Consider the following 112,007-nt stretch of genomic DNA (forward strand, 5'->3'; position numbering starts at 1 on the left):
AGGGATCCTTCGCGGGCGATGAAGCCCCTGGCGTCGAGACCGTGCGGGGCGGGGAGTGCGGACATGCGGTCACTGTGCCCCGCGGGGATGCCGTGGCGCGACGCGTTTCCGGGCGCTTGGAACCCCACTGAGGACGGACATGACAGCGGGGGCCGGCTCGCGAGAAGCCGACCCCCGAGGTCGTACGGCCGAAGCCGGTGTCAGCGCGAGCGCTTGGCCAGCCGCTCGACGTCCAGCAGGATGACCGCCCGCGCCTCCAGGCGCAGCCAGCCGCGCTGGGCGAAGTCGGCGAGGGCCTTGTTCACGGTCTCGCGGGACGCGCCGACCAGCTGGGCCAGCTCCTCCTGCGTCAGGTCGTGGACGACGTGGATGCCCTCCTCGGACTGCACGCCGAACCGGCGCGACAGGTCCAGCAGGGCGCGCGCCACGCGGCCGGGTACGTCGGAGAAGACCAGGTCGGACATGGCGTCGTTGGTCTTGCGCAGGCGGCGGGCGACGGCGCGCAGCAGAGCGCCGGCCACCTCGGGCCGTACGTTCAGCCAGGGCTGGAGGTCGCCGTGGCCGAGGCCCAGCAGCTTGACCTCGGTCAGCGCGGTCGCGGTCGCCGTGCGCGGGCCCGGGTCGAAGAGCGACAGCTCGCCGATGAGCTCGCTGGGGCCGACGACGGCGAGCATGTTCTCGCGGCCGTCGGGGGAGGTGCGGTGGAGCTTGACCTTGCCCTCGGTGACCACGTAGAGCCGGTCGCCCGGGTCGCCCTCGTGGAAGAGGGAGTCGCCGCGGGCGAGCGTCACCTCACTCATGGAGGCGCGCAGCTCCGCGGCCTGCTCGTCGTCGAGAGCCGCGAAGAGCGGGTTGCGCCGCAGAACGTCGTCCACGAGTTCTCTCCTTGTAGACCTGCTCAGGGGATCTGGGTCCCCCACGTGCCAGGGGATCGTGTTCCCCATTTTGCCGGACGGTCCAAACAGTGTGATCTGTCACAAGGATGCCGCACAGGTGTCCCAAGGTAAGCGGCAGGGGTCCAATTGGGCGCCGATCTTCGAGGTCCACGGCGGATGTCCGTGCCGGGCTTTAGGCTGGCCGGGTGTCCAAATCGCCGGTAGAGCACAGGCCAAGGGGGCTGGACGGGTGGTTGTACGCCGAGATTCCGCTGTGGGCGAACAGAGCTCCGGCAACGCGAAGAAAGCGGCGAAAGCTGTGAAAAAGGGTGCCCCCTCGAAGGCTGCTCCGGCCACCGGATCCACCCGCGCGAAGGCCGCCGGCAAGGCTGCCTCCAGGACAGCTTCGCAGGTCGTCCGCGAAGCCGCCGCGAAACCTCCCCGGAACGAGTCGCGCACCGCCCTCGTCCGCCGGGCCCGCCGCATCAACCGCGAGCTCGCCGAGGTGTACCCCTACGCCCACCCCGAGCTGGACTTCGACAACCCCTTCCAGCTCCTGGTCGCCACGGTGCTGTCCGCCCAGACCACCGACCTGAGGGTCAATCAGACGACCCCGGCGCTCTTCGCGAAGTACCCGACCCCCGAGGACCTGGCCGCGGCCAACCCCGAGGAGGTCGAGGAGATCCTCCGCCCGTGCGGCTTCTTCCGCGCCAAGACCAGGTCGGTCATAGGGCTGTCCAAGGCCCTGGTCGAGGAGTTCGGCGGCGAGGTCCCCGGCCGGCTGGAGGACCTCGTCAAGCTGCCCGGCGTCGGCCGCAAGACCGCCTTCGTCGTCCTCGGCAACGCCTTCGGACGACCCGGGATCACCGTGGACACCCACTTCCAGCGGCTCGTACGGCGCTGGCAGTGGACCGACGCGACCGACCCCGACAAGATCGAGGCGGCCGTCGGCTCGCTCTTCCCCAAGAGCGACTGGACGGACCTCTCGCACCACGTGATCTGGCACGGGCGCCGGATCTGCCACGCCCGCAAGCCCGCCTGCGGCGCCTGCCCCATCGCCCCGCTCTGCCCGGCGTACGGCGAGGGCGAGACCGACCCGGAGAAGGCCAGGAAGCTGCTCAAGTACGAGAAGGGCGGCTTCCCGGGCCAGCGCCTGAAGCCCCCGCAGTCCTACCTCGACGCGGGCGGGAAGCCCGCGCCTCCCCTGGGGGCCGCGTGACGCGCCCGTCAACGCCGGTTGACCCCTCGGAACGATCTCGCGGCCGCGGGCCGTTGGACCCGTCGAGTCACGCTTCCCAGGCGGCCGAGCGCCGCGCCCGGGAAGCGGCAGAGAGCCGTGCGTCGGACACGGCAGAACGGGGGTGGGCATGACGCACACGAGCGACACCCAGGACGAGCCTGTGGTGCTGAGCAAGGAGGGCCTGCCCGGCTGGCTCGACCCGGTCGTGCACGCCGTGGAGACGGTCGAGCCGCTCCAGCTCAGCCGCTTCCTGCCGCCCGAGAACGGCGCCGGACGGCAGTCCGCCGTGCTGATCCTCTTCGGCGAGGGCGAGCGCGGCCCCGAACTGCTCCTCATGGAGCGCGCCGGCTCGCTGCGCTCCCACGCCGGCCAGCCCTCCTTCCCCGGCGGCGCCCTCGACCCCGAGGACGGCGACCCGGCGGCCGACGGCCCGCTGCGGGCCGCCCTGCGCGAGGCCGAGGAGGAGACCGGCCTCGACCCCTCCGGCGTCCAGCTCTTCGGCGTGCTGCCCAAGCTGTACATCCCGGTCAGCGAGTTCGTCGTCACGCCCGTGCTCGGCTGGTGGCGCAAGCCGAGCCCCGTCGGTGTCGTCGACCCGGGCGAGACCGCCCGCGTCTTCACGGTCCCCGTGGCGGATCTCACGGACCCCGCCAACCGGGCCACCACCGTCCACCCCAGCGGCCACAGAGGCCCGGCATTCCTGGTCGAATCAGCCCTCGTATGGGGCTTCACCGCGGGAATCATCGACCGCCTGCTGCACTACGCGGGCTGGGAACTGCCCTGGGACCGCGACAAGCAGGTCCCACTCGACTGGCGGTCATGACAGGGTGGCGTCCGTGAATGTGCTGGACATCCTGCTGCTCGCCGCCGCCGTGTGGTTCGCGATCGTCGGCTACCGCCAGGGCTTCGTCGTCGGCATCCTGTCGGTGATCGGCTTCCTGGGCGGCGGACTCGTCGCCATCTACGCGCTGCCCGTCATCTGGGACTGGCTGACCGGCAACGCGGAGGTCAGCACCACCGCCGCCGTCGTCGCCGTGATCGTCGTCATCGTCTGCGCCTCCGTCGGCCAGGCCCTGACCACACACCTCGGCAACAAGCTGCGCCGCTACATCACCTGGTCACCGGCCCGCGCTCTCGACGCGACCGGCGGCGCCCTCGTCAACGTCGTCGCCATGCTCCTGGTCGCCTGGCTGATCGGCTCGGCCCTGGCCGGGACGACCCTGCCGACCCTCGGCAAGGAGGTCCGCAGCTCCAAGGTCCTCCTCGGCGTCTCCCAGGCCATGCCCACGCAGGCCGACACCTGGTTCGCGGACTTCTCCACCGTCCTCGCCCAGAACGGCTTCCCGCAGGTCTTCAGCCCCTTCGCCAACGAGCCGATCACCGACGTCCGCCCGCCGGACCCGGCCCTCGCGGGCAGCCCCGTCGCGCGGCACGCCCAGAAGTCCATCGTCAAGGTCATGGGCACCGCCCAGAGCTGCGGCAAGGTCCTGGAGGGCAGCGGCTTCGTCTTCGCCGACCGCCGCGTCATGACCAACGCGCACGTCGTCGGCGGCGTCGACGAACCCACCGTGCAGATAGGCGGCGAGGGCCGCAAGTACGACGCCAAGGTCGTCCTCTACGACTGGCGGCGCGACATCGCCGTCCTCGACGTACCGGACCTCGAGGCGCGCCCCCTGCGCTTCTCGACGACCGACGCGGCGAGCGGCAACGGCGCGATCGTCGCGGGCTTCCCCGAGAACGGGTCGTACGACGTCCGTGCCGCGCGCGTGCGCGGCCGCATCACCGCCAACGGCCCGGACATCTACCACCGCGGCACCGTCCGCCGCGACGTCTACTCGCTGTACGCGACCGTCCGCCAGGGCAACTCCGGCGGTCCGCTGCTCACGCCCGCAGGCCAGGTCTACGGCGTGGTCTTCGCGAAGTCCCTGGACGACGCCGACACCGGCTACGCGCTCACGGCGGACGAGATCCAGCAGGACATCACCACGGGACGCACGGCCAACCAGCAGGTGGGCACGGACAGCTGCGCCCTGTAGGCCGGAAGGGGGTGCGGGGCTCAGCCCCGCGGATGCCGGATGCGCACCGAGACCCAGCGGGCCCGGCGGCGCAGAATGAGCGAGATCCCCACCCGCAGGCCGCCGTCCGGCATCTGCGGGGTCCCTCGCTGGTGAGAGCTCAGGCCGGCGGCCGAGCGGCGGTTGCGGGGTGCGTCACTGTAGTCGTGCGTCCAGCCCATACCCCGACGTCTGCCCGTGCCCCAAGGTCGATAACCGCGCCCGAGCCCCTCAATTGGCCTATGCGCCGGGCATGTGGCCGTTCGTCGGACAGGTGTTCCGATCCGGATTCCGGGCGCTCCGGCTCGGTCACCGATCGGGTTCGGGGTCTTTCAGCCAGTTGATCAGTTCGGTGGAGAAAGCGACCGGGTCCTCCTCATGCGGGAAGTGCCCCAGCCCGTCGAACAGCCGCCAGCGGTACGGCGCCTCGACGTACTCGCCCGAGCCGGCCGCGCTGCGCGTCCGCATCACCGGGTCCAGCGAGCCGTGCAGATGCAGCGTCGGCACCCGCACCGGCCGCTTCATCCGGCGGCTGAACAGGAAGCCGTCCGGCCGCGCCAGCGACCGCACCATCCAGCGGTACGGCTCGATCGAGCAGTGCGCGGTCGACGGAATGCACATCGCCCGCTGGTACGTCTCGATCGCCTCGTCCTCCAGCGGCCGCGGGCCCGACCACTCCCGGATCAGCCGGCCCACCAGCGCGCCGTCGTCCGCGGTGAGCTGCCGCTCCGGGATCCAGGGCCGCTGGAACCCCCAGATGTAGGAGCTCGCGGCCGTCTGCCGGGCGTCCCGCAGCATCGCCGCACGCCAGCGCCGGGGGTGCGGCATCGAGACCACCGCGAGCCGCCGTACGAGCTTCGGGCGCATCGTGGCGGCCGTCCACGCCAGATAGCCGCCCAGGTCGTGCCCCACCAGCGCGGCGTCCGGCTCACCGAGGGAGCGGATGACGCCGGTGACGTCGAGGGCGAGGTTGGCCGGGTCGTAGCCGCGCGGCGTACGGTCGCTGCCGCCCACGCCCCGCAGGTCCATCGCCACCGCCCGGAACCCCGCGTCCGCCAGCGCCGCCAGCTGGTGGCGCCAGGTCCACCAGAACTGCGGGAAGCCGTGCAGCAGCATGACCAGTGGGCCGTCGCCCACCTCGGCGATGTGGAAGCGGGCACCGTTGGCGGCGACGTCCCGGTGCGTTACCTCGATTCCTCCGGGGACGACGAGGCGTTCGACCGAAGGAGTGGCGGGATCCGTCATGACGATGAGCGTGCCACATCCTCGGCGGGCTCGAGGGCACGGTGCTCGGCGACGCCCTGGCGGGGGTGCGGCTTGGCCTTCTGCAGCACGTTCGCGCTCTCCTTCACGGACGCCGCGACCTTCTGCGGGGCCCGGCTCTTCTTGGCCTTCTTCGCGAAGGCCAGTCCGATCAGCGCGAGGAGCGCGGCGAGCAGCACGTTCGCCGCGAACGACAGCAGGAAGCAGAGCGCCATGTTCCAGTGGCTCCAGGTCCTGATGCCGTACGCCAGCGCGAAGTTGAGCATCGGCAGGGAGAACACCAGGATCACGAGGGCCGCCATGAACGCGCCGCCGCTCGTCGCGCCGCGCTTGACGTCCTGCTTGAGCTGGAGCTTGGCCAGCGCGATCTCGTCGTGCACCAGCGCCGACATCTCGGTCGTCGCCGAGGCGAACAGCTGTCCGATGCTGTGTTCGGCGCCAACCGGGCTGCCCTGGGGTGCGCTCATCGCGGTCTCCCTCTTCCTCTGCGTGCCGTCTCGTTTTGTACCGTCTCGTCAGATCATGCCGGACGGTCGCCTTCCTCGCCTGCCCTGCCCGGCCCTTGGGCACGCACGTGGCGCGCCGCGGCGGCCGTGTCCGCGACGGTTTTCCGTTCGTCCGCGGCTTCTTCGGGGGCGGACTCGCGGCGTGCGGCGGTCATCTCGGCGGCGATCCTCCGGTGTTCGGCGGCCTTGCTGTCGTGGATCCGCGCCATGCGCAGGTGGTACGCCGGATCGTCCTGCTCGTAGACGTCCGGGATGCCGTCGAGGTCGTCGTCCCGTTCCTCGTCCGCGCACAGGCGGCGGTACTTGGTGTCGCGGATCTTCAGCAGCACCGTCGCACAGACGGCCGCGATGAGCGAGCCGGTCAGCACGGCCGCCTTGACCTCGTCCGTCAGCACCGCGTCGCCCTCGAAGGCGAGTTCGCCGATGAGCAGGGAGACGGTGAAGCCGACACCGCCGAGTACGGCGACCGCGGCGACGTCCGCCCAGGCCAGTTCGTCGCTGAGCGAGGCCCGGGTGAAGCGGACGGTCAGCCAGGTCCCGCCGAAGATGCCGACCGTCTTGCCGACGACCAGCCCCAGCACCACGCCCAGCGTCTCCGGCTTGGCGAACACGTCCGCGAGTGACCCGCCCGACACCGACACACCCGCGCTGAACAGCGCGAACAGCGGTACGGCGAGCCCCGCCGACAGCGGGCGCACCAGGTGCTCGACGCGCTCGCCCGGCGAGCGCTCTTCGCCCGTGCGGGTGGTGCAGCGCAGCATCAGGCCCATGGCCACGCCCGCGATCGTCGCGTGGACGCCGCTGTTGTACATCAGCGCCCAGACGACGAGCGCGAGCGGGACGTACACGTACCAGCCGCGCACGCCCTTGCGCAGCAGCAGCCAGAAGACGGCGAGGGCGAGGACGGCGCCGCCGAGCGCGGCGAAGTCGATGCGGTCCGTGAAGAACACGGCGATGATCAGGATCGCGAACAGGTCGTCGACGACGGCGAGGGTCAGCAGGAAGGCGCGCAGGGCGCTCGGCAGCGACGTACCGATGACCGCGAGCACGGCCAGGGCGAAGGCGATGTCGGTGGCGGTCGGCACCGCCCAGCCGCGCGCCGAGCCGCCGCCGGCGACGGCGGTGAGGGTGCAGACGAGCGCCGGTACGGCCATCCCGCACAGCGCCGCGACGACGGGCAGCACGGCGGCCCTGGGGTCGCGCAGATCACCGGCGACGAGCTCGCGCTTGAGCTCGATCCCGGCGACGAAGAAGAACACCGCCAGCAGCCCGTCGGCGGCCCAGTGCGCGACGGACAGGTCCAGGCCGAGGGCCGCGGGGCCGAAGCGGAAGTGGCTGACGCTCTCGTAGGCGCCGTGCAGCGCGGGGATGTTCGCCCAGACCAGGGCGGCGATCGCGGCTATCAGCAGCAGTACACCGCCCACCGTCTCCGCGCGCAGCGCGTCCGCGAGGAAGGTGCGTTCGGGGAGCGACAGCCGCCCGAAGAACGTGCGGACGGGGGCGGTGGAACGGGGCCGGGTCACGGGGGACACCTCCGGTCGATGGGCAGGCGGAACACATGCCGACCAGACTTCCCGGCGCACCTATGGATCTCGTGGATCTCGGCGTCGCAAGACGCTTTGTTTATTTTACCTAAGCAGACGGAAGGGGCACCTCCGCGCTCGTGGAGATGCCCCTCCCGTCCGTGCGGGTCCGGGGTGCTCAGTCCTCGCTCGGCGCCGCGGGGAGCTTGGCCTGGATGAACTCCATGACCGTGGAGTCGGTCAGCGTCGTGACGTCCCCGAGCTGCCTGTTCTCGGCCACGTCGCGCAGCAGACGGCGCATGATCTTGCCGGAGCGGGTCTTCGGCAGCTCCGCCACCGGCAGGATCCGCTTCGGCTTGGCGATCGGCCCGAGCGTCGCGCCGACGTGGTCACGCAGATCGCCGACGAGGTTCTCGCCCTCGGACGCCGAGCCCCGCAGGATCACGAAGGCGACGATGGCCTGCCCGGTCGTCTCGTCCACCGCGCCCACGACGGCCGCCTCCGCCACCGACGGATGCGACACCAGCGCCGACTCCACCTCGGTCGTCGAGATGTTGTGCCCTGACACCAGCATCACGTCATCGACGCGGCCGAGCAGCCAGATGTCCCCGTCCTCGTCCTTCTTCGCCCCGTCACCGGCGAAGTACCGGCCCTCGAACCGCGACCAGTACGTGTCGAGGAACCGCTGGTCGTCGCCCCAGATGGTGCGCAGCATCGACGGCCACGGCTCGGTCAGGACCAGGTAGCCACCGCCGCCGTTCGGCACCTCGTGCCCCTCGTCGTCGACGACGGTCGCCGCGATGCCGGGCAGCGGACGCTGGGCCGAACCCGGCTTGGTCTCGGTCACGCCGGGCAGCGGCGAGATCATGATCGCGCCGGTCTCGGTCTGCCACCAGGTGTCCACGACCGGGGTGCTGTCGGCGCCGATGTGCTTGCGGTACCAGATCCACGCCTCGGGGTTGATGGGCTCACCCACCGACCCCAGCAGACGCAGGCTGCTGAGATCGAACTTCGCGGGGATGTCGTCGCCCCACTTCATGAACGTACGGATGGCGGTCGGCGCCGTGTACAGGATCGTCACCCCGTACTTCTGCACGATCTCCCAGAAGCGGCCCTGGTGCGGAGTGTCCGGCGTGCCCTCGTACATGACCTGGGTGGCGCCGTTCGCCAGCGGCCCGTAGACGATGTACGAGTGCCCGGTCACCCAGCCGACGTCCGCCGTGCACCAGAACACGTCCGACTCCGGCTTGAGGTCGAAGACGGCGTGGTGGGTGTAGGACGTCTGCGTGAGGTAGCCGCCGGAGGTGTGCAGGATGCCCTTGGGCTTCCCCGTCGTACCGGACGTGTAGAGGATGAACAGCGGGTGCTCCGCCTCGAACGCCTCCGGCGTGTGCTCCGCCGGCTGCCGCCCGACGATCTCGTCCCACCACACGTCGCGCTCGTCGTTCCAGGCCACGTCCTGGCCGGTGCGCCGCACGACGAGCACGTGCTCCACGTTGTCCACGCGCGTGACCGCGTCGTCCACGGCCGGCTTCAGCGCGGACGGCTTGCCGCGCCGGTAGCCGCCGTCGGCCGTGATGACGACCTTGGCGTCGGCGTCCTGGATACGCGTCGCGAGCGCGTCCGCCGAGAAGCCGCCGAAGACCACCGAGTGCGGGGCGCCGATCCGGGCGCAGGCGAGCATCGCGATCGCCGTCTCGGGGATCATCGGCATGTAGATCGCGACCCGGTCTCCGGCCTGAACTCCCAGCTCCTGCAGGGCGTTCGCGGCCTTGGAGACCTCGTCCTTCAGCTCGGCGTAGGTGATCGCACGGCTGTCGCCGGGCTCGCCCTCGAAGTGAATGGCGACCCGGTCGCCGTTCCCGGCCTCCACGTGCCGGTCCACGCAGTTGTACGCGACGTTGAGCCGGCCGTCCTTGAACCACTTCGCGAACGGCGGGTTCGACCAGTCCAGCGTCTCGGTCGGCTCCACGGCCCAGGCCAGTCGCCCGGCCTGCTCGGCCCAGAAGCCGAGCCTGTCAGCCTTGGCCTGCTCATACGCCTCCGCCGTGACGTTGGCGTCCGTGGCCAGCTCGGCGGGTGGCGCGAACCTGCGCTCTTCCTTCAGCAGGTTGGCCAGGCTTTCGTTGCTCACGACATCTCCCTTTCGAAGGGTGTCCGTTGTGTCCCAGGCCACAGCTCATCAGACCAGGAGCCTGATGACAAGGGTCGACCGAAATTGGTGTAGACCTTTGGTTGCCCCTTCCCCTCACGCCGGGCTCGCGACCTCCTCCACGCCCGTCACCTGCTCGAACACCCCATCCTCCGCAGCCCCGCCGAGCAGATACGCCTGCGCCTCGCCCACATGGAAGTACATCCCGTGCAGCTTCAGCTCACCCCTCGCCAGCGCGCGCGCCACCGAGCCATGGGTGCGCAGATGCTCCAACTGCTGGACGACGTTGGTCAGGCAGAGCCGCTCCGCCGCGTCCGTGGCGGGCCGCCCGGCCAGCCGCACCGAGCGCCGGCCGGCGTCCGTCATCCGGTTCAGGCTCGGCTGTCCGTGCCGCAACCACCGCGTCAGTGGCGTCGCCGCGCCCCCGGGCCCGGAGTCGAGCAGCGCCTGCATCGCCCCGCACCCGGAGTGCCCGCACACCGTGATGGACCGCACCTTCAGTACGTCCACCGCGTACTCGATCGCGGCCGCGACCGAGTCGTCGCTCTCCTCGCCCGGCAGTGGCACCAGGTTGCCGACGTTGCGCACCACGAACAGGTCGCCCGGACCACTGGAGGTGATCATCGAGGTGACCAGCCGCGAGTCGGCGCAGGCGAGGAACAGCTGGGACGGCTGCTGCCCCTCCCGCGCCAACCGCGCCAGCTCCCCGCGCACCAGCGGAGCCGTGTTCCGCTGGAACGCGCTGATGCCGTGGGCCAGTTCATAGCGGCCGGAGCCGTCGGCGGAGTTGGTGTCCGATGTTGGTCTGACCTGTGAATCTGTACCGGATGACGCCGAGCGCGAAGGTGACTGGACGTCACCGGCGTCGCGAGTAACGGCCGATCGACTGATCCGCTCACCGCCGGACGGCGCCTCGCACTGATGGTTGCGCCACGGTGTCCACGGACGGCAGCGGCACTCCGTGGAAGCCGTCAGCTCAGCGAGGTCGTGACCGGTGCGGTGGCCGGTCAGTTCGACGGTGCCTCCCTGCGCGGTGTGCGCGTTCTGCCAGTCCTGCAGTGACTCGTACGCCGCGTGGTCCATGAACGACCCGTCCAACTCCACGACGACGTGGGCGCCTTGGGGTACGAGATGCAGGGTCCGGCTGAGCCGGGGCACCGCGAGGAATGTCAGCTGTCCTTGTACCTGTACGTGATGCGTTCCTCCCTCCGTTGCGTGCGTGATCCGGGTGCGGGTGAGGCGGTGCAGGGCGAGGGCGACGGCCATGGCGACCCCGAGCGCCACGCCCTCCAGGACGCCCAGGACCACCACGCCGAGTGCGGTGGCGGCGTACACCAGCAGTTCTCTGTGGCGGGTCACCGTGCGGATGTGGTGCAGGGACACCATCTGGATGCCGACGGCCATCACCAGAGCGGCGAGTGAGGCGAGCGGGATCAGGTCCAGGATCGGAGCCATCAGCAGCGCGGCGACTACTACGAGAACGCCGTGCAGCATCGTGGAGTTCCGGCTCATGGCACCGGATCGCACATTTGCCGCGCTGCGGACCGCGACGCCGGTGACGGGCAGGCCGCCGAGCGCTCCGGACACGATGTTGGCGGCGCCCTGACCTCGGAGTTCGCGGTCCAGATCGGCTCGCGGCACGCGTGGCCCGCCGCGGGCGGTGGCCAGTTTGTCGACGGCCACGGCGGACAGGAGGGACTCGACACTGGCGACCAGGGTGATGGTGAGCACGGCCCCCGCGATGCCCGGCACCGGACCCTCGGGGAGCTGCGGAAGTGCGTGGTGGGACCAGGAGGGCAGGTCGACACGGGCCACGTGCAGTCCGCTCAGCGCGGCCAGTGCCGTGGCGGCCATGACCGCGACCAGCGGTGCCGGAACCTTCCGCACCGCCCGCCCCACGCGCCCCGGAACGCGGGGCCACGCGAGCAGCACCGCCAGGGTCAGGAGGCTGACCGACACGGCGCCCGGGTGCAGGCGGACCAACTGACCCGGTAGTGCGAGGACGTTGGCGATGACGGAGCTCTGCGGCGTGCCGCCCAGGACGACGTGCAGCTGGGCGACGGCGATGGTGACACCGATGCCGGCGAGCATCCCGTGCACGATGGCGGGGCTGACGGCGAGCGCGGAGCGGGCCACGCGCAGGCAGCCCAGCCCCAGTTGCGCGAGCCCGGCGAGCACCGTGATGCCGCAGGTCGTACGCCACCCGTATCGCTGGATCAGATCGGCGGTGACGACCGTGAGTCCGGCGGCTGGGCCGCTGACCTGGAGGGGAGCACCGCCGAGCCGTCCCGCGACGATCCCGCCGACGGCCGCGGCCACCAGGCCGGCCTGGAGGGGAGCGCCGGTGGCGAGGGCGATACCGAGGGACAGGGGCAGGGCGATCAGGAAGACCGCGACCGACGCGGAGACGTCGGCGCCCGCGACACGGAAGCGGCGGGGCGGCGTCGGGGGCGGGCTGTCCGGTGGGTGGGGGCGCTTCGTCCGGGCCGGGACGGCGGTGGGGAGACCGGCGGCTCGGGCGAGGACGGCGAGGCTTCGGAGCCGGATAGGAACGCAGGCTGACATGGTTTCCCGTCTCTCCTCCGGGGCGGCGCGGTCGGTGGGTGCCGTCGCCGACGGCGCGGGGCGCGGCCGTGAGTTACGGCGGGCAGTGGCGGGACAAGATCAACGCTCAGTAAACGAATCGTAATCCAGAGTAAAAGTCGCGCATGGGTTTTCGGGGCAAATGGGGCACCTATTGCTCCGTCGGGGTGATGTGGGCATTTCATCGGCTTGTCGTACTAACTCCTTCTCGGTCCCGTGCGACCTTGGCGGCGCTGTCGGCAGAACCCGACAGAACACCAGAAAACGCCCTGTCAGCGTTCGCCTGAGAGAAGGAAGAAGGTGGGCGGAACATGGCCGCCACCCCAAGGATCGCCGCGGGTGCCATGGTCGCCGCGGCCTGTGCCGCGTCGCTCGCCGGTTGCGCGACCGGCTCAAGTGGTTCGAAGGAAGGGGCACCCGGAGCGGAGAAGGGAGCGCCGGCGCCCAACAGCGTGGTCCGCCTGATCGGCGACGGATCCACCGCGTACACCGGGGCTCAGCCGCACCTCCCCCGTCCTGAGCGCCTCAAGCCCGGTCAGAAGCCCCCGCAGTTCGTCGTGTTCTCCTGGGACGGCGCGGGCGAGGACAGCCAGAAGCTGTTCTCCCATTTCCGCAAGGTCGCCAAGGCCAACAACGCGACCATGACGTACTTCCTCAGCGGCGTGTACATGCTGCCCGAGGACAAGCGGGACCTGTACCAGCCGCCTCAGCACACGCCGGGCCGTTCCGAGATCGGCTTCAACGACAAGAAGGGCATCGAGGACACCGTCAAGCAGCTGCGGCTCGCCTGGCTCGAAGGCAACGAGATCGGCACCCACTTCAACGGCCATTTCTGCGGCCCCGAGGGCGGAGTCGGGCAGTGGTCGGTGGAGGACTGGAAGAACGAGATCTCCCAGGCCAAGCAGTTCGTGAAGACCTGGAAGACCAACACCGGCCTGTCGAAGGACTCTTCGCTCCCCTTCGACTACGACAAGGAGCTGATCGGCGGCCGCACCCCCTGCCTGGAGGGGCAGAAGAACTTCGTGAAGGCGGCGAGCCAGCTCGGCTTCCGCTACGACACCAGTGGCGTCAACAACCAGGTCTGGCCCAAGAAGAAGGAGGGGCTGTGGGACCTGTCGATGCAGCTCGTCCCCTTCCCCGGGCACACCTACGAACAGCTGACCATGGACTACAACTTCATGGTCAACCAGTCCGGCACCTCGACCCAGGGTGACCCCGACATGTACGGCCGCTGGGGCGACCAGATGCGCGACGGCCTGCTCAAGGGCTTCTCCCGGGCGTACGACGGCAACCGCGCACCCCTGGTCATCGGCAACCACTTCGAGTCCTGGAACGGCGGCACCTACATGCGTGCCCTCGACGAGGTCATCGGGCAGGTGTGCAACAAGCCCGAGGTGCGTTGCGTGTCCTTCCGGCAGCTGGCCGACTGGCTGGACGCCCAGGACCCGCAGACCCTGGAGAAGCTGCGCACCCTGGAGGTCGGCGAGGCACCCAAGAAGGGGTGGGCGTCCTTCCTGTCGGCGCGCCCCGCCCCCGCCCCGAAGGGCGTTCCCGGGGCGCCGGCGGCCAAGCGGTAGCCCTCAGGCGAGGGCGGTGACGTCCTCGCCGAGCACATAGCCGGGGTCGACCTGCGCCGCCAGGTCGGCCCCAGTGCGCTCGTTGCCCCAGGCCTCGGCGTTCTTCAGGTGGAACTGCACCATCTGGCGCGTGTAGCGCTCGTGATCGCGCAGCTCGTACGTCGCGTCGGCGGCTTCCTGAAGAGCGTGCAGGGCAAGGCGGTTGGCGTCCTCCAGGAGGTCGAACCGGGGCGGCCGGCCCTTCTCCATGGCGCGCACCCAGTCCGAGTGCCCGACCGTCACGAGCAGGTCGTCCCCGACCTCCGCGCGGAGGAAGTCGACGTCGTCCTGCCCCTGCACCTTGTTGCCGACGACCTTCAGGGTGACGCCGAAGTCGCGGGCGTACTCCTTGTACTGGCGATAGACGGAGACCCCCTTCCGGGTCGGCTCGGCGACGAGGAACGTGATGTCGAAGCGGGTGAACATGCCGGACGCGAACGAGTCCGAGCCCGCCGTCATGTCGACCACCACGTACTCGTCGCGGCCGTCGACCAGGTGGTTGAGGAACAGCTCCACCGCTCCCGTCTTGGAGTGGTAGCAGGCGACCCCCAGGTCGGCGTCGGTGAAGGGCCCGGTGACCATCAAACGGACGGCGCCGCCGTCGAGTTCCACGGGACGCGCGCAGGCGTCGTACACCGGATTGGGCTCGGTCACGCTCACCAGCCGCGAACCCCGGCCGGGCGGGGTCGTCTTGATCATCATCGCGGCGGAGGCGATGCGCGGGTTGGCGCCGCGCAGATAGTCCTTGATCAGCGACAGCTGCGCGCCCATGGCGGGCAGTGCGGCCGCCTCCGGCTCGTCGAGGCCGAGCGCGGCCCCCAGGTGCTGGTTGATGTCGGCGTCGACGGCGACGACGGGCGCGCCGGCGGCCGCGAGCTGACGGATGAAGAGGGAGGAGAGCGTGGTCTTGCCGCTGCCGCCCTTCCCGACGAACGCAATTTTCATGTTCACGAAGGGTAGTCACTCGCTCTCCGTGTGTGGTGGCAGGAAGTGAAGAAGACCACTCCTTCGAGGGGTGGGGGCAGTCGGTAGGGTCGTACTCATGAGTACGACAGGCGCGACCGCCGATCCGCTCGCGGCCCTGGGCTCGCTGCCTGGTGTGGCCGAGTCCGTGGAGTCCGTGCGCAAGTCCGTGGACCGGGTCTACGGGCACCGGGTCATGCGGCGCCGCAGCAACGAGATCACCTCCGAGGCCGCGCTGCGCGGCGCCCGCGGTTCCGCGGCGCTCTCCGGTGCGGACTGGGCTCTGGAGGAGGTGCGCCGGCGCAGTGACTTCGGTGTCGACGGCGAGGCGCGCGTCATGGGAGCGGCCCTGCGGCTGACCGCCGAGGCGGGCCAGCTGCTGTCCATCTGGCGTCAGTCGCCCCTGCGGGTGCTGGCCCGGCTGCACATGGTGGCCGCCGCGAGCGACGGGGACGAGGTCGGCCGGCCCCGGCACGCCGGCGAGGTCGTCGACGAGCCGCTGATCGAGCGGCCGCTGCCGGACGCGGACGAGGTCGCCGGCCGGCTCGAAGGTCTGTCGCGGCTGATCATCGCGGGGAGTGCGGCGCCCGCCCTGGTGACCGCGGCCGTCGTGCACGGCGAGCTGCTCGCACTGCGCCCCTTCGCCTCCCACAACGGCCTGGTCGCACGCGCGGCCGAGCGGATCGTCCTGATCGGCAGCGGCCTCGACCCGAAGTCGGTCTGCCCGGCCGAGGTCGGCCACGCCGAACTGGGCCGCGCCGCCTACCTCGCGGCCTTCGACGGCTATCTGTCCGGCACCCCGCAGGGCATGGCGGCCTGGATCGCCCACTGCGGCAGGGCGGTCGAGCTGGGGGCGCGCGAGTCGACGGCGGTGTGCGAGGCGCTCCAGCGCGGCGCCGCCTAGGGTCTGTCGTTTGGATCAGGCCGGCTGTGAGGTGCGGTACTTCTCGACCGACCCGAGCGGGGTCTGGTGCGTGCAGCTGCAAGGCGGAGGAGGGCGTCAACGCGATGGGGGTCCCCCCGCGCGAGCGGAGCCGAGCGTGGGGGAGTTGGCAACCGACGACAACGCGGCAGATGTGCGTGCCAGACCCCGCGACGCCGGGATGATCCAAACGACAGGCCCTAGCAGCGAAAAGGCCCCCAGAAGGGGGCCCTGTGAAGGGTTGCGGCGGTACGAGTCCTCGTACCGCCGCTGGCATGGTCACCGAGGTACCAAGCGTCCTCGAGAAGATCCATCAGGTCGGAGACTTTGTCCGTCACCTGGTGGGCTGGCCCGTAATCGACGGGTCGACGTCGCGTGGGTTCCCGATTCACATGCTCGGTCCGTGGGCCAAATGCGTTGATAAAGGTGATCCTCTCGGATGTCCTTTGGTCTCGCGGGCCGTTGAGTCCTTTGTACTGCACCCTCGGGGTGAACGGTAGTCCTGGCCGTAGATCTTTACTTTTAGGTTCAAACAGAAGCAAAAGGGGCGCCCCCGTGCCGGGCGGTACGGCGGGGGCGAAAGGCCGCTTCAGGCCAACGAGTTGCGGCGCCGGTTCGTGTACCAGACCAGGCCCGCGGTGGCCGCGGCCGCTCCTATAGCCGCCGCCGCGACCAGGACCGGACGCGGCGGTGCCGAGAGGGCGGGCAGTCGCTGCTTGAGCCGCACCGGGCGGTTGAAGTCCAGGACCGGCCACCCGCGCGCGAGTGCCTCGCGGCGCAGCGCGCGGTCCGGGTTCACGGCGTGCGGGTTCCCGACGGTCCGGAGCATCGGCAGGTCCGTCACCGAGTCGCTGTAGGCGTAGCAGCGGTCGAGGTCGTACCCCTCGGACTCGGCCAGCTCCTTGACCGCCTCGGCCTTGGTCGGGCCGTACGCGTAGTACTCCACCTCACCGGTGAAGCAGCCGTCGTCGCCCACGACCATGCGGGTCGCCACGACGCGGTCGGCGCCGAGCAGCTTGCCGATCGGCTCGACCACCTCGGCGCCCGACGTGGACACGATCACCACGTCGCGGCCGGCCGTGTGGTGCTGCTCGATGAGGGAGGCGGCCTCGTCGTAAATGATCGGATCGATCAGGTCGTGCAAGGTCTCGGCCACGATTTCTTTCACCTGCTGGACGTTCCAGCCACGGCACAGCGCGGACAGGTACTCGCGCGTGCGCTCCATCTGGTCATGGTCCATACCGCCGACCAGGAAGACGAACTGGGCATATGCGGTCCGCAAGGCGGCCCTGCGGTTGATCAGCCCGCCTTGGTAGAACGACTTGCTGAAGGTGAGCGTGCTCGACTTCGCAATGACCGTCTTGTCCAGGTCGAAGAAGGCTGCCGTGCGGGGCAAGGAGTGGTTTTCCACGCCCCGAGCATAGGCGCCCTCCATTCGGCGTAAGGTGGGGCGCGTGGGTTTGCCTGAGAGGGCTCTCGGGTACACCATGGAAGTCACGGATCGTTCGCGACCGTGCTAACCCGGTCCGACTCCTCCCCCCCGAGTCGGCCGTGGGGACGACCCCCGCTCTCCCCCCCGGCGGGGGTCGTCGCATGTCCGGGTGGGTTTTTCTCCCTTCCTACTTCAGTTCACGCCGCCGTGAGGCCGTGTCGAGCGCCGCCGGGCGCGGGTCTGTCATGGCCGCGATTCGTCACGTTGTGTAATCGTAGAGGTGCTCTGCGGAAGTCGCACAGGACCAGCACAGGCGTCACCGGTATGGGTGACGGCGATATTCACAACCGCAGAGTTGTCCACAGTTTTCGACCAAGATCCACATGATTTCCCGGTTCGCTGCACCGTGATTCCCACGCACTCCGGCCGCGCCGAGTTCATGGCCGGTTCCGATTGCCGGTGTGCGTATGGCCGGTTCCTATCGGCCCCCATATGAAGGCCGGTTGCCGGTTCTTCACACCTTTGGGAATCGCGAGGCCCCACGGGCCGCGCGGCACACGCAGCGAACGGGGAACACACGTGACCGGAACTGTCACCCACGATCCACCACCCACCGCCGAAGGGCGATCGGAACGACCGCTGATCGTCACCGAGGACGCCGGCCTCCTCGACGACCTGCTGCGCCTGTGCGCGGCGGCCGGCGCGCATCCCGAGGTCCACCACGGCGTGCCCGAGCGCAGAGGCAGCTGGGAGGCCGCGCCCCTCGTCCTGGTCGGCGACGACGCCGCACGTCGCGTGCGCGGCGCCACCCGCAGACGAGGAGTGGTGCTGGTCGGCCGCGACCAGGACGACTCCGGGGTCTGGAAACGCGCGGTCCAGATCGGCGCCGACCACGTCCTGATGCTTCCCGATGGCGAGCAGTGGCTGGTCGACCGCATCGCCGACGTCGCCGAGGGCGTCGGCCGCCCGGCACTCACCGTCGGCGTCATCGGCGGCCGCGGCGGAGCCGGCGCCTCCACCCTCGCCTGCGCGCTAGCCGTCACCTCCGCGCGCGAGGGACTCCGCACCCTGCTCGTCGACGCGGATCCGCTCGGCGGCGGTATCGACGTCCTCCTCGGCGGCGAGACGGCCGAGGGGCTGCGCTGGCCCGCCTTCGCCGCCTCGCGCGGCCGGGTCGGCGGCGGCGCCCTGGAGGAGTCGCTGCCCCGGCTCCACTCCCTCAGGGTGCTCAGCTGGGACCGCGGCGACTGCGTCGCCGTCCCGCCCCAGGCCGTACGGGCCGTGCTGGCCGCCGCCCGACGGCGCGGCGGCACCGTCGTCGTCGACCTGCCCCGGCGCCTGGACGACGGGGTCGCCGAGGTGCTCGCCCAGCTCGACCTCGCGCTCCTGGTGGTCCCCGCCGAACTGCGCGCCGTCGCCGCCGCCGGACGCGTGGCCTCCGCCGTCGGCATGGTCCTGCGCGATCTGCGGGTGGTGGTGCGCGGGCCGTACGCGCCCGGTCTCGACGACCGTGAAGTGGCCCGCCTGCTCGGACTGCCCCTGGCCGGCGAGGTGCCCGTCGAGTCGGGACTGCTGCGCCCCCACGACGGGGGCAAGCCGCCCGGCGCGACCGGCCGCGGCCCACTGGCCCGCTTCTGCGCGGGCTTCTGGGAGCGGACGCTGGTGGAAGCGGGTGGCGCATGAGGACGCATCCCGTGACCACGAGGACGGCTCCCGCGATCACGAGGACGTCGCCCGCCGGGACGCGCACGGCTCCCGCGAGTACGAGATCACTTCCCGGAACCGAGGTGGCGGACGGGCCGGAACTGCTCGACGGGGTACGCCGGTGGCTGGCCGAGAGCGGGGCGGAACCGACGCCTGCGCGCGTGGCGCAGGCGCTGCGCGAGCAGGGCCGCGTGCTCGGTGACGCCGAAGTCCTTGGCGCGGCCGACCGGTTGCGCTCCGAACTGGTGGGCAGCGGACCGCTCGAACCCCTGCTCGCCGACCCCTCGGTCACCGACGTTCTGGTGTCGGCGCCGGACCGGGTGTGGGTGGACCGGGGCGGCGGACTCGAGCTGACCGCGGTGACCTTCCCCGATACGGCGGCCGTACGACGCCTCGCGCAGCGCCTGGCCGCCGTGGCCGGACGCCGGCTCGACGACGCGCGGCCCTGGGCCGATGCCCGTCTGCCCGACGGGACCCGGCTGCACGCGGTGCTGCCCCCGGTGGCCGTCGGCTGCACCTGCCTGTCGCTGCGGGTCGTACGGCCCCGGGCCTTCACGCTCGACGAACTCGTGACGGCGGGCACGGTGCCACCCGGCGGGGACCGCGTCCTGCGGGCGCTGCTGGACGCGCGGCTCTCCTTCCTCATCAGCGGCGGCACCGGCTGCGGCAACCCCAATATGAAGCCATGACACCTCTAGTCAGTGATCACAATCCGTAGTCTCAATTCCTGGTGCTGGAGGTGCACATGGCCACATACTCGGCAGATGACCACACTGAAGATCGCCATAGAGGTGGCCGGGCGGGACGGTCGGCTTCGCGACGACGACCCTAACGCGGTCATCCACGCCTACGACACCGACGAGGGTGGCTTCCCGTTCCACGGCGCCTTCGATGTCCAGTACATCGTGAAGCCCGACATCGACTGGGCGCGCCCGCTGCTGCACGGTCGACGCTGCGACACATGTCGTCGCGGGTCCGATGGGGCCGCGGCGGTCTGAGCATGAAGCGGCCCCGGCCGGATCGGCGTCCGGCCGGGGCCTTCGAGCGGTGACGGGTCAGGCAGGCGCCGCCTCAGGCGGCGCCGTCAGGTAGCCACCGGCCTGGAACATGCCATTGAACGCTCCCGGCCCGAGTCGGCTGTCGAGCCACCGGCACAGTCGGCTGGTGTCACCGCTGATGATGGCGGCCACGACCAGGTCGTGCAGTTCCTCCGGCTCGCCCGCCCCGAACTCGGCCAGCCACCTCTCGTAGCGGGCGTTCACGCCGCGCTCGTAGCGGCCGAGCGAAGCCACGTAGGCGCCCGCCTCGCCCGCGATGTCCAGGCCAGTCGGGGCCTCGGTGGCGAGCTGGCCCGTGACGTCCCGGTACGCCCACCAGCCCGGCGTCTGTGGGGAGTCGGGGCCGGTGATCCCGAACCGGTTGGCGACGTACCGGGTGATGCGCCGGGCCTCCCGGTCGCACGCGCCCTCCATGACGATCCCCAGGTTGCGGGTGTGCGCGGCGTCGTGCAGGTCGGCAGCGGAGTACGAGCGGCCGTCAGTTCGGCGCCAGTTGATGCCGTACTGCGTGCGCACCACCCGGTCGCCCATGAGGATGTACCGGCGCGCGGACCCGTAGTGCAGGCAGTCGTGCGCGTAGGCCCGCACCACGTCGAGCATCGCCAGCCCGGCATCGGCCGGCGCCGCCTCGCCCATCGGCCCGTACATGGTGATGACCGCGACCATCTGCATGTGCCGGTAGCCCTGATCGGGGTGGTGGAAGCCGCCCCAGGCGCCAGGCCGGGCCGATTCCGCGCCGACGAGCACACGGTCCAGGGGCAGCATCTGATCGAGGCCGAACTCGGCGTAGCGGATACGGGCCCGGTGCAGGCCGCTGCGCACGGGCGCGGTGTCGATGCCCGCGACCTCCCACGTGTCCAGCCGTTCGGACAGGGAGCGGAAGGTGTGGGCGGTGTGGGCGGCGCTGTTGGTCAGCGGCGACGGGTCGGTACGCCACTGGGCGAGGGTGTTGGCGACCGCCGCGCGGTCGCCGACGAGGACCTCGTTCGGTGCGAGCAGGTTCAGGCCGTCGAACCGGTGATGAGCTGTCGGTGGGAGTCCTGCATCCCGTCCGGCAGATCCGTGGGTGAGAACCACTGGGCCTCCAGGATCTCGAAGGAGTCGAGGTTGAGGGAGCCACCGACGAACTGCGCCTCGTAGGCGACCTCGACGCGCAGCTTGTAGCCGCTCTTGAGGTGCACCAGGCGACCGACCTTCACATCGAGGCCGGTCTCCTCTTTCACCTCCCGGACGATGGTCGTGGGGAACTCCTCGCCCGCGTTGGCGTAGCCCGTGGGGAGTCCCCACGGCTTCTCGGGCGGCCACATGCGGTGGCGGAGCAGGAGGACCCGGCCGGAGTCGTCGCGGACGACGCCGGTCACGCCGACCATGAACTTGGCGTGGGCGAACCAGAGGACACGCCACTGGAGCGGGCCTCGGATCGCGCGCCATACGGGGAGGATGAGTCGCTTCATCGGTGGTGGACCTTTCCGGTGGGAGATCCGCCATGGTGGCGCTTTCTCCCGGTGGTGACCAGTTACCTGCGTGGGAGGGGTGAACGGCTGCCCAACTACGGGGACGAGGTTGGGCAGCCGCGCCCGTCGGCAGCCGGCGTTCCGAGCTGGCGACGGGAGTTCGTGAGGGCGGGCGCGCAGTCGGGGCAGGCGTAGACCTCGATGTCGAGGACGTGGGCGCCGAGGCTGCCGCGCGCGATGCCGGCACTGGTGCCGCCGGTTTCGAGCAGGGACTTGCCGCACCAGACGCATGCCCAGCCGGAATGCTGCGGGCGTGTCAGGTCCAGGGCTGACGGCAGCGGTCGCCTGGTCACCGGTTCGACTCCAGTTGTCCCCACAGGCCGCACTCGTCGGTGGTGAGGCCGGTGGTCTGGCAGAGCCCGGAGAGGATGGCCCAGCCGGGGCCGTGGCTGCTGATCAGGGAGAGCGGGTCGGGGCCCTGTGCGGTGATGCGGATGCGCGGCCCGGCGGTGGACAGCGTCATCTCGATGACGGGGGCGCCGGAGCTGAGGACGGCAACGAACAACTCGTCGGCGATGAGCGGGGCGTCAGGGTGGTGCACGCGGCCAGCGGTCCACAGGCGGACGTGAGCTGCCTCGATGGGCTCGCCCTTGAATGGCTTCTGCCACGAACGTCCTGACTCGGGCATAGCTGTCCCCCGGGAACGGTGGTTATCTGAGTACAGGTAGTGCTTATCTGTACTCAGATTGTCGCCGGAGTTGGCGCTGGTCAAGAGGCAGGGGAGAGTATGTGTACTCAGATTGACGCGATCATCGACCGTGGGAGTACGGCAGTGGCCCAGCCCGAGTACCTGCGCATCGCCGGTGAACTGCGACAGCGCATCACCTCCGGCCAACTCGCCCCGGGCGACCAGCTGCCCACGCTGCCCGCCCTGTGCGCGATGCACGGCGTGTCCGAGACCACCATCCGCAACGCGCTCCGACTGCTCGCCACCGAAGGGCTCATCGAGACCCGGGCCCGCGCCGGCACCCGGGTGCGCCCGCGGCCGCCGATCCACCGCATGGCCGCCGACCGCTACCGGTCCACGCCAGGCGCCAAGTCCACGCCATACACCCGGGATCAGGGCATCGGCTGGTCCGAGTACCGGCTCGACAAGCGGTTCGAGCGCGTCCAGGCCGACGCCATGCTGGCCGGCCTGTTCGAGTGCGAGGTCGGCGAGCGGCTGCTCGCGCGGCACTTCGTGTTCTACGACAACGACCAGCCCACCCAGATGTCGACCAGCTACGTGCGGTGGTCCGATGTCGCCGGGACACCGGTAGCCGACCCCATCAACGAGCCCTGGCCGGGCGGCACCAGGGCGCAGATGGCCAGCCTCGGCGTCCGCATCAGCCAGATCACGGAGTCGTTCACCGCGGGCATGCCGACCGAGCTGGAGGCGGCGACGCTCCGCATAGGCAGCGGCGTCCCCGTCCTGCGGTACACCCGCAAGCACCTCGCCGACACAGGCCGCGTCGTGGAGGTCGCGCACCCGATCGTCCGCCGCGGCGACACCACGATCGTCGACTTCCGTATCGATCTGGACGACTGACCTCGGGCATGACGAAACGCCCCCTGCACAGCCCAAGGGGGGCCGTGCAGGGGGCGTCGTCATTCGTACTCGCGGCGCGGGTCGAGGCCAGCGGACAGCAGCCCGCCGCCGGTGCCGGGCTTGGGATCGGGCGCGCCGTCTCGCCTGCAGACGAGTGCGTCCGGATCCCACGACGGGGCTTGGAGGCTGTAGCTGTCCGGGCAGTTCGGCCCGGCGGGTCCGCGCTCGCCGGTGTCGCCCTTCTCGCCGCGCTCGCCCTGTGGTCCGGCGGGACCGACGGCTCCGGGGTCGCCCTTGGCGCCTGGGGGCCCGGTCGGTCCGACCGCGCCTGGTGCTCCGCTCGCGCCTGGGCTGCCGTCGGTCCCGCTCCGGCCGGGCGCTCCGGAGGCTCCCGGCGAACCAGACGGGCCTGGAGATCCGGGTACGCCGCGCGGTCCGGGCGGGCCCGGGATCGGCACTGGCACCTCAGCCCGGTCGGGGAGGTCTGCGACCGCGCGCGTCGGGTCCGGCGCCACCGGGGTCCCGCCCTTGGCCTTCACCTGCTGCCGCAGTGCGCGGACGTTCCCCGCCAGCGTGCTCACGGCCTGCCCCCGCAGGTCCGCCTCGTGCGCCAGCTGGTTGGCCATGCGGTCGCGGTCGATGAGGAGGTACGACACGGCGACCGCGCCACCGAGGAACAGCAGGATGGCGGTCGCCCACAGCAAGTGCCGTGCCTGGTGGAAAACCGTCTCGGCCCGCGTCATGGCGTCCCCCCGAGCCGTTCCACCTGCAGCCTGAGCCGCGCGTTTTCGAGTTCGAGCACCTCGACCCGGGCCTCCGCTTTCGCCTGGTCCGCCTCGGCCTTGTCCCGCTCCGCGGCGAGCCGTTGCGTCAGGCTGTCGTACATCGTCGCCGCGCTGGACTGCTGCGCCGCCCTGGTCGCGCCGCGGCTGCCGTACATGGCGGCGAACGCGGCCACGGGCCCCGCGATCAGGCTGCCGATCGCTGCGAGCACGGCCGCGTCCACGCCACCACCATCCCTTCCTCGGCGAGCTCATGAGGCAGGGTCAGGACTCCACGCGCGGGCCACGCGGCGTGTGTGCGGCGGCCCACCCCGACAGGAACGTCAGCCCCGCCGGCGCGAGCGCGAGCACGAGCGCCTGCACCCATGCGGGCAGCGGCTGCAGCAGGGAGTCGTCGGCGGCGACCGTGTTGAGGACGGCGATGAGGAGCGAGACGACGAAGGTCGCGGACGTGGCCGCCTTCACCTTCTGCTCGATGGGCGCGTTGGCCATCAGGGGTTCTCCAATCGTGAGAGGTCAGGCGGGGATCCAGGCCCCGTTACGGACGAAGCCGTGCGTGCCGCAGCACTGCCACAGCAGGGACGGTTCGAGGTGCAGAGGCTCGCGGGCGACGAGCGTGTGTGCGCTTGTCCCGGCCGCCACCCACGGGCGGTGGACCGTGCGCTCTTCGGGCAGGGCGGCCATCTTCGGGCACCAGTGCCAGAACGTCGGGTTGGTCTCGTGGGCGAGCCAGCCGTAGTAGATCTCGTCGGTGAGACGGGTCATGCCGACCATCTCCAGGCCCGGCCAGTCGGACGGTGGCGTACCGCGCGGCGCGCTCACGTGACGACCTCGAAGCCATGCGCGCGGCCCAGTTGGGTGAGGCTGGTCATGCCGGGGATGCCGTCTGCGGCCGAGCCGCTGTAGCCGAGGTGGCGCTGCCACTTGGCGTAGGCGTCGACGGTGGCCGATCCGAAGTGGCCGTCGGAGTACGCCTTCGACAGGTATCCGGCGTTGACGAGCGCGGCCTCGACGATCCGCACGCCGCCGTAGGTGACCGGCGTGCCGCTCGCCTTGGGGTTGGACCTGGCTGCGGCGACCAGCTTGGACAGGTCGACCACCGGCTTCTTCGGCTTCGGCAGCGGGGCGGGCTTGCTGGTCTTGAGCCGGTCGGCGATCCGGGCGCGCAGCCAGTCCATGCCGAAGCCGCGCGGGTCGACCTTGCCGGGCTGCCACTCCAGGTGCCCGATCACCGACAGCGGGCCCCAGCCGTGGTGGCGGCAGATCGCCGCGGCGACCCGCTCGATCGCCTCCAGTTGGACGTCGGGCCACGGGTCCTGGCCGTCGCCAAGGTTCTCGCACTCGAAGCCGTAGAAGTGCCGGTTGCCGTCGACGCTGGCCTCATCGTCGTGCGGCGCCGGCCGTTCGGCGATGACCGCGGCCAGGACGTCGGGGTCGCCCAGCCCGGCGTGATTGGCGCGGCCGTAGCCGACGAGGTGCACGCGGCCGTCCTTGGCGATGACACCGTGGCACAGCGGGCCGGGCAGGGCGCTGTGTCCGTCGCGGCAGAGCGCGACCGTGTTGGCGGTGCCGGACGTGACGGTGTGGTGGATCATCACGCCGTTGACGGGCCCCCACGGGCCCATGTGGTTGCGGTTGTGGCGCTCCCAGTCGCCGACCTCGACGACGGTGACACCCTCCGCTCTGAGCGCAGCAGCGAACTGGGCAGCGGACATCGGCTTTGCCATCAGACACGCTCCGGCCAGTGCCAGGTGCCGCCCGCGTGGCGGATGTTCGCCGGGTCCTCGGGCTCGAAGTGTCCGACGGCCTCGTGGAAGGACGCCCCGGTCGGGGTAAGCACCGCCAGACCGACGATCTCCGGGTCGTCGCTCACGGCGGTGACGATCGCGGCACGGCACTGGGCGGTGTACGCCTGGCTGCCGTCCACGCGGACCGGGGTGCCGTGGGCGATCTGTCCGACGGACGGGGGTTGCTGTTGCATGGGCCCTCCCGGGCATGAAGAGCGCCCCGGCCGGACGGCGCGAGGCGAAGAGCGGGGGCGGTCAGGAGGCGGTCAGGCGATGCGTTTGGCCCGCATGTACGAACCGGCCGCGACCCTGGTCATGTTGGCGCCGGATACGTTCTGCGCCCACTGCACGGCGAGCGTCCCGGCACCGGCGGTGATGATGTTCCCGGTCTCCCAGGCCAGCAGCTGGTTGGTGCCGCTGCGGGTGCCGTAGGCGCGAGCGGTCCCGAACCCGTGGATCCCCCACCTGCCATCGCCCTGCGGGCCGTTGGCCGAGGAGTCGTTGACTGTCTGCGCCATGCCCCAGGCGGACCGCAGGCCGCTGGACCCGGCGGGGGCGTTCCATGCGATCTGGATCTGTTCGGTGGCCGAGGCGCTGTAGTGGATGAACGCCTCGACGCGGTAGGTGGCCTGCGCTTCCAGGATTAGGAACAGGTCGGGGTCGTCGGCCAGCGTGACGGTGTTGTTGCGGCTGGTGTCGCCTGGCTTGTACGCCTCCAGCGGCAGCATGCTCTGCAACAGGGATACGTTGACGATCCGCCCGGGCTGGATCAGCGGATATTGGGACAACGGGAACCTCCTACAGTGCGACGATGGCGGGTCGTGCCAGGCGCACCTCGGTGCCCACGTCGTGGCCCTTGACGATGCCGTTGCGGGAGCGCTGCACGGTCATCAGCTGCGGGGTGACGATCGTGTAATCGTCGTAGCGCAGCTGGGGGTTGGTGTTGGTGTTCCCGGTGAGCGACGAACCCGCGAGACCGATCTGACCCGTGGCGATGGGCGCGGTGGTGATGGTCTGGTCGGAGTGCCACGTGCCCGGCTCGGCCTGCCCGTCGGGCCATGCCCGCACCTGCACGCGGTGCCCGGTGAGGCGGGCCCGTAGCCAGAACCAGGCTCCGGCGGTGTACGTGTACGGCAGCGTGTTGGTGGGTCCGATGAGGGTGGTGTCCCGGGTGACCGAAGCGAGCATGCCGCCGCCCGGGTTGAAGTGCAGCCGGGCCCGGTAGTAGTTGGCCGCGTCCACGTAGCGGAGCAGGACGGCTGGGATGAAGCTGGCGCCGGTCGCGATCTGGTCGACGCTCATCCGGACCAGGACCTCACAGTCTGCGATGCCGCCGATGATCCGCTGGAAGCGGACGGTGTCCTTCGCCGCGGCCAGCGTGATGACGCCCGCCGACCCGTTCACGGACCGGTCTGAGGCGCTGCCGCCGGTCTCCACCCAGGCGAAGCCGCAGTCCGCCCCGCCCCACGCGCCGGATGCCGTCCGGGTGAAGGTGTCCCATGCCCCCGGCACACACGCGGTGACCCGGGCGGTCTCCCCGCCGAACTTGATGTCGTAGGGAAACTGCTCCAGGTACGTCGGCGCTGGGCCAGCGGAGGTGATCCACGGGGCGGGCAGCTTGTCGTCGCGCGCGGCCGGGGTGTGGACCACGAGCTGGCCGGCCGTCGAGGTCGCCGCCACGGCGATGGTGGACGTGCCAGGGTCGGCGTCCACGCGCATCGGCGCCTGCGTCGTGAAAGTGAGATCGTCGATGTGCACGGCGTCCTCGCCCCCCGCGGTCGAGGCGTCCTTGGCGTACCGGAACGTCACCGTGCTCGCGCCGGTGACGTCGATGGTGGCGGACGTCCAGGGCGTGGTGCCCTGCGCGCGGATCACTTGGACGCCGTCGACGAGGACCAGGAGCCGGTCGCCCTCGAAGCCCGTCCCGGACGCCTCGCTGCTGGTCCAGTACCAGAAGGTCAGCTCGGTGGCGCCGGGCGGGACGGACACGATCGCGTCGCTGGTCTGGTTGTTGGTGATCGTTCCCGAACGCAGGCTCCAGGTGCCGGTGTTGTAGTGCAGTTGGGACCGTGTCCAGGGCGCGTTGCCGCCGTTGGTGATCGTGACCGCGTAGTCCGTGTCGCTGAAGTCCTCCACGATCCCCACCGCGCCCACCGCCCACGGCCCGGCCGGCGAGCAGGTGAAGTAGATGTCCCAGCCGTACTGGTCGAACGACTCCGTGTAGCCCTGCACGATCAGGTCGATGTCGCCGGCCGGCAGCCATCTCGGAGGGTTGGTGATGCGGATCAGGTCGCCTTGGTCGACGCCGAGAACGGAATCGATCAGGTGCGGGGCGGCTGCCAGGTTGACGTGCACCACGGGGTAGCGGGGCGCGTCCCATGTGCCCAGGTGCAGCCGCCAGTTGGCGATCGGTTCGGTCTGCGCGTCGTCGGCGAGCGACAGTTGCACGCTGCTCTCGTAGCGGCCGACTCCGTCAGGCGGGGACTGCACGGACAGGGCGCCGTCCTCGAGGACGGCCCGGCCGGAAGAGCCGTCGATCCGGGTCACGGTGACGTCGTTGACGGTGTCCGCGTCGTCGTCGACCGGTTCCAGCGGTGGGCCCACCTCCCCGTCGGCCGTGTAGTCGAGCGTCAGGGTCGGCACCTGGCTGTACAGAGTGGCGCGGTCGCGGTAGTGCAGGCCGGGCCGGGAGCGCTGTTCCATGAAGATGCCGCCGTCGGAGGCAGCGCACTCGGCGAGCAGGTCCAGCAGGGTCTGCTGGCGCTGGGAGCCCATGAGCTCCTCTTCGGCGATCACGCCGCGCACGGTCAGCGGCACGTCTTCCTCGCGGGCCAGGCGCTGCAGCCGGTGTCCGGCCTGTTCGCCCTGCCATGCGCTGATGGCGTTCTCGTAGCCGAAGTTGTCGTCGGCCGGCCACGCGGTGATGTGCCCGAGTGCCGTCCCGTCGAGAGCAGGCGACCAGCCATCCGGTGGTGAGGCCACTGCGGTCGGGCGTCCGACGGTGCCGCTGATGCTTCCGTTGGTCGCTCCGGAGGCTCCGTCAGGCGGCACCCAGCCGATGTGCCAGTCGATGTTGCTGCCGTCCTGGACGACGTTGAACTCGGCCTTCATCCACGTGCCGTAGATGTTGCCGAGGAAGCCCCAACCGGTGGTCTGGCTGACGAGGGTGCTGCCGTCGCTGTCCTTGGCGAGGATCGTGTAGCCGGTGCTGCTGACCTGGATGTACCACTCGGCAACGGTGCCCGTGCACAGGATCCGCATCAGGGTGTGCGTGGTGGCGTCCGGCTGGTCGAGCCGGAAGAGCCACTGCACACCCCACTCGGTAAGCGGGGCCGCGGGTCCGGGAATGCGGCCCAGCATCTGAGCCAGCGCGCCGCCGCTTGAGGCCAGCACCGGCAGCGGTGCGGAGGAGATCAGGGAGTCGGCCTGGCCCCAGTTCACGTGGGACAGGGTGAGCGGCTGTACGCCGGGAAGAGGGGAGGATGCCTGGGTGGCCTGGGCGCCTTCCTCCAGGGGCCAGTACGCCAGCGGGCTGTAGGTCGGCAGGCGGCGGCGCAGCGGGGATTGCAGGGCTGAGGCGCCCTGCCCATAACGGCGCAGTGGTCCGGCCGCGTCCACTGCTGTCCACGCGTCTTTACCCGAGACGTCCCAGCGCGGCGGCCAGGCGGAGATCTCCCCGCGGAACCGGTCGTCACGCGTGCGCACGGCGGCGGTGCCTTTGACCGTCCACACGCGGCCGACGCTGTCGGTGAAGCTGGTGGTGCCGTCGTCGAGGGGGCGGAAGTCGGCGTCGGCGACGAGGGTTCCGTTGATGCCGCTTCGCACCTGGAAGCGGGTGCCGCTGCCGATGAACGGCTGCCGCGGGGGTGTGGTGGTGGAGTCGGTGGGGCCGATCCGCAGCTCCGTACTGGTGGTCTGAAGTGTCGGGGTTCCGCTGCCGATCAGATCTCCGGAGAACAGCGTCCAGGGCCCGTCGATGGAGTCGGCCTGGTAGAAGCGCAGGGTCCAGCCGCCATTCCCGTTGTTGACGTCCAGGGTGAAGCGCAGCGCCCTGCCGCCGTAGGTGTCGCTCTCGGTGAAGGCGGTGCGCACCGCCTGATCGGATGCCTGCACGAAGTGGAACTGGAGGTAGCCGCCGAACACCCGGAGGATCCAGGACCGGTCGCTGGCCGTGTCGCCCCACTTTCCGATGATCGTCTGGTTGAGGGCTCCCCTGGTGAGGTCGGCGTCGAGTTCGACGCGGACGTCGAGGTCGCCGGTGATGTCCAGCGCGGCCGTGTCCGGGGTGGACACGTAGCCCGAGGCGTCGCCGTTCAGCTCCAGGTGGGCGCTGCCTGCGGGGACGTGGACGCGTACTTCGGTGTTGCGGCCGATCAGCCCGTACAGGTCGCTGTTCGGGTTGCCGGGGCTGTAGCGCCCGGTGACGGCCGGATTGACCTTGGAGACGCCGTTGTTGAAGGTGAGCGTGCACTTGCCCGGGTCGGAGCGGGCCCCCTCGTCGGGGCGCCCACGGGTGATGGTCATCAGGTCGCGGGTGTAGACATCCGCGGTGACGTTCTGCCACACGCCGCCGATCTTCAGGTCCGCCTGGATGTCCAGCGGGGTCTGGGGAAACGCCACCGCTCACTCCTTCCTCGCTCACTTACTGAAAGCGGTCTGAACGCTGCCGCGCCCGTCGATACGGACGATCTTCCGGAACAGCCTCTTCAGGTCCTCATCTGCGCCGCGCACATCGATGACGACGCGGAGGGGGCCGCCGCTGGCGGTGGCCGCGCCCATGACGGGCGCCATGCCGGTGGTGAGCGGGCCGTGCACCGCGTCGGCGGTGGCCTGCGTGACGCCCGCCATGGCGCCGGCCGCCACGCCCTGACGTTGGTGGATGCCGTCGGCCCAGCCCTCCACGAGGGACTGGCCGGAGTACAGCGTCCAGCCCTTGCCGGAGAACGGGCCGACCTTGGCGGGGCTGAAGGGGAAGTAGTCGCGAGCCGCGCTCACCACGCTCGACACCGCGTTGCGCACGGAGCCGATCATGTTCCGGATGCCGCTGATGAAGCCGCGGATGAGCGCTGCGCCGGAGTTGTAGAGCAGGCCTCCGAGGTTGCCCAGCGCGTTCCTGGCCCGCCCCGGCAGCCCGCGGACCAGAGAGATGGCTGAGGAGATTCGGTCTGCGCTGGCACTGCGGAAACGGCTCCAGGCGCCGCTGGCGCTGTTCCACAGCCGTGAGCCGAGCGGCGACACGGCGGAGGTGATCTTTCCGGGCAGGCCCTTGACCCAGTTCACGGTGGACGTGGCGACCCGCACCGTGCCGGACTTGATGCTGTCCCAGTGCTTGATGATCAGGCCCGGCAGGGTCCAGTTCAGGAACAGGTTGACGATCCGGCCGGGGATGGATTTCACGAACCCCCACACCGCATTCCAGGCGGCGGCCGTGCCGGACTTGATGCTGTCCCAGTGCTTGGTGATCAGGAGCACGGCGAGGCCGATGGGGCCCGTGAGGATAGCCAACAGCAGCGGCCAGTTTCCCTTGATCCAGTTCCACACCGCAGAGATCGCGGTCTGGACCGCGCCCCACACGGTCGACCACAGCGTCTGGAACCAGGTCGTCTTCGTGGCGATCAGCACGATCACGGCGACCAGGGCGACGATGCCGAGGATGATCCATGTGATCGGGGACGCCAGCAGGGCTGAGTTCCACAGCCACTGAGCGCCGGTCGCGACGGCCGTGGCCGCGGCCCACGCGGTCTGGGCGGCAGCCCACACCGTCATCCCGGTGCGGACCGCCAGAACGGCGGCCGCGATCCCGCCGAGGGTGTACGCCAGCGGCTCCATCACGCCCTTGTTGTCCGCGGCGAACTGGAGGAACGACCCGGACACCTCGGCGAGCTTGGTCATGGCCGTCCGCTTGAAGCGCTCCAGCGTCTTGGCCGGCGATTCCGACAGCGCCTTCATCGCCTTGTCCGCGGCGCCGCCGACCTGCCCGAGGGCGGACGTCGCCTTCGACGGATCGAGGGCGTACAGGGCGTCCCCGAGGTCCTCGGCCTGGGTGCCGAAGAGTCGCACGGCGTTGGCAGCCCGGTCGTTCTTGTCGGGCATCTGGCGCAGCTTGTCGAGCGTCAGGTCGAGGGCGTCCGCCGCGGACTTGCCGCCCTTGCTGATCCGCTTGGCCATCGTGCCGGCGTCCAGGCCTATGGCCTCGAATCCGGCCACGGTGTTCTTCGAGCCGTCGATGGCCCTGATGCTGAATTCCTTGATGGCGTCGGCGACGATGTCGGCGTCGCGGGCGCCGGCCTGGAGTCCCTGGGAGAGCAGCCCCATGGCGGTCTGACCGTCCAGGCCGAACTTCCTCCACTGAGTGCCGTACTCGTTGATGGTGTCCAGCAGATCGTCGGCCTTGTTGGCGCCGGACTGGAAGCCGCGGGTGAGGATGTCGAACGCCTCGTCGGCGTTCTTCGCCAGGCCGGTCTTGAGCATCTGCCCGACGGCCGCGGTGGTCGGGCCCACTTCCTGGTCGAACGCCTCGGCGAGCGCGAGCGCCTTGCTGGTGAGCCCCTCCAGCCCGCCTTTGGCCTTCGCCGTGCTGCCGATGTTCTGGTAGACGCCCTTGATGGCCTCATTGACGGTCTCGGACGAGTCGCCCCAGGCCTGCGCGTACACGTCCGCAGACACCTTGGACAGCTTCGCTGCCTCGGCGGGTCCGACGCCCAGCTGCGCGGTCAGCTTCGCGTTCGCCGCCGACATGTCCAGGGACTGCGCTACACCCACCCCGAGGGCGCCGGCCACGCCCGCCGCGATGCCGGTGGCGGCCGTGTCGAACTTCTCCCGGACCTTGCCGAGTTCCTCGCTCGCGCGGTCGCGGGCTACGAGGTTGAACACGAGTGACGTATCGCTCATCCCGCCCCCTGTGATCAGGGGGCGGTCACCGCCCCGATTTCAGCTTGTCGTTGACTTCCTGCTGGGCCTTCTCGTAGGCGTCGAGCCAGTCCAGCAGCGCGTCCGCCTCCTCGACGGTGCACGCGTCCCAGTCGCGGGGGCGCATGTGGAGCAGGTGGGCGGCGTCGCCGAGGCGCCTCAGTCGGCGATCGGCAGCTGGGCTTTTCCCTGCTCGTCGGGGTCCTCGTAGGCCTGGGCGATCTCCTCGTCGAGCTTCTCCAGCACGGCCTGCAACTGGTCGGCAGAGACGGAGTCGATGACGTTCTCGCGCATCAGCAGCAGCTCGCCCTTGGAGTGCTCCAGGGTCAGCTCATCCCAGGCGAAGTCGACGTCGTCGAACTTCAGCGTCGGGTGCTCCCGCTTGAGGTACAGGTACAGCAGCGCCCGCCGGCACTTGCTGTTGCCCTTCTGCACGTCCACGGTGAACTCGGAGAAGTTGCGTCCGGTGTACCGCTCGACCATCTCCCGCTCGGCGCTCATCAGCTTCTTCGGCTGGTACTTCCACCGCTTCGGCTCTTCGCTGCCCTCAGGGCTGTAAACCAGGTACACGGGTGTCCCCCCATCATCGGGCCCGGGACGCGATGCGCCGGGCCATGTCTTCCATCGCTTGTTCCGCGGCCGCCTTGTAGATGCCTTCGCGGCCCTGGAACGCGCGGTCGAACCACTCCAGCTTTCCGTGCTGCTGGATCCAGACCTCGCGGTTGCCCCACACGGGGTGGCGCCACCCGGAGGCTCGGTTGGTGCGCTTGGGCGCGTTGGGGAAGCCGCGAACGTTCTTGGTCTTGAAGGCCTTCACGCGGGCACCGGACCAGCGGCCGCCCAGCTTCACCTCAGGCCGGATCTTCCGGGCGATCGCCGACCGCAGCGCGGGCGCGGTCGGCATGAGTCCCGAGCTCGGCATCGCCATGATGCCGCTCTTCGCCTGCTGCGCTCCGGGCTTGAGCGCCTCGCGCATGTTCTTCGCGAGCTCCTTGCGCAGCTGCTTGCCGTCCTCCTCGGCACGGATCGCACGCGCCAGGGCCGCCAGGGCGTCGTGTGCTTCCACGCCGAGGGAGAACGGCGGCCCGCCGCTGGCCATCAGGTGGTTCCGCGGGCCACAGCCCCGGAGGTGGGGAAGCCGAGCGAGACGGTGGCCTCGTCACCGACCGACCCAGAGATCGGGTTCCAGCCGTTGATCAGGATGTTCCCCGAGTACTTCGGGTTGCTGACGGACACGGCGCCCTGGTCGGCGCGGACCTCGAACGGCACAACGGTGCCCAGCAGCGGCCACATGAGAGCGTCGAGCTGGGAGGCGGCGAAGTCCTGAAGGAACTCACAGCCGAGCTCACCGGACTTGAGCCCGCCGAGGACTTCCTTCCAGCCCAGCGAGGCGTAGTTGGTGACGTCCTTCTCCTCGACCTCGACGGACAGCTCTGCCTTCTTGGTGAAGGCGGTCAGGGGCTGGCCGTTGATCGACAGGTACTGGGCGAGCAGAACCATCTTGGGCATGGGCCCTCCTTCAGGGCGTGACACGGGGCCCAGAGGCGGGCCAGGATGATCAGTCGGGCTACTGGATGCCGAGAGCGGCCGTGAACAGGAACGACGGAGTGGTGCCGCTGATCGTCCACGCCACCCGCCACCACGGATCGGTGATGGCAGTTCCTGCCGTCCGTAGGATCTGCCCGCCCACCGCGGTCGCCGCGGTGAACGTCAGCCGCGTGGTCGGGCTGGCGAACGTGTTGTCCACGCTGGACTCGACGCGCGCGGTGATGGACGGCGTGGTGCCAGCCACGGACAGCACGTGCAGCGCGGCGTGCAGGCGCCTTCCGGCCGCGACCGCACCGAGGTTCAGGCCGGTTCCCGTACCGGTGGCGGTACGGGCAGTGCCGGGCGAGTGGGCGAACTGGCCGCGCACCAGCGGCCAGTTGCTCTTCGCGGTCGACGACCAGGGCGCGACCTCGCCGACGGCATCGAACAGCTTGTAGTCGCAGCGCAGGGCCTGGGTGAAGTACGCCAGATCGCCGACGTTCGCAGCGTTGTTCGCGCTGATCGACCACGGCCCCACGCCGCCGAACTGCGCCCATGACGCGTCATCGACCTTCGTGGCGTCGGCTGCTTCCCACTGCCCTTCGCCGGAGATCTCTGCCGAGGCCAGTCCTCCGAGGACTTCCTTCCAGCCCTGCGAGGCGTAGTTCGTGGACTCCTTCTCTTCCACCTCGGAGGACAGCTCGATCTTGTTGGAGCTGCTGGTCAGGTCGAGCCCGGCGGCGAAGCACCGCACGTTGGTCAGGACCGTCTTACTCACCGTCCGCCGCCTTCCTGCTCTTGCGGCTGCCGGTCGGCTTGTCGACGACCTCCTCAGCGACGCCGGAGGCGACCAGGTGCGCGGCCTGCGCGGTCGGCAGGTCGACCTCGTCGCCTTCGGCGGGCCATGGGTCGCCGTTGAGCTGAGCGCCCTCCGGCATGCCCTGGGTGATACGGATCTTCATCAGGTGCTCCCGTCTCCGATGACCTTGATGGTCAGCTCGGCGCCCACGTAGGTCGTGCCCGCGTGCTCGTACCAGCGATAGCCCTGCACCCGCACCACGTGCAGGTCATGCGCGAGGCCGCCCAGCGCGTACTCGCCGGGAGCACCGCGGGCCGCCTCGATCGCGGCCTTGAGCGAGGCCGGCCCAGAGCCGGAGAGCATCCCGTCCAGGACACGCTGCGAGTAGACGTCGTCGGTGCGTGCGACCAGGACTCGGGTGGTGAACGTCAGCTCGTCCAGGCCGCGGCCCATGACCCGGTCGAAGTCCTGCTCGTACTCAGCGACGAAGAAGTGCGGCGCGATGACGCTGTCGGGCACGTACCCGGAGCAGGTCAGCTTCGCGATGCCGTCCGGCAGGACGACCGCGCGGGCCGCGTCGGCAATGGCCTCGCGCACAGCGGAGATCTGCACAGCGCGCCCCCTATCCGAAGCCCGGCAGGATGAACGGCTCGATCAGCGCCCACACGTCCGGGTCCCGGCGGGAGAGGTTGCGCACGCCCCACTCGGCCGAGCCGATGATGCCCTCAGGGCTGTCCTTGCGCTTGTACAGGCGGGTGGCCTGGATCAGGGTCGCCTCGGTGATGTCGTCGGGAACGGCCGGCCAGCCGAAGCGGGCCGTGATCCGAACGCGGGCCGTGGCGGCACCCCAGCTGCCCGCCCGGAGCAGGCCGGTGATGGGCCGGCCGTCCGCGAGCGCGTTGTCCGGCTGGGTCTCCCAGTCGACGAGGGCCGACCACGGTCCCGTCGTACCGGCCTCGACCGTGAGGCCGGTGTCGTCGCCGATGTCGTCGACCAGGAGCAGGTCGCCGTCCGGCTCGCACACCACGCGCCCGGGCAGCCGGAAGACGCGGGACACGGGCGTGTCGTCCAGCCAGAAGCGCCGTCCAGTCGCCCGGTCGATACCGCGGGACGCCGCGGCCAGCGCTGCCGTCAGCTCGTCGTCGCGGCTCGTGTCCGCGGCCTCGGCACCGAGGCGCTTGCGCAGCGCGGCCAAGGTTCCATACTCGTGCGCCACCGGGCATCACTCGGACTGGGGCGCGCTCGGCGCGGCCGCCGCCTTCTTCGCGGCCGGCTTCTTCGGCTCGGGCTTGCCCTGCTGGGCGGTCTGCTGCGGCGTGGCGGTACGCCCGCGCGGGCCGGTGCTGTCGTCCTCCGGGGCGTAGCCGTGGTGCTTCAGCTGCTCGTCGACCTGGCGCACCCGGTCCTCCAGGCCGCGTCGCTCGTAGCCTTCGCGCTCCCGCAGCAGGGCGGCGATCATCGTGTCGTTCTTGCTGGCCATGGGGCCTCCTCAGAAGACGGTCACGTCGACGGTGTTCGTGACGTTGGTGTTCGCCGAGTACGTCAGCCGCAGGTACCGCCACGGCTGATTCGGCCGGAGGATCTTCAGCGTCGTTCCCGACGCGGTGAGCGCGAACGTGGCGACGGCCCCGGTGTCCGGGGTGGCCGGGTCGGCGTAGGAGACGGCGAACCAGGCGGTGCCGTCCGCCGACCCCTCGATCGCGTAGGTGCATGTCGGCGTGGCGCCGGCCGTGGTGGTGATGGCGAGCAGCGCGGGCCGTTCGACGGCCGCCCCGCGGTCGAGGACGTTCGTCGAGACGCCGTTCCCTGTCTGCGCCTGTGAGAGCCGTGCAGAGTTCGGCAGCCGGTCGCCGCCGAGGGCCTGAAGAGTCGGCATGAGGACCTCCCGTCCGTGGTGCCGTGGCGGACCGCGTGGCCCGGGGAGTCGTCCGGGCCACGCGGTAAGGGACGGTCAGAAGGCGGGCGTGATCAGGCCCGTGCCGCCGACCTTCTGCATGCCGTTCGCGTAGCGCTGGAAGGTGTACGCGAAGTAGCTGTAGGCGACCAGGACGACGCCGAGGGACGCCGCCGCGGCCTGCTCGGCACGGATGAACAGCGGCGCGTTCGGGTCCTCCCACAGGTGGCACTCCGAGGACGGCACGACGTACACCTCGTCCTCGTTCGTGCCCGCGCCCAGGTTGGTGGCGATGTTGTTGTCGACGATGACCTGGAGGCCGCAGGGCAGTACGCCGCGCGGGCCGGACGCGTAGGAGCTGTCCGGGTTGGCCTGCGCCGCGGCCTGCACGGGCAGGTTGGTGAAGTTCACCATCGGCCACGTGTTGGACATCTGGCTGGACAGCCAGTACCAGCGCCGCGAGTGCATCACCGCGTGGGTGGGCGCCCCCATCGCCAGCATCGCGGCCTCGACGCCCGCAGCCGCGCCGAGGATCTTCGGGTACAGCTCGGCGCCGGTCGGGGTGGCGTCGGTGTAGGCGACGGCCTGCGCCACGCTGCTCAGGCCCGTGGTCGCCTCGTTGAGCAGGGTGGCGTCCAGCCGGGTCGCGACCCGGGTGAACAGGTCCTGCATGGTGACGTCCTCGATGCCCGTACCCCGGTCGATCGCCTGACGGGATACGGTCTGCTGGCCGGCCGCGGTCTTCACCGGGACGGACAGCTGAGTGTCGTCCATGTCCTGGTTGGTGACCGACGTGTTCTGCGAGGCCTGGAGCCCGGCGTCGGACGGGGTGGTGATGCGGGAGATCTCGATGGACATGCCGGACTCCGGCAGCGGGTGCCGGTTGCAGGCATCCGCGAACGGCCGCAGCGCGGCGGTGGCCGGGGCGTACATGTCCGTCAGGTACTGCGGCACCGTCAGGCCCTGGAAGGCCGACGTACCGACCGCGCGCTGGAGGTACTCGGCGCGCTCGACGCGCTCCTCCTGCATGTGCCGGGCGAGCCGGGACGCGGCCTCGACGTCCTGGTAGGAGTACTGCCGGCAGATGTCCATCAGGAAGTTCTTGCCGAGCGGGTCCTGGTCCTTGCGGTAGGTCCGCTCCTCCTGGCCGACGCGGGCGACCTTGTCGTAGGCGGGCTTGCGGGTCTGCGTCTCGCGGACCTCCTTCTGCTTCGCCTCCCGCTCCATCTCCTCGGTCTTCAGCTTCTGCGTGGTGGCCAGCTTGTTCTCGATGCCGGTGATGTCGGAGCGGGCCTGGTCGCGCGCGGCGAACAGCTCGGCGACCCGCTCGTCCTCATCCGGGGTGAGATTGGAGCGGCCGTCCTGCTGTGCCTTGTCGAGGATCAGCTGGACCTCGGCGCCGCACTTCTTCAGCCGCTTCTGGGCGGCCTCCAGCTCGACCTCGATGGAGGCGATCAGGTCGTCGATGGTTCCGGGCATGGGTGTGTTCCCTCCGTGCAGATGGAGTCGTGGGTGGGTGCAGCTACAGCGGGGCCACGGCCCACCCGGGACATCTGCCGGGCGGCACAGGGCGGAGGCTGCCGGGGCGTCTGCCCGGCGAGCGCGCTGTGTCTGGGTCGCTCAGTCCTCGTCGCGGTCGACGAGGAGCTGAGTGCGGAGCATGGAGATCGAGCGGCCGGTAGGGGCCGCCGGTGCCGTCCGGGCGTGCGCCGGCGTCTGCGGCGCCCGCTCGGGGACGGGGTTGAGGTCGGCGCGCTGGGAGAGGCGGGTGAGCGCCTCGCGCGCGGCGAGCACTGGCAGGTTGGGGATCAAGTCCAGGAACTCCCCGGACCGGGCGGCCACGGAGGTGTGCGGGTTGGCGCCGTAGGTGACCGGGCCAACGTCGCCGCGTTCCAGGTCGAACTCCTGGATGCGGTACTCGGTGTAGTCCGGGGACCACTGGCCGGACGTGATCCGGAACATGAACGACTGCTCCCGGACGTCCTGGTCCTCGATGGCCTGGACGAGCAGCTGCACGTCCGACCGCTTGGGGTTCAGCCACGCGCGCTGTCCGAGCCCTTGGTCGTCGGCCCACAGTTCCAGCCGGGCGTTCCTGGTGCTCGCCATCGGGGTGCCGGCGTGGTTGAACCGGAACACCACCTCGGGGTCGGCGGCCAGGGTCTTGTCGGCGGCGCCCTTGGACACGATCTCGGTGTACGGGCCGAACATGTCCCACATCTCGTAGCCCTGCTCGAACGCCGAGGCGTAGCCCTCGACCTGGTACCAGTCCATGCCGTCGTCGCGGGTCACCTTCTTCGCGCGCAGCTGGGAGCTGAAACGGATCTCGGGGGTCTCGGGGCGGTCGCGTGGTACGGCCATCGCAGTCGAGCCCGCCGCGCCGGCGCGGGCCTGGGCAGCCTGCTGCCGCAGGGTCGCCATGTCGGTCATGAAGGGGTCCCTCCAGGTTGCGGGGTCGCTGTGGTGGGCGTGGGCTGCGTGCCCTTGCCGAAGAGCCGGTCGAACTCGGCCTTCTGGTCCTCGGTCAGCGGGGGCTGGTCGTAGAAGGCGCGGGCCTCGGACGGCGTCAGCGTCCGGGAGTCGATGCGCGTCTTGAGGACGCTGGCCTGCGTCTGGGGGTCCATCGCCAGCAGCGCGTTGCGGTTGAGCTTCACGAACCGCGGCCGGGACGACAGGCGGCTCAGCGCCTGCTCGCGCCGGGACACTGCCGGCCCCAGCGACATGACCAGGAACTGCAAGTTGCGCTGGGTCATGTTGGCGTAGGTCACCGAGCTGCCCGACACCGACGCGTCGATGAGGTCGGAGGGGCAGTCGAAGAACCGGGCGATGTCGCCGATCCCGAACTGCTTGGCGGCGATCCAGTCGGCGCCCGCCTGCTCGGCCTGGATCATGTCGTAGTCCCAGTCGTTGCCGGTGACGAACAGATCCCGGTTCATGACCGCGGCCTTGAACCGCTGCTTGGCCCCGTCGGCCTGCTCGGGCGTCAGCGTCTTGGACGTGTTCTTCAGATGCGCCGAGGGGATGGCCCCGTTGCGGAACCAGTCCATCGCGAACTGCTGGATGGACAAGTACTCGCTGATGGACCAGGCGGCATAGGCCACGGGCGACAGGCCGACCGGAAGGCCGGCGACGGTGTACTGCTTCTCGTGCCAGACCTCGCTCGGCTCGTATGTGGTGCCGGCGATCCGGTACTTCTTCTTGCCCTTACGGACCTGCACCGTGCAGTCGCCGATCGGCGCCAGCTCGATCCGGGCCGGGAAACCGAGCCCGTCCTTCGCGGTGATCAGACCGATCGTGTTGCCCGCCCGGTCGAGGTCGAACTGGCTGGAGTACAGCCACTCCGGCATCTCGACCTCATCCCCGCCCGGAGTGACGAGGACGGCAGGCTTCGGCAACTCGACCTGGATGCCGCCCACCTTGCGGTACAGGTCCACCGGCATGGTGCTGATCAGGTTCGCGCGCAGCCGCAGGCAGGCCCACACCGCGCTGTGCCTCAGCGCCGTCTCGTTGGTGACCGTTGCCGCCCCGCCACCGGCCCCCGGCCGCGCCGGGATGGCGCTGTCGGCCGGCGGCCCGGAGATCTCACGTCGCCGGAACAGGCTCACGTCCTACCGCCCTTCCGACCGCCGGCTGCGGCCAGCCAGGACCCGGAGAGGACCACGGCCCCGCTGACGGCGAGCGCCGCCCAGCCGATGAGCTGGTACGCCCCCGCGCCCGCGCCGGCCGCGATGAGCAGCAGACCCCCGGCGTCCAGGGCGGTCGTCACATGCTCGCGCACGGCCCCTCCTTCAGTAGATCGAATCGAGCGGGTCGTAGTCCTCGAGCACGTGCGGCCCCCGGATGACCAGCGCCCACCGTGCGAACGTCGCCGCGCACAGCGGGCTGATGTCGACCAGACTGTTCGTCCGGTCCAGCGTCCAGGCGTCGCCCTGACGGCGCGTGCGCGCTCCGTTCACCGCGGCGGTGAGTGGCACCTGGTCCAGGTGCCGGACGGTGCCCTGATTCATGGCGTCCGCCAACTGCCCGCACGCCTCGGTGACGTCGCCCGACCGCATCACGGCCAGGTCGCCGCGCTCCGGGTTGTCCTTGTCCTTCGGCACGTCGATACCGGCGGCCACCAGGTCGTCGATGAGCGACGCGGCCGGAGACCCGGCGGCCACCGCCACGGCCACCGGCGACCACAGCTGATGCAGACGCTCGACAGTGGGCACCACCCAGTCCGTGCCGGGCCGGTACGCCACGACCTCGACGTGCACCGTGCCGTCCGGCCGCAGCGACGCCGCGGCGATCGCCGACCGCTTCCGGTCCTGTGACACGTCGAGCGCCAGGGCGACGCTCGCGGCGTCCGGCCGACTCGTGGTGTCCGCCAGACCGGGCCACGCGGCCTTCGGCACGTTCGGGTCGGACGGCGGGGTCGGCTTCCTCGTGCGGTTCAGGTAGGCCCGGTCGAACTCGGCCGGATCCATCTTCTCCAGCTCGGCAGCGATGACCTCCTCGGTCACCGTGTAGCCGAGCGCGGGCAGCGTCGCCCGCCACGTCGCCGGATCCGCCCGGTCCATGTCCTCCGGAGCGAACCACTCGAAGTAGGCGGCCCGGGGACGGACCGCGGCGGCGTCCTCGGCGAGCGCGGCGAACAGGGCCTCGATCAACTCCCTGCCCTTCTCCCGCTTCTTGTTCAGCCACACCGACTTCGTGGTTCCACCGGCCGACGCCCACCACAGTTGCGCCATGGCCCGGGTCAGCATCGCCGGGCTGAATGCCTGCTCCAGGCGGTCGTCCTCGTGCGCGAACGCCTCGTCGATGAACCCGAGGTCGAGCGGCGGTCCGTGACCGGCCTTCTCCGTGTTCGCGGTGATGCCCATGCGCGAGCGCTTGCCCGGGAAGAGGATCGCCTCGTTGCCGTTGCTCTTCCGGATACGGGCGTACTTGGCGAGGTCCGAGCTGGAGATCTTCTCCCAGAACTCGTCTTCCCAGCGCTGCCGCGCCATGCCGCGGGTCTGCGCTGCGTAGACGATGTTCTGCCGCGGCCACGCCATCGCACGGTGGACCTGGGCGCCCAGGGTCAGCTCGGTCTTGCCCTGCTGCCGGGAGACGGACAGGCCCACCTCGCGGTGCGCGAACAGGCCGGTGCCGGGGTCGATCTCCAGGGCGACGTCGCTGACGTACTTCTGCCAGGGCATCGGCGGGGCGCCGAGCTTGGTCATGACCTTCCACAGCTTCGGCCCGAGCGAGGGCCGGTCCGGGTGCCGCGGGGTTCCCCAGCGCGGCGGGCAGGTCAGGCCGTACCGCTCGTACAGGTCCTCGGCGAACTCACTCGGGGGTGCCCAGGTCTCCGAGGTCGTCGTCATCGTCCGGCGCCCGTCCCTCCAGGATCTGGGCGAGCGTCTGCCGGAGCTCGCGAGCCAACTGGGGCAACAGCCGGTCGTCCTGGGCGACGGGCTCGCCGCACGTCTCGCACTCGGCGGTCCGCGCGGCATCGATGCGGCCGGCCAGAGCGTAGGCCAGCTCGGTCAACGACGGCTCGACGCCGACCAGGTCCCCGAGCTGCTCGACGTCGCTGCGCACGGCTTCCTCGACGGCCCCCATGCCGACCACCCTTCCATGATCATCCGGGGTCACTGGCCCGGGGGGAGAAAAATAAAAGCTGGGCGCGGGGTTGAGAAATGTCCGATTTCTAAAAATCTCGGAGCCGCTCGGATCGATCAGATCACTTCGAGCCTCTGACCTGCACGCTTGCGGGCGGCTCGACTACGAGCGGCGCGGACCGCACCTCGCGTGCCGCATGGCCAGTGCTCGGGTCCTGGTAGCGGCGGCCGGCCTCATCGTGCAGCAGGGCTGCGTAGCGGATGCGCCCGTGCTCAATGGCGATTGGTCCCTCGATCGGTACGTCACGCGGATCGATGCCGTTGGCGCGCAGCCAGTCGGCCACGGCCTCCCTCGGTCCGTACGGGGTCTCGATGGGTACAGGCACGGCGTCCCTCATATCGTCGCGTAGGGCTGGCCGTGCTCGGCCCGCAGCTGGTCGAGGCTGGGCATGTCCTCGCGGGCGATCCATCCTGAGCTGTAGCCGCAGTTACACACCAGGTTGAGCTGTCCGGTGCCGCGGGTCTCCTGCCATCGGGCGCCCGTGACGTCGTGTCGCCCTGCTCGCGCCTCGGTCTGTTGGTGGACGTAGAGCCGGTGTCCGCGCACCCATGCGTCCGTGTCAGCGTGAGCCGACGGCATACGGCGGTTGAGCCACAGTCGCTTGAACATGGCGCTCCCTTCTACGGTCCGGCGAACCAGTCGACGCTAGTCACCAGCTGGACGACGTCGGCGAGCGGACGATCGCCCTTCTCCGAGTTGCACTTGCGGAGGCAGATGGCGCAGCCGTTGACCCCGTGGATGGGCGCAAGGTTCTCGGGGTCGAGCTTGGCGCCGCCCTTGCTGACGGGGTGGATGTGGTCGACGGCGTCGGCCAGGCCGTGGCCGCAGACGATGCACACGTCGGACTCGGCGAGGACGCGGGCGCGCATCTGCCGGAACTCGTAGCTGGTGAGTTCGCTGCGGTCGGTGGCCACGCTCACCCCCTGGCACGGCGAGGCCCGGCCGCACGTGGGTGCGGCCGGGCCAGCGGATGTGTGATGCCGGGTCAGGCCTTGCAGAAGCCAGAGTCCTTCAGGGCCTTGTTGATCTGCTTGCCCTGCGTCTCGGTGGTGGTGACGTCCTTGTACGTGAAGCGCTGCGAGGCGAGGTAGTCAATGCGCTGGCCGCCGTTGTTGATGGCGCTGCACTGGTTGCGCGCCGCATCGATGGCCTTGTCCTCGTACCGCACGGTACTCGGGTTGGCGGCGGCGAGGGCGCGAAGGAGCTCGGCGCGCTTGGCGCCGGTGGGCTCGGGCGGGATGTCGGCGGCCTTCTCGGCTGCCTTCCAGTCCGGGCTGGCCTTGCTGCTCTTGGTGGTCTTGGCCTTGGGCCTGGCGTTGTCGGTGTCGGTGCCACTGCATCCGGCGAGCGCTACGGCGAGCGCGGCGGTGGCGGCCGCGATGACGGTACGGGTCTGCATGATCCCCCCTGAGGTGTCAGTGAGAGCCATCATGCGACATGCGAGGACGGTGTGAGGTCGTGGTGACGGTGCTGTGACACGACGAAGCCCCGACCGGGGGGATCCGAGCCGGGGCTTCGCCGTGCGTCTGTGGTGCCTCGTGTGGGCACAGTGGTGCACGGCGATCGTGACACGGCGCTGACCTGCGGTCAAGCGGCGACCCGGGTGCGGCGTTTGGCAGCGAGGGCGGCGACGTCGGCAGCGGCGTACCAGGGCTGCCTCGGGCTGCCGCCGGAGCGGGTGAGCTGATCACGCCTCACGAGCTGCCGGACGCCGTCCAGGCTGATACCGAGGACGCGGGCGGTCTGGTGGGCGGTGAGGTGGCCGGGCCGGATGATCTGCGACTCCATGGCCCCATGATGCGGCTACGGCCGCCGCTCCTCTTCCCAGACGGCACGGAAGGCCTCGGCCTCAGCGGGCGTGACCTCTTCGTCGTCGAGGAGCCAGACGTGGCGGCCGTCGATGGATTCGGGACGCCCCGGATCCCTGCTCACGTCGATCTGGTCGATCTCCTTGACGAGGCGGCCGTCACAGAACTGCTCGCGTCGAATCATGGGGTCATCCTCTCGCATGTGGTGTCGGCGGCACGGCCTCTTAGCCGATCCAGTTCGGGGGTGATTCCGCCTGATCGTGGGTACCGCCGAAACTCGAAACTTTGCAGGTGGGGTCCGATATCGGGGGCGAAACCGGTTTCGGACCGAGGTGAAACCACAGCCTTGATCCGAAACCGGTTCGCGGGGGGCTACTCGCCGTCCTCGGCGGCCGGGAGATCGATGTACCGGAGGCCCTTGGCGCCGCCGCAGCACTCGCGGATCGTGAGCTGACGGGTGGCGATCTTGAAGGGCTTCAGCGCGGCGGACAGCGCCGTGGACGCGGCGGCCGCGTCCATCTCTAGCCACGGGCCATACAGGTCGGGCCGGTACCGGGCGAGGGCGTCGACCAGGCGGTGGGAGTGCACCGAGTCGATGCCGTCGGGCCAGATCGCGGTGACGTGGTCCACGATCGTTTCGACGTCCAGCTCCTCGACAGCGGCGCCGACGGACTGCCCGGAGAGGGTGCCGGCGGCGGTGCGCAGGGCGAGGGCGCGCGCCGCGATGTCCTCGGCTTCGGTCTGCTTGATGAACGCGGCGCGGACGGTGGTGCCTTCGCGGCCGCGGGCGAGGATGCCGGTGCCCTGCTCGTCGATGCTGATGTCGGTGGCGCGCAGGCCGCGGTCGTAGGCGCCGGTGCCGAGGACGTTGTTGTTGGCCCGCCAGTCCATGACGGCCAGGCACAGCCGGGTGCCGACGCTGCTGGACACCGAGGTGGGGAGGCTCGGGGCGTCGGGGTTCTGGGTGAGCAGGATGAGGATGATGCCGTAGGCGCGCGCCTTCTTGATCAGGCGGGTGGCCAGCGCGGCGGCTTCTTCCTTGTACTCGGGGTGGGTGAACAGCTCCTGCACCTCGTCGATGACGATGACGCGCGGTCCCAGGTCCTGGTCGGGGTACTTCTCGGCGAGCGCACGGGTGACCTTGCGGCCCTCGGGGACCTCAGAGGCGGGCAGGCCGCGGATGAAGGCGGCGCGGCGCTGGTACTCGGCGATCCCCGAGCGCATGCCCGCCAGAGCGGCCTCCAGGTCCTCGTCCTCGTCGCCCGACACGTAGCGGTGGCAGACCGGCTTGACCGAGTCGAGGTCGCCAGACCCCTTCAACTCGTAGATCCACAGCTCGGCGGACGGATCGAGCGCGACGCCGAGAACGATGGCGAGCGCGCAGGACGTCTTGCCGCTGCCCGGGATGCCGCCGACCAGCAGGTTCGAGTACATGAGGGTGATCTCGACCAGGGTGCCGCGCGGGTCGAACCCGAAGGGCAACGGCTCGTAGACGTCGGCCTGGCCCTCGCGCATGAGCGGCCAGAGCTTGCGGCCGGCCTTGGCCGGGTCACGCTGCGCGACCCACAGCACGAGGCGGCCGGGGTGGGCGGTGCGGTCGGCCTCGGGCCAGACGGTGCTGATGGGGCGTCGCATGGCGGCGGCGAGCGCGGCGCGCTTCTCCAGGACGGCGGTGGCCTCGATGCCCGGGGGCAGGTCGACCTCGGCGCGCCAGCCGGGCCCGTCGCGCATGACCTCGGAGGCGAACTCGACTCCCTTGCGGCCCTTCTTGCCCTCGATGCCGATGGCGGCGAGTGCGTCGAACACCTCGGTGGAGTCGAGGCGGCGCAGGACGTTGGTGGCGACGTAGCGGGTGATGAGCGGCCTGCCGGCCTTCTTCCCGGCGAGCCCGACCAGGGCGGCGGCGGTGACCGCGGCTCCGAGCGTCCAGCCGGGCACCAGGAAGCCGCTGACCAGGCTGGTGATGCCGGTTGTGGTGGCGACGGCGAGGGAGGCGATGCGGCGCGGGCGGACGCGGCGGGAGTGCTCGCGCGAGAGGGCGAGCCAGGCCTCAATGTCCGCGCCCGCGGCGGCCTTGGCCTCGACCGGGCGGGCCTCGGTGTCGGCAACCCAGCGCCCCCAGCGGACGACCAGTCGGCCAGCGCCGCGCGGGGCGCGCAGCAACAGCCGGGCGAGGTAGACGGGCGATCGCAGGGCGTGGAAGGACGCGACGTGGGCGTAGTAGGACACGGTCCAGCGGGCGGCGTCCGCGAAGGCGTCCCAGCGGCGGAAGGCAGGCGGCACGACGGGCGGGGCGTCCGCGAGGTAGGCCTGCGCCTCGGCAATCCACGTGCCGGGCTCGGGGCTGGCGGCGGGCGGGTCAACGGGCCGGGGCTCGGCGTCCTGGATGACGTCGATGATGGTCTCGGTCAGGACGCGGGTCGCGTCCTCGGCGTCCGAGGTGTCCTCGGGGGCGTCCTTGTGGAGCTCGACGGTGGTCTCGGTCATGCTGGTGGCTTCCTCGCTCCTTGCTGGGGCTTGGGGCCCGGGGACGGCTCGATGCCGGGCAGCGGATGGCCGTCCCCGGGGCAGTGCTACTTGCGCTTCGCGGCCCGGTTGCGGGCGCGGTCCTTGATGCGCTCGATGCCGCGGTCGATGTCGGGCTGGTGCTGGATGCCGGCGGCCGCGCGGCGGATGCCGCGGGCCTCCAGGCGGACGATGGCGAGCTTGTCGGCGATGGTCAGCTTGGGCTCGGGCTTGGCCATGGGTGCCTCCAGGTCGTGGGCCGGGTGGTCCGGCCCCACCGCTCCCCCACCGCGCGGGGCCGTGGGGGACGGAAGGGCAGGTTCAGCGGCCCCTGGTGATGTCGCGCCAGATGGTCCGGAGCACGAGCGCGAGGATCGCGGTGGAGATCGCGCCGATGGCGATCGCGATGGAGGCGAACGCGAGGCCGATCGAGCCGATGCAGACGGCGCAGCCGATGGCCATCCACTCGCTGGTGCTGCGGCCGGTTCGGTGCTGGTGGCCGCATGCCGGCTGCTGGGCTGCGGGCTGCTGCGCCTGCTTGGCCAGTTCGACGGCGGCGAGCGCCAGCTGGACGACGTCGGTGTTCGTCGCCGCCTCGCTCACGGCAGCCTCGGCCTTGGCGAGCGGAGTTGGCTCGGTCACCGGGCCCACCTCCGGAAGGTGCGGGCGAGGACCGGGCGCGCGAGGGCGCCGGCGCCGAAGCCGAGGACCGCGGGTTTGGCGACGGCCGTGACCAGGGTGGCGGTGAGCGGCAGCGCGGGCGGCCACAGCAGGAGAACGCCCAGCAGGGCGCCGAACAGCAACGCCTTCATGCCGGCACCCCCTGCCAGGGCTCGGTCAGCTGCTCGGGGTGGAACAGGTGGCGTCCGCGGACGTCCTGCTTGAACGGGGTGAGGCGTCCGTCGGCGACCCAGTTGCGGACGGTGGACGGGCTGATGCCGTAGTGCCGGGCGACGTCGTTGGACGTCATCAGGGGCGGCTCGGGCGGGGGCGCGTCCTGGTCGTCCTCGTCGTCCTCACCCGTCCCGGGCGGGAGCTCGGGCGTCCTGCCCGCGTCCGGCTGGTCGTCCCGCTCCAGGGTCAAAGTGGGCGCCGGGCGGCCGATGACTGGCAGCAGCCGGACTCCGGCGGGGACGACGTCCGGCACGGCCCGGACGCTGGGGACGGGCGAGGACGCGGTGACGTCCTGCGCGTCCTGGTGTGCGTCCGGCGGGCTGGCTGCGAGGTGCAGGAGGTGTCCGACGACGGCGGGCGGCACGAGGGAGGTGACCGCGATCAAGGACGGCTGGTCGGCGACGAGGTGCCCGGTGTCGATCAAGTGGGAGACGACCTGCGCGGCCATCGCGAGTCCGAGAGCGAGGCACGCGCCGATGATCGCGGACCAGCGGCCTCGGTCGCCGGTACGGCGGGTGGATGCAACGGCGGCCGCGATGCCCGCGTAGGCGGACAGGACGACCGGCATGCCGTAGGTGAACGGGTCGCGCCATCCGGCGTTGCGGGCGAGGTGGTACTCGCCGGGCGCGCACATGAGGAGGGCGACGCCGAGGACGACGGGCCGGCCACCGGCGGTGAGGCCGCGGACCCACAGCGGGGCGGCCGGACGGCGGCCGGGCACCGGGGTGGGGCGGCGGAACCAGCGGGCGAGGGTGGCGTACAGGCGGTTCACTGGCCACCTCCGTCGAGGATCCGGGCGAGGTGGCGGCCGAGGGCGCGAAGCCGGACGGCGGATTCGGTGAGGGCGTCGGCGAGCTGGTCGACCTCGGCGGGGGTGTACGAGCCGGTGAAGTCGCCCGCCTCCACGTACAGGTCGGTGTCCCGGCTGGCGATCTCGGCGAACGGTGACTGGCCGAGCATGGCCCGGAACAGGACGACGCCGTCGGGGCCGGTGATCGTGTGCTCGGGCCCGTAGTGGGTGATGTCGGGCTTGAACTGGGCGAGGTCGTCGTGGTGTCCGACGCACCAGTCCGGCTCGTCGATCTCCAGGGACTTGGTGACGAGGAGGTGGACGGTGGCGCTGCGGGGCTCAGTGCTCACTGGGCACCTGCCGTCTGCGCGTCGAGGGCGCGGAGCAGGATGCGGAGGGACTCGCGGAGCGCGCCGTGTGCCTGCGCCAGCATGCCGATGTCGCTGTAGTCGACGCCCTCGTAGGCGGTGAGCATCTGCTGGGCGACGCTGACGGCGACGTCGAGATCGCCGGGCTCGGGCGTAGTGATCAGCGCGCTTGCGGGCGCGCTAGGGTTCTTGTGGTCCATGAGGAGGTTCCGTCTCTCTCGTGGGCAAGTGCCGACGCGTTGCTGCGCGCCGGTGCGGTAGGGGTCGGGCGGCGCGCGCGCCTCGGGTGTTCCACCACCCGGGAGCTGCTGTCCGGCCCCGCTTCTATTCGGTTGAGTACTTCTTGATCGCGTCGTTGATGACGGTGTAGCTGCGGCCGAGGTCTTTGGCGACTGCGTAGGAACTGCCGAGTTCAGCCTTTCCGTCGGCGAGTGCCTGTCCCCGCCGCTTGAGGGCTTCGGCCAGTTGTGATTGGAGCTGTTCCACCAACTCGTCCTCACGTCTGAACCGGGCCCGCCAGGGGTCTTCGGTCACATATGTGACGCTATCACGGGGGGGCGTTATAGTCACGCTCCCTCACTCGGCTGAAGCTCCCTCAACTCGTGTGCGCCCTCGGGCGCGTTGGCGGCGTCCTCCACTTCTTTCTGCGCGCGGGCCAAGTCCAGCCAGCGAGACGGCTCCCAACTTGCCCCGCACCAAGAGCAGGACACGGCCGTGTGCCTAGGACGCAGGAGCAGGACGGCACCGCAACGGACGTCCTTACCGTCCTCGTCGTCGACGACGGTCGGGCACAGGCCGAGACGCTTGGGACGCTCGGCCGGGTCGCGCGGGTTCACGATCGACGCGACGGCGCCTTCGAGGTCGCGGATCTCCTCGGCGAACGCACCCGCCATCGGCCAGCTGGACGCGATCCACTCCAAGTTGAGGGACAGGGCGCGCGCGGCGACGACGATGCGCCGCTCGGTGCTGCCCTCGATGACGGGCTGACCCCAGCCGCGGTCCGCCTGCATGGCGCTACGCCAGTCTTCCAGGACGCTCACGAGGCCGCCGGGCCCGCGGAGGTTGAACACGTGCTCGGAGACGGGCAGGGGCGCCTCAGCGGGCCGTGTGCGGCCGTACTCGGGGCGGCGGCCGCCGGGCTGCAGAAAGGCGGCCAGCCCGGCGTACAGCTTCGGCATGCGGTCGAGGCGCTCGGCGAGGGCGAGCGTGTCCCCGGGGCACAGGTAGCCGCGCTCGATCGGGCGTTCACACAGCCCGCAATCGGTGAGGACGCCGCGCTGCTGGTGGCCGCCTGGGGTTGGGACTAGCTCCACTCCCTTCTCGTCGTCGGCGGTCATGCCCTGGCCTTCTCTCGCGCGGCCGCGAGCATGGCCTCGTGCGTGCGGCGGATGGTGCGGGCGCGGCGGTCGTCGAGGATCTCGAAGACGATCTGCAGGAGCAGCATCAGGTTCATGCCCGCGGCGACACCGAGGACGATCAGTTGGATCTCGTGGTCAGTCACGTCGACTCCTTGATCAGAAAGGGGGCTCGTCGGAGTAGCCCGCGCCCTGCACCGCGGGCTGCTGCTGAGCGGGCGGGTTGCCCCAGCCGCCGCCCTGCTGCTGGCCATTGGCGGGCTTGGCCCCGGCCCACGGGTCATCGGCAGGCGCGGCCGCGGCGCGCGAGCCGCTACCCGCCGGGTTCTTCGTGACCTTGGCGGTAGCGCGGGCGAGGCTGACGCCCACCTCGTCGACGTCCAACTCGTAGACCGTGCGCTTCACGCCCTCGCGGTCCTCGTAGGACCGCTGCTTCAGTCGGCCCTGCACGATGACGCGCATGCCCTTGGCGAGGGACTCGGCGACGTTCTCGGCGGCCTGACGCCAGACCGAGCACGTGAGGAACAGGCTCTCGCCGTCCTTCCACTCGTTGGCCTGCTTGTCGTACACGCGCGGCGTGGAGGCGACGCGGAACTTGGCCACGGCGGCGCCGGCCGGGGTGAAGCGGAGCTCGGGGTCGTCGACCAGGTTGCCAACGACGGTGATCACGGTCTCGCCTGCCATGGCGAACTCCTTCTGTGGTGTGCTGGGCGGGAGGCCGGGCCTGATAGGGACAGGCCCGGCCGGTCAGATGGTCCGGCCGCCGTGGTGGTCAGGACGCAAGACGGGCGGGATCTGCGCTCGCAGCTGCTCTATGGCCGGCGATACCCGGCCTTCTCGGATGGCATGGGCCTGCGCCGCCGAAGCTCGCCGCATCCGCCCATACGCCTCGGCAAGCGGGATGTTCGTTACGGCGACGAGGTAGCCGGTTTCCGCGTAAGGGCTTCGGTCGGATGCACAGTGCGCGTAACGGTGCAGGACATCCCCCGGTCGGCTGGTCTCGTCGCCATGGCGATGCCAGTTGGCGCACCAGGGGCACCAGGCAAGGACCTGGGTGAAGTTGATGCCGCCTGGCTCTCTGCCGATGAAGCCGTAGATCGTTGGCGCGGCCAGACGGGCGCGGGTTCGGCAGGTTCCGCAGAAGCAGGAGCCCGGTTCGTGATCGTGGGTTTCTGTCATTTCTGTCAGGCACTCCTAAGGCGTGTTTCTGATACTTCTTTCTTCTTCCAGGAGGAATCCCAGACGAGGGGATGGGGAGCGAACCGCGGACTCGGGGCCCGGCCGCGCTGCCCCTCCGGCCGCTCGGGCGCGGGAAGCGGGGCGACCCAGCCCTTGTCGACCAGCACGTGGATCGCGTCGTACACGGTCTCGGAGGTCACGCCCTCCGGCCCCCACGAGTTGCCGTCCACACCGCGCTGAGCGTCCCGCACGGTGAAGGGCTCGCGCCGCTTGTCCTCCTTGCGACGGCGCAGCCACTCCAGGACGTCCCGGGCCGGCATCAGCTTCGCGTCCCGGTTGGCGCCCATCAGGTCGAGGCACAGTCGGGCGTGGGTGACGAAGTACGGGGCCATGGCGAGCGCCTCCCGCAGCTGCGCCGCCTGCACCTGGGTGGCGTCCGGGTCCTCGTAGAGGGTGATGAGCGCGGCGATGCGCGCGAGCTTGCCAGGCAGCTTGCTCGCCCAGGACGCCATGGAGTGCAGGTCGCCGCCGCGCCGCAGCCGCTCCTGCATCTGCTCCTGAAAGAGGTACATCTCTTCGCTGGCCTCGTCGGTGAAAGTCACCGCGCGGACCATGGTGTTCTTCCACAGCCCGTGGACAAGCCGTCCGAGCCGGTACCGCAGGTCATCCATCAGCTCGGCCGGGATGGGCACGGAGCCGCGCGGGTCCTGGTAGCCGAGCCGGGACGCCGGGAAGCCGTACAGGAAGCGCTGCACGAACCCGTTGTGCAGCATCTCGTCGTCCTTCTTCCGGCCGAGCTGCTCCAGGATGATCGGCTGCACGAGCAGGCCGATCGTCAGGTGGGCGCTCTCCATCTCGATGGAGTCCCGGCCGATCCGGTCGACGGGCATGGCCTTGCCGTCGTAGGCGTCGAGGGCGAACCCGGTGTCCGAGGTGCCGCTGTTGTACAGCCCGCCCATCTGCTTGATGAGGGTGCCCTCGGAGTGGATGACGCCCATCCGCCCGCCCTGCTGCGCCGCCTTCACGGGCATCGCGGCCGGGGTGATGTCGCCGAACAGCAGACGGGGCAGGGCGGGCACAGGGCCCATCTCCCGCAGCTCCTGCTTGGCGAGCTTGGCCTCGTCCATACGGAGGGCGCGCAGGTCGGGCTTGGCCTTGATTGCGGCCTTCTCGGCGTCGTCGAGGCGGGCCTGCGCAATCTTCAGCATCTGTTCGGCGTCCTCGATCTCGGGGACCGCCTTGGCCTGCAGCTCGCGCTCGATGGCACGCAGCGTGTCGCTGAAGGGCGCCTCGGCGGCGCTCTTGCGCTCACCCGCCCCGGCGACGGTGGCCGTCCACAGGGCGGGCGCCTCGGACCAGCCGGGCCGTACTCGGACCTGCGCGCGCCCGCCGACGGCCACGGAGACGGCCGACAGGGCGATCATCGCGGGGATGTCCGGGGCGACCTGGACCTGCGCGGTGACCGCGTTCACGACGGCCGCAAGGTTCGGCCCGAGCAGGTCGACGGGGAACGGCGCGAGGGTCGGGCGGTCGATCGAGAGCGGCTCTTCCCAGTCGTCTTCCACCCCTACGGACTGCCTGACAGAAATGACAGAACCCTCGGCTGAGGGTTGCCCGGGCAGCAGCCGAGGGCGGTCCTCACGACCCGCCGGGGGCCATGGGTGCCGGGGCTGCGCCATGCCGGCGCGGAGCCCGGAATCGATCGTCGGCAGCGCGCGCCCCTCTGGGTGGTTCCCAGCGCGCGCGGCGGCGAGCAGGTGCTCACGAGCCTCACCCTCGCTCAGCGCGCCCGAGCCGACCAGCGTGCCGAGGTTGAACGCGGCCGTGTTGATCGTGTTGTTCTGGTCGCCGTCCGGCGCGCCAGTGATCGCGTCGCACTCGTCCTGCACCACCTTGCGGGTGTACGAGTCGAGGCGGTCCGCGGGGATGGTGATCCTGCCCACCGGCGCAGCGGGGGCCGTCGGTCGCGTTGTGAGTGCGTCGAGCAGCCACTCGGGAGCCTGCTCCGGCGGCTGCTCGGGATCCTCCAACGTGTAGATGACGCCGGACTGGTGGAGCGAGCCGGGGCCGATGACGTAGGCGTTCCCGGCGCGCACATCACCGTCGAACTTGCCCTTCAGCGCGCCGAGCCCGTTGCCGAGCTTCAGCTCGGCGGGCGCCCACAGGTAGTCGTGGTAGCCCTTGGCGGTACGGACGCGCATGGTGGTGGGCCAGGTCTCGCCATGGGACTTGGCGACGTCCTCGATGGCTCCGGGCCGGTCGCTGTCCACGACGAGCAGCTGCTCGCCCTCCGGGCCGCGGCAGGCGCCGACGTACACGCCGACGTTCTGCGGGCGATCGCCGAGGAGACGGCGGACCTTCCCCGAGTCCGTGGTGTGCTCGCGGGTGAACGGCACGGATGGGTGTTTGCCGCGCTGGCCGCAGGTCGCCGGGTCGTGTCCCTTGCCGATGCCCGAGCACTGGATCAGCTCGGGGTGGTCGACGGGGAACGCGGCGAACCGGTGCTCGGCGAGCCAGACGCCGCCGCCCACCGGGGTGGACAGGTCGGCAGTCGGCTCCGTCTCATCGGTCACGCTGCACCGCCGGGAAGTAGTACGTGCCGGTCGGGCGTCCAACGCAGCGCGACGTGCGGGGGCAGACGGGCGGCGCGGTCGTGAGGCCGGCGGAGTGGATGTGCTGGTGGTCGCAGAACGGGCAGTCGACGACGAGCAGCGCGCGCGGCTCGCCGTCCTCGTGCTGCGTGTCCCGGTACGGGACGAGATGGGCCGCGGCGGCGGCCATGCCGAGCCGGACGGGCGGCGCCTGGATCTGCGCCTCGTCCTGCTCCGTGTCCTCCCCGAACATCGGGAGGGCGGTGGTGGTGCTGTTCACGAACGTGCTCTCTTCTACGAGCGGGGCCTGTGAGGTTCGTGAGTGCGCGTGCGGCCCCCGGGCCTGGGGGATGGCCCGGGGGCCGCTGCGCTCCCCGGTCAGCCGGGTGTTCGTGTCTTGCTGAGCATCTGGGCGTGGTCAGCGGCGTAGTGGCGCATGTACTGCTGCGCCTCGGTGGCGACGTAGGCCCACCGCGTTCCTGCCGGGACGTGGATTTCGACCTCGCGTGCGGCGAGGAAGAACCGGGAGGCGATCGCGCTGCCGAGGCCGCTTGCGACGCGGAGGGCGTCCTCGCCGAGGCGGACGATCGCGGTGTGGCAGTCGGTGGAGTAGCGGGTCTGTTCGTACAGGTCTCGGGAGACCTCGCTGCCGCTGTCGTACCGGCCGGTGAGGTCGACGGTGACGACGAGGCGGACGTCCGGTACGGGTACCTCGACACGCGGCGGGTCCTGCGGCGGATGCCCGTCGCCGCTGACCGGTGCCGGCTTGAGAGGGCGGGTGCTGCCTGCCGGCCACTGGCCGGGCTGCTGCTTGGTCATCGCTGGCTCCCGGCGAGTTGGGCGACGGTGGCGACGATGTCGAGGCGGTGCCTTTCGCAGGCCGGGTAGTCGTACCGCAGGTTCGGGCCGGCGAAGAGCGACACGACGGACTCGGCCTTCTCCGGGCAGCCGTCGCAGCGGTAGTCGCGCTGGTTGTGCGGGGAGTCGGGCCCGTCTGGGCAGTCGCACCAGGTGCACTGTTCGCCGTTGGCCGCGGTGACGGCGATCGGGAGGGTGCCCGGGTCCATAGCGGCCTCGCGGGCGGCGGCGAGGGTCTGGTCGGAGAGGAACGTGTCCTGCGGGGTCCTCATGCTGCTGCCCTCCGGGCCTCGGGCTGGTGAAAAGCGGCGCGGATCACGCAGCGCTGCTCGTCGGTCAGCGGGGGAGCGGTGTCGACGATGCGTGCGACGCGCTCCCAGTAGCCCGCCGGGCGAGGCAGATCGGGCATGGTGATGCCTTTCGAAATCAACGCCCCCGCGCCCGAGTTCAAGGACAGCACGGATTCCCCGATGCGTTCCCCCCGCTCCCCTGCGGCGGTCATGCGCGGGCCTCGGCGGCGAGGACCTGGTCGGCCATCGCGTCGGCCACGTCCAGGAGCTGCCGGATCTTCGCGGTTACCTGCCGAACCTCGTGCGGGTCGTAGTCCTCGCTGCCCATCCCGGCGATGGAGATCTTCGCGGGGCTCGCGCCGTGCTCGTCGGTGAACTGGGTGAAGGTGACGTCGAACAGCCGCTCACCGCGCTTGTCGGTGATCTCGTGCTCGCTGTTGTAGTGGTCGAGGTGGCCGGGCTCGGTGTCGATGCACAGGCCGGGCCACGTCGGGCAGCCGCCCGTGGGCGGGACGGTCTCGTTCGTCATGCCGTCGCCCCCACCTTCGCGAGCAGGACGCGGGCAGCGTGCAGTCGCTCGACCGGGTTCTGGCCGGCGGGGAAGGCGAGGACGCGGTGGCCGTCCTTGCGCTCCAGGTAGTAGCCGAAGAAGCCGTCCCGCAGGTCCTCGGGGAGAACGGCGGTGTCCAACTCCTCCACCCGGATGCCGACCGTCAGGGCGCTGAGCTCCTCGTGGGCGTCTCGCTCGCGGACGGCGCTGGCGATGCGGTCCATCGTCCCGGTGATGGGCGAGCTGGTCTTGCAGGCGGATGCCGCCGCCTGTGCGAAGCTGTTACTCATGAGCTGTCCTTGATCCTCTTGCGTGAGTGCGGGGACTTGCTCGACAGGAGGGGCCGGGTACCAGCCGGCCCCTTCGTCGTTTCGGCGGACGCTCTCGGGTACCAGCCGAGGGCGGCGCCGGTCTTTCCCGGCGAGTTAGGCGCTCTCTCGGCGGGATGCGTATGGCCGGAGTAGGGCCACCAATTCCGTGAGTTCCAGGACGACCGCGAGTCTGTAGAGAGACTCGATGGACAGTTGCTTCTGGCCTCGCTCGACCTTGGACAGGTAGCCGGGGTCGATCCCTGAGCGTTGAGCAGCGGTCCGCAGAGTCATCCCCTTGGCCGTCCGGACCGCGCGCAGCGGCGGATGTCCCGCGAGGTCAGTCCCTTGCTTGACTGAGGTCTGCATGTGAACAGACTTGCATCCTGATGCCCATGAGTCAAACGTCTGGCCGACTTGAGTCTGTCGAGGTGTTGACCGGTGGACTACAGTGGGCGTCATGGATGTCCCCCAGTCATCAAGCGCCGAAGAGCGGCAGCCCCTCGGTCGAGACGACCTTCCGCTCCGACGGGTGACCATGAACCAAGTGGTCGCGCACAACATCGCTTACTTCCGGAACGCCCTCTCTCTCACGCAAGAGGAACTCGGAAGTCGCCTTGAGCGGATCACCGGGAAGCGCTGGTCGAAAGCCACCATGAGTGCCGTCGAGCGCAGTTGGGACGGGAATCGAATCCGGTCGTTCGACGCCGATGATTTGATGGCGCTAAGCCAGGCGCTAGAAGTTCCGGTGACTGCTCTCTTCCTCCCACCCGAGGAGGACGGAACGGTCATCGACTACGTGTTTACGAACGTCGGCTCATCCCCCTACAGGGACCGCCTGGTTAAGGGTGGCGGAACGGGTGCCGAGCTGCTGGCTCAGCTCTTCGCTTCAGAGTACGACTACATGCGGGGCGGCGATGCCTTCCTGGAGCGACTCCAGGAGGCACTCGACTTCTACTACGGAGCGGTGCCTGAGGATTTCTTCATCACTCGCCCTCCGGAGCCTATCGATGAGCATGTTGCGGTGGATGAGCAGGTGAATAAACTCCGTCGACAGATCGCGACGCTCCGGGAAGTCATGGCAACTCTCGATCGAGCAGCCAACAAGCTGGAGGGGCCAGACTCGCCCGATGGCCCTGAGCGCACAGCGCCAAGCGACGGGCCTGATCCGGAGGACGTGGCTCTCTTTGATGAGAGGGCGCCGTCGCGGAAGCAGCCTCGATCGAAGAAGGCGGAATTCAGGGCGCTTGGAGAAATGTTCAATCGTGCGCGCAACCGGTCTGGAGCTTCGTTTCGCGACATTGAGAAGTCAGGGAAATTCCCCCCGTTTGTCGCCCAAAAGATTGAGATGGGTTATTTCGATCACCTCGGTGGCGACGCGAAAGTACGCGGGTATCTTCGGAGCTATGCGAGCCTCGTGGGACTCGTGCCCGAAGAAGTTCTGAGCACGTATTTCGCGGCCCTGGAATTGCCTGATGAAGAGTAGGCATGCCGAGGCTTGCTCAGCGGCTGTACCGCTTCCAGTCGAACGTCACGGCGTCGTAGTCGAAGTACCCGCCGTCCGGCATTCGGCCGGCCCGCGGCGTCTTCAGCGTCACCGTGACCAGGGATCGCAGCACGTTCCGCTGCCGGTCCAACGGCAGCGCCTTCCACGCCTTCCGCACATCCGGAGCCCCCACCAGGCCGGCCAGCGGATCCCGCGTTGCTGCGCGGGCCAGCTGCTGTGTCACCCCGTCCAACTGCGCGCGGGCCGTATCCATGCCCTGAGTGAACGGTGCCAGCTCCAGCTGCCCGGCGCCGAAAAGCCCCGCCAGGTCTGTCATCCGTTGCCGGATCTGCTCGCCCTCGGCCTGTAGACCAGCCACGTCCACGCCGTCCGGCGCCGGTTCGAGCAGGTCATGCGCGTCCGGCCGTGACAGCCGCTCGACGATGACGTCCTCGACGTACTGGTCGACGGTCTCGGCGCGTCGGCCGCCGCCGTGCCCGGTCTGGCAGCGATAGCTCGGATAGCTGCGGCCGCCGGACTGGGTGACGTACACGAACTGGTCGCAGTCGCCGCGGCCGCACAGGTACAGCAGCGACCCGAGCCACTTCGGCTGGGCACCCGGAGTTGTCGTCCGGGACGGGTCCTTCAGGATGGCTACGACGGCCCTGTGCTTCGTCTCGTCGATGATGGTGTCCCACTTGCCCTTGCCGACTTCCTCGCCCCTGTAGACGGCGATACCGGCGTTCCTCGGACGCAACAGCATGTCCCGCATGTCGGTGTGCGTGATCGGGTTTCCGCGCGTGGTGGTGAAGCCCTTGTCGGCGCACCACTGCACGAGCGACCGGATCGACCCGCCGGACAGGATCTCGTCGACCCAGTAGCGCAGCGCCTCGGCTTCCTCGGGCACGGCCTTCATCATGTCGAGCTCGGGCACCTCGACTTCTTCGCCGGTCTTCCGGTCGACCTTCTTGCGCATCTCTCCGGTCTCGACACCCCAGCCGAACGGGCGGATGCCGCCGGTCCATTCGCCGGCGAGGGCCTTCTGCTGGCGGGCGCGGGCGACGCGGTGCCCCTTGTGCTCGGACTCCTGCCGGGCGACGGCCCCGAGGATCCGCGCGGTCATCCGGCCGGACGGCGTGGCGAGGTCGATCGTCCCGGCCTGCACTGTGTACGTGGCGATGCCGCGGCGGTCGGACAGCTCGATGTACTCCTCCAGCTCGACGATCGACCTGGTGAGTCGGTCGGTGTGCCAGACGATGACGACGGTGGCTTTGCCCTGGTCGAGGTCGGCGAGCATGCGCAGGTAGTCCTTGCGCTTCTTCCCGGAGAAGGCGCTCACGTCGTTGTCGACGTACACCTCGACGACGTCCCAGCCGTTACGTTCTGCGAGGGCTTCGCAGTCGATGCGCTGGCGGTCGACGCCGAGGCCGGCGCCGGTGCGGTCCTGGCTGATGCGGCAGTAGATGACGGCGCGAACCTTGGCGCCACCTGCGGCAACGTCCACGGCTGAGCGAAGAGTTGGGGTCATGTCCTGAGTGTGCCGGACTAGAGGTGTCTTTGTCTCAGGTTCGGGAAGACGACGCTGCTGAGCGCCCTGCTCGGCCTGGTCGGGCCGGACGAGCGGATCGTGCTCGCGGAGGACTCGGCGGAGCTGAGACCCGAACACCCGCACGTCGTACGGCTGGAGACCAGACCGGCCAACCAGGAGGGCGCGGGCCTGGTGACCCTTGAGGACCTCGTGCGCCAGGCGCTGCGGATGCGGCCCGACCGGCTCGTTGTGGGCGAGGTGCGCGGTCCCGAGGTCGTGCATCTGCTGGCCGCGCTCAACACCGGCCACGAGGGCGGCTGCGGGACGGTCCACGCCAACGCCGCCGCGGACGTCCCGGCGCGCCTCGAGGCCCTCGGTACGGCAGCCGGACTCGACCGGGCCGCGCTGCACAGCCAGTTGGCGGCTGCGCTGGCGGTGGTGCTGCATCTCGTCCGGGACCGGAACGGCCAGCGGCGGATCGCCGAGGTGCATGTGCTGGAGCGGGGCTCTTCCGGGCTCGTACGGACGGTACCGGCGCTGCGCTGGGGTGCGCGGGCCTTCGTGCGGGAGCGGGGCTGGGAGCGGCTGAAGGGGCTGCTGCGCCAGGAGTCGGACAACGAGAACGGCGTGAGGGGTGAGTGGGATGGGTGAGATGTCTGTGGGAGCTGGTGTCGCGTGCGTCGGGGCTGCCGTCTGGCTGATGGGAAGCCGGCACCACGGGGCACGGCGGGCTCGGCTGCTCCTGGCCGGTGGCGGGGTGGTGGGAACAGGGCCACCGCCCTGGGACCGGGCGGTCGGTGAACTGCGGCGGCTGCGGGGGCGGTTGGGCGGCGAGTGGTGGGCGCCCGTCGTCGGGCTGGTGCTCGGGCTGCTGGGCTCCTCGGTGATTCCGGTCCTCGCGGGAGTGGCCGGGGTGCCGGTGCTGCGCCGGTTGCGGTTGGCCAGGGACGCGCGGCGGGAACGGGAGCGGTGCGGGGACGCGGTGATCGCCCTGTGCGGGGCGCTCGCCGGGGAGGTGCGGGCCGGGCGGCAGCCGGGCGAGGCGCTGCTGCGGGCCGCTCGGGACTCCGGCGGCCTGGGGGAGGCACAGGCCTCCGTGCTCGCGGCGGCGCGGTTCGGCGGGGACGTACCAGGCGCGCTCGGTACGGCGGCCCGGCAGCCGGGTGCCGAGGGACTGCTCGGACTCGCGGCGTGCTGGCGGGTGGCCGTGGACCAGGGCGCGGGGCTGGCGGCCGGTCTCGACCGGCTGGACGCCGCCTTGCGTGCGGAACGGGATCAACGTGCGGACCTGAAGGCGCAGTTGGCCGGACCACGCGCCACGACGGTGATGCTCGCGGCGCTGCCCGCCCTGGGGCTCCTCCTCGGTTCGGCCATGGGCGCCCATCCGTTGCACGTGCTGCTCCACACCGGTGCCGGACTGGGATGCCTGGTGGTCGGCGGGCTGCTCGAAGGGGCCGGCGTGTGGTGGGCGGCGCGCATCGTGCGGGGAGCGGAGGCGGCGTGAACGTGGAGATCTTCCACAGGCTGGGGGTGGCCGCCGGAGCGGTGCTGGCCCTCGGGTGGCTGGCACAGCGGCTGACGACGGCTCGGCGCGAACGCCGGATGCGGCGACGGCTGGCCGAGCTGCTGGTGCCGATGCCGCCGGCCGAGAGAGCGGCGTTCGAGGTGCGGGGCGCGGCACGTCAGTGGCTGCCGCTCGCCGGGGTGGTGTGTGCCGGATGGGTGCTGGTCGGCGGGATCACCGGGGTCGCGGTGGGGGCGGGAGCCGCTGCCGGACTGTGGCAGTGGCGGCGCAGACGGCAGGGCGCGGAGCCGGCGGAGGAGTTCGATGCCGCCGAGGCAGCTCGCCAACTGCCGCTCGCCGCCGACCTCCTGGCGGCCTGTATCGCGGCGGGGGCGGCTCCGGTGATCGCCGCGCAAGCCGTCGGCGAGGCGCTCGCGGGACCCGTCGGCGAGGGGCTGGCACGGGGCGCGGCGGAGGTGCGGCTCGGGGGCGAACCGGCGGACGCCTGGAGCCGACTGGCCGCGATGCCGGGCGCGGCGGCCCTGGCCCGGCTCCTGCAACGGGCCGACGAGTCCGGGCTCCCCGCGGCCGTCCCCGTGGCCCGGATCGCCGCCGACGCCCGCGCGGAGTGGGCGCGCACGGCGACCGCGCGGGCCCGCAGGGCGGCCGTCATGGTCACCGCACCGGTGGGGCTGTGCTTCCTGCCCGCGTTCATCGCGGTCGGTGTCCTGCCCGTGGTGATCGGTCTGGCGAGCGGGGTGGTGGGAGGGGGTGGTGGATGACGTGCGGCGGTGACAGAGGCGATCAACGAAGTCGACAGACAGCGAGTTCAAGGGAGTTGAGATGTCCGAACGGATCGAGCAGGTGCGGGTGTGGTTGAGGGGATTGCGGGGGCGGGACGGAGGAATGGTCACGTCCGAGTACGCGATGGGGATCATCGCCGCGGTGGGGTTCGCGTTGCTCCTCTACGAGGTCGTGACGAGCGGCCAGGTCAAGGCCGAACTCCAGGCCATCGTGAAGCGAGCCCTCAGTGCGCGGATGTGAGCGAGGGGCGGACCGGGGGTTCGTGACGGCCGAGGCGGCCGTGGTGCTGCCCGTGCTGGTGGCGTTCACGATGGCGCTGGTCTGGGGCCTGCTCGTGGTCTCGGCTCGGATCCAGTGCCTGGACGCGGCCCGTACGGGCGCCCGGGCGGCGGCACGCCAGGACCCCGCGGACGCGGTCGTGGCCGTCACCCGGGAGGCGGCACCGAAGAGCGCGAAGGTCACGATCACTCGATCGGCCGACCAGGTGCGCGTGACGGTCGTGGCGAAGCCGCCGATGCTGCACGGCCTTCCTTTCGAGGTACGGGAGGAGGCCGTCGCGGCGGCGGAGGAAGCGGCGGGATCCGGTTCGGGATCGGGGCCAGGGTCGGCGGGGGAGGCGGGGCCATGAGTCGTCGTATGCGAGGCGGCGCCCCCGTCTGCCACCGGGGCCAGTACGCGGACCGTGGCTCCGCCACCGTCTGGAGCGTGGGCGCGATCGCCGTGCTGTGCGTGGTGTTCGGGATCGTGCTCGCCCTGGGGCAGGCCGTCGTGACCCGGCACCGTGCGGCGGCCGGTGCGGATCTCGCGGCGCTGGCGGCGGCGGACCACTGGTCCGAGGGCACCGGTGCGGCCTGCGCCCGGGCCGGCGGGGCGGCGAGGGCGCAGGGCACGCGGTTGGTGCGGTGCGTGATCGTGGGCGAGGTCTCGGACGTGACGGCGGCCGCGGGCCGGGGACCGTTCGCGGCGGCGGTCAGGGCACGGGCGGGCCCTGCGGGGCCGGTTCCCCAGGCGCCCCAGCCGGCTCCGCCGGGCTCTCCGGGCCCCCGGAAGCCTCCGCCGCCCCGGGCTCCGTCGCCGTCGGCGCCCCCCGCAGCAGCACCGTGAGCAGGCGTACCGCGCCTCGCTTGTGCAGGGGTTCGTTGCCGTTGCCACACTTGGGGGACTGGATGCAGGACGGGCAGCCGGCGTCGCACTCGCAGGAGGCGATGGCCTGGCGGGTGGCCACGAGCCACTCGCGGGCGGTGTGGAAGGCGCGCTCGGCGAACCCCGCGCCGCCCGGCTGGCCGTCATACACGAAGACCGTCGGGAGGAGGGTGTCCGGGTGCAGCGGGACGGAGACTCCGCCGATGTCCCAGCGGTCGCAGGTGGCGAACAGGGGGAGCATGCCGATCGAGGCGTGCTCGGCGGCGTGCAGGGAGCCGCCGAGGATCTCGGGGTCGATCCCGGCCTCGTCCAACTGGTCCTCGGTGACCGTCCACCAGACCGCGCGCGTGCGCAGCGTACGAGGAGGGAGGTCGAGCTTCGACTCGCCCATGACCTCGCCGGTGATCAGCCGGCGGCGCAGGAAGGAGACGACCTGGCTGGTGACCTCCACCGAGCCGTAGCAGAGCCGCCCGGCCCCCCAGGGGATCTCGACGTCCGTCTCCAGGACGGAGATCGACGTCGTGTCGCGGGCGACGGTCGAATACGGCGGGTCGGCCTGCTCGACCAGGGCGACCGAGTGCTCCAGGTCGAGGGAGCGCACCAGGTACGTACGGCCCTGGTGCAGGTGCACCGCTCCCTCGTGCACCGTCGAGTGCGAGGCGCTCGCGTCGACCGTGCCCAGCAGGCGGCCCGTCCCGGCCTCCACGACCTGCACCGGCGGCCCGCCGACGCCGCGGATGTCGGCCAGGTCGGCGGCCCGCTCCCGGCGCGTCCAGTGCCAGGCCTTCGTGCGGCGGCGCAGCAGCTTCGCGGCCTCCAGCTGCGGCAGCAGCTCGGCGCTGGCCGGCCCGAACAGGTCTAGGTCCTGGTCGGTCAGCGGGATCTCCGCGGCGGCGGCGCACAGGTGCGGGGCGAGGACGTAGGGGTTGTCGGGATCGAGAACGGTGGATTCCACCGGTTGGTCGAACAGGGCCTCGGGATGGTGGACGAGGTAGGTGTCCAGCGGGTCGTCGCGGGCGATCAGCACGGCCAGGGCGCCCTGGCCGGAGCGGCCCGCCCGGCCCGCCTGCTGCCACAGGGAGGCGCGGGTGCCCGGGTAGCCGGCGATCAGGACGGCGTCGAGCCCGGACACGTCGACGCCGAGCTCCAGGGCGGTCGTGGCGGCGAGGCCGAGGAGTTCGCCGGAGTGCAGGGCGCGCTCCAGGGCGCGGCGTTCCTCGGGGAGATAGCCCCCGCGGTAGGCGGCGACGCGCCGGGCCAGGGAGCGGTCGACCTCGGTGAGACGTTCCTGGGCGATCACCGAGATCAGCTCGGCGCCGCGCCGGGAGCGTACGAAGGCGACCGAGCGCACGCCCTGCACGGCGAGGTCGGTGAGCAGGTCTGCCGTCTCGGCGGTGGCGGTACGCCGGACGGGCGCACCCTTCTCGCCGTGCAGTTCGGTGAGCGGGGGCTCCCAGAGGGCGAAGACCAGCTCCCCGCGCGGGGAGGCGTCGTCGGCGACCTCGACCACCGGCAGGCCGGTGAGCCGGCGGGCGGACACGGACGGTTCGGCGGTGGTGGCGGAGGCCAGCAGGAACACCGGCGAGGAGCCGTAGCGGGCGCACAGGCGGCGCAGCCGGCGCAGTACCTGGGCGACGTGCGAGCCGAAGACGCCCCGGTAGGTGTGGCACTCGTCGACGATCACGTACTTGAGCGACTTCAGGAAGGAGGACCAGCGCGGGTGCGAGGGCAGGATGCCCAGGTGGAGCATGTCCGGGTTGGTGAGGACGTAGTTCGCGTACTGGCGGATCCACTCGCGTTCCTCGTACGGGGTGTCGCCGTCGTAGACGGCGGGGCGCACCGCGTTGCCCAGCGGTTGTGAAAGTTCCTTCACCGAGCGGCACTGGTCCGCGCCGAGGGCCTTCGTGGGCGAAAGGTACAGAGCGGTCGCGCCGCGCCCGTTCGGCGCCTCCGCGCCGTCGAGGAGCGAGGAGAGGACCGGGACGAGATACGCCAGGGATTTGCCCGACGCCGTTCCGGTGGCGACGACCACCGACTCGCCGTCCAGGGCGTGCTCGGCGACACGCGCCTGGTGGGCCCACGGATGCTCGATGCCGCAGGCCTGGACCGCCGAGATGACCTCCGGGCGAATCCGGTCCGGCCAGACGGCATGGCGGCCCGCACGCGGGGGCAAGTGCTCCGTATGAGTGATGCGCGAAGCCCGGCTCGGTCCCGAGGTGAGCCGGTCCAGGACCGTGCCTGGAGAGAAGCCGGAGGCGGGGTCCGTCCGGGGTCGATCGGATCGGTGATTCTTGGCCATCGGCATCGAGTGTGTCACCGGCGTGACGGACAATGGAGCCAAGGCGTCGTGCATGCCTGCCGGTAAGTGATTGAATGCCATCGCGGCTGGCGTTTCCGCCCCGGGGGCCGCAAGCCGAGTCCCGAGGGGCGACCGCTCGATAGCAAGGTGCTGGAGGATCCGTGGACCTGTCCCTGTCGACCCGTACCGTCGGCGATCGTACGGTCGTCGAGGTCGGTGGCGAAATCGACGTATATACCGCGCCCAAGCTGCGCGAGCAGCTGGTCGAGCTGGTGAACGACGGGAGTTTCCACCTCGTCGTCGACATGGAGGGCGTGGACTTCCTCGACTCCACCGGGCTCGGCGTGCTGGTCGGAGGCCTGAAGCGTGTGCGTGCCCATGAGGGTTCGCTGCGCCTGGTCTGCAACCAGGAGCGCATTCTCAAGATCTTCCGTATCACCGGTCTCACCAAGGTGTTCCCGATCCACACCTCGGTCGACGAAGCGGTGGCGGCCACCGACTGATCCGGACTGACCGACGGTCCCGGGCCACCGACCGGCCCGGGCCGTGGGCAGTTCGCGCTCCGAGGCGGGTACGCCGGGAGCGGAAGACGTTTCATCAGGGGGTCAGGGCGGTTGGTGCCTGGCCCTCGATCGCCCGACCGTAGTTCCGAGGGGGACGCATGGCCACCGTCGAACTCCGTTTCAGCGCGCTGCCCGAGCACGTCAGGACCGCCCGGCTGGTGGCGGCGGCGGTGGCGCGCAGGGCCGGGGTGGACGAGGCCGTCCTCGACGAGGTCCGGCTCGCCGTCGGCGAGGCCTGTTCACGTGCCGTCGGGCTGCACCAGGGGGCCGGCATCACGGCCCCGGTGAAGGTGGCGCTGATCGAGGAGGAGAAGCAGTTCTCCATCGAGGTTGGCGACGAGGCGCCGCGTTCGGCCCCGGGTGACCGGGTTCCGGGCTCCCCCGCCGACGACGCGGACGCCGAGGAGGACGAGATGGGCCTCGCGGTCATCAGCGGCCTCGTCGACGACGTGGAGGTCGCCGCCGGGGAGCACGGCGGACTGATCCGTATGACCTGGCCGACCACCCCGCCGACCATGACCCTCGGCTGACCGGCCGGCTCCGCTCCGCTTCACCTGTCCTCGGACATCCAAAGGGCCCTGCTCAGCGGGGCCCTTTGTGTTGCTGTCCGATAATCGACACCATGAGTGAAAGAATTCACGACCAGAGGCCTGTCATTTGATCAAGCGTCAATGTGGGCGTCAATGCCTTTGGGGCATTACCGCTTTCGGGTTGCATGGCGTGACGTCGATCATTTGCTGAAGAGCGACTGAAGACCGATTCCGTTCACCGCGCTCTGTTTTGATCAGGTTCTGCTACCTAGAATCCGTCCACATCTTGAGCTCAGCCCAAGCGTCAAGGAGGACGAATGGCGGGGCTTTCTACCCCTCATCAGTTGGGCCACACCACAACCTTCGCAGCCGCGGTCCTGACCGAGGACAACCGCATCCTGGTCGCGGTCATCGCGGTCGTCGCGCTGGCGGCACTCGTGGTCGCCGGGATCCTGGTGCGCCAGGTACTCGCGGCGGGCGAGGGCACCGACAGCATGAAGAAGATCGCGGCAGCGGTCCAGGAAGGTGCGAACGCCTATCTGGCCCGGCAGTTGCGCACGCTCGGCGTATTCGCCGTCATCGTGTTCTTCCTGCTCCTGCTGCTGCCCGCGGACGACTGGAATCAGCGCGCCGGACGATCGGTGTTCTTTCTGATCGGCGCGGTGTTCTCGGCGGCCACCGGTTATATCGGCATGTGGCTCGCCGTACGCAGTAACGTGCGCGTCGCCGCGGCGGCCCGGGAAGCCACCCCGGGGGCGGGAGAACCGGAAAAGGATCTCACCGCCGTCTCGCACAAAGCCATGAAGATCGCTTTCCGCACGGGCGGCGTCGTCGGCATGTTCACGGTGGGGCTCGGCCTGCTGGGCGCCTCCTGTGTGGTGCTGGTGTACGCGGCCGACGCGCCGAAGGTGCTCGAGGGCTTCGGCCTCGGGGCCGCCCTGATCGCGATGTTCATGCGTGTGGGCGGCGGCATCTTCACCAAGGCCGCCGACGTCGGTGCCGACCTGGTCGGCAAGGTCGAGCAGGGCATTCCGGAGGACGATCCGCGCAATGCCGCGACCATCGCCGACAACGTGGGCGACAACGTCGGCGACTGCGCCGGTATGGCGGCCGACCTGTTCGAGTCGTACGCCGTGACCCTGGTCGCCGCGCTGATCCTCGGCAAGGCGGCCTTCGGCGACTCCGGACTCGCCTTCCCGCTGCTGGTGCCGGCGATCGGGGTGCTCACCGCCATGATCGGCATCTTCGCGGTGGCGCCGCGCCGGTCCGACCGCAGCGGCATGAGCGCGATCAACCGCGGCTTCTTCATCTCCGCGGTGATCTCGCTCGTGCTCGTGGCGGTCGCGGTCTACCTCTACCTGCCCGCGAAGTACGCGGACCTCGCGGGCGTCACCGACGCGGCGATCAAGGCCAAGGACGGCGACCCGCGGATCCTCGCGCTCGTCGCGGTGGCCATCGGCATCCTGCTCGCCGCGGTCATCCAGCAGCTGACCGGCTACTTCACCGAGACCAACCGCCGCCCGGTACGGGACATCGGCAAGACCTCCCTCACGGGTCCGGCCACCGTCATCCTGTCCGGCATCTCGTTGGGCCTCGAATCTGCCGTCTACACCGCGCTGCTGATCGGCCTCGGCGTGTACGGCGCGTTCCTGCTCGGCGGTACGTCGATCATGCTCGCGCTCTTCGCGGTGGCGCTGGCCGGCACCGGCCTGCTCACCACGGTCGGTGTGATCGTCGCCATGGACACCTTCGGTCCCGTCGCCGACAACGCGCAGGGCATCGCCGAGATGTCCGGCGACGTCCAGGGCGCGGGCGCGCAGGTGCTCACCAACCTGGACGCGGTCGGCAACACCACCAAGGCCATCACCAAGGGCATCGCCATCGCCACGGCCGTCCTCGCGGCGTCGGCGCTCTTCGGGTCGTACCGCGACGCGATCACCACCGGAGCGCACGAGGTCGGCGAGAAACTCTCCGGGCAGGGCGCGCCGATGAGCCTGATGATGGACATCTCGCAGCCCAACAACCTCGTCGGTCTGATCGCGGGCGCGGCGGTCGTCTTCCTCTTCTCCGGACTCGCCATCAACGCCGTGTCCCGGTCGGCGGGTTCCGTGGTGTTCGAGGTGCGGCGGCAGTTCCGCGAGCACCCCGGGATCATGGACTACACCGAGAAGCCCGAGTACGGCAGGGTCGTCGACATCTGCACCAAGGACGCCCTGCGGGAGCTGGCCACGCCGGGTCTGCTCGCCGTGATGGCGCCGATCTTCATCGGCTTCACGCTCGGCGTCGGCGCGCTCGGCGCGTACCTCGCGGGCGCGATCGGTGCGGGCACGCTGATGGCCGTGTTCCTCGCGAACTCCGGTGGTGCCTGGGACAACGCCAAGAAGCTCGTCGAGGACGGCCACCACGGCGGCAAGGGAAGCGAGGCGCACGCGGCCACGGTGATCGGCGACACGGTCGGCGACCCCTTCAAGGACACCGCCGGTCCGGCGATCAACCCGCTGCTGAAGGTCATGAACCTGGTGTCGCTGCTCATCGCGCCCGCGGTCATCAAGTTCTCCTACGGCGACGACAAGAGCATCGGCGTACGCATCCTGATCGCGGTCGTCGCACTGCTCGTCATCGTCACGTCGGTGTACGTCTCCAAGCGCCGCGGCATCGCCATGGGCGACGACGAGAACGCCGAGCGGTCGTCCAAGTCGGCCGATCCCGCGGTGGTTTCGTAGGCCGTCTTATGACGGTCCGTTCAACGGGCGGGCGGGTGGCGCGGGTTGACGCGCCGTCCGCCCGTTCGTCTGTGCGCACCTCTGCACCGTGAGCCTTCTCTCTCTTGGTGCAAATGGCGCCAAAAGCTGAATTAAAGGATGTTCCTCATGCAGGTGTCCCCCATACGGCGTGTAGATTCCGTGGGCCGAGAGCCACGGAAGGGACCGATCCGGTGAACAAGAACCTCGCGGCCGCGCTGTCCGGCGGTGCGGTACTGGTGCTGGCGCTGACGGGTTGCAGCAGCGACAGTGACAACAACGCCAAGCTCGACGCCTGGGCCAAGAAGGTCTGCAACGCGGTACAGCCGCAGGCGAAGAAGATCGCGGCCGCCAACGCCGCGATCCAGAAGCAGACCTCGGACAACAGCGCGCCCGCGGATGTGAAGAAGACCGACGCGAAGGCCTTCCAGGACATGTCGGACGCCTACAAGGCGATCGGCGCCGCGGTGAAGTCGGCCGGCGCGCCCGAGGTCGACAAGGGCCGGACGAAGCAGCAGGACGCCGTCAAGGAGCTCGACGGCATCTCGACGCAGTACGCCGCGCTGAAGAAGCAGGTCGACAAGCTCGACACCAAGGACCAGGCGAAGTTCGCCGCCGGCCTCAAGGACATCGCGACCCGGCTGGACAAGCTGAGCCAGACGGGCAACAACGCGCTGAAGAGCCTGGAGGAGGGCGAGGTCGGCCAGGCGATGGCCAAGCAGGCGAGCTGCAAGTCGGCGAGCTCGGCGACGTCGTCCTCGTGACCCGGCCCGACCGCACGCGGTCATGACCGACGCGGCACGCGCGCGGGAGAGTCACGCTCTCCCGCGCGCGTGCCGCGTTCGGTACCGCGTGCGGGGGTACGTGCGTTGTCGGTGCGAGCGGACACAATGGGAGGCGTGAGTAACGCCACCCGGTCCCCCCTGCCGTCCTCCGACCGCCCCGATGTCGCCGCCCGGCTGCGCGAGGCGCTGCTCGGCGCCTCCTTCACCGCCGACGGGCTGCTCGAACTGCTCGGCGCCCCCGCCTACGCGGCGCTCGCCCGCAGCGAGACCGTGCCCGCGCTCCGGGCCACCCGCGGGGACACGCCGTTGGAGGCGCTCGTACGGCTGTTTCTCCTCCAGCAGCCCGTCGCCCACGCGCGCGTGGCGGAGATCCTGCCCGTCGAGGAGTGCCTGGAGGCCGGCTGGCTGGTGCGCGCCGACGGCGACGAGGTCGCCGCGACGGTGGACGTACGGCCGTACGGCGAGCCCGGCGGCGAGGACTGGTACATCGTGTCGGACCTCGGGTGCGCGGTCGGCGGCGCGGGCGGCATCGGCCAGGACGACGAGGACGTCGTCCTCGGCGTCGGCGGAGCCTCCACCACTCTCGCGGGCGTCACCGTCCGCACCCCCGTCGCCTCGGCGCTGGACCTCGGCGCCGGCTCCGGCATCCAGGCGCTGCACGCCACCCAGCACGCCACGCGCGTGACGGCCACCGACCTCAACCCGCGTGCGCTGCACATCACCGCCCTCACGCTCGCCCTGTCCGGCGCGCCCGCGGCCGAGCTGCGCGAGGGCTCGCTGTTCGAGCCCGTCAAGGACGACGAGACGTTCGACCTGATCGTGTCGAACCCGCCCTTCGTGATCTCCCCGCGCGCCCGTCTGACGTACCGCGACGGCGGCCTGGGCGGCGACGATCTGTGCCGCTCGCTCGTCCAGGAGGCGGGAGCCCGGCTGAACGAGGGCGGGTTCGCGCAGTTCCTCGCCAACTGGCAGCACGTGGAGGGCGAGGACTGGCAGGACAGGATCAGGTCCTGGATCCCCCGCGGGTGCGACGCCTGGGTCGTGCAGCGCGAGGTGCAGGACGTCACGCAGTACGCCGAGCTGTGGCTGCGCGACGCCGGTGACCACCGGTCGGGCCGGACCGAGTACCAGGCGCGGTACGACGCGTGGCTCGACGAGTTCGAGGCGCGCAAGGTCAAGGCGGTGGGCTTCGGCTGGATCACGCTGCGCAGGACCGGCGCCGAGGAGCCGTCGATCACCGTGGAGGAGTGGCCGCATCCGATCGAACAGCCGCTTGGCGACACGGTCCGGGCGCACTTCGCCCGCCTCGACTACCTGCGTGAGCACGACGACGCGGCGCTGCTCGACGCCCACTTCAAGCTCGCCCCCGAGGTCGTCCAGGAGCAGGTCGGACTGCCCGGCGCCGAGGACCCGGAGCACGTCGTGCTGCGCCAGAACCGCGGGATGCGCCGCGCCACCCGGGTGGACACGGTCGGCGCCGGTTTCGCGGGTGTGTGCGACGGCACACTGAGCGCGGGGCGGATCCTGGACGCCATCGCCCAGCTGGTGGGCGAGGACCCGGTGGTGCTGCGCGACCGTACGCCCGCGCAGATCCGGCTGCTGGTGGAGCAGGGCTTCCTGGAGCCGGTCGGCTGAGCGGAGCCGCGCCCACACTCCGCACGGTCACGGCGGACGCCGGACGCACGGACACGGCGAACGCCGGTCGCAGGGTCACGGAAGAGAAGCGGCCGAAAAAAATACGGCCGGAAAAGCACGGGCGTCCGGCGTGGTCCCGAGGCTGATCGACGAACCCCGCGAGAGGGCGGCGGGCTCATGTTCACCTCGGGTTCGCCCGCCCGCTTCCCGCCCGTGCGAGTCTCCCGGCGCTGGACACAGGCGGACGGTGGGAAAGGGGCGTGGGCGGCGATGGAGAGCGGACCGGCGATCTTCGCGGGACTGGTGTTCGCCCTGTTCGGAGGCGCACTTCTGGTGTGGACCGGCGCACGGGTGCGGCTGGGTGAACCCGTGGCCCACGGTGTGAACCAGGCCGCGGCGGCCGGCCTCGCGGGCGTCGCCTCGGTGATCTCCCTGGGCCTGGGGACGTACTGCTTCGCCCACATCTGAGGGAGGCGGGACCGCTGCTCCACCGGAGACGGGTGTGCTGAGCCGCGCGTAAAGGGAGCGTCACTCTCCGGACAGGCCCGGAAAGCCGGGCGGGGACTCCGGGCGGCAGGAATGGCGGTAGTCGGGTTACCGTTCGAGTGGCCGTTGCGGGCTTTTCCCGTTTGACACGGGGGCGGGATGTACCGTCACACTCCGCAGCGTCACCACCATCCGACCCCGGGGCGAAGGCCTGGGGAGGCCGAGCGTCGACCGGAGAGAAGAGCGAAGTTGTCCCCGACCAGCGACACCGCACACGGCGGCCGCCGACTCGTCATCGTCGAGTCGCCTGCCAAGGCGAAGACGATCAAGGGCTATCTGGGCCCCGGCTACGTCGTCGAAGCGAGCGTCGGGCACATCCGCGACCTCCCGAACGGTGCCGCGGAGGTGCCGGAGAAGTACACCGGTGAGGTTCGCCGTCTCGGTGTGGACGTCGAACACGACTTCCAGCCGATCTATGTGGTCAACGCCGACAAGAAGGCTCAGGTCAAGAAGCTCAAGGACCTGCTGAAGGACTCCGACGAGCTCTTCCTCGCCACCGATGAGGACCGCGAGGGCGAGGCCATCGCCTGGCACCTCCAGGAGGTCCTCAAGCCGAAGATCCCCGTCAAGCGGATGGTCTTCCACGAGATCACCAAGGACGCGATCCGCGAGGCCGTCGCCAACCCGCGCCAGCTCAACAAGAAGCTCGTCGACGCCCAGGAGACCCGCCGCATCCTCGACCGCCTCTACGGCTACGAGGTCTCGCCGGTCCTGTGGAAGAAGGTCATGCCGCGCCTGTCGGCCGGCCGTGTCCAGTCGGTCGCCACACGGCTCGTCGTGGAGCGGGAGCGCGAGCGCATCGCGTTCCGTTCCGCCGAGTACTGGGACCTGACGGGCACCTTCTCGACCGGCCGCGCCGGTGACCCGAGCGACCCCTCGACCCTGGTCGCCCGCATCCAGACCGTCGACGGCAAGCGGGTCGCGCAGGGCCGCGACTTCGACTCCCTCGGACAGCTGAAGAGCGCGAACCTCCTTCACCTGGACGAGGTCGACGCCCGCGCGCTGGTCGCGGCGCTGGAGAGCACCCGGTTCGCGGTGCGCTCCGTCGAGTCCAAGCCGTACCGCCGCTCGCCGTACGCCCCGTTCCGTACGACGACGCTCCAGCAGGAGGCCAGCCGCAAGCTCGGTTTCGGCGCGAAGGCGACCATGCAGGTCGCCCAGAAGCTGTACGAGAACGGCTACATCACGTACATGCGTACGGACTCCACGACGCTGAGCGACACCGCCATCGCCGCGGCCCGTGCGCAGGTCACGCAGCTCTACGGCGGCCACTACCTGCCGGACCAGCCGCGTGCGTACGCCGGGAAGGTCAAGAACGCGCAGGAGGCGCACGAGGCGATCCGCCCCTCGGGTGATCGTTTCCGTACCCCGGCGGAGACCGGCCTGTCCGGCGACCAGTTCCGGCTCTACGAGCTGATCTGGAAGCGGACCGTCGCCTCCCAGATGAAGGACGCGACCGGCAACTCGGTCACCGTCAAGATCGGTGGCACGGCCGCCGACGGGCGCACCGTCGAGTTCAGCGCGTCCGGCAAGACGATCACCTTCCACGGCTTCCTGAAGGCCTACGTGGAGGGCGCCGACGACCCGAACGCCGAGCTGGACGACCGCGAGCGCCGGCTGCCGCAGGTCGCCGAGGGCGACCCGCTCTCCGCCCAGGAGATCAAGGCCGACGGCCACGCCACCAAGGCCCCGGCCCGCTACACCGAGGCCAGCCTGGTCAAGGAGCTCGAAGAGCGCGAGATCGGCCGCCCGTCGACGTACGCGTCGATCATCGGCACGATCCTCGACCGCGGCTACGTCTTCAAGAAGGGCACGGCCCTGGTGCCGTCCTTCCTGTCCTTCGCCGTGGTCAACCTCCTGGAGAAACACTTCGGGCGGCTCGTCGACTACGACTTCACCGCCAGGATGGAGGACGACCTCGACCGCATCGCGCGCGGTGAGGCCAAGTCCGTGCCGTGGCTGAAGCGGTTCTACTTCGGGGAGGGCACGCACAAGGGCGGCGCCGCCGACGCCGGCAACGGTGACGGGGACCACCTCGGCGGCCTCAAGGAGCTGGTGACGGACCTGGGCGCGATCGACGCGCGCGAGGTGTCGTCGTTCCCCGTGGGCAAGGACATCGTGCTGCGGGTCGGCCGCTACGGCCCGTACATCGAGCGCGGCGAGAAGGACACCGAGCAGCACCAGCGCTCCGACATCCCCGAGGACCTGGCGCCCGACGAGCTGAGCGTCGAGCTGGCCGAGGAACTCCTGGCCAAGCCGAGCGGCGAGCGTCCGCTGGGCAACGACCCGGAGACCGGCCGCCCGGTCGTCGCCAAGGACGGCCGCTACGGCCCGTACGTCACGGAGATCCTCCCCGAGGGCACCCCGAAGACGGGCAAGAACGCCGTGAAGCCGCGGACCGCCTCGCTGTTCAAGTCGATGTCGCTGGACACGGTGACCCTCGACGACGCGCTCCTGCTGATGTCGCTGCCGCGCGTCGTCGGCACCGACGCGGAGGGCGTGGAGATCACCGCGCAGAACGGGCGCTACGGGCCGTACCTGAAGAAGGGCACGGACTCGCGCTCGCTCACCTCCGAGGACCAGATCTTCTCGGTCACGCTGGAGGAGGCGCTGGCGATCTACGCCCAGCCCAAGCAGCGGGGCCGCGCAGCCGCCAAGCCGCCGCTGAAGGAGCTGGGCGAGGACCCGGTCTCCGGCAAGCCGGTCGTCGTCAAGGACGGGCGCTTCGGTCCGTACGTCACCGACGGCGAGACCAACGCGACCCTGCGCTCCGGCGACAGCGTCGAGGAGATCACCGCCGAGCGGGGCTTCGAACTGCTCGCCGAGAAGCGCGCCAAGGGGCCCGCCAAGAAGACGGCGAAGAAGGCGACGGCGAAGAAGACAGCCGCCAAGAAGGCTCCGGCCAAGAAGGCCGCCGCCAAGAAGACGGCCGCGAAGAAGACCACCACGGCCACGAAGAAGACCGCCGCGAAGAAGACGACGGCTTCGAAGACGGCCGCGGCCACGAAGACGGCGACGGAGGAACAGCCTCCGTTCTGAGGCATGCATTGCTCCCCTCCGAGGCATGCATGCTCCCCGTCCCGAGGCATGCACGCTTCCCCTCTGAGGCACCCGCGCCCCGGCATCACCGCGATGCCGGGGCGTGTGCGCGTTCGGGCAATCCGGGCGGGGGTGTCAGTGGCTCCCGATAGGCTGAACGCATGACGCGAGCCGAGCAGCCAACGGCCCCCCACACCGCACCGGACGACGCACTGGTAGCGGACTCCCGTGAGCGGGCAGTCCGCGCCCTGCTGCGCCAGCCCCAGCTGAAGCGGCTGTGGAGCGCACATCTCGTGAGCGGCGTCGGTGATGCCCTCGCGCTGCTGGTCCTGGTCGTCCTCGCCCTCCAGGCGGCGATCGACCAGACCGCCTTCGGCGGCGGCTACCGGGGCATGGCCCTCGCGGTGGCGGTCGTCTTCGGCGTGCGCGTCCTGGCGACCCTGCTCTTCGGGGCCGTCCTGCTCGGCCCGATCACGTCGCTGACCTCCCAGGGCGGCCCGCTGGACCGCCGCTGGAGCATGGTCGGCGCCGACGGTCTGCGCGCCGCGCTGCTGATCGTCGCCCCGCTGTGGATCGACTGGACACCGGACAACGCGCTGGCCCTCGTCCTGGTCACCGTCTTCGTCACCGGTGTCGCCGAGCGCCTGTGGACCGTGTGCCGCGAGAGCGCGGCCCCGGGACTGCTGCCCGCCCCGCCCCCGGAGGGCGCGACGGTACGGCCGCTGCCGGACCACCTGGACGCCCTGCGCCGCCTGTCGCTGCGCACGGGCTTCGTCGCGATCCCCCTCGCCGCCGCCGCCCTGGTCGTCGCGGCGCTGTTCAACAACCTGCTCGGCACCGGCATCCCCTGGTTCGCCCAGCACCAGGCCGCCCTCGGCTCGTACGTCGCGGCCGGACTCTTCGCCGCGTCCGTGTCCGTGGTGACCTTCCTCGAACTTCCCGGCGCCCGCGCCCCGCGCCCGCGGTCCCCGCTGGAGGGACTGCGCCGCCCGAAGGCCGCCGACGGCGTCGACAAGGGCCGTACGGGCGCTGCCCCGCTGCTGGTCCTGGCCTGCGCCGCCGTCGCCGGGGCGATCGCCGCCGCCGTCGCCGTGTCCGTGCTGCTCGCCACCGACCTGGGCGGCGGCCCGGTGCTCTACGGGCTGCTGGTGCTCGCGCTGACCGGCGGCGTCGCCGTCGGCGTCCGCACCGCCCCCTCCGTGCTGCCGGCGCTCTCGCGCCGCCGCCTGCTGGCCCTGGTGCTCGCCTTCACCGGTATCGCGCTACTCGCCGCCGGACTGGACCCGGACGTCACCAGCGTGCTGCTGCTCGTCGCCCTGGCCGGAGTCGGCGCGGGCATGGCCGCCAACACCGGGCACACCCTCCTCGACCAGGAGTCCGAGGACCACCGCCGCGCGCGCGTGACCGAGCACCTGCACGCCGTCGTCCGCGTCTTCGTGGCGCTCGGCGCGCTGATCGCGCCCCTGGTCGCGGCCCTGATCGGGCCGCACCGCCTGGAGAACGGCAAGTTCGTCTTCGCGCACGGCGGTGCCGCGTTCACGCTGATGCTGGTCGGCGCGCTGCTGCTGCCGGTGGCCGCGCTGGTGCTGGCCAAGGTCGACGACCGCTCCGGCGTGCCGCTGCGTCACGACCTGCGTGACGCGCTCCTCGGCGGCGACGACCCGGCGCAGATCCTCGCGACGAACGGTTTCTTCATCGCCCTGGAGGGCGGCGACGGCGCCGGAAAGTCCACCCAGGCCGAGGCGCTCGCCGAGTGGATCCGCGGCAAGGGACACGAGGTCGTGCTCACCCGCGAGCCGGGCGCCACTCCGGTCGGCAAGCGGCTGCGGTCGATCCTGCTCGACGTGTCCTCGGCGGGACTGTCGCACCGCGCGGAGGCGCTGCTGTACGCCGCCGACCGCGCGGAGCACGTGGACACGGTCGTACGGCCCGCGCTGGAGCGGGGCGCCGTCGTCATCACCGACCGGTACATCGACTCGTCGGTGGCCTACCAGGGGGCGGGCCGTGACCTGTCCCCGACCGAGATCGCGCGGATCAACCGCTGGGCGACCGACGGACTCGTCCCGCACCTGACCGTCCTGCTGGACGTCGCGCCCGAGGCCGCCCGCGAGCGGTTCACCGAGGCGCCGGACCGCCTGGAGTCGGAGCCCGCCGAGTTCCACGCGCGCGTGCGGGCCGGTTTCCTCACGCTGGCCGCGTCCGACCCCGGCCGCTACCTGGTCGTGGACGCCGCCCAGGCGCCCGAGGCCGTCACGTCCGTGATCCGGCACCGGCTCGACACCGTGCTGCCGCTGTCCGAGGCCGAGGTGAAGGCCCAGGAGGAGGCGCGCCGGGCGGCCGAGGAGGAGGCCCGCCGCAAGGCCGAGGAAGAGGCCGCCCGCAAGGCCGAGGAGGAGCGCCTGGAGCGCGAGCGCCAGGAGCAGCTCGCCCGGCTGCGCGCCGAGGAGGAGGAGCGCCAGCGGCGCGAGCTGGAGGAGGCGCAGCGGCGGGAGGCCGAGCGGCAGGCGGAGGAGGCCCGGCAGCGGGCCGAGGAAGCGCGCCGCCGCGCCGAGGAGGAGCGCGTCCGGCTGCTCGCCGAGGAAGAGGCCCGGGCCGCCGAGGATGCCCGCCGCCGCAAGCAGGCCGAGGAGGAGGCGCGCCTGCGTGCCGAGGCCGAGGCGCGCCGCCAGGAGAAGCAGCGCAAGGCCGAGGAGGCCCTGCTGCGGGCCGAGGAGGCGCGTCGTCAGGCGGCCGAGGCGGCCGGCGCGGCCGACGCCGTGGCCCGGCGGTCGTCGGGGCCCCAGCCGACGGCGCCCGGTGTGACGCCGGAGGCGACCACCATGCCCACGCCCGTCGTGCGGCCGGGCTCCGCGGACGAGACCGCGGTGCTGCCGCAGGTGCGCGAGGAGCGTGGCGGCCAGAGCCGTCCGCACCGCGAGTCCGAGTCCGAGGTGACGACCGAGCTGCCGCAGTCGCCGGCCCCGCAGGGCGCGGTGGACGAGACGGCCGTGCTGCCGCAGGTGCCATCGGACGCCGCCGAGGAGACCGCCGTACTGCCGCCGGTCTCCTTCGAGAAGACGGCCCCGCTGCCCCGGGTCCGGGACGACAGGCCGGCGGACCGGGTGCGGCCGGACTACTTCCGCAAGGAGCCGCACGACGCCGGCGGCGAGGACCGCACGCGCGAGATGCCGCGCATCGACGCGGACGGCGCGCCCCGGCGGCCGCGGCCCGACTGGGCCGAGGAGACGCCGCTGGACGATCTGCCGTCGCTGGCGGACGAGCTGCTGGGCTCCTATGACGAGCAGGAGTACGGCGACGGCGAGGGCCGCGGCCGCCGGGGCTGACCCCGGCCGGTCGGGAATGTCGGTGGTCACCCGCACAATGGATTCCGCAACGCGACATGTGACGGAAGGGCGGCGTGACCCATGACCGTGTGGGACGACCTCGTCGGGCAGGAGAAGGTGAGCGAGCTGCTCGCCGCGGCCGCTCGGGACGCCGACGCGCTCGTCACCGCGGCCTCCGCGAACGAGCCGCCGCCGGAGACGTCGAAGATGACGCACGCCTGGCTGTTCACCGGCCCGCCCGGCGCGGGCCGGAACCAGACGGCGCGCGCCTTCGCCGCCGCGCTGCAGTGCGTGAGCCCCGACCGCGCGCTCAGCGGGACGCCGGGCTGCGGCTTCTGCGACGGCTGCCACACGGCGCTGATCGGCACCCACGCGGACGTCAGCACGGTCGCCGCCGTCGGCTCCGAGATCCTCGTCAGGGACATGCGGGACACCGTCCGCAAGTCGTTCACCGCCCCGGCGACCGGGCGCTGGCAGGTCATCCTCGTCGAGGACGCCGAGCGGCTGAACGAGAAGTCGGCCAACGCCGTCCTCAAGGCCGTGGAGGAGCCCGCGCCCCGCACGGTGTGGCTGCTGTGCGCCCCGTCGATCGAGGACGTGCTGCCCACGATCCGCTCCCGCTGCCGCCACCTGAACCTGTGTACGCCCTCGGTCGACGCCGTCGCCGACATGCTCGTACGGCGCGAGGGCATCGAACCCGCCGTGGCGACGGCCGCCGCGCGCGCCACCCAGGGGCACGTCGACCGGGCCCGCCGCCTGGCCACCGATCCGGCCGCCCGCGAGCGCCGCGCGGCCGTGCTGAAGCTGCCGCTGCGCCTGGACGAGGTCGGCGCCTGCCTCAAGGCGGCCCAGCAGCTCGTCGACGCGGCCGCGGAGGATGCCAAGCAGCTCGCCGAGGAGATGGACGGCAAGGAGTCCGAGGAACTGAAGGCGGCGCTCGGCGCGGCCCAGGGTGGACGGCTGCCGCGGGGCACGGCGGGCGTGATGAAGGACCTGGAGGACATGCAGAAGCGCCGCAGGACGCGGACGCAGCGCGACAGCCTCGACGTGGCCCTCGGCGATCTCACCGGCTTCTACCGCGACGTCCTCGCTCTCCAGCTCGGCTCGCGCGTGGCCCTCGCCAACGCGGACGCCGAGGAGGCGCTGCAGCGGCTGGCGCGTGGCAGCTCCCCGGAGTCGACGCTGCGCCGTATCGAGGCCATCGCCGCCTGCCGCGAGGCCCTCGACCGCAACGTGGCGCCGCTGCTGGCGGTGGAGGCGATGACGATGGCGCTGCGGGCCGGGTGACCGGGCGCCAGGGCAGGGTGACCTGATCAGGGCCGGTTGACGGCGTGCGTCACCCGTACGAGCCACAATATGCACGCAGAGCTTCCGCGTGGATGCGCAGCGTTACGCTCGCGTGATGCACACCAGGCGAACCCCCCGCCATGCCCGGGCCGCGGCACGTTCCAAGGTCACCCTGCTCGCGGCCGTCGCCGCCCTGCTCGCGTCCGCCTGTTCCGCCGGGACCTCGACGACGGCGGCAGGCAATGCGGCGCAGGCGGTGCTGGCCGCGCTGCCCCGAGCGACACCGTCCGCGCTCGCGCCGTACTACACGCAGAAACTCCGCTGGCGCGGCTGCGGAGCCCCCGGCTTCGAGTGCACGACCATGAAGGCGCCGCTGGACTACGCCGACCCCGCCGCGGGCGACGTGAAGCTCGCCGTGGCCCGCAAGAAGGCCGCGGCCTCGGAGTCGGCCGGCGCCAGGGGCAAGCCGTACGGTTCGCTGCTGGTCAACCCGGGCGGTCCGGGCGGCTCCGCGATCGGCTACCTCCAGAGCTACGCCGGCGTCGGCTACCCGGCCGAGGTCCGCTCGCACTACGACATGGTGGCGATGGACCCGCGCGGCGTGGCCCGCAGCGAGCCCGTCGAGTGCCTCAGCGGGCCGCAGATGGACACGTACACGCAGGTCGACACGACGCCCGACGACCACGCGGAGACGGACGCGCTGGCCGGGGCGTACCGGAAGTTCGCGGAGGGCTGCGGGGCGCACGCGGCGGGGCTGCTGCGCCATGTCTCCACCGTCGAGGCGGCCCGTGACATGGACATCCTGCGCGCGGCCCTGGGGGATCCGAAGCTGAACTACGTGGGGGCGTCCTACGGGACCTTCCTCGGGGCGACGTACGCCGGGTTGTTCCCGGACCGGGTGGGCCGCGTGGTCCTGGACGGCGCGATGGACCCGACCCTGACCGCCCGCAAGCTGAACCTGGAGCAGGCCGCGGGCTTCGAGACCGCGTTCCAGGCCTTCGCGGAGGACTGCGTACGGCAGCCCGACTGCCCTCTCGGCGGCAAGGGCGCGACGCCCGCCCGGGTCCGCGACCGCCTCGCGGCCTTCTTCCGCAAGCTCGACGCGCATCCGATCCCCGCCGGTGACGCGGACGGCCGCAAGGTCGGCGAGGCCCTCGCCACCACCGGGGTGATCACGGCGATGTACGACGAGTCGTCCTGGCCGCGGCTGCGCGAGGCGCTGACCTCGGCCATGAAGGAGAACGACGGCGCCGGACTGCTCACCCTCGCCGACAGCTACTACGAGCGCGACGCCGAGGGCCACTACGCGAACCTGATGTTCGCCAACGCCGCCGTGAACTGCCTGGACCTCCCGCCCGCCTTCGACACCCCGGAGCAGGTCGAGAAGGCGCTGCCCGAATTCAAGCGGGCCTCCCCGGTCTTCGGCGAAGGCTTGGCGTGGGCGTCGCTGAGCTGCGCGTACTGGCCGGTGAAGCCCACGGGCGCACCCCACCGGATCGAGGCGAGGGGTGCGGCGCCGATCGTGGTCGTGGGCACCACCCGCGACCCGGCGACCCCGTACCGCTGGGCTCAGTCCCTGGCCCGCCAGCTCTCATCGGCCCGCCTGCTCACCTACGATGGCGACGGCCACACCGCCTACGTCCGCGGCAGCCGCTGTATCGACTCCGCGATCGACGCCTACCTGCTCAAGGGCACCCCGCCGGCCGACGGAAAGCGCTGCTCGTAACCCCGCCCCACACCCCGGGAGCCCGCCTTCCGGAGCGTGTTCGGAGCACCCCCGGAAACTGTGTAGACTTACCGACGTTGCCGATCGCACCATAGTGCGGACGGCGCGCCGCCTTAGCTCAGATGGCCAGAGCAACGCACTCGTAATGCGTAGGTCTCGGGTTCGAATCCCGAAGGCGGCTCAGCGAAAGGGCCAGGTCACGGCAATCCGTGACCTGGCCCTTTGGTTTGTGTCGGGACCGGAGGTCCGGGATCGTGCGCGGCGGCAGGCCGGAGGGTGGCTCCGGCCTGCCGGGGTCGTGGGGGAGGGGGCGTCAGGACGCCGTGGCCATGTCCTCGCGGCTCAGGGAGTCGAGGGTGCGGCCGAAGTCGCGGGTCGAGAGCAACAGCTTGTAGATGATGGCGAGTTCGAAGACCAGGAGCAGGGCGCCGGAGGCGATCGTCACGGTGGGTATCGCGTTGAAGAGCGGGCCGACGATGAAGACGCCCATCTGGAACTCGATGCCGCTGATCACGTGGGTGCGGATGCGGTGGCGCAGCAGGAAGGACCGGGCCCGCAGGTAGAGCGGGAAGCGGTGGCGGAACTCCTGGTGCAGGTCGATGACGTTGGCCCGGCCCGGCTTGGCGGCGGTGGAGCCGTTGTCGGAGGTGACCGGCTGGGTGGTGTCGAGAATCTCCCCGGACGTCGCTTCCAGCGTCTCGCCGGAGGCGGCGGCCTTGCCGAGGTCCTGCTCGATGTCCGCCTCGGGGTTCTCGCGGAGCAGATCCTCCATGAAGGCCACGCGCGAGGCGTTCTCCGCGCGGCGGGCGGCGCGGATGCGGGCCTTGATCTGGCGGCGCATGGTGTGCCGCGTCTTGAAGATCTCCAGCGAGTTGATGTAGCGGAGGCCGTCGAGGAAGACGACGACGGTCGCCAGCCACACGTAGATGATCTCGCCGGTCTGGTGGTACTGACCGGCCATCAGCGCGACCGCGCAGGCCATCACGCGGATGCGGTCGAAGATGTAGTCCAGCCACGCGCCGAAGACGGAGCCCTGGCCCGTCAGGCGGGCCACCTTGCCGTCCATGCAGTCGAGGATGAAGCTCAGGTGGTAGACGAGCGCGCCGGCGATCAGCCAGCGCCAGTCCCCCATGGCGAAGCAGCCGGCGGCCCCCAGGCCGAGCAGGAGCGCTCCCCAGGTGATCTGGTTCGGCGTGATCCTCGTGCGCATCGCGGTGAGGCGCACCAGGGGGGTGGCGACGGGGTCGACGAGCAGCACCGTCCACCACGCGTCACGCTTCTTCTGCGTGATGCGCCGGACCTCGGCGAGGGGTGGAATGTCCCGGCGGGGGGTTGACATGCTGCAGCGTCCTAACGTTCGAATGAGGTTCAAGTCACGTTAGGGAGGCCTTTACGCGAAGTACAAGATCCTGGTTGTGCAACCTTGTGGGGAGGGTAAGAGTCGTACTCCATGCCCCGGTCCATGGGTGTCCTGGATCCCGGACGCGTCATTTGGCGTCCGCGTAGCACTCCACCACGGCCGTCGTGAACGGAAAGTGCACCGGCGTCGGTCCGAACGTCAGCCGGCCCGCCAGATCGGCCGCCTCCCGGATGGCCGCGGCCACAGTGGCGGCCTCCTCCTCGGGACAGTGCACGATCACCTCGTCGTGCTGGAAGAAGACCAGTTCGGCCGCCAGGTCCGCGCAGGTGCGCCGCAGGGCGGCGAGCATCAGCAGGGCCCAGTCGGCGGCGCTGCCCTGGACGACGAAGTTGCGGGCGAAGCGGCCGCGGGCGCGCGCGTTGGTCGAGGCGTAGCCCGGCACCCAGCCGTCCGCGGCCGGTTCCTCCGGATCGCCCTGGGGAAGGCCCGCCTCCTCGGCCGCGTCCCCGCCCGCGCCTGCCGCCGGCGGGCAGGTCCGGCCCAGCCAGGTGCGCACCAGCCGGCCCTCCTCACCGGCCCGGGCCGCGTCGTCGACGTACGCCACCGCCTGGGGGAAGCGGCGTCTGAGGGCGGCGAGGTTCTTCAGGCCGTCGCCGGAGGTCTGGCCGTAGACCGCGCCGAGCACCGCGATTTTGGCCTGGTCGCGGTCGCCGGAGAAGGCGCGGTCGGAGACGGACTGGTAGAGGTCGCTCTCGCGGCCGGCCACCTCCATCAGGCCGGGGTCGCGGGAGATCGCCGCCAGGACGCGCGGTTCCATCTGGTCGGCGTCGGCCACGACCAGCCGCCAGCCCGGGTCGGCGACCACGGCCCGCCGGATCACCTTGGGGATCTGCAGCGCGCCCCCGCCGTTGGTCACCCAGCGCCCGGTGACCGTCCCGCCCGCGAGGAACTCCGGCCGGAACCGCCCCTCGCGCACCCAGTTGTGGAGCCAGGACCAGCCGTGCGCCACCCAGATCCGGTACAGCTTCTTGTACTCCAGCAGCGGCTTCACCGCCGGATGGCCGAGGGACTCGATCTCCCAGCGGCGGGTGGATCCGACCTTGATCCCGGCCTGGGCGAAGGCCTTGACCACGTCGGCGGGCAGATCGGGGCGCACCCGGCGCCCGAACGCGGCCGACACCTCGTCCGCCAGCTCGGTGAGGCGGCGCGGCTCGCCCCCGCCCGCGTACCGCTCGCCGAGCAGATCGCGCAGCACCTCCCGGTGCACGTCCGCGCTCCAGGGCAGGCCCGAGCGGTTCATCTCGGCGGCCACCAGCATCCCCGCCGACTCGGCGGCGGTCAGCAGCCGCATACGGTCGGGGTGTTCGGCCTGATCGTGCCGCCGCTGCTGCTCGGCGTGGACCGCGGCGAGGTCTTCGAGCGGCAGATGGACACCCTGCGGCTCGAACAGCGAGGACTGCGCGCCCGGTTCGGCCGCGCGCTGCGGAGGATCGGGTGGTACGGGGGCGCCGCGCAGCCGGGCCAGAGCGGCGGCCGCCGAGCGTGGCTCGCCGTACCGCCCCTCGTGGCCCAGCAGGAGTGTCTCGGCGTCCTCGACGTCGTAGCACCGCTCCACTCGCACCCCCGTGGCGAGCAGGCGCGGGTAGACCTCGGCGGTCGACCGCCACACCCAGCGCGTCACCTCCGGCCGCTCCCGTACCGCCCCGGCGAGATCGCTCTCCCGCCGGACCGGGCCGGCGAGCAGCCCGTCCCGGCCGAGGGGGGCGAGTTCCGCGCCACCGTCCTCGGCCGGGGCGAGCACCCACCGTTCGGCCATGGACGAGAGTCTGTCAGGAGGGTCTGACAATCGCCTCTGACCTGCGGTTTCAGTCCTTCTGAGGCGCCTCGTCCCGCTGCTCCGTCAGCAGGGCGAGCACCCTGCCGATGTACTCCTCGGTCGCCGCCTTGGTGATGCCGAGGCCGCTGAGGACGCCCTGGCCGTTCTCGTGCTCCAGCAGGGCCAGCAGGAGGTGCTCGGTGCCGATGTAGTTGTGGCCGAGGCGGAGGGCCTCGCGGAAGGTGAGTTCCAGGACCTTCTTGGCGTCCGGGCCGTACGGGATCAGCTCCGGGACGTCGTCCGCTGCGGGCGGGAGCGCCGCGGTGGCCGCCTGCCGTACGACGTCCAGGAGCACTCCCTGTGCGGTGATCGCCTTCGCGGCCAGGCCCTCCGGCTCGGCGAGCAGGCCGAGGACCAGGTGCTCGGGGCGGCCCTCGGGGTTGCGGGTGGCCACGGCCTCGTTGTGCGCGGCCATGACCACGTTCCGCGCCCGCGGGGGTGTAGCGGCTGAAGCCCTGGCTGGGGTCGAGGTCGGCCGACTCCTTGGGCACGAACCGCTTCTGCACTGCCTGCCGGGTCACGCCCATGCTCTTGCCGATCTCGGTCCAGGATGCGCCCGAGCGGCGAGCCTGGTCGACGAAGTGACCGATCAGGTGGTCGGCCACGTCGCCGAGGTGGTCCGCGGCGATGACCGCGTCCTGGAGCTGGTCGAGCGGTTCGGGGTGGACCTTCTTGATCGCCTCGATGAGGTCGTCCAGGCGCACGGATGCGGTGATCTTCGAGTTGGTCGCCATGTGTCAACCGTAGGTTGCCTCTAGGGGGGTGTCAACGGCTGGTTGACAGTCCATTCAGGGGCCGGCGGTGTCCGGTTGACCGCGGGTCAGACAGTTAGTGCCGGGCCTTTATCCACAGGCTGTGGACAGCGCACGGCCCGCTGTCCGTGCGGCGTGGCACGATCGAGGACGTGACCAGCACTGCCAGCACCGTCGAGCGGGCCTTCCGCGTCTCCCTCTACGACGACACCGACACCGGGCTCGACACGGGCGCCTCCCTGCTCGCGGCCGACCCCGCCGCGGACGCCGAACTCACGCGGCGTGGCGAGGACTTCGTGGCGGCGGCCTGGCAGCGCGGCTGGCAGCCCGCCGACGTCGTACGCCTGGTGCGGCGGGAGCTGACGGACCCGCATGTGCTGCTGGCCGCCGGGCTGATCCGGACGCAGGCCGGCCGTGACCGGCCGCGCGGGCGGCGCTGGGCGGCCCAGTTGGAGGACCTGCCCGAGCACTCGATACCTGGCGTCGACCGGTTCACGCACGCCACCACCGTCCTGGAGCTGTACCGCCTGCTGCTGCGCCTGCCCGCCCTGGAGCCTCTTGACGAGGCCCCGCCCCGTCAAGGGCGGCGGGACCAGCCCGCCTCCCGCATGCTCACCCGTGTCCGGGCGCTGCTCGCCAAGGCGGAGGCGACCGGGTTCCCGGAGGAGGCGGAGGCGCTGAGCGCCAAGGCGCAGGAACTCATGGCGCGGCACAGCATCGACGAGGCCCTGCTCGCCGCGCAGGCGCCCGCGCCGGACGCGCCGGGTGCCTGCCGGGTCGGGGTCGAGCCGCCGTACGAGCAGGCCAAGGCCGTGCTGCTGGACGCGGTGGCCCGCGCGAACCACTGCCGCGCGGTGTGGAACGAGCCGTTCGCCTTCTCCGCGGTCGTCGGCTTCGAGGCCGACCTGGAGGCGGTCGAACTCCTCTACACCTCGCTCCTCGTGCAGGCCACGCGCGCGATGGCGAAGGCGGAGGCGGCGCAACGGGCGGGCGGCAGGAAGCGGACCAAGACCTTCCGGCAGTCCTTCCTGGCGGCCTACGCCCATCGCGTCGGCGACCGGCTCGCGGCCGCCGCCGAGACCCAGGTCACCCAGGACCTGCTCCCGGTGCTGGCGACCCGCGAGGTCGCCGTCACCGGGCGCATGGAGCGCATGTTCCCGGAGACCACCACGACCCGCCTGCGCGGCGTGAGCGACGAGGCGGGCTGGGAGGAGGGTGTGCGCGCCGCCGACCAGGCCCAGGTGCGGGCCCGGCCGCGACTCGGCTGAGCCGCGCCCGGTCGGCACCGATCTTCGGTCGCCGGGGCTGAACGCTCGTCAGTCGCCGGGCTGCTGGAAGGCGCTCACGGAGGCGTCGGGGGTGTTCTCGGCGGCCGTGCCGGCGACCGGGCCGTACTTCCACGGGAAGCTCTGCGTGGAGTCGGAGCCGGGCAGGGAGACCTTCACGGACTCGGCCGCCAGGCTCGTCTCGCCGCCGTCCTTGCCGCGGACGTAGGAGATGGCGAACGACGCGGAGTCGCCCTTGGCGAGCTTCAGCTTCTGCGGCTTCGCGCCCTTCAGGGCGTGGACGGCCGCCGAGGTGTCGCCCTGCTGGAGGGTGACACCGGGGAAGTGGTCCAGGGTGCAGGGGGCGCTCTGGTTGGTGATGCTGACGGGCACCTCGCCGGTGTCGCCCGCGGCCGGCGCCATGCTCGCCGGCCCGATCTCCACGGAGACCGAGCCGATCTGGCAGGCGGACTTGTCCGCACTGCCGCCGTTGCTGCCACCGGCGGCGGTGTCGCCGCCGTCGGTGCAGGCGGTCAGGGCGAGGGCGGCGGCGACGGCGGTGACGGTGAGCGGAATGGCGCGCATGAGAGTCGGTTCCTGTCGAGGTCGTGAGGGTGTCCAAGCATCATCACGCCTCGCACCCGCACCTGGTTGCGCGCCCCACCCGTAAACGCCCGGACGTTGGAACACCAGGGCCGTGCCGTGCGTCTGTCCTAGTGCCAGGAGTGGTCCGATCCGGACGATCCGGCGCGCGGACGAGCCATCGAAGAGCCCACCGGAGCCCACCGAAGAGCCCACCGAAGATCACGAACGGGATCGGCGGCGGCATGTCCTCCGAGGTCCGGGGCACACGGTGGGACGGACGCGGTGACGGGCCACCGAAGCTGTAATCGCAGCAACACTCGTCGTGCACGTGCATCTGCCCATGCACCTGCACGTGAACGAGGCTATGATCCGGCTCGGTCGACCGCAGTGACCACAGCACTATGACCACGGCACATCGACCGCAGAACCACAGCACCATTGACCACAGCCGAAATGGCCACCACAGCCAGTGCACCACCGGGGAGCGACCTGTGAACCGCGACGTCGACGGCGTAAACGGGGGGTACGAGGTGTACAACGGCATGGCCGCCACGCAACTGGTCGGCGTGGCCTGGCAGAAGAGCAGGCACAGCAACTCGCAGGGTTCCTGCGTGGAGTTCGCCCGGCTTCCCGGCGGGGACGTGGCCGTGCGCAACTCGCGCTTCCCGGAGGGCCCTGCGCTCGTCTACACGCGCGCGGAGATCGAGGCGATGCTGGCGGGCGTCAAGGACGGCGAGTTCGACCACCTCATCGCCGGCTGACGTCGTTCCTCATGGCCGACTGACGTCGTCGCTCATCGCCGGCTGACGTCGCTCATGGCGGGCCGACAGCGCCCGCGGAAGCGCCGCCGCCCCGCACGCGCGTAGAAACGCGATGACGGACGGCGCCGCCCCTAAAGACCGGCCTGCCCCTCGGGGAGCCGGAACAGCGCCCAGACCGCCTTGCCGTTGAGAGTGCCCGCGAGCGGGTACCAGCCCCAGCTGTCGCTGAAGGCGTCGACGAGGAACAGCCCGCGGCCCGACTCCGCCGAGCAGTCGTCCGGCGTGCGCGCGACCGGGGAGTCGTGACTGGGGTCGCGGACCGCGCAGACCAGCCGGTCGTTCCAGCGCATCAGATGCAGACGTACGGGCGCGGTCCCGTCGGTGCGGCAGTCGGCGTCGCCCGGCAGCGCGTGCCGCAGGGCGTTGGTGACCAGTTCGGAGACGACCAGGCAGATGTCGTCGAAGCGGTCCCCGACGTCCCACTGGCCGAGCATGCCGCGGGTGAACGCCCTTGCCTCGCGCACCGCTTCGTACCGGGCGGGGAGGGCGCAGGACGCGGCGCTCGACGCGGCCGAGGGGTCCAGCGGCGGAAGGCCCTGCCGTAACGGCTCGAGCATGGTCGATCCATTCGTCCCCATGCGAGGCACTCCCGGGAATTCGCGGTCGTTGCGATGCAGCGGTGGCGCGGGACCATGGTTTCGGATGCTCACAGCAGATGCAAGGGCAGATGCACGTGCACGCGGCCGAATTGGGCCTCCCGTACCGCTTGTTGGTTATTTTTTCCGCCACCTTCGTGTACTTGTCCGGCCTTCCCCTTGCGTCTTGCCGCGGGAAGCCTTTGATGTTTCTCCGTTTCTGTAATCGAGCGAGTACTGCTCGGAGTGTTTTAGTGGCAGACTGCGCCCTCTGAAGACGGTTGGGGAGGCTGGCGGACGTGAGTGCGGGAGAGCCCGGATCGGTGGTGCGGCGGATGCTGCTCGGCTCGCAACTCAGGCGGCTGCGGGAGGCGCGTGGCATCACGCGCGAGGCGGCGGGGTACTCGATCCGTGCTTCCGAGTCGAAGATCAGCCGGATGGAGCTGGGCCGGGTGAGCTTCAAGACGCGTGATGTGGAAGACCTGTTGACGCTGTACGGCATCGCGGACGGAGCGGAGCGCACCTCGCTCCTCTCCCTCGCGCGCGAGGCCAACGTCGCGGGCTGGTGGCACAGTTACTCGGACGTCCTGCCGAGCTGGTTCCCCACCTACGTCGGCCTGGAGGGCGCGGCCGCCCTCATCCGTACGTACGAAGTCCAGTTCGTGCACGGGCTGTTGCAGACCGAGGAGTACGCGCGCGCGGTCGTGCGGCGCGGCATGAAGGGCGCGAGCGACGCGGACGTGGAGCGGCGTGTGGCACTGCGCCTGGAGCGGCAGCGCTTTCTCGCCTCCGAGAACGGACCCGAGTTCCACATCGTCCTGGACGAGGCCGCGTTGCGCCGGCCGTACGGCGACCGCGAGGTGATGCGCGGCCAGCTCCAGCACCTGATCGACGTCTCCGAGCGGCCCAACGTCCGTCTCCAGATCATGCCGTTCGGCTTCGGCGGCCACTCCGGCGAGTCCGGCGCCTTCACGATTCTCAGCTTCCCGGAGTCCGACCTCTCGGACGTCGTCTACCTCGAGCAGCTCACCAGCGCGCTGTACCTGGACAAGTCCGAGGACGTCGCCCAGTACGAGAAGGCGATGAAGGAGCTCCAGCAGGACAGCCCGGGGCCGGGGGAGAGCCGCGATCTTCTGCGCGGACTCCTTCAACTCTCCTGAATCACAAGTAGCATGACGGCCAATCAGACCAAGGTGTCGATCTGGTTTGTTCAGGTTCGATCAGTGTTGATCGGGTGTCTGCTAGGGATTGAGGGATCACATGTCGTCGTCCTACTTCACCGACCTGGCTCAGCAGTACATCGACGGTGAGTGGCGCCCGGGCACCGGCTCCTGGGACATCATCGACTTCAACCCGTACGATGGTGAGAAGCTGGCGTCGATCACCATAGCCACGGTCGACGAGGTGGATCAGGCCTATTCCGCGGCCGCCCGCGCGCAGAAGCAGTGGGCCGCGACCAATCCGTACGCCCGCCGCTCCGTGTTCGAGAAGGCGCTGCGCCTGGTCGAGGAGCGCGAGGAGGAGATCGCCGAGGCGATCGTCGCCGAGCTCGGCGGCACCCGCCTGAAGGCCGCGTTCGAGCTGCACCTCGCCAAGGAGTTCCTGCGCGAGGCGATCCACCTGGCGCTCAGCCCCGAGGGGAAGATCGTCCCGTCGCCGGTGGACGGCAAGGAGAACCGCGTCTACCGCGTCCCGGTCGGCGTCGTCGGCGTCATCAGTCCCTTCAACTTCCCCTTCCTGCTCTCGATCAAGTCGGTCGCCCCGGCCCTCGCGCTCGGCAACGGCGTGGTCCTCAAGCCGCACCAGAACACCCCGATCACCGGTGGCTCCCTGGTCGGGAGGATCTTCGAGGACGCGGGCCTGCCGGCCGGACTGCTCAACGTCGTCATCACGGACATCGCGGAGATCGGCGACGCCTTCATCGAGCACCCGGTCCCGAAGGTCATCTCCTTCACCGGCTCCGACCAGGTCGGCCGCCACGTCGCCACCGTCTGCGCCCAGCACTTCAAGCGCTCGGTCCTCGAACTCGGCGGCAACAACGCGCTGGTGGTCCTCGACGACGCCGACGTCGACTACGCGGTCGACGCCGCGGTCTTCAGCCGGTTCGTGCACCAGGGTCAGGCCTGCATGGCGGCCAACCGCGTCCTCGTGCACCGCTCGGTGGCGGACGAGTTCACCGAGAAGTTCACCGCCAAGGTGCGCGGGCTGAAGACGGGCGACCCGAGCGACCCGGCGACCGTGATCGGCCCGGTCATCAACTCCTCGCAGGCGGACGCCCTGTCCGGCGTCGTCCAGCAGGCCCTCGCCGAGGGCGCGACGGCCCTGGTGCACGGCACGACCACCGACAACCTGGTCGAGCCGTCGGTCCTGACGGACGTCCCCGCGGACTCGGAGCTGCTGCGCCAGGAGGTCTTCGGCCCGGTCGTCTTCCTCCTCACCTTCGACGACGAGGACGAGGCCGTCCGCATCGTCAACGACAGCCCCTACGGCCTGAGCGGCGCCGTCCACACCGCCGACATCGAGCGCGGCGTGAACTTCGCCAAGCAGATCGACACCGGCATGTTCCACGTGAACGACGGCACCGTCCACGACGAGCCGATCGTCCCCTTCGGCGGCGAGAAGCACTCGGGCGTCGGCCGGCTGAACGGCGAGACGATGCTGGACGCGTTCACCACGACCAAGTGGATCTCGGTGCAGCACGGGCGCAGCGCGTTCCCCTTCTAGAAGTTCCCTCGCCGCTGCGGAAGTTCCTCAGCCGAGCCTGGCCCTCGCGGACAGCCGTTGTCAGTGGGGGCCCGTACCGTTTTCGACATCGGGCACGACGACCGTCATGCCCCGGGGGACAAGGAGCCGATCATGGTCACTCATGTGCGAGCCGAGGCGCAAGGCGACGAGCGCGGAGCGCTGCTGGCCTTCCTCGAGGAACAGCGCGGCGGCATCCGGCGGGCCGTGCTGGGGCTGACGGACGAGCAGGCCGCGAGCCGGCCCACCGCCAGTGAGCTGTCGCTCGGCGGTCTGGTCAAGCACGTCGCCGAGGTCGAGCAGCACTGGGTGGCCCTCGCCAAGGACGAGCCGCCGGCCGTGCAGCGCGACCAGTCCGACTGGCACGAGGGCTTCGTGCTGGGCGAGGGGGAGACGGTCGCCGCGCAGCTGGCGTTCTGGGAGAAGACCGCCGCCGAGACGGAGGCGTTCATCCGCGCCGCGCCCAGCCTCGAAGACACCTTCGCGCTGCCCGAGGCGCCCTGGTTCCCGCCGGGCGAGCGCGTCTCCCTGCGCTGGGTGCTCCTGCACCTGATCCGCGAGACGGCCCGGCACGCCGGCCACGCCGACATCCTCCGCGAGTCGCTGGACGGGAAGACGGCGTTCGAGCTGGTGGCCCTGGAGCAGGAGGGCTGAGCCGCCCGCGCGGCGCCCACCAGGGGGTGTCTCGTCGATCAGGCCGGGCTCGCGACGCCGGCACCTCCCCCAAGCTCTTCGAGCAGGGGGCGCCCCCAGCCGCGTTGTCGTCGGTCTCCCCCAAGCTCTCGGCTTCGCTCGAGCAGGGGGCACCCCCATAGCTCCGCATCGACGCCCTCCTCCGCCTTGCGATGCACGGCACCAGACGCCGCTCCCTGATCCGGCCTGACCGACGAGACACCCCCTAGTGATGGAAGCCGGTCGCCGCGCCCTTGTCCCGGGTCAGCGGGTGCGGCTGGCGGCGCAGGTCCGGCAGGGTGCGGCGCAGGTCGTCGGCGAAGAGTTCGGCGAGGTCGGAGGAGAAGCCGTTGCGGCACACGATCCGCGCCACGGACAGGTCCTCCCGGTCCGGCGGGAAGGTGTACGCGGGCACCAGCCACCCGTACTCGCGCATCCGCCGGGCGACATCGAAGACGTCGTACGACGTCACGTCGTCGGCGGTGGTGAAGGCGAACACCGGCAGCTGGTCGCCGCGGGTCAGCAGCCGGAAGTCGCCCATCTCCGCCACGTGTCCGGCGAGCGTGCGGGCCACGTCGCGGGTGGACTGCTGCACGGCGCGGAAGCCCTCGCGGCCCAGCCGCAGGAACGTGTAGTACTGCGCGACCACCTGGGCGCCGGGCCGGGAGAAGTTGAGCGCGAACGTCGGCATGTCGCCGCCCAGGTAGTTCACGCGGAAGACGAGCTCCTCGGGCAGCGCCTCCTTGTCCCGCCACAACGCCCAGCCGACGCCGGGGTAGACCAGGCCGTACTTGTGCCCCGAGGTGTTGATCGAGGCCACCCGCGGCAGCCGGAAGTCCCACACCAGATCCTCGTCGAGGAACGGCGCGACCATGGCGCCTGAGGCGCCGTCCACGTGCACGGGGATGGCGAGGCCGGTCCGTTCCTGGAGGGCGTCCAGGGCGGCGCACAGGCCGGCGATGGGCTCGTAGGAGCCGTCGTAGGTCGAGCCGAGGACGCCGACCACACCGATGGTGTTCTCGTCGCACAGCTCGGCGGCGGCCTCGGGGTCCAGGTGGTAGCGGTCGCCCTCCATGGGGACCTGACGCGCCTCCACCTCCCAGAAGTTGCAGAACTTCTCCCAGCACACCTGGACGTTGATGCCCATCACCAGATTGGGGCGGGCGTCACGGCTCGGATAGCGGTCGGTGTTGCGGTGGATCCAGCGCCGCTTGAGCGCCATCCCGGCGAGCATGCAGGCCTCGCTGGAGCCGGTCGTCGAGCAGCCGACGGTGGCCGCCGGGTCCGGCGCGTTCCACAGGTCGGCGAGCATCGCCACACAGCGCCGCTCCAGCTCGGCGGTGCGCGGGTACTCGTCCTTGTCGATCATGTTCTTGTCCCGGCACTCCGCCATCAGCACCCCGGCCTGCGGCTCCATCCAGGTGGTGACGAACGTGGCCAGGTTCAGCCGGGCGTTGCCGTCCAGCATCAGCTCGTCGTGCACCACCTGGGCGGCCGTCGTCGGCGCCGTCGGGCCGTCCGGGAGGCGGTGCGTGGGCGGGTCCTCGGTCATGCCGGCGACCGGGTCGGCCTCCCCGAAGAACGGGTTCACGGAAGGGCGTTCGCCGTGCTTCCCGGAGCCTTTGTGGAGCGGCATCGACGTGTCTCCTGGATCGAGAGCGGACAGGCGGTCAACGGATCGGCGCCCCGTCGGGACGCAGTTGCATCTACGGACGGCCCGTCACCAGCAGCCAGGCCGGCAGCGAGGCGATGCACAGCAGGGCCAGGACCGTGGGCGAGGCGACGAGCACCGCGGCGGTGAACAGGCTCACCCAGCCCTGCCGGGTGATGGCCAGCAGCATGCCCAGCACCCCCGCCGCCACGCCGACCGCCGGAGGGACGCCGGGCGCGAGGGCGTGGGCGCACAGGCCGAGGGCGGCGCCGATGAAGACGGACGGGAAGATGCGCCCGCCGCGGAAGCCGCAGGACGCGGCGACCACCAGCGCGGCCAGCTTCACGACCGCCATCAGGGCGAACTGCCCGGCCGTCCAGCCGTCGGGGTCGCGGGCCAGCACCCCGACCTCCTCCAGGCCCTTGAACAGCGTGAGGTGGCCGCCCAGGGCGCCGAGCGCCGCGAGGACGACTCCGCCCGCCGGGAGCATCAGCATCGGGTGGCGCAGCCGGCCGAAGGCGGCGTGGACGTAGGGGAAGGCGCGGACGGCGCACATGCCGAGCAGCGCGGCGGCCGAGGCGACGACGATCCCGGCCAGCAGGTCGCCCCCGTCGGGGCGGCCGATCGGGGCAGGCCGAGGTCGAAGGTCGGACGGGACACGAGGGTGGTCGTGAGGGCGCCGGCCGCGCCCGCGGCGAGCGGTGCGAAGAGGTTGTCCCACAGGTGCCCCCGCATCGGGTGTCCGGCCAGCGCCTCGGAGACGACCAGCGCCGCCGCCACGGGCGTACCGAACAGGGCGCCGATCGTGGCGGCCTCCGCCAGCACCGGCCACAGCGCGTCCGGCATCCGGGGGAGGAACCGGGTGCCCAGCCACACCGCCAGCCCCCCGTTCACGGTGATGATGGGGTTCTCCGGGCCGAGGCTCGGACCGCCCGCGAGCATCAGCACGGCCGCCAGCAGCACGCCCGGCAGCACCACGGGTGGGAGCGCGGGCGCCTCCAGGCCCAGCGTCGCCGGGTCGGGCCCGGCGTGCCCGGGCGCCTTCCACACCACCAGCCCGACCGCGATGCCGGTCGCGGGGAGCACCACGAACATCCACGCCACCGAGAAGCGGCCGATGCCGAGCGCGTCCGGCAGGTTCTGCCACAGCACGCGCTGGAGCAGCTCGGCGCCCTCGCTGACGCCGATGAAGAGCAGGCTGGCCGCCACCCCGACGACCAGGGCGGGCAGGATCAGAGGCAGCAGGGCCCGCGCCGGCGTCGCCGTCGCGGTGGGCGCCTGCGGCGCGGTCTCCTGGGCCACGGGCTCACGATAAGCGGGCAAAACGGGCCGAACATCTTGAGAGGCTCGGGACTTGCACCTCACGTGGCGTGAGGGGGCAGCGTGGAGGCGTACCGAGAAGGGAGCGGACGAAGTGAGCTACTCCGTGGGACAGGTCGCCGGGTTCGCCGGGGTGACGGTGCGCACGCTTCACCACTACGACGACATCGGTCTGCTCACCCCGGGCGGGCGCAGCCACGCGGGCCACCGGCGTTACAGCGACGCCGACCTCGACCGGCTGCAGCAGATCCTGTTCTACCGGGAGCTCGGCTTTCCGCTCGAGGAGGTCGCGGCCCTGCTCGACGATCAGGCCACCGGAAAAGCAGACCCGCGCGCGCATCTGCGCCGCCAGCACGAGCTGCTGACCGCCCGGATCGAGAAGCTGCAGAAGATGGCCGCGGCCGTGGAGCACGCCATGGAGGCACGCAGGATGGGCATCAACCTCACGCCCGAGGAGAAGTTCGAGGTCTTCGGGGAGTACGACCCCGACAGTTACGAGGAGGAGTCGCTGCGCCGCTGGGGCGACACCGAGCCCTACCGGCAGTCGCGGCGCAGGGTCGCCTCGTACACGAAGGAGGACTGGCTGCGGATCAAGGCGGAGGGCGCGGGCAACACCAACGCCTTCGTCGCCCTGATGGACGCACAGGTCGCCCCCGACTCCGAGTCCGCGACGGAGCTGGCCGAGCAGCACCGGCAGCAGATCAGCCGGAACTTCTACGACTGCACGTACGAGATCCACCGGGGCCTCGCCGAGATGTACGTGGCGGACGAGCGGTTCGCCGCCACGTACGAGCAGATCAGGCCGGGTCTGGCGGCCTATCTGAAGGCGGCGATCCTGGCGAACGCGGCCCGCCGCACGCCGTAGCCCGCCGGCCCGCCTGGCCGGGGGAACCCGGGGCCGTCACAATGCGTTGGTAGCTTTGTGCGGCCCACCAGGCCACCGCAGTCGCCTTCACCCCTCAGGAGCCCGGAACCGTGACGACGCTCGCCCTCGGCCCGAGCTGGCTGGACCCCAACTATCTGCTGGACGTGTACGGGATCTGGGGCCTGCTCCTCATCGTCTTCGCCGAGTCCGGCCTGCTCATCGGCTTCTTCCTGCCGGGTGACTCGCTGCTGTTCACCTGTGGTCTGCTGATCACCTCCCACCAGCTGAACTTCCCGCTGTGGGGCGCGATCGCGCTGATCTGCCTCGCCGCGGTCCTCGGCGACCAGGCGGGCTACATGTTCGGCAAGAAGGTCGGCCCGAGCCTGTTCAACCGGCCCGACTCGCGCCTGTTCAAGCAGGAGAACGTCACCAAGGCGCACGAGTTCTTCGAGAAGTACGGCCCCAAGTCCCTGGTCCTGGCCCGCTTCGTGCCCGTCGTGCGCACGTTCACGCCGATCATCGCCGGCGTCAGCGGCATGAAGTACCGCTCGTTCCTGGTCTTCAACCTCATCGGCGGGGTCCTGTGGGGCGCCGGTGTGACCCTGCTCGGCTCGTGGCTCGGCAACATCGACGTCGTGAAGAAGAACATCGAGGCGATCCTCATCCTGATCGTCCTCGTCTCGGTGGTCCCGATCATCATCGAGTTCCTGCGGGCCCGCTCCAAGGAGAAGAAGAACCCCTCCGCCGGCGCCCCGGCTGAGCACCAGGCCATGGACGACGCCACGACCCAGCTGCGCCGCGTCGAGCCCGCGTACGAGCAGCCGCAGCACCACGGCCGCCCGCAGCAGCACCCGTACGGCAACCCGCAGGACCAGCCGCAGCAGCGGCCGCAGCAGCCGTACGGCTCCGAGCAGGGCTACGACCAGTACTACGGCCGGCCCCAGCAGCAGCGGCCCTACCAGCAGCCGCAGCACCCCCAGCGCCCGCAGCGCCCGCAGCAGTCGTACGGTCAGCACCAGCAGCCCCAGGCACACCAGTACCCGCAGCAGCAGCCGCAGGCGCAGCCCCAGCAGTACCCCGACGGCTACGACCAGCAGCCGTACGGATCGCCGCAGCAGGAGCGGCAGGAGCAGCAGGACTGGCAGCAGCAGTACCCGTACGGCCGCCGGTAGCCGCCCGGGTCCCCACGCCCCGGGGTCAGAAGCCCCTCGTCCGTTTCGCGGCCTTGCGGCCCGCCGCCCGCTGGGCGCCGGGCACGCGCAGGAACAGCCGCGAGATCTCCGACCCGAGGTTCACGCCGATCGCGATGGCCATGGCGAGCGAGGCCGCCGTGGCCAGGGACACCAGCCCCTCGTCGATCCTGTTCTGCGCGATGGACAGCAGCCCGAAGTAGGTCGCCGAACCGGGCAGCAGCGGCCCGATCGCGGCCGTCGTGTACGGCAGCGCGGACGCGAACTGGTACCGCGACAGCAGCTGTCCGAACAGCCCGACCAGTCCCGCCGCCACCGCGGTGGACGGCACCGGCGAGATGTTGGCGACGAAGTGCATCGCGCCGTACACCGACCACGCGACCCCGCCGCCGAGGGCGACGGGCAGCACCGTGGACCGCTCCTGCTGGAGCAGCACGGCGAACGCCAGCGACAGCAGGATCGACGCCGCGATCTGCAGCAGCGGCCGCTCGGCGATGTCGAGGGCGGCGTCCGGGTCGAGCGAGCTGCCCACCTTCACGCCGAGGTACAGCACGAGCAGCACGCCGACGACGATGCCGACGAAGAAGTACATGACCTCCAGCAGCCGCGCCGCCGCGGTGATGTAGAAGCCCGTCAGACCGTCCTGCACGCCCGCCACCAGGGCCCGCCCGGGCAGCAGCGCGAACAGTCCACCGGTGATGACCGCGGACGCCTTCACGTCGACGTGGGCGAGCGTGAGCGCGACCCCGATCGCGGCCGGCGGCATCGCGGCCACCGTGAACTGGTAGAACTCCGGCATCCCGCGCCCGGCGAACAGCCAGGCGAGGCGGTCGCCGAGCATCGCGCCCAGCGCGGCCGCGACGAACACGAGCACGTCACCGCCGACGAGGATGGAGGCCGAACCGGCCAGCAGACCGGTCGCCCCGGTCAGCGCCCAGCCGGGGTAGGGGTGCCGGTTACGCCGTATCTCCGCGAGCCTGCGGTAGGCCTCCTCCAGGGAGACGTGCGTCTCGGGGTCGGTGAGGTCGTCGACCAGATGGAAGACGGCCGCGAGCCGTGTGTAGTCCGTGCCGCGCCGGCGCACCGTGCGCGACGCCGTCACCGGGTCCTCCACCAGGGACGGCTGGTACGAGATCGACAGCAGCGTGAAGGTGGCGTTCGGCTCGACGCGGTCCAGCCCGTAGGACCGGCACACCGCGAACATCGCGGTCTCCACGTCCTCGGCGCCCTCGCCGCCCGCCAGCAGCAACTCCCCGATACGCAGCGTCAGGTCGAGCACGCGCGGGATCGCCGGCCCGCCCTCCTCGGCCTTCTGCAGCGGCTCCGGCGCCGGACGCTCCGCCACCGGCATCCGCAGCATCGTGCGCATCCGGTCCTGCCAGGGCGCGTCCTTGGTCAGGCTGATGGCGACGATGCTGGTCGTCTGGGTGAAAGTGGCCGGCGACTCCTGGGCGCTGTAGGTGCTCGGCATGCTGAACGCCGACACCTCGTCGCTGCTCGGCGTCTGAGGCACGTCGAGCCCCTCGGGCACGGCGAACTCGGACGTCGTCTCGGGTTCGCCGCTCGTCTTCGGGACGATCAGCCCCTCCGGGACGGCGAACTCCGATGTGATCTCCGGGTCGTACGTGCCTCTGGCCTCGTCCGACCGAGGCTTGTTGTCGTCCGCCTCCGTCACTTCCGCAACGCTCCCTGAACGAACCTGCTGTGGCATCAGTATGCGCGTGCCGTGCGCACGAACACGCAAACGGGCCGCGCTCCCCCTTTCCGAGGAGCGCGGCCCGTTTGCAAAAGGGTTCTGCGGTCAGTGACCGCCCTGCTCCTTGAAGCGCTTGTAGGACCGCTCGATCTCCGCCTCGGCGTCCGTGCGGCCGACCCAGTTGGCGCCCTCGACCGACTTGCCCGGCTCCAGGTCCTTGTAGACCTCGAAGAAGTGCTGGATCTCCAGGCGGTCGAACTCCGACACGTGGTGGATGTCCCGCAGGTGCTCCACACGCGGGTCGGTGGCCGGGACGCACAGCAGCTTGTCGTCGCCGCCGGCCTCGTCCGTCATCCGGAACATGCCGATCGCGCGGCACTTGATCAGGCAGCCCGGGAAGGTCGGCTCGTCAAGGATGACCAGCGCGTCCAGCGGGTCGCCGTCCTCGCCGAGGGTGTTCTCGACGAAGCCGTAGTCGGTCGGGTAGGCGGTCGAGGTGAAGAGGCGACGGTCCAGGCGGATCCGACCGGTCTCGTGGTCCACCTCGTACTTGTTCCGCGAACCCTTCGGAATCTCGATCGTGACGTCGAACTCCACCGGTGGCTCCTCCATGATCAACACATAGTTCTGGTGGTTAAGTGTCCCTCACGCAGGTGTGTGATCGCGAAAGGGGCTGGTGGTCGTGCCGGAGCTGAGGCCTTGGCGGGCCGCGGGACCGCGTGTGGCGCGGTTCGCGGATGCCGTACGACCGCGTCTGGCACAGGCTGCGGCGACCGCGAAACCGCAGGTCGCACGGCTCGCAGGAGCCCTGGGGCCCGAACTGGCGCGCCGCCTTGCGGCCAGGCCCGCGAAGACCTGGCCGTACACCGCGGGGGCCGCCGCCGCCGGACTGGCACTGGCCGTCGTGGTGGTGAGCTCCGTCGGTCCCTGGGACGCTTCCGGCCAGCGTACGGCGGAGCGGGACTGGGCCGCCGCCCTGGAGCGGGTGGGTGGCGTAGATCACGGCGGGGATCCGGGTACGTCGCCCGAGGACCCGCAGACCGCTCCGAGCGCGGCGTCCGTCCTGGCCGGCCTCGGCGGCACCGCGGGCCCCGTGAAGTCCGCGCCCGGCGCCAAGGGCCTCACGGCCGCCCTGGAGCCCCTCCTGAACGCCCCGGCGCTCGGCGGCACCCACACCGCGGCCGTCGTCGACGTGGCGACCGGCAGGCGGCTGTACGACGCGGACGGCGACAAGGCCCTCACGCCCGCCTCCACCACGAAGATCGCCACGGCCGTCGCCGCGCTCTCCGCGATGGGTGCCGACCACCGCCTCATCACCCGCACCGCCCTCGAAGCCGGCACCAAGGAACTCGTCCTGGTCGGCGGCGGCGACCCCACCCTCACCGCCCATGAGAAGGATGGGGGCACCTCCCTGCTCGAGCGAAGCCGAGAGCTCGGGGGAGGCTGGGCGAGCCTGCGCACGCTGGCCGACGGCACGGCCAAGGCGCTCAAGCGACGCGGCATCCGCGCGGTCACGCTCTCGTACGACACCACCCGCTACGCCGGTCCCGCCCTGCACCCCATCGGCGTCAACGACAACCTCGCCCCCGTCAGCGCCCTCACGGCCGACGAGGGCCGCACCGACCAGTCCTCCAGCGGCCCGGTGACCCGGGTGGCCGATCCGGCGGTGGACGCGGCCCGCAAGTTCGCCGGCTTCCTGAAGGACGAGGGCATCAAGGCGTCGTCGCCCGGCCCCTCCAAGGCCACCCGGCGCGCCGCCACCCTCTCCGCCGTCTCCTCGCCCCCGCTGTCCGCCCTGGTCGAGCGCATGCTGACCAACAGCGACAACGACATCGCCGAGGCCCTGGCCCGCCAGACCGCCATCGCGACCGGCCGCCCGGCGAGCTTCGACGGCGGGGCCCGGGCCATCGCCGCCCAGCTGACGAAGCTTCACCTGCCCGTCGCCGGGGCCCGTTTCCACGACGGCAGCGGCCTCAACCGCGACGACCGGCTGACGGCGAACCTCCTCACCGCCCTCCTCGCCAAGGCGGGCGACCCGCAGCACCCGGCCCTGCGCACCGTCCTCACCGGCCTGCCCGTCGCGGGCTTCACCGGCACCCTCGCCACCCGCTACGCGGACGGCGCGTCCGGACTCGTCCGGGCGAAGACCGGCACGCTCACGGGCGTCAACACCCTGGCCGGCACGGTCGTCGACAAGGACGGCCACCTGCTGGCCTTCGCCTTCCTGGCCTCCGGCACGACCAACCCGCCGGCGGCCCAGGCCGCCCTGGACCGGACGGCGACGGCACTGGCGGGATGCGGCTGCGGGTAGGGCCTGTACGGCGGTTCAGATCGCGGGAAAGCTGCGGCGCCTGATCAGCGCGGGTGAGTGGGGTCTGGTGAGTCCGTCGTGGGGGAGTCGGCAACCGACGACAACGCCGCGGGTGGGCGTGCCAGGTCCCGCGTCTACGGCATGATCCGCCGGACACCCCCAAGGCGCGGGGGCCGGTGTCCGGGGGGCGGCGCAGGTGCCGTCATGCGTCCGGGTCGACGGCGGGCCGGTGCCGTGCGCCTCGTCCGGGCGAAGACGGGCGCACCGCCGACCGGGACGGGCCGGCTTCCGGTGCCTTCCTTCCGGTGCCTTCCGCCCCGGTGTCGTCGGGGCCGACGGTCTGCCCCGAGCGGGAGCGCTCACGTACGGTTGACGCATGACGAGCATCGGTGGCACCGAGATGGTCGACTGGAATCTCGCGGTGGCGACCGCGACCCGGCTCGTACGGCCGGGCCCCGAGGTGAGCCGCGACGAGGCCCGGGCCGTCGTCGCCGAGCTGCGCCGGCACGCCAAGACCTCGGAGGAGCACGTCCGGGCGTTCACCCGGATGGGTGCCGACGACATCCACGACACCCCCGTCCTCGTCGTCGACCGCCCCGGCTGGGTGCGCGCGAACGTCGCCGGCTTCCGCGAGATCCTCCGGCCGCTGCTCGACAAGATGCAGGAGCGGCGCGGCGACGGCGCGGGCAACGCGGTCCTCGGCGCCGTCGGCGGCAAGGTCACCGGCGTCGAACTCGGCATGCTGCTCTCGTTCCTGTCCTCCCGGGTCCTCGGCCAGTACGAGACCTTCGCCCCCGCCGCCCGCGACCTCCCGGCCAGCGGCAACGGCGGCGGCCGGCTGCTGCTCGTCGCGCCGAACATCGTCCACGTGGAGCGCGAACTCGACGTCGAGCCCCACGACTTCCGCCTGTGGGTGTGCCTGCACGAGGAGACGCACCGTACGCAGTTCAGCGCGGTGCCCTGGCTGCGCGACCACCTGGAGGGCGAGATCCAGGCGTTCCTGGCGGAGACGGACGTCGATCCGATGACCGTCCTGGAGCGCATCCGCGAGGCCGCCCAGTCCCTCGCCGGCGGCCGCCCCGAGGGCGAGGAGCACAACGGCGGACGCTCGCTCGTCGAACTCGTGCAGACCCCGGCCCAGCGCGAGATCCTCGGCCGCCTCACCGCCGTGATGTCCCTCCTGGAGGGGCACGCCGACTTCGTGATGGACGGCGTGGGCCCGCAGGTCGTGCCGAGCGTCGCGGAGATCCGCGAGAAGTTCCAGCAGCGCCGCGCCAAGGGTGCCTCCCGCCTCGACCTGGCCCTGCGCAAGCTCCTCGGGCTGGATGCCAAACTCAGGCAGTACCGGGACGGCGAACGGTTCGTCCGCGCGGTCGTCGACGAGGTCGGCATGGAGGGCTTCAACCGCGTGTGGACCTCGCCGAACACCCTGCCCACCAAGGCGGAGATCGCCAAACCGGCGGACTGGATCGCGCGGGTGCACCGGCGGACGGAGTCGTGAACGGTACGCGGACGTCGTGAGCCGAATCCTGCCGACGGCAGGCGAACGCCCCTTCAATCACCCGTCCGAGGGACCGTGAGCCTGGGACAGGCGTGCAATGCTCGGGGAACGGCCCGCTTCTGTCACCATCGACACACTCTGAGTGACCGACCTCGGGCTCAGCTCCCGAAAACTTCATGAAGGGAACCGGACATGGGTCCCCATCCTGCGGTCGCGGCGATACGCCTGGCGGTCCGCCGCGTCCTCCACGACATCCTCAGCGAACACAGCAGCCCAGACGTCCCCGACACCGGGCCCCGGCTCGACGCCCGGCGCGGCGCGCTGCGCGAGGCCGTACGCACCGGCACCCGGCTGACGACGTACCAGCGCAGGCCCGAACCGCTCGTCCTCGTGGCGTGCTCCGGCGGCGCCGACTCCATGGCGCTCGCCTCGGCACTCGCCTTCGAAGCCCCCAAGCTCGGCGTCCGCGCCGGCGGCATCACCGTCGACCACGGCCTCCAGGCCGGTTCCGACCTGCGCGCCGAGGAGGTCGTCCTGCGGCTGCGCGAGCTCGGTCTCGACCCGGTGGAGTCCACCACCGTGACGGTCGGCCGTGAGGGCGGCCCCGAAGCCGCCGCCCGCGACGCCCGCTACGCCGCGCTCGACGCCGCCGCCGAGCGCCACGGTGCCGACGCGATCCTCCTCGGGCACACCAGGGACGACCAGGCCGAAACCGTCCTGCTCGGCCTCGCCCGTGGCTCCGGCATCCGCTCCCTGTCCGGGATGGCCGCGGTCTCGGGGGCCGCCGGCCGTTACCGGCGCCCGTTCCTTCACCTCGACCGGCAGACCGCGCGGACGGCCTGCATGGCCCAGTCCCTGCCGGTGTGGGACGACCCGCACAACGCCGACCCGGCCTACACCCGTTCCCGACTGCGCCACGAAGGGCTGCCGGCCCTGGAGAAGGCCCTCGGCAAGGGTGTCGTGGAGGCTCTCGCCCGTACGGCCCAGCTCTCCCGTGACGACGCGGACGCCCTCGACGCCTGGGCCAGCCAGGCCGAGGCCGGCGTGCGCGACGCCACCGGACTGCTGGAGTGCGCCAAACTCCGCGCCCTGCCGCCCGCCGTGCGCCGCCGGATCCTGCGGCGCGCCGCCATCGAGGCGGGCGCTCCGGCCGGCTCGCTGTTCGCCCGGCACATCGAGGAAGTCGACCGGCTGATCACCGGTTGGCGCGGTCAGGGGGCCATCAATCTCCCCGGCAAAGTCGTCGCCGCGCGTCAGGGTGGCAGACTGGTGATTCGGCAAGGCTGAATCACCGGACCGAAAGTGATGCGGGTGGACGCGAAAGACATGGGTGCCGACCTCCAGCAGGTGCTCATCACCAAAGAAGAGATCGACGCGAAGCTGGCTGAGCTGGCCGCGAAGATCGACGCGGAGTACGAGGGCAAGGACCTGCTGATCGTCGGCGTGCTCAAGGGTGCGGTCATGGTCATGGCCGACCTCGCCCGGGCACTGTCCACCCCGCTCACCATGGACTGGATGGCCGTGTCGTCCTACGGCGCGGGCACCCAGTCCTCCGGTGTGGTGCGGATCCTCAAGGACCTCGACACCGACATCAAGGGCAGGCACGTCCTGATCGTCGAGGACATCATCGACTCCGGCCTGACCCTGTCCTGGCTGATCTCGAACCTCGGCTCGCGCGAGCCCGCCTCCCTCAAGGTGTGCACGCTGCTGCGCAAGCCCGAGGCCGCCAAGGTCGCCATCGACGTCGAGTGGGTCGGTTTCGACATCCCCAACGAGTTCGTCGTCGGCTACGGCCTCGACTACGCCGAGAAATACCGCAACCTGCCGTTCGTCGGTACGCTCGCGCCTCACGTCTACGGCGGCTGAGTCCCACAAGAGGGACCAAGGCCACACGACGCTCGGGAACCCCAGCGGGTCCTGCGCCGTTGAAGCAGGCAGAGGCGGGAACGCCAGGAATCAGTGCCGCTTCGGGCAACGATGCTGGGGTACCGTCAGAAGAACTGTCTTATCAAACTCACTATGGCAGGAGGGACGGGGCGAAACCGCTCCGTATGGATGGACGTGAAGCGATACTTCCGTGGGCCGGTCATGTGGATCGTGCTGGCCGTCCTTGCCGTGGTCGTGTTGATGCAGGTCGTCGGCTCGTCCGGCGGCTACAAGACGGTAGACACCGGCCAGGTCATTGCAGCTATCAACGACAACAAGGTCGAGTCGGCCAAGCTGACCACCGGTGACGAGCAGACCATCAAGGTCACGCTCAAGAACGGTCAGAAGGTCGACGGCAGCTCGAAGATCCAGGCGAGCTACATCGGCGACCAGGGCGTGACCATCGCCGGCACGCTGCAGACCAAGTACCAGGACAAGCAGATTTCCGACGGCTACACCGTGTCGCCGTCCAAGCAGAGCCCGTTCGTCGGCGTTCTGCTCTCGCTGCTGCCCTTCGTCCTCATCGTGGTCGTCTTCCTGTTCCTGATGAATCAGATGCAGGGCGGCGGCTCCCGGGTCATGAACTTCGGCAAGTCCAAGGCCAAGCTCATCACCAAGGACACCCCCAAGACGACCTTCACGGACGTCGCGGGTGCGGACGAGGCCGTCGAGGAACTCCACGAGATCAAGGAGTTCCTGCAGGAGCCGGCGAAGTTCCAGGCCGTGGGCGCCAAGATCCCCAAGGGTGTGCTGCTCTACGGCCCGCCCGGTACCGGTAAGACGCTGCTCGCCCGTGCGGTGGCCGGCGAGGCCGGGGTGCCGTTCTACTCGATCTCCGGTTCCGACTTCGTCGAGATGTTCGTCGGTGTCGGTGCCTCCCGGGTCCGTGACCTGTTCGAGCAGGCCAAGGCGAACGCTCCGGCGATCGTCTTCGTCGACGAGATCGACGCGGTCGGCCGTCACCGCGGCGCCGGCCTCGGCGGCGGTCACGACGAGCGCGAGCAGACGCTGAACCAGCTGCTCGTCGAGATGGACGGTTTCGACGTCAAGGGCGGCGTGATCCTCATCGCCGCGACGAACCGCCCGGACATCCTCGACCCGGCGCTGCTGCGTCCCGGTCGCTTCGACCGCCAGATCGCGGTCGACCGCCCGGACATGCAGGGCCGTCTGGAGATCCTCAAGGTCCACCAGAAGGGCAAGCCGGTCGCCCCGGACGTCGACCTGTCCGCGGTCGCCCGTCGCACGCCGGGCTTCACCGGTGCCGACCTGTCGAACGTGCTCAACGAGGCGGCGCTGCTCACGGCCCGCAGCGACAGGAAGCTGATCGACAACCAGATGCTGGACGAGGCGATCGACCGTGTGGTCGCGGGCCCGCAGAAGCGGACCCGGATCATGTCGGACAAGGAGAAGAAGATCACCGCGTACCACGAGGGCGGTCACGCCCTGGTCGCGGCGGCTTCCCCCAACTCCGACCCGGTCCACAAGATCACGATCCTGTCCCGCGGCCGCGCCCTCGGCTACACGATGGTGCTGCCGGACGAGGACAAGTACTCCACGACCCGCAACGAGATGCTGGACCAGCTGGCCTACATGCTGGGCGGCCGCGCGGCCGAGGAGCTGGTCTTCCACGACCCGACCACGGGCGCCGCGAACGACATCGAGAAGGCCACCACCACGGCCCGCGCGATGGTCACCCAGTACGGCATGACCGAGCGCCTGGGTGCGATCAAGTTCGGCGGCGACAACACCGAGCCGTTCCTCGGACGTGAGATGGCTCACCAGCGCGACTACTCGGAAGAGGTCGCCGCGCTGGTGGACGAGGAAGTCAAGAAGCTCATCGAGAACGCGCACAACGAGGCCTGGGAGATCCTGGTCGAGAACCGCGACGTCCTCGACAACCTCGTCCTGGCCCTCCTGGAGAAGGAGACCCTGGGCAAGGAGGAGATCGCCGAGATCTTCGCCCCGATCGTCAAGCGGCCGCCGCGGCCCGCGTGGACCGGTTCCTCGCGCCGCACGCCGTCCACCCGCCCGCCGGTGCTCTCCCCGAAGGAGCTGGCACTGACCAACGGTGCGAACGGTGCGACGCCGGCGATCAGCACGGTCAAGTCCACGGCGACCGAGGCCACCCCGCTGACGGAGCAGTCCCCCGAGGACCGCACCGACGGCTGACCTTCGAGCCGGGTGCCGCGCACCTGGTCCGGAATGTATGCCGCGCCCCCCGGGTTCTAGCCTGGGGGGCGCGGCATTTCCGCATACCCGCACGTGAGAGACCCAGGAACGGAACGAGGCATCACATGACCGACCCGGTGACGCTGGCCTGCGAGGGCGCTATCGGCGAGTTCGACGAGAAGCGCGCCGAGAACGCCGTACGCGAACTCCTGATCGCGGTCGGGGAGGACCCGGACCGTGAGGGCCTCAAGGAAACGCCGGCGCGGGTCGCACGGGCGTACCGGGAGCTGCTGGCGGGGCTGCGTCAGCAGCCGGAGGACGTGCTGACGACGACGTTCGACCTGGGGCACGACGAAATGGTCCTGGTGAAGGACATCGAGATCGTCTCCCTCTGCGAGCATCACCTGCTGCCGTTCCACGGCGTGGCGCACGTCGGGTACATCCCGGCCGAGACCGGCAAGATCACGGGCCTGTCGAAGCTGGCGCGGCTCGTGGACGTCTTCGCCCGCCGTCCGCAGGTGCAGGAGCGGCTCACCACGCAGATCGCCGACTCCCTCATGGACATCCTGGAGGCCCGGGGCGCGATCGTCGTGATCGAGGCCGAGCACATGTGCATGTCCGTGCGGGGCATCCGTAAGCCCGGTGCCAAGACCACGACGTCGGCGGTGCGCGGCCAGCTGCGGGACGCCACGACCCGCGCCGAGGCGATGAGCCTGATACTGGCGCGCTGACGCGCCGGTCCCGACCGGGGGGTCAGGCCGTGGGTTCGGCCCCCGGGCGGTCGTCTTCCTCGTCCTCCGGGAGGCGGCAGACGCGTTCCAGGAAGAGGGCGGCCGCTATGACGGCGATGCCGCCCAGGACCGAGAACGCGGAGTAGATGGCCTGGTCGCGGCGGGCGGGCAGGTCGAGCAGCTCCAGGAGGAAGACGCCCACCCCGGCGTACAGGCCGGAGACGAGGGCGGCGACCAGGGCGCTCGCCTGGCCGAAGACGACCGCGCGGGCGGCCATCATCGGATCGACGCCCTTGGCGCCGGGGCGCCGCTCCCGCTGGGCCTTCAGCCGGGCGCGCAGTGAGAGCGCCGTGGCGAACAGGACCACGGCGATCAGGGCGAGGACGATGGGGGCGGCCAGCGGGACGCTGGGGAGGGACCCCACCGAGTTCCAGAGGCGGGCGGCCGCCCAGGACAGCACTCCGGCCACGACGAACACGCCGGCCAGCAGCCTGATGCGCAGCTCTCTCACGGTGTTCCTTCAGCTCCCCCGGACTGTGGTCGTGAAGGGCCCACCTCGGTGTGCCCGTCCTGTCGTCGTCTCGTAGTGGTCGTGTCGACCTTAACGACTACTCGGGCAGTCGGAGTTCCAGGTCCCCGCGGGCGGCCACGCCGGAGCGGGTGACGGCGGTGAGCAGATCGGCCACCGGGCCCCGGCCGACGAGCTGGGCCTGCGGGTCGATGTCGAACCAGGGGGCCAGCACGAAGGCGCGCTCGTGGGCGCGCGGGTGGGGGAGCGTGAGCTGCGGGTCGTCGGAGACGACGTCGGCGTACGCGACGATGTCGACGTCGAGGGTGCGCGGGCCCCAGCGCTCGTCCCGGACGCGGTTGAAGGCCTCCTCGACGGCGTGCGCGCGCTCCAGGAGGGAGGACGGGGGGAGCGTGGTCTTCAGGACCACGACGGCGTTGTAGTACGAGGGCTGGCTGCCCGGGTCCACGCCCCACGGCTCCGTCTCGTACACCGGCGAGACGGCCTTGATGCGCACGCCCGGGGTGTCCTCCAGGGCGTCGATGGCGCCCTGCAGCGTCTCCAGGCGGTTGCCGAGGTTGGAGCCGAGGGAGATGACGGCCCGTTTCGGGTTCTGCAGCGTGGTGTCCGCGGCGTCGACCCTCTCCACGACGGAGGCGGGCACCGGCTGTACGGTCGGGTCGCTGTGACCCTCGGTGAACGAGGCACTCATACTCGGCTCCGGGTGATGGTGACGGTCACGTCGTCGAAGGGGACCGTGATCGGCGCGTTCGGCTTGTGGACGCAGACCTCGACCTCCTGGACGCCCTCGTGCTTCAGGCAGGTGGCGGCGATGCGCTCGGCGAGGGTCTCGATGAGGTTCACCGGCTCGCCCTCGACGACGGCCACGACCTCCTCGGCCACGATGCCGTAGTGCACGGTCCTGGTCAGGTCGTCGTCGGCCGCGGCGGGCCGGGTGTCCAGGCCGAGGACGAGGTCCACGACGAAGGTCTGGCCCTCTGCGCGTTCCTCGGGGAACACACCGTGGTACCCGCGGGCCTTGAGGCCGCGCAGCGCGACACGATCCACGCGAATCACTCCTGCAATCGTCGATGAGGGCCGGGTTGGTGTGGCCCGCGTGCGGTGGCACGCCGGCCTCCCACGAATCTACCTGCGGGCACTGACGGAGAGGGGCCACGGGGACGTGGTCCGGGTCCGGGGACGGGAAGGGTTCACCACGTGTTTCCCCTGGCGAACCCGGCGGCGCACGGGTCCTCGGCCGCGCGGGTCCCCCGGGTCGTGATTCCAGCCACTTCCCGGTCCCTGCGGGCCGTTTACCCGCTCAGACCGGGTTCTCGTCGTTGTCGTCCTCGTCGGTTTCGGTCATCACCGGGGAGGCGTGGTGCGACCAGATCTTCCAGCCCAGGGGTGTGCGCTGGAACACATTGGTGGCGACGACGAGTTGGCCGATGAGGGGGCCGAGTTCCTGGCCGCCCTCGGGGGCGGGGCCGCCGCTGAGGATGTTCTCGGTGCAGGTCACCAGGGCGGTGTCGCCGGTGACGGAGACGTGCACGTCGGTGAGGAAGAACTGGATGTAGTCGGTGTTGGCCATGATCAGCGCGTACGACCGCAGGACCTCGCCGCGGCCGGTGAGCGCGGGCCAGCCCGGGTGCACGCAGGAGACCACCCCGACGTCGGCCGGGTCGTGGTATTCCTCGTCGACGCCCAGGTCGGACGGGTTGAGCCAGAGCGAGGCCAGTTCCTCGAAGTCGCCCTGCTCCATCGCCTCGTAGAAGGCCCGGTTGGCGAGCTCGACCTGCTCGACGTCGGTGTCGGGTGTGCTGCTCACCGGGCTCCCTCGGCGGAGTCGGCGTCCGGGGTGCGCCCCGGTGCGCGTGCCTCCTCCACCGCGCGCGCGACCCGCACCGCGTCCGCGGTGGCGCGCACCTCGTGCACGCGTACGGCCCATGCGCCGGCGTGCGCCGCGAGCGCGGAGACCGCGGCCGTGGCGGCGTCGCGCTCCCGGGCCGGCGGGGGCGCGCCCTCCGGTCCGGCCAGGACCCGGCCGAGGAACCGTTTGCGCGAGGCGGCGACGAGCAGTGGGTGGCCCAGGGCGTGCAGCCGGTCGAGGTGGGCCAGCAGGGCCAGGTCGTGCTCGGCCTCCTTGGAGAAGCCGAGGCCCGGGTCGACGACGATGCGGTCGGGGGCGACGCCGCCCTCCAGGACGGCCTCGATACGCGCGCGCAGCTCGTCGGCGACCTCGCCGACGACGTCCTCGTACTGGCCCGGGACGTTGCCGCCCTGGAGGAAGCCGCGCCAGTGCATGACCACGAAGGGGGCGCCCGCGGCCGCGACGACGGGGATCATCGCGGGGTCGGCAAGGCCGCCGCTGACGTCGTTGACGAGGGCGGCGCCAGCGGCGAGGGCCCGCTCGGCGACCGAGGCGCGCATGGTGTCGACGGAGACGGTGATGCCCTCGGAGGCGAGGCCGCGGACGACGGGGATGACGCGGCGGAGCTCCTCGGCCTCGTCGACGCGGGTGGCGCCGGGCCGGGTCGACTCGCCGCCCACGTCGATCAGATCGGCGCCCTCGGCGACCAGTTCGAGGCCGTGCTTGCAGGCGGCCGTCGTGTCGAACCAGCGGCCGCCGTCGGAGAAGGAGTCCGGGGTGACGTTCACAACCCCCATGACCGCGCAGCGGTCCCATGCCGGAAGGCCCGCCACTCGGCCGCGCACGCTCTTGTTGCTCATATGGTCAGCGTAGGCCCCGCCCCCGGCCCCCCGAGCGCGCGGCCCGCGCGCGGACCGGATCGGATGGCGCTGCTCGGAGGTTGTTTTCCGCCGCGGGAGTGCTCTGGGGGGCGGGCATGCGGACGGGGCGCGCGGCGATGAAAACAGAGCCGGCCGTCCCCGACCCGCCCGAGTGCGCGTCCCGCGCGCGGGAGGACGGTCCCGCATGGCGATGCCGGCGCGCGGAGGCGGGGGCCCCATACGCCCCGGGAGGCCCCCGCTACGCCGTCCGTACGTCGCTTCCCTCCGGGCGTCCCGTGTCCCGTTCCGTTCTGTCGTGGGCGCAGGGGCGGCGGGGGAGGCGGCGGCGGAGGGCGGGGGGCAGGGGGAGGGCCAGGTGGACGAAGCCTTCGGCCTGCATGGCGGCGAGGCCGATGCGGGGGAGGTCGCCGGAGGCGCGGTAGACGACGAAGCGGGGTTCCCAGCGGGGCTGGAACTTGGCGTTGAACTTGTACAGCGACTCGATCTGGAACCAGCGGGAGAGGAACACCAGGAGCCCGCGCCACGCCCGCAGCACCGGGCCCGCGCCGAGCTTCTCACCGCGGGCCAGGGCCGAGCGGAACATCGCGAAGTTGAGCGAGACCCGGGTGATGCCGAGCTTCGGGGCGGCCTGGAGGGCGGCGACGATCAGCAGCTCGTTCATGCCCGGGTCCGCCGAGCGGTCGCGGCGCATCAGGTCCAGGGAGACGCCGTCCTCGCCCCAGGGCACGAAGTGCAGGATCGCCTTCAGGTCGCCGTACGGGCCGGGCTGCTCGCCGGGGCGGTGGGCCGTCGCGACGAGGCAGTCGCCGTCCGCCGGGTCGCCGATGCGGCCAAGCGCCATGGAGAAACCGCGCTCGGTGTCGGTGCCCCGCCAGTCCTCCGCGGCGCGCCGGATGCGGTCCAGCTCGGCCTCGCCGAGGTCACGCACGCGCCGTACCCGGGTCTCGTAGCCGGCCCGCTCGATGCGCCGGACCATCTGGCGCACGTTGCGCATCGCACGTCCGGCGAGTGAGAAATCCGCGACGTCGACCACCGCCTCGTCGCCGAGTTCGAGGGCGTCCAGACCGGTCTCGCGGGTCCACACCTCGCCGCCGGTCTCGGAGCAGCCCATGACGGCGGGCGTCCATGAATGGGCCTTGGCCTCGTCCATGAACCGCTCGATGGCCCCGGGCCACGCCTCGACGTCGCCGATCGGGTCCCCGCTGGCGAGCATCACGCCGGAGACGACGCGGTAGGTGACGGCGGCCTTGCCGCTGGGGGAGAAGACCACCGCCTTGTCGCGGCGCAGCGCGAAGTGGCCGAGGGAGTCGCGGCCGCCGTGCTTACGCAGCAGGGCGCGCAGCCGGGACTCGTCCTCCTCGGTGAGGCGGGCGGCCGGGTGCTCGGGGCGGAAGGCCAGGTAGACGGTGGTGACGGCGGTGAGCAGGCCGAGGGCGCCGAGGGAGAAGGCGACCGTCCAGGAGGTGTCGCCCCGGTAGGCCACCGGACCCTCGAAGCCGAACAGGCCGTACATCACGTGGGTCAGACGCTCGGCCACGCTGGGGTCGCCGACGGTGCGTTCGGGGTGGGCGCTGACGATGACCAGCCCGAGGGCGAGGGAACCGGCTCCCATGAGGACGAAGTTGGCCAGCGCCCGCCACCGGCTGCGTGGGTCGGGCAGCGCGGCGAACTCGGTGCGGTGGCGCAGCAGGGGCACGAGGAGCGCCACGGACACCAGGACGCCCAGGATCGAGTGCCGGTACACGAACTGCCCCACGGCGCCGGCCGGCAGCAGGACCGCCGCGGCCCGCCACGCCCGGCGCTTGCGCCGCTTGAGCCCGTGCGCGAGCAGCAGCAACAGCACTCCGGTGCTGAGCGAGAGCGCCGCGGCGAACGGGCCGAGCGCGCCGGGCAGCACCTCGGCGATGGCGTGCATCCGACTGTGGCGGAAGCGCGGGAAGACGCCCGCGGCGATGTCCACGAGGCCCACGAGGGCACAGGACCGGCCGATCAGGGCGGGGACGGACTCGGGGCGCGGACCGCGCGCCAGGC

Annotated in this window: 115 protein-coding genes, 1 tRNA gene and 5 pseudogenes (2 of these 121 cut by a window edge); 40 read left to right on the plus strand and 81 right to left on the minus strand. The window is 71.0% G+C overall.

Going from position 1 to position 112,007, the window contains the following annotated elements:
• Nucleotides 1-65 carry the 5' end (the start) of a nucleotidyltransferase domain-containing protein gene (locus tag QFZ74_RS16945; RefSeq protein WP_307621652.1) on the minus strand. 757 nt of this gene lie to the left of the window's left edge, so the window shows 65 of its 822 coding nt (coding positions 1-65); its start codon is at nt 63-65; its stop codon lies beyond the left edge, outside the window.
• Between the two features lie 135 nt (nt 66-200).
• Nucleotides 201-875: a Crp/Fnr family transcriptional regulator gene (locus tag QFZ74_RS16950; protein WP_094218401.1), complete on the minus strand. Its 675-nt coding sequence runs from the start codon at nt 873-875 to the stop codon at nt 201-203.
• A 274-nt stretch (nt 876-1,149) separates the two neighbouring features.
• On the opposite strand from QFZ74_RS16950, the gene nth reads away from it, so the two are divergent.
• From nth to QFZ74_RS16965, 3 genes are all read left to right on the plus strand, one after another.
• Entirely contained in the window at nt 1,150-2,094 is a 945-nt protein-coding gene (gene nth / locus QFZ74_RS16955; RefSeq protein ID WP_373462398.1) for an endonuclease III, read from the plus strand.
• A gap of 148 nt (nt 2,095-2,242) precedes the next feature.
• On the plus strand, nt 2,243-2,938 hold the full coding sequence (locus QFZ74_RS16960; protein ID WP_307621654.1) for a CoA pyrophosphatase: 696 nt from the start codon (nt 2,243-2,245) through the stop codon (nt 2,936-2,938).
• Between the two features lie 13 nt (nt 2,939-2,951).
• Nucleotides 2,952-4,151 carry a MarP family serine protease gene (locus QFZ74_RS16965; protein WP_307621655.1) on the plus strand — a complete coding sequence of 400 codons (1,200 nt, stop codon included), beginning with the start codon at nt 2,952-2,954 and terminating at the stop codon, nt 4,149-4,151.
• Nucleotides 4,152-4,171: 20 nt separating this feature from the next.
• On the opposite strand, the gene QFZ74_RS16970 is transcribed toward QFZ74_RS16965, so the two are convergent.
• The 6 genes from QFZ74_RS16970 to QFZ74_RS16995 form a co-directional block, all read right to left on the minus strand.
• Nucleotides 4,172-4,351 (minus strand): hypothetical protein, encoded by a 180-nt coding sequence (locus tag QFZ74_RS16970; protein WP_307621656.1) that lies wholly within the window; start codon nt 4,349-4,351, stop codon nt 4,172-4,174.
• A gap of 127 nt (nt 4,352-4,478) precedes the next feature.
• The gene (locus tag QFZ74_RS16975; RefSeq protein WP_307621657.1) at nt 4,479-5,414 is read right to left on the minus strand and encodes an alpha/beta fold hydrolase; all 936 of its coding nucleotides are present in this window, start codon (nt 5,412-5,414) and stop codon (nt 4,479-4,481) included.
• Entirely contained in the window at nt 5,411-5,899 is a 489-nt protein-coding gene (locus QFZ74_RS16980) for a phage holin family protein (protein ID WP_307621658.1), read from the minus strand. The genes QFZ74_RS16975 and QFZ74_RS16980 overlap by 4 nt, the downstream gene beginning before the upstream one ends.
• Before the next feature lie 53 nt (nt 5,900-5,952).
• Complete coding sequence (gene nhaA, locus QFZ74_RS16985; RefSeq protein ID WP_307621659.1) at nt 5,953-7,461, minus strand: Na+/H+ antiporter NhaA; 1,509 nt, start codon at nt 7,459-7,461, stop codon at nt 5,953-5,955.
• A 178-nt stretch (nt 7,462-7,639) separates the two neighbouring features.
• A complete protein-coding gene (gene acs, locus QFZ74_RS16990) occupies nt 7,640-9,595 on the minus strand; it encodes an acetate--CoA ligase (RefSeq protein ID WP_307621660.1) in 1,956 nt (651 codons plus the stop codon).
• A gap of 114 nt (nt 9,596-9,709) precedes the next feature.
• Nucleotides 9,710-12,178 carry a SulP family inorganic anion transporter gene (locus QFZ74_RS16995; RefSeq protein WP_307621661.1) on the minus strand — a complete coding sequence of 823 codons (2,469 nt, stop codon included), beginning with the start codon at nt 12,176-12,178 and terminating at the stop codon, nt 9,710-9,712.
• A gap of 329 nt (nt 12,179-12,507) precedes the next feature.
• Here QFZ74_RS16995 and QFZ74_RS17000 point away from each other — a divergent pair, with 329 nt between their 5' ends.
• Nucleotides 12,508-13,773 carry a hypothetical protein gene (locus QFZ74_RS17000; RefSeq protein ID WP_307621662.1) on the plus strand — a complete coding sequence of 422 codons (1,266 nt, stop codon included), beginning with the start codon at nt 12,508-12,510 and terminating at the stop codon, nt 13,771-13,773.
• A 3-nt stretch (nt 13,774-13,776) separates the two neighbouring features.
• Here QFZ74_RS17000 and QFZ74_RS17005 read toward each other — a convergent pair whose 3' ends face one another.
• Nucleotides 13,777-14,757: an ATP-binding protein gene (locus tag QFZ74_RS17005; RefSeq protein WP_307621663.1), complete on the minus strand. Its 981-nt coding sequence runs from the start codon at nt 14,755-14,757 to the stop codon at nt 13,777-13,779.
• Between the two features lie 97 nt (nt 14,758-14,854).
• Between QFZ74_RS17005 and QFZ74_RS17010 the strand changes: the two genes are divergently transcribed.
• Nucleotides 14,855-15,679 (plus strand): oxidoreductase, encoded by an 825-nt coding sequence (locus QFZ74_RS17010; RefSeq protein WP_307621664.1) that lies wholly within the window; start codon nt 14,855-14,857, stop codon nt 15,677-15,679.
• A gap of 607 nt (nt 15,680-16,286) precedes the next feature.
• Here the strand turns inward: QFZ74_RS17010 and QFZ74_RS17015 are convergent.
• Nucleotides 16,287-17,132 (minus strand): HAD family phosphatase, encoded by an 846-nt coding sequence (locus tag QFZ74_RS17015; RefSeq protein ID WP_307621665.1) that lies wholly within the window; start codon nt 17,130-17,132, stop codon nt 16,287-16,289.
• A 576-nt stretch (nt 17,133-17,708) separates the two neighbouring features.
• Between QFZ74_RS17015 and ssd the strand changes: the two genes are divergently transcribed.
• The 3 genes and pseudogenes from ssd to QFZ74_RS17030 all read left to right on the plus strand — a co-directional run bounded on the left by ssd (nt 17,709) and on the right by QFZ74_RS17030 (nt 19,831).
• Nucleotides 17,709-18,812: a septum site-determining protein Ssd gene (gene ssd / locus QFZ74_RS17020; RefSeq protein WP_307621666.1), complete on the plus strand. Its 1,104-nt coding sequence runs from the start codon at nt 17,709-17,711 to the stop codon at nt 18,810-18,812.
• A pseudogene (locus tag QFZ74_RS17025) lies at nt 18,809-19,513 on the plus strand (ATPase, T2SS/T4P/T4SS family); the annotation flags it as partial. The gene ssd and the pseudogene QFZ74_RS17025, both read left to right, overlap by 4 nt.
• Nucleotides 19,514-19,597: 84 nt before the next feature.
• On the plus strand, nt 19,598-19,831 hold the full coding sequence (locus tag QFZ74_RS17030; RefSeq protein ID WP_307621667.1) for a hypothetical protein: 234 nt from the start codon (nt 19,598-19,600) through the stop codon (nt 19,829-19,831).
• Nucleotides 19,832-19,888: 57 nt separating this feature from the next.
• Here QFZ74_RS17030 and QFZ74_RS17035 read toward each other — a convergent pair whose 3' ends face one another.
• The 4 genes from QFZ74_RS17035 to QFZ74_RS17050 all read right to left on the minus strand — a co-directional run bounded on the left by QFZ74_RS17035 (nt 19,889) and on the right by QFZ74_RS17050 (nt 21,946).
• A complete protein-coding gene (locus QFZ74_RS17035) occupies nt 19,889-20,968 on the minus strand; it encodes a hypothetical protein (protein WP_307621668.1) in 1,080 nt (359 codons plus the stop codon).
• Nucleotides 20,893-21,345 carry an NUDIX domain-containing protein gene (locus QFZ74_RS17040; RefSeq protein WP_307621669.1) on the minus strand — a complete coding sequence of 151 codons (453 nt, stop codon included), beginning with the start codon at nt 21,343-21,345 and terminating at the stop codon, nt 20,893-20,895. The genes QFZ74_RS17035 and QFZ74_RS17040 overlap by 76 nt, the downstream gene beginning before the upstream one ends.
• 95 nt (nt 21,346-21,440) lie before the next feature.
• The gene (locus QFZ74_RS17045; protein WP_307621670.1) at nt 21,441-21,698 is read right to left on the minus strand and encodes a hypothetical protein; all 258 of its coding nucleotides are present in this window, start codon (nt 21,696-21,698) and stop codon (nt 21,441-21,443) included.
• Nucleotides 21,695-21,946: a hypothetical protein gene (locus QFZ74_RS17050; protein WP_307621671.1), complete on the minus strand. Its 252-nt coding sequence runs from the start codon at nt 21,944-21,946 to the stop codon at nt 21,695-21,697. The genes QFZ74_RS17045 and QFZ74_RS17050 overlap by 4 nt, the downstream gene beginning before the upstream one ends.
• A gap of 186 nt (nt 21,947-22,132) precedes the next feature.
• Between QFZ74_RS17050 and QFZ74_RS17055 the strand changes: the two genes are divergently transcribed.
• A complete protein-coding gene (locus QFZ74_RS17055; protein WP_307621672.1) occupies nt 22,133-22,933 on the plus strand; it encodes a GntR family transcriptional regulator in 801 nt (266 codons plus the stop codon).
• A 59-nt stretch (nt 22,934-22,992) separates the two neighbouring features.
• Here QFZ74_RS17055 and QFZ74_RS17060 read toward each other — a convergent pair whose 3' ends face one another.
• From QFZ74_RS17060 to QFZ74_RS30440, 50 genes are all read right to left on the minus strand, one after another.
• Nucleotides 22,993-23,676 (minus strand): collagen-like protein, encoded by a 684-nt coding sequence (locus tag QFZ74_RS17060; RefSeq protein ID WP_307621673.1) that lies wholly within the window; start codon nt 23,674-23,676, stop codon nt 22,993-22,995.
• Entirely contained in the window at nt 23,673-23,939 is a 267-nt protein-coding gene (locus tag QFZ74_RS17065; protein ID WP_307621674.1) for a hypothetical protein, read from the minus strand. Before QFZ74_RS17065 ends, QFZ74_RS17060 begins: the two co-directional genes overlap by 4 nt.
• A gap of 40 nt (nt 23,940-23,979) precedes the next feature.
• A complete protein-coding gene (locus QFZ74_RS17070; protein ID WP_307621675.1) occupies nt 23,980-24,207 on the minus strand; it encodes a holin in 228 nt (75 codons plus the stop codon).
• A 24-nt stretch (nt 24,208-24,231) separates the two neighbouring features.
• A complete protein-coding gene (locus QFZ74_RS17075; RefSeq protein ID WP_307621676.1) occupies nt 24,232-24,537 on the minus strand; it encodes a hypothetical protein in 306 nt (101 codons plus the stop codon).
• Nucleotides 24,534-25,442 (minus strand): N-acetylmuramoyl-L-alanine amidase, encoded by a 909-nt coding sequence (locus tag QFZ74_RS17080; RefSeq protein ID WP_307621677.1) that lies wholly within the window; start codon nt 25,440-25,442, stop codon nt 24,534-24,536. The genes QFZ74_RS17075 and QFZ74_RS17080 overlap by 4 nt, the downstream gene beginning before the upstream one ends.
• A complete protein-coding gene (locus QFZ74_RS17085) occupies nt 25,442-25,696 on the minus strand; it encodes a hypothetical protein (protein ID WP_307621678.1) in 255 nt (84 codons plus the stop codon). The genes QFZ74_RS17080 and QFZ74_RS17085 overlap by 1 nt, the downstream gene beginning before the upstream one ends.
• A 72-nt stretch (nt 25,697-25,768) precedes the next feature.
• Nucleotides 25,769-26,290, minus strand: coding sequence for a hypothetical protein (locus QFZ74_RS17090; RefSeq protein ID WP_307621679.1), 522 nt, complete (start codon nt 26,288-26,290; stop codon nt 25,769-25,771).
• 10 nt (nt 26,291-26,300) lie between these two features.
• Complete coding sequence (locus tag QFZ74_RS17095) at nt 26,301-30,122, minus strand: hypothetical protein (protein WP_307621680.1); 3,822 nt, start codon at nt 30,120-30,122, stop codon at nt 26,301-26,303.
• An 18-nt stretch (nt 30,123-30,140) separates the two neighbouring features.
• Nucleotides 30,141-32,393, minus strand: a complete 2,253-nt coding sequence (locus QFZ74_RS17100; protein WP_307621681.1) for a phage tail tape measure protein — start codon at nt 32,391-32,393, stop codon at nt 30,141-30,143.
• A gap of 177 nt (nt 32,394-32,570) precedes the next feature.
• Entirely contained in the window at nt 32,571-32,981 is a 411-nt protein-coding gene (locus QFZ74_RS17105) for a hypothetical protein (RefSeq protein WP_307621682.1), read from the minus strand.
• Between the two features lie 13 nt (nt 32,982-32,994).
• On the minus strand, nt 32,995-33,510 hold the full coding sequence (locus QFZ74_RS17110) for a hypothetical protein (protein ID WP_307621683.1): 516 nt from the start codon (nt 33,508-33,510) through the stop codon (nt 32,995-32,997).
• Nucleotides 33,510-33,920: a phage tail tube protein gene (locus QFZ74_RS17115; protein ID WP_307621684.1), complete on the minus strand. Its 411-nt coding sequence runs from the start codon at nt 33,918-33,920 to the stop codon at nt 33,510-33,512. Before QFZ74_RS17115 ends, QFZ74_RS17110 begins: the two co-directional genes overlap by 1 nt.
• 58 nt (nt 33,921-33,978) lie before the next feature.
• Nucleotides 33,979-34,716, minus strand: a complete 738-nt coding sequence (locus tag QFZ74_RS17120; protein WP_307621685.1) for a hypothetical protein — start codon at nt 34,714-34,716, stop codon at nt 33,979-33,981.
• Nucleotides 34,709-34,900 (minus strand): hypothetical protein, encoded by a 192-nt coding sequence (locus tag QFZ74_RS17125; RefSeq protein WP_307621686.1) that lies wholly within the window; start codon nt 34,898-34,900, stop codon nt 34,709-34,711. The genes QFZ74_RS17120 and QFZ74_RS17125 overlap by 8 nt, the downstream gene beginning before the upstream one ends.
• Nucleotides 34,900-35,349, minus strand: a complete 450-nt coding sequence (locus tag QFZ74_RS17130) for a hypothetical protein (protein ID WP_307621687.1) — start codon at nt 35,347-35,349, stop codon at nt 34,900-34,902. The genes QFZ74_RS17125 and QFZ74_RS17130 overlap by 1 nt, the downstream gene beginning before the upstream one ends.
• A 10-nt stretch (nt 35,350-35,359) precedes the next feature.
• The gene (locus QFZ74_RS17135) at nt 35,360-35,932 is read right to left on the minus strand and encodes a phage gp6-like head-tail connector protein (RefSeq protein WP_307621688.1); all 573 of its coding nucleotides are present in this window, start codon (nt 35,930-35,932) and stop codon (nt 35,360-35,362) included.
• 27 nt (nt 35,933-35,959) lie between these two features.
• The gene (locus QFZ74_RS17140; RefSeq protein ID WP_307621689.1) at nt 35,960-36,217 is read right to left on the minus strand and encodes a hypothetical protein; all 258 of its coding nucleotides are present in this window, start codon (nt 36,215-36,217) and stop codon (nt 35,960-35,962) included.
• Nucleotides 36,218-36,226: 9 nt separating this feature from the next.
• Nucleotides 36,227-36,613 carry a hypothetical protein gene (locus QFZ74_RS17145; RefSeq protein WP_307621690.1) on the minus strand — a complete coding sequence of 129 codons (387 nt, stop codon included), beginning with the start codon at nt 36,611-36,613 and terminating at the stop codon, nt 36,227-36,229.
• A gap of 75 nt (nt 36,614-36,688) precedes the next feature.
• Nucleotides 36,689-38,110: a phage major capsid protein gene (locus QFZ74_RS17150; protein ID WP_307621691.1), complete on the minus strand. Its 1,422-nt coding sequence runs from the start codon at nt 38,108-38,110 to the stop codon at nt 36,689-36,691.
• A gap of 141 nt (nt 38,111-38,251) precedes the next feature.
• Nucleotides 38,252-39,058: an HK97 family phage prohead protease gene (locus QFZ74_RS17155; RefSeq protein WP_307621692.1), complete on the minus strand. Its 807-nt coding sequence runs from the start codon at nt 39,056-39,058 to the stop codon at nt 38,252-38,254.
• Nucleotides 39,055-40,233, minus strand: a complete 1,179-nt coding sequence (locus tag QFZ74_RS17160; RefSeq protein WP_307621693.1) for a phage portal protein — start codon at nt 40,231-40,233, stop codon at nt 39,055-39,057. Before QFZ74_RS17160 ends, QFZ74_RS17155 begins: the two co-directional genes overlap by 4 nt.
• The gene (locus tag QFZ74_RS17165; RefSeq protein WP_307621694.1) at nt 40,230-40,406 is read right to left on the minus strand and encodes a hypothetical protein; all 177 of its coding nucleotides are present in this window, start codon (nt 40,404-40,406) and stop codon (nt 40,230-40,232) included. The genes QFZ74_RS17160 and QFZ74_RS17165 overlap by 4 nt, the downstream gene beginning before the upstream one ends.
• A 10-nt stretch (nt 40,407-40,416) precedes the next feature.
• The gene (locus QFZ74_RS17170) at nt 40,417-41,976 is read right to left on the minus strand and encodes a terminase large subunit domain-containing protein (RefSeq protein WP_307621695.1); all 1,560 of its coding nucleotides are present in this window, start codon (nt 41,974-41,976) and stop codon (nt 40,417-40,419) included.
• The gene (locus QFZ74_RS17175) at nt 41,939-42,214 is read right to left on the minus strand and encodes a hypothetical protein (RefSeq protein WP_307621696.1); all 276 of its coding nucleotides are present in this window, start codon (nt 42,212-42,214) and stop codon (nt 41,939-41,941) included. Before QFZ74_RS17175 ends, QFZ74_RS17170 begins: the two co-directional genes overlap by 38 nt.
• 121 nt (nt 42,215-42,335) lie before the next feature.
• Nucleotides 42,336-42,557 carry a hypothetical protein gene (locus tag QFZ74_RS17180; protein ID WP_307621697.1) on the minus strand — a complete coding sequence of 74 codons (222 nt, stop codon included), beginning with the start codon at nt 42,555-42,557 and terminating at the stop codon, nt 42,336-42,338.
• Nucleotides 42,558-42,607: 50 nt separating this feature from the next.
• Nucleotides 42,608-42,883, minus strand: coding sequence for a hypothetical protein (locus tag QFZ74_RS17185; protein WP_307621698.1), 276 nt, complete (start codon nt 42,881-42,883; stop codon nt 42,608-42,610).
• A gap of 11 nt (nt 42,884-42,894) precedes the next feature.
• Nucleotides 42,895-43,188, minus strand: a complete 294-nt coding sequence (locus tag QFZ74_RS17190; RefSeq protein WP_307621699.1) for an HNH endonuclease — start codon at nt 43,186-43,188, stop codon at nt 42,895-42,897.
• 71 nt (nt 43,189-43,259) lie between these two features.
• Nucleotides 43,260-43,673 (minus strand): hypothetical protein, encoded by a 414-nt coding sequence (locus QFZ74_RS17195; RefSeq protein ID WP_307621700.1) that lies wholly within the window; start codon nt 43,671-43,673, stop codon nt 43,260-43,262.
• Between the two features lie 188 nt (nt 43,674-43,861).
• The gene (locus tag QFZ74_RS17200) at nt 43,862-44,062 is read right to left on the minus strand and encodes a hypothetical protein (protein WP_307621701.1); all 201 of its coding nucleotides are present in this window, start codon (nt 44,060-44,062) and stop codon (nt 43,862-43,864) included.
• A 15-nt stretch (nt 44,063-44,077) separates the two neighbouring features.
• Nucleotides 44,078-44,266: a hypothetical protein gene (locus tag QFZ74_RS17205; protein ID WP_307621702.1), complete on the minus strand. Its 189-nt coding sequence runs from the start codon at nt 44,264-44,266 to the stop codon at nt 44,078-44,080.
• Nucleotides 44,267-44,454: 188 nt separating this feature from the next.
• A complete protein-coding gene (locus tag QFZ74_RS17210; RefSeq protein ID WP_307621703.1) occupies nt 44,455-46,569 on the minus strand; it encodes an FtsK/SpoIIIE domain-containing protein in 2,115 nt (704 codons plus the stop codon).
• An 86-nt stretch (nt 46,570-46,655) separates the two neighbouring features.
• Nucleotides 46,656-46,826, minus strand: coding sequence for a hypothetical protein (locus QFZ74_RS17215; protein WP_307621704.1), 171 nt, complete (start codon nt 46,824-46,826; stop codon nt 46,656-46,658).
• 82 nt (nt 46,827-46,908) lie between these two features.
• Nucleotides 46,909-47,229 carry a hypothetical protein gene (locus QFZ74_RS17220; RefSeq protein ID WP_307621705.1) on the minus strand — a complete coding sequence of 107 codons (321 nt, stop codon included), beginning with the start codon at nt 47,227-47,229 and terminating at the stop codon, nt 46,909-46,911.
• Complete coding sequence (locus QFZ74_RS17225) at nt 47,226-47,399, minus strand: hypothetical protein (RefSeq protein ID WP_307621706.1); 174 nt, start codon at nt 47,397-47,399, stop codon at nt 47,226-47,228. Before QFZ74_RS17225 ends, QFZ74_RS17220 begins: the two co-directional genes overlap by 4 nt.
• The gene (locus QFZ74_RS17230) at nt 47,396-48,253 is read right to left on the minus strand and encodes a helix-turn-helix domain-containing protein (RefSeq protein ID WP_307621707.1); all 858 of its coding nucleotides are present in this window, start codon (nt 48,251-48,253) and stop codon (nt 47,396-47,398) included. The genes QFZ74_RS17225 and QFZ74_RS17230 overlap by 4 nt, the downstream gene beginning before the upstream one ends.
• A complete protein-coding gene (locus QFZ74_RS17235; RefSeq protein ID WP_307621708.1) occupies nt 48,250-48,621 on the minus strand; it encodes a hypothetical protein in 372 nt (123 codons plus the stop codon). Before QFZ74_RS17235 ends, QFZ74_RS17230 begins: the two co-directional genes overlap by 4 nt.
• Nucleotides 48,618-48,839, minus strand: coding sequence for a hypothetical protein (locus QFZ74_RS17240; RefSeq protein ID WP_307621709.1), 222 nt, complete (start codon nt 48,837-48,839; stop codon nt 48,618-48,620). The genes QFZ74_RS17235 and QFZ74_RS17240 overlap by 4 nt, the downstream gene beginning before the upstream one ends.
• A gap of 124 nt (nt 48,840-48,963) precedes the next feature.
• Complete coding sequence (locus tag QFZ74_RS17245; protein WP_307621710.1) at nt 48,964-49,173, minus strand: hypothetical protein; 210 nt, start codon at nt 49,171-49,173, stop codon at nt 48,964-48,966.
• 32 nt (nt 49,174-49,205) lie between these two features.
• Complete coding sequence (locus QFZ74_RS17250) at nt 49,206-49,976, minus strand: hypothetical protein (RefSeq protein ID WP_307621711.1); 771 nt, start codon at nt 49,974-49,976, stop codon at nt 49,206-49,208.
• Nucleotides 49,973-50,140 carry a hypothetical protein gene (locus QFZ74_RS17255; RefSeq protein WP_307621712.1) on the minus strand — a complete coding sequence of 56 codons (168 nt, stop codon included), beginning with the start codon at nt 50,138-50,140 and terminating at the stop codon, nt 49,973-49,975. Before QFZ74_RS17255 ends, QFZ74_RS17250 begins: the two co-directional genes overlap by 4 nt.
• 13 nt (nt 50,141-50,153) lie before the next feature.
• A complete protein-coding gene (locus tag QFZ74_RS17260) occupies nt 50,154-50,678 on the minus strand; it encodes a single-stranded DNA-binding protein (protein WP_307621713.1) in 525 nt (174 codons plus the stop codon).
• Between the two features lie 63 nt (nt 50,679-50,741).
• Entirely contained in the window at nt 50,742-51,173 is a 432-nt protein-coding gene (locus QFZ74_RS17265) for a hypothetical protein (protein WP_307621714.1), read from the minus strand.
• Between the two features lie 5 nt (nt 51,174-51,178).
• Nucleotides 51,179-53,746 carry a DUF3987 domain-containing protein gene (locus QFZ74_RS17270; protein ID WP_307621715.1) on the minus strand — a complete coding sequence of 856 codons (2,568 nt, stop codon included), beginning with the start codon at nt 53,744-53,746 and terminating at the stop codon, nt 51,179-51,181.
• Complete coding sequence (locus QFZ74_RS17275; protein WP_307621716.1) at nt 53,736-54,044, minus strand: hypothetical protein; 309 nt, start codon at nt 54,042-54,044, stop codon at nt 53,736-53,738. Before QFZ74_RS17275 ends, QFZ74_RS17270 begins: the two co-directional genes overlap by 11 nt.
• Nucleotides 54,045-54,142: 98 nt before the next feature.
• A complete protein-coding gene (locus QFZ74_RS17280) occupies nt 54,143-54,583 on the minus strand; it encodes a hypothetical protein (RefSeq protein WP_307621717.1) in 441 nt (146 codons plus the stop codon).
• Nucleotides 54,580-54,894, minus strand: a complete 315-nt coding sequence (locus tag QFZ74_RS17285; RefSeq protein ID WP_307621718.1) for a hypothetical protein — start codon at nt 54,892-54,894, stop codon at nt 54,580-54,582. The genes QFZ74_RS17280 and QFZ74_RS17285 overlap by 4 nt, the downstream gene beginning before the upstream one ends.
• Nucleotides 54,891-55,124, minus strand: a complete 234-nt coding sequence (locus QFZ74_RS17290) for a hypothetical protein (protein ID WP_307621719.1) — start codon at nt 55,122-55,124, stop codon at nt 54,891-54,893. The genes QFZ74_RS17285 and QFZ74_RS17290 overlap by 4 nt, the downstream gene beginning before the upstream one ends.
• Nucleotides 55,121-55,441, minus strand: coding sequence for a hypothetical protein (locus tag QFZ74_RS17295; protein ID WP_307621720.1), 321 nt, complete (start codon nt 55,439-55,441; stop codon nt 55,121-55,123). Before QFZ74_RS17295 ends, QFZ74_RS17290 begins: the two co-directional genes overlap by 4 nt.
• Complete coding sequence (locus tag QFZ74_RS17300; protein ID WP_307621722.1) at nt 55,438-55,752, minus strand: hypothetical protein; 315 nt, start codon at nt 55,750-55,752, stop codon at nt 55,438-55,440. The genes QFZ74_RS17295 and QFZ74_RS17300 overlap by 4 nt, the downstream gene beginning before the upstream one ends.
• Before the next feature lie 135 nt (nt 55,753-55,887).
• The gene (locus QFZ74_RS30440; RefSeq protein ID WP_373462399.1) at nt 55,888-56,334 is read right to left on the minus strand and encodes a helix-turn-helix domain-containing protein; all 447 of its coding nucleotides are present in this window, start codon (nt 56,332-56,334) and stop codon (nt 55,888-55,890) included.
• Here QFZ74_RS30440 and QFZ74_RS17305 point away from each other — a divergent pair.
• Entirely contained in the window at nt 56,231-57,256 is a 1,026-nt protein-coding gene (locus tag QFZ74_RS17305) for a helix-turn-helix domain-containing protein (RefSeq protein ID WP_307621723.1), read from the plus strand. The two genes, QFZ74_RS30440 and QFZ74_RS17305, sit on opposite strands and share 104 nt — an antisense overlap.
• Before the next feature lie 16 nt (nt 57,257-57,272).
• Here QFZ74_RS17305 and QFZ74_RS17310 read toward each other — a convergent pair whose 3' ends face one another.
• Nucleotides 57,273-58,784: a recombinase family protein gene (locus QFZ74_RS17310; protein ID WP_307621724.1), complete on the minus strand. Its 1,512-nt coding sequence runs from the start codon at nt 58,782-58,784 to the stop codon at nt 57,273-57,275.
• A gap of 42 nt (nt 58,785-58,826) precedes the next feature.
• On the opposite strand from QFZ74_RS17310, the pseudogene QFZ74_RS17315 reads away from it, so the two are divergent.
• From QFZ74_RS17315 to QFZ74_RS17340, 6 genes and pseudogenes are all read left to right on the plus strand, one after another.
• Nucleotides 58,827-59,435 (plus strand): annotated as a pseudogene (locus QFZ74_RS17315) (CpaF family protein); the annotation flags it as partial.
• 1 nt (nt 59,436) lies between these two features.
• On the plus strand, nt 59,437-60,288 hold the full coding sequence (locus tag QFZ74_RS17320) for a type II secretion system F family protein (protein ID WP_307621725.1): 852 nt from the start codon (nt 59,437-59,439) through the stop codon (nt 60,286-60,288).
• Nucleotides 60,285-61,070, plus strand: coding sequence for a type II secretion system F family protein (locus QFZ74_RS17325; RefSeq protein WP_307621726.1), 786 nt, complete (start codon nt 60,285-60,287; stop codon nt 61,068-61,070). The genes QFZ74_RS17320 and QFZ74_RS17325 overlap by 4 nt, the downstream gene beginning before the upstream one ends.
• A 61-nt stretch (nt 61,071-61,131) precedes the next feature.
• Nucleotides 61,132-61,332, plus strand: a complete 201-nt coding sequence (locus tag QFZ74_RS17330; protein WP_307621727.1) for a DUF4244 domain-containing protein — start codon at nt 61,132-61,134, stop codon at nt 61,330-61,332.
• A complete protein-coding gene (locus QFZ74_RS17335; protein ID WP_307621728.1) occupies nt 61,319-61,720 on the plus strand; it encodes a TadE family type IV pilus minor pilin in 402 nt (133 codons plus the stop codon). The genes QFZ74_RS17330 and QFZ74_RS17335 overlap by 14 nt, the downstream gene beginning before the upstream one ends.
• A gap of 8 nt (nt 61,721-61,728) precedes the next feature.
• Nucleotides 61,729-62,022, plus strand: a pseudogene (locus tag QFZ74_RS17340) (Rv3654c family TadE-like protein); the annotation flags it as partial.
• 40 nt (nt 62,023-62,062) lie between these two features.
• Here QFZ74_RS17340 and QFZ74_RS17345 read toward each other — a convergent pair.
• Nucleotides 62,063-64,588, minus strand: coding sequence for a DEAD/DEAH box helicase (locus QFZ74_RS17345; RefSeq protein ID WP_373462400.1), 2,526 nt, complete (start codon nt 64,586-64,588; stop codon nt 62,063-62,065).
• A 107-nt stretch (nt 64,589-64,695) separates the two neighbouring features.
• On the opposite strand from QFZ74_RS17345, the gene bldG reads away from it, so the two are divergent.
• From bldG to QFZ74_RS17400, 11 genes are all read left to right on the plus strand, one after another.
• Nucleotides 64,696-65,037, plus strand: a complete 342-nt coding sequence (gene bldG, locus QFZ74_RS17350; RefSeq protein ID WP_005475923.1) for an anti-sigma factor antagonist BldG — start codon at nt 64,696-64,698, stop codon at nt 65,035-65,037.
• A 158-nt stretch (nt 65,038-65,195) separates the two neighbouring features.
• Nucleotides 65,196-65,627, plus strand: a complete 432-nt coding sequence (locus tag QFZ74_RS17355; protein WP_307621730.1) for an ATP-binding protein — start codon at nt 65,196-65,198, stop codon at nt 65,625-65,627.
• 317 nt (nt 65,628-65,944) lie between these two features.
• Nucleotides 65,945-68,350, plus strand: coding sequence for a sodium-translocating pyrophosphatase (locus QFZ74_RS17360; protein ID WP_307621731.1), 2,406 nt, complete (start codon nt 65,945-65,947; stop codon nt 68,348-68,350).
• A gap of 212 nt (nt 68,351-68,562) precedes the next feature.
• Nucleotides 68,563-69,132 carry a small secreted protein gene (locus QFZ74_RS17365; protein WP_307621732.1) on the plus strand — a complete coding sequence of 190 codons (570 nt, stop codon included), beginning with the start codon at nt 68,563-68,565 and terminating at the stop codon, nt 69,130-69,132.
• Nucleotides 69,133-69,258: 126 nt separating this feature from the next.
• Nucleotides 69,259-70,788 (plus strand): class I SAM-dependent methyltransferase, encoded by a 1,530-nt coding sequence (locus tag QFZ74_RS17370; RefSeq protein ID WP_307621733.1) that lies wholly within the window; start codon nt 69,259-69,261, stop codon nt 70,786-70,788.
• 270 nt (nt 70,789-71,058) lie between these two features.
• A complete protein-coding gene (locus QFZ74_RS17375) occupies nt 71,059-71,256 on the plus strand; it encodes a hypothetical protein (RefSeq protein WP_307621734.1) in 198 nt (65 codons plus the stop codon).
• Between the two features lie 267 nt (nt 71,257-71,523).
• Nucleotides 71,524-74,373 carry a type I DNA topoisomerase gene (gene topA / locus QFZ74_RS17380; protein WP_307621735.1) on the plus strand — a complete coding sequence of 950 codons (2,850 nt, stop codon included), beginning with the start codon at nt 71,524-71,526 and terminating at the stop codon, nt 74,371-74,373.
• A gap of 161 nt (nt 74,374-74,534) precedes the next feature.
• Nucleotides 74,535-77,696: a dTMP kinase gene (gene tmk, locus QFZ74_RS17385; protein ID WP_307621736.1), complete on the plus strand. Its 3,162-nt coding sequence runs from the start codon at nt 74,535-74,537 to the stop codon at nt 77,694-77,696.
• An 81-nt stretch (nt 77,697-77,777) separates the two neighbouring features.
• The gene (locus QFZ74_RS17390) at nt 77,778-78,983 is read left to right on the plus strand and encodes a DNA polymerase III subunit delta' (protein WP_307621737.1); all 1,206 of its coding nucleotides are present in this window, start codon (nt 77,778-77,780) and stop codon (nt 78,981-78,983) included.
• A gap of 115 nt (nt 78,984-79,098) precedes the next feature.
• The gene (locus QFZ74_RS17395; RefSeq protein ID WP_307621738.1) at nt 79,099-80,709 is read left to right on the plus strand and encodes an alpha/beta hydrolase; all 1,611 of its coding nucleotides are present in this window, start codon (nt 79,099-79,101) and stop codon (nt 80,707-80,709) included.
• A 107-nt stretch (nt 80,710-80,816) separates the two neighbouring features.
• Nucleotides 80,817-80,890: transfer RNA gene (locus tag QFZ74_RS17400), tRNA-Thr, on the plus strand.
• A 132-nt stretch (nt 80,891-81,022) separates the two neighbouring features.
• Here QFZ74_RS17400 and QFZ74_RS17405 read toward each other — a convergent pair.
• The 3 genes and pseudogenes from QFZ74_RS17405 to QFZ74_RS17415 all read right to left on the minus strand — a co-directional run bounded on the left by QFZ74_RS17405 (nt 81,023) and on the right by QFZ74_RS17415 (nt 84,679).
• On the minus strand, nt 81,023-82,048 hold the full coding sequence (locus tag QFZ74_RS17405; protein ID WP_307621739.1) for a CDP-alcohol phosphatidyltransferase family protein: 1,026 nt from the start codon (nt 82,046-82,048) through the stop codon (nt 81,023-81,025).
• Between the two features lie 148 nt (nt 82,049-82,196).
• Nucleotides 82,197-83,885 carry a bifunctional 3'-5' exonuclease/DNA polymerase gene (locus QFZ74_RS17410; protein WP_307621740.1) on the minus strand — a complete coding sequence of 563 codons (1,689 nt, stop codon included), beginning with the start codon at nt 83,883-83,885 and terminating at the stop codon, nt 82,197-82,199.
• Between the two features lie 49 nt (nt 83,886-83,934).
• Nucleotides 83,935-84,679: pseudogene (locus QFZ74_RS17415) on the minus strand (Clp protease N-terminal domain-containing protein).
• A gap of 170 nt (nt 84,680-84,849) precedes the next feature.
• Between QFZ74_RS17415 and QFZ74_RS17420 the strand changes: the two are divergent.
• Entirely contained in the window at nt 84,850-85,965 is a 1,116-nt protein-coding gene (locus QFZ74_RS17420) for a DUF2786 domain-containing protein (RefSeq protein ID WP_307621741.1), read from the plus strand.
• 48 nt (nt 85,966-86,013) lie between these two features.
• Here the strand turns inward: QFZ74_RS17420 and QFZ74_RS17425 are convergent, their stop codons facing one another.
• Nucleotides 86,014-86,547 carry a DUF4232 domain-containing protein gene (locus QFZ74_RS17425; protein ID WP_307621743.1) on the minus strand — a complete coding sequence of 178 codons (534 nt, stop codon included), beginning with the start codon at nt 86,545-86,547 and terminating at the stop codon, nt 86,014-86,016.
• Between the two features lie 491 nt (nt 86,548-87,038).
• On the opposite strand from QFZ74_RS17425, the gene QFZ74_RS17430 reads away from it, so the two are divergent.
• Entirely contained in the window at nt 87,039-87,308 is a 270-nt protein-coding gene (locus QFZ74_RS17430) for a DUF397 domain-containing protein (RefSeq protein ID WP_307621744.1), read from the plus strand.
• Between the two features lie 131 nt (nt 87,309-87,439).
• Here the strand turns inward: QFZ74_RS17430 and QFZ74_RS17435 are convergent, their stop codons facing one another.
• Nucleotides 87,440-87,925 (minus strand): ATP-binding protein, encoded by a 486-nt coding sequence (locus tag QFZ74_RS17435; protein WP_307621745.1) that lies wholly within the window; start codon nt 87,923-87,925, stop codon nt 87,440-87,442.
• Between the two features lie 353 nt (nt 87,926-88,278).
• Here QFZ74_RS17435 and QFZ74_RS17440 point away from each other — a divergent pair, with 353 nt between their 5' ends.
• The 3 genes from QFZ74_RS17440 to QFZ74_RS17450 all read left to right on the plus strand — a co-directional run bounded on the left by QFZ74_RS17440 (nt 88,279) and on the right by QFZ74_RS17450 (nt 91,339).
• Nucleotides 88,279-89,103 carry a helix-turn-helix transcriptional regulator gene (locus QFZ74_RS17440; RefSeq protein ID WP_307624182.1) on the plus strand — a complete coding sequence of 275 codons (825 nt, stop codon included), beginning with the start codon at nt 88,279-88,281 and terminating at the stop codon, nt 89,101-89,103.
• 100 nt (nt 89,104-89,203) lie between these two features.
• A complete protein-coding gene (locus QFZ74_RS17445) occupies nt 89,204-90,667 on the plus strand; it encodes an aldehyde dehydrogenase family protein (RefSeq protein WP_307621746.1) in 1,464 nt (487 codons plus the stop codon).
• Nucleotides 90,668-90,799: 132 nt separating this feature from the next.
• Nucleotides 90,800-91,339, plus strand: a complete 540-nt coding sequence (locus QFZ74_RS17450; protein WP_307621747.1) for a DinB family protein — start codon at nt 90,800-90,802, stop codon at nt 91,337-91,339.
• Between the two features lie 244 nt (nt 91,340-91,583).
• Here QFZ74_RS17450 and QFZ74_RS17455 read toward each other — a convergent pair whose 3' ends face one another.
• Together QFZ74_RS17455 and QFZ74_RS17460 are read right to left on the minus strand one after the other, a co-directional pair.
• Complete coding sequence (locus tag QFZ74_RS17455) at nt 91,584-92,993, minus strand: glutamate decarboxylase (protein ID WP_307621748.1); 1,410 nt, start codon at nt 92,991-92,993, stop codon at nt 91,584-91,586.
• Between the two features lie 70 nt (nt 92,994-93,063).
• A pseudogene (locus tag QFZ74_RS17460) lies at nt 93,064-94,310 on the minus strand (ion channel protein).
• Between the two features lie 112 nt (nt 94,311-94,422).
• On the opposite strand from QFZ74_RS17460, the gene QFZ74_RS17465 reads away from it, so the two are divergent.
• The gene (locus tag QFZ74_RS17465) at nt 94,423-95,193 is read left to right on the plus strand and encodes a MerR family transcriptional regulator (protein ID WP_307621749.1); all 771 of its coding nucleotides are present in this window, start codon (nt 94,423-94,425) and stop codon (nt 95,191-95,193) included.
• A 110-nt stretch (nt 95,194-95,303) separates the two neighbouring features.
• Complete coding sequence (locus QFZ74_RS17470) at nt 95,304-96,365, plus strand: DedA family protein (protein ID WP_307621750.1); 1,062 nt, start codon at nt 95,304-95,306, stop codon at nt 96,363-96,365.
• 25 nt (nt 96,366-96,390) lie between these two features.
• Here QFZ74_RS17470 and QFZ74_RS17475 read toward each other — a convergent pair whose 3' ends face one another.
• Both QFZ74_RS17475 and QFZ74_RS17480 read right to left on the minus strand, forming a co-directional pair.
• Entirely contained in the window at nt 96,391-98,058 is a 1,668-nt protein-coding gene (locus QFZ74_RS17475) for a threonine/serine exporter ThrE family protein (protein WP_307621751.1), read from the minus strand.
• A gap of 126 nt (nt 98,059-98,184) precedes the next feature.
• Entirely contained in the window at nt 98,185-98,676 is a 492-nt protein-coding gene (locus tag QFZ74_RS17480) for an inorganic diphosphatase (RefSeq protein WP_031115900.1), read from the minus strand.
• A 124-nt stretch (nt 98,677-98,800) separates the two neighbouring features.
• On the opposite strand from QFZ74_RS17480, the gene dacB reads away from it, so the two are divergent.
• From dacB to folE, 6 genes are all read left to right on the plus strand, one after another.
• Nucleotides 98,801-100,390: a D-alanyl-D-alanine carboxypeptidase/D-alanyl-D-alanine-endopeptidase gene (gene dacB / locus QFZ74_RS17485; RefSeq protein WP_307621752.1), complete on the plus strand. Its 1,590-nt coding sequence runs from the start codon at nt 98,801-98,803 to the stop codon at nt 100,388-100,390.
• A 376-nt stretch (nt 100,391-100,766) separates the two neighbouring features.
• Complete coding sequence (locus tag QFZ74_RS17490) at nt 100,767-101,891, plus strand: zinc-dependent metalloprotease (RefSeq protein ID WP_307621753.1); 1,125 nt, start codon at nt 100,767-100,769, stop codon at nt 101,889-101,891.
• Nucleotides 101,892-102,083: 192 nt separating this feature from the next.
• Complete coding sequence (gene tilS, locus QFZ74_RS17495; protein WP_307621754.1) at nt 102,084-103,178, plus strand: tRNA lysidine(34) synthetase TilS; 1,095 nt, start codon at nt 102,084-102,086, stop codon at nt 103,176-103,178.
• A gap of 18 nt (nt 103,179-103,196) precedes the next feature.
• Nucleotides 103,197-103,757, plus strand: a complete 561-nt coding sequence (gene hpt / locus QFZ74_RS17500) for a hypoxanthine phosphoribosyltransferase (protein ID WP_307621755.1) — start codon at nt 103,197-103,199, stop codon at nt 103,755-103,757.
• A gap of 189 nt (nt 103,758-103,946) precedes the next feature.
• On the plus strand, nt 103,947-105,986 hold the full coding sequence (gene ftsH / locus QFZ74_RS17505) for an ATP-dependent zinc metalloprotease FtsH (protein ID WP_307621756.1): 2,040 nt from the start codon (nt 103,947-103,949) through the stop codon (nt 105,984-105,986).
• 125 nt (nt 105,987-106,111) lie between these two features.
• Entirely contained in the window at nt 106,112-106,717 is a 606-nt protein-coding gene (gene folE, locus QFZ74_RS17510; protein ID WP_307621757.1) for a GTP cyclohydrolase I FolE, read from the plus strand.
• A gap of 22 nt (nt 106,718-106,739) precedes the next feature.
• Here the strand turns inward: folE and QFZ74_RS17515 are convergent, their stop codons facing one another.
• The 6 genes from QFZ74_RS17515 to QFZ74_RS17540 all read right to left on the minus strand — a co-directional run.
• Nucleotides 106,740-107,228, minus strand: a complete 489-nt coding sequence (locus QFZ74_RS17515; protein ID WP_307621758.1) for a DUF3180 domain-containing protein — start codon at nt 107,226-107,228, stop codon at nt 106,740-106,742.
• A gap of 97 nt (nt 107,229-107,325) precedes the next feature.
• On the minus strand, nt 107,326-107,937 hold the full coding sequence (gene folK / locus QFZ74_RS17520; RefSeq protein WP_307621759.1) for a 2-amino-4-hydroxy-6-hydroxymethyldihydropteridine diphosphokinase: 612 nt from the start codon (nt 107,935-107,937) through the stop codon (nt 107,326-107,328).
• A complete protein-coding gene (gene folB / locus QFZ74_RS17525) occupies nt 107,934-108,293 on the minus strand; it encodes a dihydroneopterin aldolase (protein WP_307621760.1) in 360 nt (119 codons plus the stop codon). Before folB ends, folK begins: the two co-directional genes overlap by 4 nt.
• Before the next feature lie 253 nt (nt 108,294-108,546).
• Nucleotides 108,547-109,053: a nuclear transport factor 2 family protein gene (locus QFZ74_RS17530; protein ID WP_307621761.1), complete on the minus strand. Its 507-nt coding sequence runs from the start codon at nt 109,051-109,053 to the stop codon at nt 108,547-108,549.
• Nucleotides 109,050-109,955: a dihydropteroate synthase gene (folP, locus tag QFZ74_RS17535; protein WP_307621762.1), complete on the minus strand. Its 906-nt coding sequence runs from the start codon at nt 109,953-109,955 to the stop codon at nt 109,050-109,052. The genes QFZ74_RS17530 and folP overlap by 4 nt, the downstream gene beginning before the upstream one ends.
• Nucleotides 109,956-110,214: 259 nt before the next feature.
• Nucleotides 110,215-112,007, minus strand: the 3' portion of a protein-coding gene (locus tag QFZ74_RS17540) for a phosphatidylglycerol lysyltransferase domain-containing protein (RefSeq protein WP_307621763.1). The gene runs 40 nt beyond the window's last position; the window shows 1,793 of its 1,833 coding nt (coding positions 41-1,833); its start codon lies off the right edge, out of view; its stop codon occupies nt 110,215-110,217.

It is taken from the genome of Streptomyces sp. V3I7, from assembly GCF_030817495.1.
In the GTDB taxonomy this organism is placed as follows: Bacteria; Actinomycetota; Actinomycetes; order Streptomycetales; family Streptomycetaceae; genus Streptomyces.

Bases quoted from the DNA above. Each gene is read 5' to 3' on its own strand.
- QFZ74_RS16960 (WP_307621654.1), top strand. From the start codon at position 2,243: ATGACGCACACGAGCGACACCCAGGACGAGCCTGTGGTGCTGAGCAAG.
- QFZ74_RS16970 (WP_307621656.1), bottom strand. From the start codon at position 4,351: ATGGGCTGGACGCACGACTACAGTGACGCACCCCGCAACCGCCGCTCG.
- QFZ74_RS16975 (WP_307621657.1), bottom strand. From the start codon at position 5,414: ATGACGGATCCCGCCACTCCTTCGGTCGAACGCCTCGTCGTCCCCGGA.
- QFZ74_RS16980 (WP_307621658.1), bottom strand. From the start codon at position 5,899: ATGAGCGCACCCCAGGGCAGCCCGGTTGGCGCCGAACACAGCATCGGA.
- QFZ74_RS16995 (WP_307621661.1), bottom strand. From the start codon at position 12,178: ATGTCAGCCTGCGTTCCTATCCGGCTCCGAAGCCTCGCCGTCCTCGCC.
- QFZ74_RS17000 (WP_307621662.1), top strand. From the start codon at position 12,508: ATGGCCGCCACCCCAAGGATCGCCGCGGGTGCCATGGTCGCCGCGGCC.
- QFZ74_RS17005 (WP_307621663.1), bottom strand. From the start codon at position 14,757: ATGAAAATTGCGTTCGTCGGGAAGGGCGGCAGCGGCAAGACCACGCTC.
- QFZ74_RS17010 (WP_307621664.1), top strand. From the start codon at position 14,855: ATGAGTACGACAGGCGCGACCGCCGATCCGCTCGCGGCCCTGGGCTCG.
- QFZ74_RS17015 (WP_307621665.1), bottom strand. From the start codon at position 17,132: ATGGAGGGCGCCTATGCTCGGGGCGTGGAAAACCACTCCTTGCCCCGC.
- QFZ74_RS17030 (WP_307621667.1), top strand. From the start codon at position 19,598: ATGACCACACTGAAGATCGCCATAGAGGTGGCCGGGCGGGACGGTCGG.
- QFZ74_RS17040 (WP_307621669.1), bottom strand. From the start codon at position 21,345: ATGAAGCGACTCATCCTCCCCGTATGGCGCGCGATCCGAGGCCCGCTC.
- QFZ74_RS17055 (WP_307621672.1), top strand. From the start codon at position 22,133: ATGTGTACTCAGATTGACGCGATCATCGACCGTGGGAGTACGGCAGTG.
- QFZ74_RS17060 (WP_307621673.1), bottom strand. From the start codon at position 23,676: ATGACGCGGGCCGAGACGGTTTTCCACCAGGCACGGCACTTGCTGTGG.
- QFZ74_RS17070 (WP_307621675.1), bottom strand. From the start codon at position 24,207: ATGGCCAACGCGCCCATCGAGCAGAAGGTGAAGGCGGCCACGTCCGCG.
- QFZ74_RS17080 (WP_307621677.1), bottom strand. From the start codon at position 25,442: ATGGCAAAGCCGATGTCCGCTGCCCAGTTCGCTGCTGCGCTCAGAGCG.
- QFZ74_RS17085 (WP_307621678.1), bottom strand. From the start codon at position 25,696: ATGCAACAGCAACCCCCGTCCGTCGGACAGATCGCCCACGGCACCCCG.
- QFZ74_RS17100 (WP_307621681.1), bottom strand. From the start codon at position 32,393: ATGAGCGATACGTCACTCGTGTTCAACCTCGTAGCCCGCGACCGCGCG.
- QFZ74_RS17110 (WP_307621683.1), bottom strand. From the start codon at position 33,510: ATGGCCAGCGGCGGGCCGCCGTTCTCCCTCGGCGTGGAAGCACACGAC.
- QFZ74_RS17115 (WP_307621684.1), bottom strand. From the start codon at position 33,920: ATGCCCAAGATGGTTCTGCTCGCCCAGTACCTGTCGATCAACGGCCAG.
- QFZ74_RS17125 (WP_307621686.1), bottom strand. From the start codon at position 34,900: ATGAAGATCCGTATCACCCAGGGCATGCCGGAGGGCGCTCAGCTCAAC.
- QFZ74_RS17140 (WP_307621689.1), bottom strand. From the start codon at position 36,217: ATGGCCAGCAAGAACGACACGATGATCGCCGCCCTGCTGCGGGAGCGC.
- QFZ74_RS17145 (WP_307621690.1), bottom strand. From the start codon at position 36,613: ATGCCGACTCTTCAGGCCCTCGGCGGCGACCGGCTGCCGAACTCTGCA.
- QFZ74_RS17150 (WP_307621691.1), bottom strand. From the start codon at position 38,110: ATGCCCGGAACCATCGACGACCTGATCGCCTCCATCGAGGTCGAGCTG.
- QFZ74_RS17155 (WP_307621692.1), bottom strand. From the start codon at position 39,058: ATGACCGACATGGCGACCCTGCGGCAGCAGGCTGCCCAGGCCCGCGCC.
- QFZ74_RS17170 (WP_307621695.1), bottom strand. From the start codon at position 41,976: ATGACGACGACCTCGGAGACCTGGGCACCCCCGAGTGAGTTCGCCGAG.
- QFZ74_RS17175 (WP_307621696.1), bottom strand. From the start codon at position 42,214: ATGGGGGCCGTCGAGGAAGCCGTGCGCAGCGACGTCGAGCAGCTCGGG.
- QFZ74_RS17185 (WP_307621698.1), bottom strand. From the start codon at position 42,883: ATGTTCAAGCGACTGTGGCTCAACCGCCGTATGCCGTCGGCTCACGCT.
- QFZ74_RS17195 (WP_307621700.1), bottom strand. From the start codon at position 43,673: ATGCAGACCCGTACCGTCATCGCGGCCGCCACCGCCGCGCTCGCCGTA.
- QFZ74_RS17200 (WP_307621701.1), bottom strand. From the start codon at position 44,062: ATGGAGTCGCAGATCATCCGGCCCGGCCACCTCACCGCCCACCAGACC.
- QFZ74_RS17205 (WP_307621702.1), bottom strand. From the start codon at position 44,266: ATGATTCGACGCGAGCAGTTCTGTGACGGCCGCCTCGTCAAGGAGATC.
- QFZ74_RS17210 (WP_307621703.1), bottom strand. From the start codon at position 46,569: ATGACCGAGACCACCGTCGAGCTCCACAAGGACGCCCCCGAGGACACC.
- QFZ74_RS17215 (WP_307621704.1), bottom strand. From the start codon at position 46,826: ATGGCCAAGCCCGAGCCCAAGCTGACCATCGCCGACAAGCTCGCCATC.
- QFZ74_RS17225 (WP_307621706.1), bottom strand. From the start codon at position 47,399: ATGAAGGCGTTGCTGTTCGGCGCCCTGCTGGGCGTTCTCCTGCTGTGG.
- QFZ74_RS17240 (WP_307621709.1), bottom strand. From the start codon at position 48,839: ATGGACCACAAGAACCCTAGCGCGCCCGCAAGCGCGCTGATCACTACG.
- QFZ74_RS17250 (WP_307621711.1), bottom strand. From the start codon at position 49,976: ATGACCGCCGACGACGAGAAGGGAGTGGAGCTAGTCCCAACCCCAGGC.
- QFZ74_RS17260 (WP_307621713.1), bottom strand. From the start codon at position 50,678: ATGGCAGGCGAGACCGTGATCACCGTCGTTGGCAACCTGGTCGACGAC.
- QFZ74_RS17265 (WP_307621714.1), bottom strand. From the start codon at position 51,173: ATGACAGAAACCCACGATCACGAACCGGGCTCCTGCTTCTGCGGAACC.
- QFZ74_RS17280 (WP_307621717.1), bottom strand. From the start codon at position 54,583: ATGACCAAGCAGCAGCCCGGCCAGTGGCCGGCAGGCAGCACCCGCCCT.
- QFZ74_RS17285 (WP_307621718.1), bottom strand. From the start codon at position 54,894: ATGAGGACCCCGCAGGACACGTTCCTCTCCGACCAGACCCTCGCCGCC.
- QFZ74_RS17290 (WP_307621719.1), bottom strand. From the start codon at position 55,124: ATGACCGCCGCAGGGGAGCGGGGGGAACGCATCGGGGAATCCGTGCTG.
- QFZ74_RS17295 (WP_307621720.1), bottom strand. From the start codon at position 55,441: ATGACGAACGAGACCGTCCCGCCCACGGGCGGCTGCCCGACGTGGCCC.
- QFZ74_RS17300 (WP_307621722.1), bottom strand. From the start codon at position 55,752: ATGAGTAACAGCTTCGCACAGGCGGCGGCATCCGCCTGCAAGACCAGC.
- QFZ74_RS17305 (WP_307621723.1), top strand. From the start codon at position 56,231: ATGGATGTCCCCCAGTCATCAAGCGCCGAAGAGCGGCAGCCCCTCGGT.
- QFZ74_RS30440 (WP_373462399.1), bottom strand. From the start codon at position 56,334: ATGTTGTGCGCGACCACTTGGTTCATGGTCACCCGTCGGAGCGGAAGG.
- QFZ74_RS17310 (WP_307621724.1), bottom strand. From the start codon at position 58,784: ATGACCCCAACTCTTCGCTCAGCCGTGGACGTTGCCGCAGGTGGCGCC.
- QFZ74_RS17320 (WP_307621725.1), top strand. From the start codon at position 59,437: ATGTCTGTGGGAGCTGGTGTCGCGTGCGTCGGGGCTGCCGTCTGGCTG.
- QFZ74_RS17330 (WP_307621727.1), top strand. From the start codon at position 61,132: ATGTCCGAACGGATCGAGCAGGTGCGGGTGTGGTTGAGGGGATTGCGG.
- QFZ74_RS17345 (WP_373462400.1), bottom strand. From the start codon at position 64,588: ATGCACGACGCCTTGGCTCCATTGTCCGTCACGCCGGTGACACACTCG.
- QFZ74_RS17355 (WP_307621730.1), top strand. From the start codon at position 65,196: ATGGCCACCGTCGAACTCCGTTTCAGCGCGCTGCCCGAGCACGTCAGG.
- QFZ74_RS17360 (WP_307621731.1), top strand. From the start codon at position 65,945: ATGGCGGGGCTTTCTACCCCTCATCAGTTGGGCCACACCACAACCTTC.
- QFZ74_RS17370 (WP_307621733.1), top strand. From the start codon at position 69,259: ATGGGAGGCGTGAGTAACGCCACCCGGTCCCCCCTGCCGTCCTCCGAC.
- QFZ74_RS17375 (WP_307621734.1), top strand. From the start codon at position 71,059: ATGGAGAGCGGACCGGCGATCTTCGCGGGACTGGTGTTCGCCCTGTTC.
- tmk (WP_307621736.1), top strand. From the start codon at position 74,535: ATGACGCGAGCCGAGCAGCCAACGGCCCCCCACACCGCACCGGACGAC.
- QFZ74_RS17390 (WP_307621737.1), top strand. From the start codon at position 77,778: ATGACCGTGTGGGACGACCTCGTCGGGCAGGAGAAGGTGAGCGAGCTG.
- QFZ74_RS17395 (WP_307621738.1), top strand. From the start codon at position 79,099: ATGCACACCAGGCGAACCCCCCGCCATGCCCGGGCCGCGGCACGTTCC.
- QFZ74_RS17405 (WP_307621739.1), bottom strand. From the start codon at position 82,048: ATGTCAACCCCCCGCCGGGACATTCCACCCCTCGCCGAGGTCCGGCGC.
- QFZ74_RS17410 (WP_307621740.1), bottom strand. From the start codon at position 83,885: ATGGCCGAACGGTGGGTGCTCGCCCCGGCCGAGGACGGTGGCGCGGAA.
- QFZ74_RS17425 (WP_307621743.1), bottom strand. From the start codon at position 86,547: ATGCGCGCCATTCCGCTCACCGTCACCGCCGTCGCCGCCGCCCTCGCC.
- QFZ74_RS17435 (WP_307621745.1), bottom strand. From the start codon at position 87,925: ATGCTCGAGCCGTTACGGCAGGGCCTTCCGCCGCTGGACCCCTCGGCC.
- QFZ74_RS17440 (WP_307624182.1), top strand. From the start codon at position 88,279: ATGCTGCTCGGCTCGCAACTCAGGCGGCTGCGGGAGGCGCGTGGCATC.
- QFZ74_RS17445 (WP_307621746.1), top strand. From the start codon at position 89,204: ATGTCGTCGTCCTACTTCACCGACCTGGCTCAGCAGTACATCGACGGT.
- QFZ74_RS17450 (WP_307621747.1), top strand. From the start codon at position 90,800: ATGGTCACTCATGTGCGAGCCGAGGCGCAAGGCGACGAGCGCGGAGCG.
- QFZ74_RS17455 (WP_307621748.1), bottom strand. From the start codon at position 92,993: ATGCCGCTCCACAAAGGCTCCGGGAAGCACGGCGAACGCCCTTCCGTG.
- QFZ74_RS17490 (WP_307621753.1), top strand. From the start codon at position 100,767: ATGACGAGCATCGGTGGCACCGAGATGGTCGACTGGAATCTCGCGGTG.
- tilS (WP_307621754.1), top strand. From the start codon at position 102,084: ATGGGTCCCCATCCTGCGGTCGCGGCGATACGCCTGGCGGTCCGCCGC.
- hpt (WP_307621755.1), top strand. From the start codon at position 103,197: ATGCGGGTGGACGCGAAAGACATGGGTGCCGACCTCCAGCAGGTGCTC.
- ftsH (WP_307621756.1), top strand. From the start codon at position 103,947: ATGGACGTGAAGCGATACTTCCGTGGGCCGGTCATGTGGATCGTGCTG.
- folE (WP_307621757.1), top strand. From the start codon at position 106,112: ATGACCGACCCGGTGACGCTGGCCTGCGAGGGCGCTATCGGCGAGTTC.
- folK (WP_307621759.1), bottom strand. From the start codon at position 107,937: ATGAGTGCCTCGTTCACCGAGGGTCACAGCGACCCGACCGTACAGCCG.
- folP (WP_307621762.1), bottom strand. From the start codon at position 109,955: ATGAGCAACAAGAGCGTGCGCGGCCGAGTGGCGGGCCTTCCGGCATGG.